109 protein-coding genes and 1 pseudogene (1 of these 110 running past the window's edge) are annotated in these 111,117 nt (G+C 72.6%); 61 read left to right on the plus strand and 49 right to left on the minus strand.

Annotated elements, in window-relative coordinates; genetic code table 11:
- Positions 1 to 2,985 (minus strand): annotated as a pseudogene (locus tag BLT76_RS25690) (hypothetical protein); the annotation flags it as partial.
- A 390-nt stretch (positions 2,986 to 3,375) separates the two neighbouring features.
- On the opposite strand from BLT76_RS25690, the gene rpsA reads away from it, so the two are divergent.
- Entirely contained in the window at positions 3,376 to 4,860 is a 1,485-nt protein-coding gene (gene rpsA, locus BLT76_RS10275) for a 30S ribosomal protein S1 (RefSeq protein WP_090854810.1), read from the plus strand.
- A 93-nt stretch (positions 4,861 to 4,953) separates the two neighbouring features.
- Here the strand turns inward: rpsA and BLT76_RS25695 are convergent, their stop codons facing one another.
- Positions 4,954 to 5,103: a hypothetical protein gene (locus tag BLT76_RS25695; protein WP_170867015.1), complete on the minus strand. Its 150-nt coding sequence runs from the start codon at positions 5,101 to 5,103 to the stop codon at positions 4,954 to 4,956.
- 93 nt (positions 5,104 to 5,196) lie between these two features.
- Between BLT76_RS25695 and BLT76_RS10280 the strand changes: the two genes are divergently transcribed.
- The gene (locus BLT76_RS10280; RefSeq protein WP_244509353.1) at positions 5,197 to 6,150 is read left to right on the plus strand and encodes a GlxA family transcriptional regulator; all 954 of its coding nucleotides are present in this window, start codon (positions 5,197 to 5,199) and stop codon (positions 6,148 to 6,150) included.
- 3 nt (positions 6,151 to 6,153) lie between these two features.
- Here the strand turns inward: BLT76_RS10280 and BLT76_RS10285 are convergent, their stop codons facing one another.
- On the minus strand, positions 6,154 to 7,887 hold the full coding sequence (locus tag BLT76_RS10285) for an ABC transporter ATP-binding protein (protein ID WP_280139636.1): 1,734 nt from the start codon (positions 7,885 to 7,887) through the stop codon (positions 6,154 to 6,156).
- A gap of 140 nt (positions 7,888 to 8,027) precedes the next feature.
- Here BLT76_RS10285 and BLT76_RS10290 point away from each other — a divergent pair, with 140 nt between their 5' ends.
- Together BLT76_RS10290 and coaE are read left to right on the plus strand one after the other, a co-directional pair.
- A complete protein-coding gene (locus BLT76_RS10290; RefSeq protein ID WP_244509354.1) occupies positions 8,028 to 8,444 on the plus strand; it encodes a MarR family winged helix-turn-helix transcriptional regulator in 417 nt (138 codons plus the stop codon).
- A gap of 9 nt (positions 8,445 to 8,453) precedes the next feature.
- Positions 8,454 to 9,047, plus strand: a complete 594-nt coding sequence (coaE, locus tag BLT76_RS10295) for a dephospho-CoA kinase (protein WP_090854819.1) — start codon at positions 8,454 to 8,456, stop codon at positions 9,045 to 9,047.
- On the opposite strand, the gene BLT76_RS10300 is transcribed toward coaE, so the two are convergent.
- Complete coding sequence (locus BLT76_RS10300; RefSeq protein ID WP_244509355.1) at positions 9,028 to 9,483, minus strand: GNAT family N-acetyltransferase; 456 nt, start codon at positions 9,481 to 9,483, stop codon at positions 9,028 to 9,030. The two genes, coaE and BLT76_RS10300, sit on opposite strands and share 20 nt — an antisense overlap.
- A gap of 51 nt (positions 9,484 to 9,534) precedes the next feature.
- Here BLT76_RS10300 and BLT76_RS10305 point away from each other — a divergent pair, with 51 nt between their 5' ends.
- Both BLT76_RS10305 and BLT76_RS10310 read left to right on the plus strand, forming a co-directional pair.
- Positions 9,535 to 9,840: a hypothetical protein gene (locus BLT76_RS10305; protein WP_090854821.1), complete on the plus strand. Its 306-nt coding sequence runs from the start codon at positions 9,535 to 9,537 to the stop codon at positions 9,838 to 9,840.
- Entirely contained in the window at positions 9,833 to 10,336 is a 504-nt protein-coding gene (locus BLT76_RS10310) for a hypothetical protein (protein ID WP_139175478.1), read from the plus strand. Before BLT76_RS10305 ends, BLT76_RS10310 begins: the two co-directional genes overlap by 8 nt.
- A gap of 63 nt (positions 10,337 to 10,399) precedes the next feature.
- On the opposite strand, the gene BLT76_RS10315 is transcribed toward BLT76_RS10310, so the two are convergent.
- The 10 genes from BLT76_RS10315 to BLT76_RS10360 all read right to left on the minus strand — a co-directional run bounded on the left by BLT76_RS10315 (position 10,400) and on the right by BLT76_RS10360 (position 23,040).
- Positions 10,400 to 11,356, minus strand: coding sequence for a sigma-70 family RNA polymerase sigma factor (locus BLT76_RS10315; protein ID WP_090854828.1), 957 nt, complete (start codon positions 11,354 to 11,356; stop codon positions 10,400 to 10,402).
- A gap of 192 nt (positions 11,357 to 11,548) precedes the next feature.
- The gene (locus BLT76_RS10320) at positions 11,549 to 13,684 is read right to left on the minus strand and encodes a S9 family peptidase (protein ID WP_090854832.1); all 2,136 of its coding nucleotides are present in this window, start codon (positions 13,682 to 13,684) and stop codon (positions 11,549 to 11,551) included.
- A gap of 178 nt (positions 13,685 to 13,862) precedes the next feature.
- Positions 13,863 to 14,510: a helix-turn-helix domain-containing protein gene (locus tag BLT76_RS10325; protein ID WP_090854834.1), complete on the minus strand. Its 648-nt coding sequence runs from the start codon at positions 14,508 to 14,510 to the stop codon at positions 13,863 to 13,865.
- A complete protein-coding gene (locus BLT76_RS10330) occupies positions 14,507 to 15,661 on the minus strand; it encodes an FAD-dependent oxidoreductase (RefSeq protein ID WP_090854837.1) in 1,155 nt (384 codons plus the stop codon). The genes BLT76_RS10325 and BLT76_RS10330 overlap by 4 nt, the downstream gene beginning before the upstream one ends.
- Positions 15,651 to 16,985: an FMN-binding glutamate synthase family protein gene (locus BLT76_RS10335; RefSeq protein ID WP_090854840.1), complete on the minus strand. Its 1,335-nt coding sequence runs from the start codon at positions 16,983 to 16,985 to the stop codon at positions 15,651 to 15,653. The genes BLT76_RS10330 and BLT76_RS10335 overlap by 11 nt, the downstream gene beginning before the upstream one ends.
- A gap of 11 nt (positions 16,986 to 16,996) precedes the next feature.
- On the minus strand, positions 16,997 to 17,677 hold the full coding sequence (locus tag BLT76_RS10340) for a GltB/FmdC/FwdC-like GXGXG domain-containing protein (protein ID WP_170867016.1): 681 nt from the start codon (positions 17,675 to 17,677) through the stop codon (positions 16,997 to 16,999).
- The gene (locus BLT76_RS10345; protein ID WP_090854843.1) at positions 17,665 to 18,561 is read right to left on the minus strand and encodes a class II glutamine amidotransferase domain-containing protein; all 897 of its coding nucleotides are present in this window, start codon (positions 18,559 to 18,561) and stop codon (positions 17,665 to 17,667) included. Before BLT76_RS10345 ends, BLT76_RS10340 begins: the two co-directional genes overlap by 13 nt.
- Entirely contained in the window at positions 18,561 to 19,862 is a 1,302-nt protein-coding gene (glnT, locus tag BLT76_RS10350; protein WP_090854845.1) for a type III glutamate--ammonia ligase, read from the minus strand. The genes BLT76_RS10345 and glnT overlap by 1 nt, the downstream gene beginning before the upstream one ends.
- A 97-nt stretch (positions 19,863 to 19,959) precedes the next feature.
- Positions 19,960 to 21,204 carry an ammonium transporter gene (locus tag BLT76_RS10355; protein ID WP_090854848.1) on the minus strand — a complete coding sequence of 415 codons (1,245 nt, stop codon included), beginning with the start codon at positions 21,202 to 21,204 and terminating at the stop codon, positions 19,960 to 19,962.
- Between the two features lie 519 nt (positions 21,205 to 21,723).
- A complete protein-coding gene (locus tag BLT76_RS10360; RefSeq protein ID WP_090854851.1) occupies positions 21,724 to 23,040 on the minus strand; it encodes a DNA polymerase IV in 1,317 nt (438 codons plus the stop codon).
- 115 nt (positions 23,041 to 23,155) lie between these two features.
- Between BLT76_RS10360 and BLT76_RS10365 the strand changes: the two genes are divergently transcribed.
- The 3 genes from BLT76_RS10365 to BLT76_RS10375 are packed head-to-tail and all read left to right on the plus strand — an operon-like array spanning position 23,156 to position 26,750.
- Positions 23,156 to 24,112: a DUF4192 domain-containing protein gene (locus BLT76_RS10365; RefSeq protein WP_090854854.1), complete on the plus strand. Its 957-nt coding sequence runs from the start codon at positions 23,156 to 23,158 to the stop codon at positions 24,110 to 24,112.
- A 28-nt stretch (positions 24,113 to 24,140) separates the two neighbouring features.
- The gene (locus tag BLT76_RS10370) at positions 24,141 to 25,274 is read left to right on the plus strand and encodes a carboxylate-amine ligase (RefSeq protein ID WP_090854857.1); all 1,134 of its coding nucleotides are present in this window, start codon (positions 24,141 to 24,143) and stop codon (positions 25,272 to 25,274) included.
- 9 nt (positions 25,275 to 25,283) lie between these two features.
- The gene (locus BLT76_RS10375; protein ID WP_090854861.1) at positions 25,284 to 26,750 is read left to right on the plus strand and encodes a glutamate-cysteine ligase family protein; all 1,467 of its coding nucleotides are present in this window, start codon (positions 25,284 to 25,286) and stop codon (positions 26,748 to 26,750) included.
- A gap of 19 nt (positions 26,751 to 26,769) precedes the next feature.
- Here BLT76_RS10375 and BLT76_RS10380 read toward each other — a convergent pair whose 3' ends face one another.
- Positions 26,770 to 27,195 carry a hypothetical protein gene (locus tag BLT76_RS10380; RefSeq protein ID WP_090854864.1) on the minus strand — a complete coding sequence of 142 codons (426 nt, stop codon included), beginning with the start codon at positions 27,193 to 27,195 and terminating at the stop codon, positions 26,770 to 26,772.
- A gap of 123 nt (positions 27,196 to 27,318) precedes the next feature.
- Between BLT76_RS10380 and BLT76_RS10385 the strand changes: the two genes are divergently transcribed.
- The 3 genes from BLT76_RS10385 (at position 27,319) to BLT76_RS10390 (ending at position 28,825) form a co-directional block, all read left to right on the plus strand.
- Positions 27,319 to 27,720 carry a universal stress protein gene (locus BLT76_RS10385; RefSeq protein WP_090854867.1) on the plus strand — a complete coding sequence of 134 codons (402 nt, stop codon included), beginning with the start codon at positions 27,319 to 27,321 and terminating at the stop codon, positions 27,718 to 27,720.
- Between the two features lie 146 nt (positions 27,721 to 27,866).
- Positions 27,867 to 28,064: a hypothetical protein gene (locus BLT76_RS25375; RefSeq protein ID WP_139175480.1), complete on the plus strand. Its 198-nt coding sequence runs from the start codon at positions 27,867 to 27,869 to the stop codon at positions 28,062 to 28,064.
- Positions 28,065 to 28,252: 188 nt separating this feature from the next.
- Positions 28,253 to 28,825 (plus strand): HhH-GPD-type base excision DNA repair protein, encoded by a 573-nt coding sequence (locus tag BLT76_RS10390; RefSeq protein ID WP_090854870.1) that lies wholly within the window; start codon positions 28,253 to 28,255, stop codon positions 28,823 to 28,825.
- 5 nt (positions 28,826 to 28,830) lie between these two features.
- Here BLT76_RS10390 and BLT76_RS10395 read toward each other — a convergent pair whose 3' ends face one another.
- The gene (locus BLT76_RS10395) at positions 28,831 to 29,013 is read right to left on the minus strand and encodes a hypothetical protein (protein WP_090854873.1); all 183 of its coding nucleotides are present in this window, start codon (positions 29,011 to 29,013) and stop codon (positions 28,831 to 28,833) included.
- Positions 29,014 to 29,283: 270 nt separating this feature from the next.
- Between BLT76_RS10395 and BLT76_RS10400 the strand changes: the two genes are divergently transcribed.
- The 4 genes from BLT76_RS10400 to BLT76_RS10415 are packed head-to-tail and all read left to right on the plus strand — an operon-like array spanning position 29,284 to position 32,815.
- Complete coding sequence (locus BLT76_RS10400; RefSeq protein WP_090854876.1) at positions 29,284 to 30,702, plus strand: RNA polymerase sigma factor; 1,419 nt, start codon at positions 29,284 to 29,286, stop codon at positions 30,700 to 30,702.
- Positions 30,703 to 30,721: 19 nt separating this feature from the next.
- Positions 30,722 to 30,910 (plus strand): hypothetical protein, encoded by a 189-nt coding sequence (locus BLT76_RS10405; RefSeq protein ID WP_090854880.1) that lies wholly within the window; start codon positions 30,722 to 30,724, stop codon positions 30,908 to 30,910.
- Positions 30,911 to 30,957: 47 nt separating this feature from the next.
- On the plus strand, positions 30,958 to 32,226 hold the full coding sequence (locus tag BLT76_RS10410) for an SGNH/GDSL hydrolase family protein (protein WP_090854883.1): 1,269 nt from the start codon (positions 30,958 to 30,960) through the stop codon (positions 32,224 to 32,226).
- Positions 32,227 to 32,260: 34 nt separating this feature from the next.
- Positions 32,261 to 32,815, plus strand: coding sequence for a hypothetical protein (locus BLT76_RS10415; protein WP_090854887.1), 555 nt, complete (start codon positions 32,261 to 32,263; stop codon positions 32,813 to 32,815).
- A gap of 18 nt (positions 32,816 to 32,833) precedes the next feature.
- Here BLT76_RS10415 and BLT76_RS10420 read toward each other — a convergent pair whose 3' ends face one another.
- Both BLT76_RS10420 and BLT76_RS10425 read right to left on the minus strand, forming a co-directional pair.
- Positions 32,834 to 33,673, minus strand: a complete 840-nt coding sequence (locus BLT76_RS10420; RefSeq protein ID WP_090854890.1) for a DMT family transporter — start codon at positions 33,671 to 33,673, stop codon at positions 32,834 to 32,836.
- An 89-nt stretch (positions 33,674 to 33,762) separates the two neighbouring features.
- A complete protein-coding gene (locus BLT76_RS10425; RefSeq protein ID WP_211752860.1) occupies positions 33,763 to 34,008 on the minus strand; it encodes a DUF7455 domain-containing protein in 246 nt (81 codons plus the stop codon).
- Positions 34,009 to 34,474: 466 nt separating this feature from the next.
- Between BLT76_RS10425 and BLT76_RS10430 the strand changes: the two genes are divergently transcribed.
- Entirely contained in the window at positions 34,475 to 36,538 is a 2,064-nt protein-coding gene (locus BLT76_RS10430; protein ID WP_090854896.1) for a DNA gyrase/topoisomerase IV subunit B, read from the plus strand.
- Between the two features lie 106 nt (positions 36,539 to 36,644).
- On the opposite strand, the gene BLT76_RS10435 is transcribed toward BLT76_RS10430, so the two are convergent.
- The 4 genes from BLT76_RS10435 to BLT76_RS10450 form a co-directional block, all read right to left on the minus strand.
- Positions 36,645 to 37,136, minus strand: coding sequence for a beta-class carbonic anhydrase (locus BLT76_RS10435; RefSeq protein ID WP_211752862.1), 492 nt, complete (start codon positions 37,134 to 37,136; stop codon positions 36,645 to 36,647).
- 196 nt (positions 37,137 to 37,332) lie between these two features.
- On the minus strand, positions 37,333 to 39,099 hold the full coding sequence (locus BLT76_RS10440) for an MFS transporter (RefSeq protein WP_090854899.1): 1,767 nt from the start codon (positions 39,097 to 39,099) through the stop codon (positions 37,333 to 37,335).
- The gene (locus BLT76_RS10445; RefSeq protein ID WP_170867017.1) at positions 39,096 to 39,800 is read right to left on the minus strand and encodes an LppX_LprAFG lipoprotein; all 705 of its coding nucleotides are present in this window, start codon (positions 39,798 to 39,800) and stop codon (positions 39,096 to 39,098) included. The genes BLT76_RS10440 and BLT76_RS10445 overlap by 4 nt, the downstream gene beginning before the upstream one ends.
- A 5-nt stretch (positions 39,801 to 39,805) precedes the next feature.
- Positions 39,806 to 42,277, minus strand: coding sequence for a DNA gyrase/topoisomerase IV subunit A (locus BLT76_RS10450; RefSeq protein WP_090854905.1), 2,472 nt, complete (start codon positions 42,275 to 42,277; stop codon positions 39,806 to 39,808).
- Between the two features lie 223 nt (positions 42,278 to 42,500).
- On the opposite strand from BLT76_RS10450, the gene BLT76_RS10455 reads away from it, so the two are divergent.
- Genes BLT76_RS10455 through BLT76_RS10465 form a run of 3 tightly spaced genes read left to right on the plus strand, consistent with a single transcriptional unit; the run spans position 42,501 to position 46,930 of the window.
- Positions 42,501 to 45,197, plus strand: coding sequence for a bifunctional acetate--CoA ligase family protein/GNAT family N-acetyltransferase (locus BLT76_RS10455; protein WP_090854908.1), 2,697 nt, complete (start codon positions 42,501 to 42,503; stop codon positions 45,195 to 45,197).
- Between the two features lie 25 nt (positions 45,198 to 45,222).
- Entirely contained in the window at positions 45,223 to 45,807 is a 585-nt protein-coding gene (locus tag BLT76_RS10460) for a DUF5998 family protein (RefSeq protein ID WP_090854911.1), read from the plus strand.
- 4 nt (positions 45,808 to 45,811) lie between these two features.
- On the plus strand, positions 45,812 to 46,930 hold the full coding sequence (locus BLT76_RS10465) for an alkaline phosphatase family protein (protein ID WP_090854914.1): 1,119 nt from the start codon (positions 45,812 to 45,814) through the stop codon (positions 46,928 to 46,930).
- Positions 46,931 to 47,066: 136 nt separating this feature from the next.
- Here the strand turns inward: BLT76_RS10465 and BLT76_RS10470 are convergent, their stop codons facing one another.
- Positions 47,067 to 47,720 (minus strand): thymidine kinase, encoded by a 654-nt coding sequence (locus tag BLT76_RS10470; protein WP_090854917.1) that lies wholly within the window; start codon positions 47,718 to 47,720, stop codon positions 47,067 to 47,069.
- Between the two features lie 107 nt (positions 47,721 to 47,827).
- On the opposite strand from BLT76_RS10470, the gene BLT76_RS10475 reads away from it, so the two are divergent.
- Positions 47,828 to 48,652, plus strand: a complete 825-nt coding sequence (locus BLT76_RS10475; RefSeq protein ID WP_090854920.1) for a sulfurtransferase — start codon at positions 47,828 to 47,830, stop codon at positions 48,650 to 48,652.
- Here BLT76_RS10475 and BLT76_RS10480 read toward each other — a convergent pair.
- Complete coding sequence (locus BLT76_RS10480; RefSeq protein ID WP_090854923.1) at positions 48,633 to 50,621, minus strand: SDR family oxidoreductase; 1,989 nt, start codon at positions 50,619 to 50,621, stop codon at positions 48,633 to 48,635. The two genes, BLT76_RS10475 and BLT76_RS10480, sit on opposite strands and share 20 nt — an antisense overlap.
- 28 nt (positions 50,622 to 50,649) lie before the next feature.
- A complete protein-coding gene (sepH, locus tag BLT76_RS10485) occupies positions 50,650 to 51,630 on the minus strand; it encodes a septation protein SepH (protein ID WP_170867019.1) in 981 nt (326 codons plus the stop codon).
- An 88-nt stretch (positions 51,631 to 51,718) separates the two neighbouring features.
- Here sepH and BLT76_RS10490 point away from each other — a divergent pair, with 88 nt between their 5' ends.
- Entirely contained in the window at positions 51,719 to 52,336 is a 618-nt protein-coding gene (locus BLT76_RS10490) for a trimeric intracellular cation channel family protein (protein WP_090854929.1), read from the plus strand.
- 1 nt (position 52,337) lies between these two features.
- Here the strand turns inward: BLT76_RS10490 and BLT76_RS10495 are convergent, their stop codons facing one another.
- Positions 52,338 to 53,438 (minus strand): hypothetical protein, encoded by a 1,101-nt coding sequence (locus BLT76_RS10495; protein WP_090854933.1) that lies wholly within the window; start codon positions 53,436 to 53,438, stop codon positions 52,338 to 52,340.
- A 2-nt stretch (positions 53,439 to 53,440) separates the two neighbouring features.
- Positions 53,441 to 53,962, minus strand: a complete 522-nt coding sequence (locus BLT76_RS10500) for a SigE family RNA polymerase sigma factor (protein WP_090854936.1) — start codon at positions 53,960 to 53,962, stop codon at positions 53,441 to 53,443.
- Between the two features lie 116 nt (positions 53,963 to 54,078).
- Between BLT76_RS10500 and BLT76_RS10505 the strand changes: the two genes are divergently transcribed.
- On the plus strand, positions 54,079 to 55,056 hold the full coding sequence (locus tag BLT76_RS10505; protein ID WP_090854941.1) for an ATP-binding cassette domain-containing protein: 978 nt from the start codon (positions 54,079 to 54,081) through the stop codon (positions 55,054 to 55,056).
- Positions 55,053 to 55,889: an ABC transporter permease gene (locus BLT76_RS10510; protein ID WP_090854945.1), complete on the plus strand. Its 837-nt coding sequence runs from the start codon at positions 55,053 to 55,055 to the stop codon at positions 55,887 to 55,889. The genes BLT76_RS10505 and BLT76_RS10510 overlap by 4 nt, the downstream gene beginning before the upstream one ends.
- 219 nt (positions 55,890 to 56,108) lie before the next feature.
- Here BLT76_RS10510 and BLT76_RS10515 read toward each other — a convergent pair whose 3' ends face one another.
- Genes BLT76_RS10515 through BLT76_RS10525 form a run of 3 tightly spaced genes read right to left on the minus strand, consistent with a single transcriptional unit; the run spans position 56,109 to position 60,306 of the window.
- Positions 56,109 to 57,410, minus strand: coding sequence for a D-arabinono-1,4-lactone oxidase (locus tag BLT76_RS10515; RefSeq protein ID WP_211752864.1), 1,302 nt, complete (start codon positions 57,408 to 57,410; stop codon positions 56,109 to 56,111).
- Positions 57,411 to 57,428: 18 nt separating this feature from the next.
- Entirely contained in the window at positions 57,429 to 59,105 is a 1,677-nt protein-coding gene (locus BLT76_RS10520) for an AMP-binding protein (protein ID WP_211752866.1), read from the minus strand.
- A 10-nt stretch (positions 59,106 to 59,115) separates the two neighbouring features.
- On the minus strand, positions 59,116 to 60,306 hold the full coding sequence (locus tag BLT76_RS10525) for an MFS transporter (protein WP_090854952.1): 1,191 nt from the start codon (positions 60,304 to 60,306) through the stop codon (positions 59,116 to 59,118).
- Between the two features lie 66 nt (positions 60,307 to 60,372).
- Between BLT76_RS10525 and BLT76_RS10530 the strand changes: the two genes are divergently transcribed.
- The 3 genes from BLT76_RS10530 (at position 60,373) to BLT76_RS10540 (ending at position 62,733) form a co-directional block, all read left to right on the plus strand.
- Positions 60,373 to 61,473: a ferrochelatase gene (locus tag BLT76_RS10530; protein WP_090854955.1), complete on the plus strand. Its 1,101-nt coding sequence runs from the start codon at positions 60,373 to 60,375 to the stop codon at positions 61,471 to 61,473.
- Positions 61,470 to 62,288 (plus strand): inositol monophosphatase family protein, encoded by an 819-nt coding sequence (locus tag BLT76_RS10535; RefSeq protein ID WP_090854958.1) that lies wholly within the window; start codon positions 61,470 to 61,472, stop codon positions 62,286 to 62,288. The genes BLT76_RS10530 and BLT76_RS10535 overlap by 4 nt, the downstream gene beginning before the upstream one ends.
- Positions 62,289 to 62,442: 154 nt before the next feature.
- Entirely contained in the window at positions 62,443 to 62,733 is a 291-nt protein-coding gene (locus tag BLT76_RS10540) for a DUF4193 domain-containing protein (protein WP_090854961.1), read from the plus strand.
- A 78-nt stretch (positions 62,734 to 62,811) separates the two neighbouring features.
- Here BLT76_RS10540 and BLT76_RS10545 read toward each other — a convergent pair whose 3' ends face one another.
- Positions 62,812 to 63,102: a DUF4235 domain-containing protein gene (locus BLT76_RS10545; protein ID WP_090854964.1), complete on the minus strand. Its 291-nt coding sequence runs from the start codon at positions 63,100 to 63,102 to the stop codon at positions 62,812 to 62,814.
- Positions 63,103 to 63,111: 9 nt separating this feature from the next.
- On the minus strand, positions 63,112 to 63,588 hold the full coding sequence (locus BLT76_RS10550) for a DUF3093 domain-containing protein (RefSeq protein WP_090854967.1): 477 nt from the start codon (positions 63,586 to 63,588) through the stop codon (positions 63,112 to 63,114).
- 37 nt (positions 63,589 to 63,625) lie between these two features.
- On the opposite strand from BLT76_RS10550, the gene dut reads away from it, so the two are divergent.
- The 4 genes from dut to BLT76_RS10570 are packed head-to-tail and all read left to right on the plus strand — an operon-like array spanning position 63,626 to position 65,888.
- Positions 63,626 to 64,084, plus strand: coding sequence for a dUTP diphosphatase (gene dut, locus BLT76_RS10555; protein ID WP_090854970.1), 459 nt, complete (start codon positions 63,626 to 63,628; stop codon positions 64,082 to 64,084).
- 49 nt (positions 64,085 to 64,133) lie between these two features.
- Positions 64,134 to 64,775: a DUF3710 domain-containing protein gene (locus BLT76_RS10560; protein ID WP_090854973.1), complete on the plus strand. Its 642-nt coding sequence runs from the start codon at positions 64,134 to 64,136 to the stop codon at positions 64,773 to 64,775.
- Positions 64,776 to 64,782: 7 nt separating this feature from the next.
- Positions 64,783 to 65,145, plus strand: coding sequence for an OB-fold nucleic acid binding domain-containing protein (locus BLT76_RS10565; protein ID WP_090854976.1), 363 nt, complete (start codon positions 64,783 to 64,785; stop codon positions 65,143 to 65,145).
- A complete protein-coding gene (locus BLT76_RS10570; RefSeq protein ID WP_244509357.1) occupies positions 65,142 to 65,888 on the plus strand; it encodes a DUF3159 domain-containing protein in 747 nt (248 codons plus the stop codon). The genes BLT76_RS10565 and BLT76_RS10570 overlap by 4 nt, the downstream gene beginning before the upstream one ends.
- A gap of 62 nt (positions 65,889 to 65,950) precedes the next feature.
- Here BLT76_RS10570 and BLT76_RS10575 read toward each other — a convergent pair whose 3' ends face one another.
- Entirely contained in the window at positions 65,951 to 66,622 is a 672-nt protein-coding gene (locus BLT76_RS10575; RefSeq protein WP_090854979.1) for a potassium channel family protein, read from the minus strand.
- A gap of 9 nt (positions 66,623 to 66,631) precedes the next feature.
- The gene (locus tag BLT76_RS10580) at positions 66,632 to 67,279 is read right to left on the minus strand and encodes a potassium channel family protein (RefSeq protein ID WP_218856499.1); all 648 of its coding nucleotides are present in this window, start codon (positions 67,277 to 67,279) and stop codon (positions 66,632 to 66,634) included.
- A gap of 73 nt (positions 67,280 to 67,352) precedes the next feature.
- Between BLT76_RS10580 and BLT76_RS10585 the strand changes: the two genes are divergently transcribed.
- The 10 genes from BLT76_RS10585 to BLT76_RS10630 all read left to right on the plus strand — a co-directional run bounded on the left by BLT76_RS10585 (position 67,353) and on the right by BLT76_RS10630 (position 78,584).
- Positions 67,353 to 69,398 (plus strand): APC family permease, encoded by a 2,046-nt coding sequence (locus BLT76_RS10585; RefSeq protein WP_090854987.1) that lies wholly within the window; start codon positions 67,353 to 67,355, stop codon positions 69,396 to 69,398.
- Complete coding sequence (locus BLT76_RS10590; RefSeq protein ID WP_090854990.1) at positions 69,395 to 70,498, plus strand: class I SAM-dependent RNA methyltransferase; 1,104 nt, start codon at positions 69,395 to 69,397, stop codon at positions 70,496 to 70,498. The genes BLT76_RS10585 and BLT76_RS10590 overlap by 4 nt, the downstream gene beginning before the upstream one ends.
- Before the next feature lie 34 nt (positions 70,499 to 70,532).
- Positions 70,533 to 71,375: an SDR family oxidoreductase gene (locus tag BLT76_RS10595; protein ID WP_090854994.1), complete on the plus strand. Its 843-nt coding sequence runs from the start codon at positions 70,533 to 70,535 to the stop codon at positions 71,373 to 71,375.
- Between the two features lie 84 nt (positions 71,376 to 71,459).
- A complete protein-coding gene (locus BLT76_RS10600) occupies positions 71,460 to 72,035 on the plus strand; it encodes a hypothetical protein (RefSeq protein WP_090854997.1) in 576 nt (191 codons plus the stop codon).
- 206 nt (positions 72,036 to 72,241) lie between these two features.
- On the plus strand, positions 72,242 to 75,055 hold the full coding sequence (locus BLT76_RS10605) for an aconitate hydratase (protein ID WP_090855000.1): 2,814 nt from the start codon (positions 72,242 to 72,244) through the stop codon (positions 75,053 to 75,055).
- A 60-nt stretch (positions 75,056 to 75,115) separates the two neighbouring features.
- Positions 75,116 to 75,730 (plus strand): hypothetical protein, encoded by a 615-nt coding sequence (locus BLT76_RS10610; protein ID WP_139175482.1) that lies wholly within the window; start codon positions 75,116 to 75,118, stop codon positions 75,728 to 75,730.
- A 59-nt stretch (positions 75,731 to 75,789) separates the two neighbouring features.
- Positions 75,790 to 77,118 (plus strand): hypothetical protein, encoded by a 1,329-nt coding sequence (locus BLT76_RS26345; protein WP_090855007.1) that lies wholly within the window; start codon positions 75,790 to 75,792, stop codon positions 77,116 to 77,118.
- Positions 77,105 to 77,608: a SigE family RNA polymerase sigma factor gene (locus tag BLT76_RS26350; protein ID WP_090855010.1), complete on the plus strand. Its 504-nt coding sequence runs from the start codon at positions 77,105 to 77,107 to the stop codon at positions 77,606 to 77,608. The genes BLT76_RS26345 and BLT76_RS26350 overlap by 14 nt, the downstream gene beginning before the upstream one ends.
- Positions 77,605 to 77,904 (plus strand): thiamine-binding protein, encoded by a 300-nt coding sequence (locus tag BLT76_RS10625; RefSeq protein WP_090855013.1) that lies wholly within the window; start codon positions 77,605 to 77,607, stop codon positions 77,902 to 77,904. The genes BLT76_RS26350 and BLT76_RS10625 overlap by 4 nt, the downstream gene beginning before the upstream one ends.
- Entirely contained in the window at positions 77,904 to 78,584 is a 681-nt protein-coding gene (locus BLT76_RS10630) for a thioredoxin-like domain-containing protein (protein WP_090855016.1), read from the plus strand. Before BLT76_RS10625 ends, BLT76_RS10630 begins: the two co-directional genes overlap by 1 nt.
- Here BLT76_RS10630 and BLT76_RS10635 read toward each other — a convergent pair.
- The gene (locus BLT76_RS10635; RefSeq protein WP_090855019.1) at positions 78,581 to 78,958 is read right to left on the minus strand and encodes a hypothetical protein; all 378 of its coding nucleotides are present in this window, start codon (positions 78,956 to 78,958) and stop codon (positions 78,581 to 78,583) included. The two genes, BLT76_RS10630 and BLT76_RS10635, sit on opposite strands and share 4 nt — an antisense overlap.
- 75 nt (positions 78,959 to 79,033) lie before the next feature.
- Positions 79,034 to 79,825 carry a GNAT family N-acetyltransferase gene (locus BLT76_RS10640; RefSeq protein WP_090855022.1) on the minus strand — a complete coding sequence of 264 codons (792 nt, stop codon included), beginning with the start codon at positions 79,823 to 79,825 and terminating at the stop codon, positions 79,034 to 79,036.
- A gap of 26 nt (positions 79,826 to 79,851) precedes the next feature.
- Here BLT76_RS10640 and BLT76_RS10645 point away from each other — a divergent pair, with 26 nt between their 5' ends.
- Genes BLT76_RS10645 through BLT76_RS10660 form a run of 4 tightly spaced genes read left to right on the plus strand, consistent with a single transcriptional unit; the run spans position 79,852 to position 81,789 of the window.
- On the plus strand, positions 79,852 to 80,259 hold the full coding sequence (locus BLT76_RS10645) for a secondary thiamine-phosphate synthase enzyme YjbQ (protein WP_090855024.1): 408 nt from the start codon (positions 79,852 to 79,854) through the stop codon (positions 80,257 to 80,259).
- Between the two features lie 17 nt (positions 80,260 to 80,276).
- Entirely contained in the window at positions 80,277 to 80,846 is a 570-nt protein-coding gene (locus BLT76_RS10650; protein ID WP_090855631.1) for a GNAT family N-acetyltransferase, read from the plus strand.
- 14 nt (positions 80,847 to 80,860) lie between these two features.
- The gene (locus BLT76_RS10655) at positions 80,861 to 81,226 is read left to right on the plus strand and encodes a hypothetical protein (RefSeq protein WP_090855027.1); all 366 of its coding nucleotides are present in this window, start codon (positions 80,861 to 80,863) and stop codon (positions 81,224 to 81,226) included.
- 20 nt (positions 81,227 to 81,246) lie between these two features.
- Positions 81,247 to 81,789: a P-loop NTPase family protein gene (locus BLT76_RS10660; protein ID WP_090855030.1), complete on the plus strand. Its 543-nt coding sequence runs from the start codon at positions 81,247 to 81,249 to the stop codon at positions 81,787 to 81,789.
- Here the strand turns inward: BLT76_RS10660 and BLT76_RS10665 are convergent.
- Together BLT76_RS10665 and BLT76_RS10670 are read right to left on the minus strand one after the other, a co-directional pair.
- Entirely contained in the window at positions 81,786 to 82,304 is a 519-nt protein-coding gene (locus BLT76_RS10665; protein WP_211752870.1) for a GNAT family N-acetyltransferase, read from the minus strand. The genes BLT76_RS10660 and BLT76_RS10665 overlap by 4 nt on opposite strands.
- The gene (locus tag BLT76_RS10670) at positions 82,301 to 83,293 is read right to left on the minus strand and encodes a glycosyl hydrolase family 18 protein (RefSeq protein ID WP_090855033.1); all 993 of its coding nucleotides are present in this window, start codon (positions 83,291 to 83,293) and stop codon (positions 82,301 to 82,303) included. The genes BLT76_RS10665 and BLT76_RS10670 overlap by 4 nt, the downstream gene beginning before the upstream one ends.
- 49 nt (positions 83,294 to 83,342) lie before the next feature.
- Between BLT76_RS10670 and BLT76_RS10675 the strand changes: the two genes are divergently transcribed.
- From BLT76_RS10675 to BLT76_RS10705, 7 genes are all read left to right on the plus strand, one after another.
- Positions 83,343 to 84,278, plus strand: a complete 936-nt coding sequence (locus BLT76_RS10675; protein ID WP_090855036.1) for an SMP-30/gluconolactonase/LRE family protein — start codon at positions 83,343 to 83,345, stop codon at positions 84,276 to 84,278.
- Entirely contained in the window at positions 84,278 to 84,550 is a 273-nt protein-coding gene (locus BLT76_RS10680) for a hypothetical protein (protein ID WP_090855039.1), read from the plus strand. The genes BLT76_RS10675 and BLT76_RS10680 overlap by 1 nt, the downstream gene beginning before the upstream one ends.
- Positions 84,547 to 85,050 carry an NUDIX hydrolase gene (locus tag BLT76_RS10685; protein ID WP_090855042.1) on the plus strand — a complete coding sequence of 168 codons (504 nt, stop codon included), beginning with the start codon at positions 84,547 to 84,549 and terminating at the stop codon, positions 85,048 to 85,050. Before BLT76_RS10680 ends, BLT76_RS10685 begins: the two co-directional genes overlap by 4 nt.
- Before the next feature lie 149 nt (positions 85,051 to 85,199).
- Entirely contained in the window at positions 85,200 to 87,104 is a 1,905-nt protein-coding gene (dxs, locus tag BLT76_RS10690; protein ID WP_090855045.1) for a 1-deoxy-D-xylulose-5-phosphate synthase, read from the plus strand.
- Positions 87,085 to 88,428, plus strand: coding sequence for a hypothetical protein (locus BLT76_RS10695; protein ID WP_090855048.1), 1,344 nt, complete (start codon positions 87,085 to 87,087; stop codon positions 88,426 to 88,428). Before dxs ends, BLT76_RS10695 begins: the two co-directional genes overlap by 20 nt.
- Before the next feature lie 36 nt (positions 88,429 to 88,464).
- Positions 88,465 to 89,883, plus strand: coding sequence for a mycothione reductase (locus tag BLT76_RS10700; protein WP_090855052.1), 1,419 nt, complete (start codon positions 88,465 to 88,467; stop codon positions 89,881 to 89,883).
- A gap of 36 nt (positions 89,884 to 89,919) precedes the next feature.
- The gene (locus tag BLT76_RS10705) at positions 89,920 to 91,458 is read left to right on the plus strand and encodes an amino acid permease (RefSeq protein ID WP_090855055.1); all 1,539 of its coding nucleotides are present in this window, start codon (positions 89,920 to 89,922) and stop codon (positions 91,456 to 91,458) included.
- On the opposite strand, the gene BLT76_RS10710 is transcribed toward BLT76_RS10705, so the two are convergent.
- Together BLT76_RS10710 and BLT76_RS10715 are read right to left on the minus strand one after the other, a co-directional pair.
- Positions 91,441 to 92,400 (minus strand): hypothetical protein, encoded by a 960-nt coding sequence (locus BLT76_RS10710; protein ID WP_090855059.1) that lies wholly within the window; start codon positions 92,398 to 92,400, stop codon positions 91,441 to 91,443. The genes BLT76_RS10705 and BLT76_RS10710 overlap by 18 nt on opposite strands.
- A gap of 21 nt (positions 92,401 to 92,421) precedes the next feature.
- Positions 92,422 to 92,979, minus strand: a complete 558-nt coding sequence (locus BLT76_RS10715) for a hypothetical protein (RefSeq protein ID WP_090855062.1) — start codon at positions 92,977 to 92,979, stop codon at positions 92,422 to 92,424.
- 120 nt (positions 92,980 to 93,099) lie between these two features.
- Between BLT76_RS10715 and BLT76_RS10720 the strand changes: the two genes are divergently transcribed.
- Positions 93,100 to 93,351, plus strand: coding sequence for a hypothetical protein (locus tag BLT76_RS10720; RefSeq protein WP_090855066.1), 252 nt, complete (start codon positions 93,100 to 93,102; stop codon positions 93,349 to 93,351).
- Positions 93,352 to 93,372: 21 nt separating this feature from the next.
- Here the strand turns inward: BLT76_RS10720 and BLT76_RS10725 are convergent, their stop codons facing one another.
- Both BLT76_RS10725 and BLT76_RS10730 read right to left on the minus strand, forming a co-directional pair.
- The gene (locus tag BLT76_RS10725) at positions 93,373 to 94,107 is read right to left on the minus strand and encodes an SDR family oxidoreductase (protein ID WP_090855069.1); all 735 of its coding nucleotides are present in this window, start codon (positions 94,105 to 94,107) and stop codon (positions 93,373 to 93,375) included.
- A 45-nt stretch (positions 94,108 to 94,152) separates the two neighbouring features.
- Positions 94,153 to 94,923, minus strand: coding sequence for an inositol monophosphatase family protein (locus BLT76_RS10730; protein ID WP_090855072.1), 771 nt, complete (start codon positions 94,921 to 94,923; stop codon positions 94,153 to 94,155).
- A gap of 50 nt (positions 94,924 to 94,973) precedes the next feature.
- Between BLT76_RS10730 and BLT76_RS10735 the strand changes: the two genes are divergently transcribed.
- The gene (locus BLT76_RS10735) at positions 94,974 to 95,951 is read left to right on the plus strand and encodes a hypothetical protein (RefSeq protein WP_090855075.1); all 978 of its coding nucleotides are present in this window, start codon (positions 94,974 to 94,976) and stop codon (positions 95,949 to 95,951) included.
- Here BLT76_RS10735 and BLT76_RS10740 read toward each other — a convergent pair.
- Genes BLT76_RS10740 through BLT76_RS10750 form a run of 3 tightly spaced genes read right to left on the minus strand, consistent with a single transcriptional unit; the run spans position 95,915 to position 99,760 of the window.
- Positions 95,915 to 96,466 (minus strand): GNAT family N-acetyltransferase, encoded by a 552-nt coding sequence (locus BLT76_RS10740; protein ID WP_090855637.1) that lies wholly within the window; start codon positions 96,464 to 96,466, stop codon positions 95,915 to 95,917. The genes BLT76_RS10735 and BLT76_RS10740 overlap by 37 nt on opposite strands.
- Before the next feature lie 34 nt (positions 96,467 to 96,500).
- Positions 96,501 to 98,561: a 3-hydroxyacyl-CoA dehydrogenase NAD-binding domain-containing protein gene (locus tag BLT76_RS10745; protein ID WP_090855078.1), complete on the minus strand. Its 2,061-nt coding sequence runs from the start codon at positions 98,559 to 98,561 to the stop codon at positions 96,501 to 96,503.
- Positions 98,561 to 99,760 carry a thiolase family protein gene (locus BLT76_RS10750; RefSeq protein ID WP_090855081.1) on the minus strand — a complete coding sequence of 400 codons (1,200 nt, stop codon included), beginning with the start codon at positions 99,758 to 99,760 and terminating at the stop codon, positions 98,561 to 98,563. The genes BLT76_RS10745 and BLT76_RS10750 overlap by 1 nt, the downstream gene beginning before the upstream one ends.
- 167 nt (positions 99,761 to 99,927) lie before the next feature.
- Here BLT76_RS10750 and BLT76_RS10755 point away from each other — a divergent pair, with 167 nt between their 5' ends.
- The 4 genes from BLT76_RS10755 to BLT76_RS10770 all read left to right on the plus strand — a co-directional run bounded on the left by BLT76_RS10755 (position 99,928) and on the right by BLT76_RS10770 (position 103,255).
- Positions 99,928 to 100,857, plus strand: coding sequence for a PAC2 family protein (locus BLT76_RS10755; RefSeq protein WP_090855084.1), 930 nt, complete (start codon positions 99,928 to 99,930; stop codon positions 100,855 to 100,857).
- A 1-nt stretch (position 100,858) separates the two neighbouring features.
- Entirely contained in the window at positions 100,859 to 101,737 is an 879-nt protein-coding gene (locus tag BLT76_RS10760) for an acyl-CoA thioesterase (protein WP_090855087.1), read from the plus strand.
- Positions 101,734 to 102,606 carry an acyl-CoA thioesterase gene (locus BLT76_RS10765; RefSeq protein ID WP_090855093.1) on the plus strand — a complete coding sequence of 291 codons (873 nt, stop codon included), beginning with the start codon at positions 101,734 to 101,736 and terminating at the stop codon, positions 102,604 to 102,606. The genes BLT76_RS10760 and BLT76_RS10765 overlap by 4 nt, the downstream gene beginning before the upstream one ends.
- Before the next feature lie 244 nt (positions 102,607 to 102,850).
- Positions 102,851 to 103,255 (plus strand): nitroreductase family deazaflavin-dependent oxidoreductase, encoded by a 405-nt coding sequence (locus BLT76_RS10770; protein WP_090855097.1) that lies wholly within the window; start codon positions 102,851 to 102,853, stop codon positions 103,253 to 103,255.
- Here the strand turns inward: BLT76_RS10770 and BLT76_RS10775 are convergent.
- From BLT76_RS10775 to BLT76_RS10785, 3 genes are all read right to left on the minus strand, one after another.
- Positions 103,242 to 104,765, minus strand: a complete 1,524-nt coding sequence (locus BLT76_RS10775) for a malate:quinone oxidoreductase (RefSeq protein ID WP_244509358.1) — start codon at positions 104,763 to 104,765, stop codon at positions 103,242 to 103,244. The two genes, BLT76_RS10770 and BLT76_RS10775, sit on opposite strands and share 14 nt — an antisense overlap.
- Before the next feature lie 85 nt (positions 104,766 to 104,850).
- Complete coding sequence (locus BLT76_RS10780) at positions 104,851 to 105,690, minus strand: MaoC/PaaZ C-terminal domain-containing protein (protein ID WP_090855100.1); 840 nt, start codon at positions 105,688 to 105,690, stop codon at positions 104,851 to 104,853.
- Entirely contained in the window at positions 105,687 to 107,033 is a 1,347-nt protein-coding gene (locus BLT76_RS10785) for a 3-oxoacyl-ACP reductase (protein WP_090855103.1), read from the minus strand. The genes BLT76_RS10780 and BLT76_RS10785 overlap by 4 nt, the downstream gene beginning before the upstream one ends.
- A 98-nt stretch (positions 107,034 to 107,131) precedes the next feature.
- On the opposite strand from BLT76_RS10785, the gene BLT76_RS10790 reads away from it, so the two are divergent.
- A complete protein-coding gene (locus BLT76_RS10790; protein WP_090855106.1) occupies positions 107,132 to 108,412 on the plus strand; it encodes an acetyl-CoA C-acetyltransferase in 1,281 nt (426 codons plus the stop codon).
- Positions 108,413 to 108,466: 54 nt separating this feature from the next.
- On the opposite strand, the gene BLT76_RS10795 is transcribed toward BLT76_RS10790, so the two are convergent.
- On the minus strand, positions 108,467 to 109,132 hold the full coding sequence (locus BLT76_RS10795; RefSeq protein ID WP_090855109.1) for a TetR/AcrR family transcriptional regulator: 666 nt from the start codon (positions 109,130 to 109,132) through the stop codon (positions 108,467 to 108,469).
- Between the two features lie 56 nt (positions 109,133 to 109,188).
- On the opposite strand from BLT76_RS10795, the gene BLT76_RS10800 reads away from it, so the two are divergent.
- Positions 109,189 to 109,659, plus strand: coding sequence for a hypothetical protein (locus tag BLT76_RS10800; RefSeq protein WP_211752874.1), 471 nt, complete (start codon positions 109,189 to 109,191; stop codon positions 109,657 to 109,659).
- Between the two features lie 9 nt (positions 109,660 to 109,668).
- Positions 109,669 to 111,117, plus strand: the 5' portion of a protein-coding gene (locus tag BLT76_RS10805) for an ABC-F family ATP-binding cassette domain-containing protein (protein WP_090855115.1). It continues 189 nt past the right edge of the window; only the first 1,449 of its 1,638 coding nucleotides appear in the window; the start codon lies at positions 109,669 to 109,671; its stop codon lies off the right edge, out of view.

Consider the following 111,117-nt stretch of genomic DNA (forward strand, 5'->3'; position numbering starts at 1 on the left):
GTTGGGGTCGGTGCCGGCGTCGGTCTCGGCGCCGTCCTCGATCCCGTCGTCGTCGCTGTCGGCGTCGTCGGGATCGGTCGGCTCGTTGTCGTACGCGCCGTTCTGCGAGCCCGAGATCTCCTCGGCGTCGGTGAGCCCGTCACCGTCGGAGTCCGTGCCCGGGTCCTCGGGGTCGCCTGCGTCGTTGGGGTCGGTGCCGGCGTCGGTCTCGGCGCCGTCCTCGATCCCGTCGTCGTCGCTGTCGGCGTCGTCGGGATCGGTCGGCTCGTTGTCGTACGCGCCGTTCTGCGAGCCCGAGATCTCCTCGGCGTCGGTGAGCCCGTCACCGTCGGAGTCCGTGCCCGGGTCCTCGGGGTCGCCTGCGTCGTTGGGGTCGGTGCCGGCGTCGGTCTCGGCGCCGTCCTCGATCCCGTCGTCGTCGCTGTCGGCGTCGTCGGGATCGGTCGGCTCGTTGTCGTACGCGCCGTTCTGCGAGCCCGAGATCTCCTCGGCGTCGGTGAGCCCGTCACCGTCGGAGTCCGTGCCCGGGTCCTCGGGGTCGCCTGCGTCGTTGGGGTCGGTGCCGGCGTCGGTCTCGGCGCCGTCCTCGATCCCGTCGTCGTCGCTGTCGGCGTCGTTCGGGTCGGTGGGCTGGTCGCCGTGGGCGTCGTTCTCGGAGCCCGTGGTCTCCTCGGTGTCGGTGAGTCCGTCGTCGTCGGTGTCGGCGCTGTTGGGGTCGGTGCCGGCGTCGGTCTCGGCGCCGTCCTCCGTCCCGTCGTCGTCGCTGTCCGCGTCCTCCGGGTCGGTGGGCTCGTTGCCGTGGGCGTCGTTCTCGGAGCCCGAGGTCTCCTCGACGTCGCTGAGCCCGTCCCCGTCGGTGTCCGTGCCCGGGTCCGTGCCTCTCGGGTCGGCCGGGTCGTTCGGGTCGGTCCCGGCCAGGACCTCGGTGGCGTCGGTGGAGTCGTCACCGTCGGTGTCCGTGGAGTTCGGGTCGGTGGGCTGGTTGTCATGGGCGTCGTTCGCGGAGCCGGAGGTCTCCTCGGTGTCGGTGAGCCCGTCCCCGTCGGTGTCGGCTGCGCGGGGGTTCGTCGGCTCGCCGTCGAACGCGGTGTTGGCCGAGCCGTCGGTCTCGGCCCCGTCCACCGTGCCGTCGTCGTCGGAGTCCGCGTCGAGCGGGTCGGTCGCGGCACCACCGAAGGCGTCGTTCGCCGCGCCGCTCAGCTCCTGAGCGTCGTTGAGGCCGTCGTTGTCGGTGTCCGGGTCGTTCGGGTCGGTGCCCGCCTCGACCTCGTCACCGTCGTCGAGCCCGTCGTTGTCGGTGTCGACGTCGGTCGGGACGGTCGGCTCCTCGTCGTAGGCGTCGTTCTCGGATCCGGTGGTCTCCTCGGTGTCGGTGAGGCCGTCGTTGTCGGTGTCGACGTCGTTGGGGTCGGTGCCGGCCTGGACCTCGGCGCCGTCGTCGGTGCCGTCGCCGTCGGAGTCCGCCTCGTTCGGGTCGGTCGGGGCGTTGCCGTAGGCGTCGTTCTCGGATCCGGTGGTCTCCTCGACGTCGGTGAGACCGTCACCATCGGTGTCCGTGCCCGGGTCGGTGCTGCCAGGATCGGCCGGGTCGTTGGGGTCGGTGCCCGCGTCGATCTCGTCGCCGTCGTCGATCCCGTCGTCGTCGCTGTCGGCGTCGTCGGGGTCGGTGGGCTCGTTGTCGTGGGCGTCGTTCTCGGAGCCCGTGCTCTCCTCGACGTCGGTGAGGCCGTCACCGTCGGTGTCGGTGTCAGGTCCGGGCGGCGTGACCGGGTCGTCGGGGTCGTTCGGGTCGGTGCCGTCCGCGACCTCGTCGCCGTCGTCGATCCCGTCGCCGTCGCTGTCGGCGTCGTTCGGGTCGGTGGGCTCGTTGTCGTGGGCGTCGTTCTCGGAGCCCGAGGTCTCCTGCTCGTCGCTGAGGCCGTCACCGTCCGTGTCGGTCGCCGGCGGTGCGGCCGCGCACTCGACCCCGCCCGCGGGAGCCGTCGCGTCGACGGCCATGGGGGAGACGTCCAGGTTCACGTCGGCGAGGTCGACCGCGCCGAGCAGCAGGTCCAGGTCGACGCTGATGGAGAGGACGGCATCGAGGCGCCCGGACCCGGTCGCCCCCGCGGACGTGTCCTCGGCGGTGACCAGCCCGATCGAGACATCGGCGCTGGCCAGTCCGGCCACGGTCAGGTTGGTGGTGTACGTCTGGTTCGGCTGGTCGGCGAGGTCGATGACCTCGCCGCCCGCCAGCTCGACCGTCGCGGTCGGGGTGCTGCTGGTCGCGGTGCCGGTGCTGCCGTCCGAGGTCGCGGTGAGGGTCACCGGATCGGCGACGTTCACCGTCAGGAGCCCGCCGAGCAGCGCGATGTCGCCGATCTCGCTGGTGGCCTGGGACCGGACCACCTGCCCACCGCCGTCGCGGTCGACCAGTCGCGTCGTCGAGGTCGTGGTGGAGGCGCCGATCTCGGCGACGGTCGTCCCGACACCGGGGGCCAGTTGGAGGTTGCCGACCGTGGCGCCGGCGAGCCGGGTCCGCGCGTGGGAGAGCAGCCGCCCGTCACCCGAGTCGGTGGGGCACGCCTGGTCGGAGTCGTAGCGCGCCGTGGTCTCGCCCTCCACCACGCCGAGGCGCAGCAGCGGGGGGAGGTTCGCCGTCGGGATCTCGTCGGCACTGCTGCCGGTCGGCGGGGCGATCGAGGTCACCTCGTCGAGGGGGAGCGGGAGCCCGGCCACCGCGGCGGCCAGGTTGCTGCTGCGGGCCGTGGTGTCGCCGCCGTCGCGCTCGCTGTCGGCATCGGCGTCGGCGTGGCCGATTCCGATGTCGGCCAGGTCGAAGGTCGCGAGGTCCGCGTCGAGGCGGACGATCTCGCCCGAGGCGGAGGCGTCGTACGGCGCGGGCAGCGGCGCGGCGGACGCGCTCGGCGCCGGCACCGCGACGACGGTGATGAAGCCGGCGGTCGCGAGGGCGACGGCAGCGGCGAGGGGTCGACGAAATGGCATTGGAGGGAGCTCCAGACAGAGGTCGGGATGGGCCGGCCCCGGCCGACACCCTCACCCCCGACATTCGGCGCTGAGGTCCCATGCGTCGTCCGGTGCCGCGGGGGCGGTACCCCTCGTCCCGGAGCCCATGCGGAGGAAATCCTCACCACGCCGCCACCGGTCGCGACTCCGGCGTCCCGAAGGGGTCACGCTGGTTGGACGCAGGTGATCGCAGCGGCGTACGCTGGCTCCTGCGCCAGAGGTCTGCCTGCGTCCCGGACGGAGCGGACTCTCGCTCGCTATCAGCGCATCGCTCCCGGCATCCGGGGCCGCGCACGACTTCATCGGTAGTGAAACAGGACTTCTCGGCGTGCCCGCACGACTTCTGCCCACCAAGGAATCACTTCCCTTATGACGAGCACCATCTCGATTCTTCCCGATTACGACGCGCCCCAGGTCGCGATCAACGACATCGGTTCTGAAGAAGACTTCCTCGCCGCCATCGACGAGACGATCAAGTACTTCAACGACGGCGACATCGTCGCCGGCACCATCGTCAAGGTCGACCGCGACGAGGTCCTCCTCGACATCGGCTACAAGACCGAGGGCGTCATCCCCTCGCGCGAGCTGTCGATCAAGCACGACGTCGACCCGTCCGAGGTCGTCTCGGTCGGTGACGAGGTCGAGGCCCTGGTCCTCCAGAAGGAGGACAAGGAAGGCCGCCTGATCCTGTCCAAGAAGCGCGCCCAGTACGAGCGCGCCTGGGGCACCATCGAGCAGGTCAAGGAGGAGGACGGCGTCGTCGAGGGCACCGTCATCGAGGTCGTCAAGGGCGGCCTCATCCTCGACATCGGCCTCCGCGGCTTCCTCCCCGCCTCGCTGGTGGAGATGCGTCGCGTCCGCGACCTGCAGCCGTACGTCGGCCAGACGCTCGAGGCCAAGATCATCGAGCTCGACAAGAACCGCAACAACGTGGTCCTGTCGCGCCGTGCCTGGCTCGAGCAGACCCAGTCCGAGGTTCGCCACGGCTTCCTGACCCAGCTCCAGAAGGGTCAGATCCGCAAGGGTGTCGTCTCCTCGATCGTCAACTTCGGTGCGTTCGTGGACCTCGGCGGCGTCGACGGCCTCGTGCACGTCTCCGAGCTGTCGTGGAAGCACATCGACCACCCGTCCGAGGTCGTCGCCGTGGGCGACGAGGTCACCGTCGAGGTCCTCGACGTCGACATGGACCGCGAGCGTGTCTCCCTGTCGCTGAAGGCGACGCAGGAGGACCCGTGGCAGCACTTCGCCCGGACCCACCAGATCGGCCAGATCGTGCCGGGCAAGGTCACCAAGCTGGTGCCCTTCGGCTCGTTCGTCCGCGTCGAGGAGGGCATCGAGGGCCTGGTGCACATCTCCGAGCTCGCCGAGCGTCACGTCGAGATCCCGGAGCAGGTCGTCCAGGTCAACGACGACGTCATGGTCAAGATCATCGACATCGACCTCGAGCGTCGCCGGATCTCGCTGTCGCTGAAGCAGGCCAACGAGACCGCGGCCGCGACCGACGTGGAGGAGTTCGACCCGACCCTCTACGGCATGGCGGCCACGTACGACGAGCAGGGCAACTACGTCTACCCCGACGGCTTCGACCCCGAGACGGGCGAGTGGCTCGAGGGCTTCGACGAGCAGCGCGCGACCTGGGAGGACCAGTACGCCAAGGCGCACGCCCGCTGGGAGGCCCACGTCAAGCAGCAGGCCGAGGCCAAGCAGGCCGAGGTCGAGGCCGGCGAGGCCACGTCGTACTCCAGCGGTGGCGACGTGGACGTCGAGACCGGTGGCGCGGCCGAGGGCGGCTCGCTCGCCTCGGACGAGGCGCTGCAGGCGCTTCGCGAGAAGCTGACCGGCGGCGCGAGCTGATCGCCAGCTCCACCTAGCACCACACGCACGAAGGCCCGGCCACCTCACGGTGGCCGGGCCTTCGGCATCTCGGGGCTCGGTGGTGGCGGCACCTCAGACGAGGTAGCCGGGGCCGTGGAACGCGGGGTCGTCGTAGTGGGAGCGCGGGGGACGCCGGGTGCCCCGGCTGTCGTGGATCATCGTCCGGATGGTCAGGAACGCGAGCGTGGCGGCGAGGGCCAGCAGCAGGTAGAAGAAGGTCATGGCAGTATCTTGCGCCTGCTGGACTTACTGCCACAGTGGCAGAAAAGTCACTCTCCGTCGTTTTTCTGCCAGACCTGTGCGAGGATCGGTGCCGTGCAACAGGTGCAGACGGTCGCGGTCGTGGTCCAGGACGGTGTCGAGGCCTTCGGGCTCGGGTCCCTCGTCGAGGTGTGGGGCGAGCCCTACCACGCGGACGACGACAACCCGGTCTTCGACTTCCAGGTCTGCACGCCGCGCCCCGGGCGCGTGCGCGGGCGCTCCGACTTCGACCTGTACGTCGAGCGCGGCCTCGACGCGGTCGCGAGTGCGGACCTGGTCTGCCTGAGCCCCAAGTACGACTTCCTCGAGCACGATCCGGCGGTCCTGGAGGCGATCCGGGCCGCCTACGAGCGCGGCGCGATCCTCTACGCGCACTGCTCGGGCGTCTTCGAGCTCGGTGCCGCGGGCCTGCTCGACGGACGCGAGTGCACCACGCACTGGCGCTACACGAACCGGCTGGCGTCGATGTACCCCGAGGCCCTGGTCTGCCCGGACGTCCTCTACTGCCACGATGGACCGATCCTCACCGGGGCGGGCTCGGCCGCCGGCATCGACGCGTCGCTGCACCTCATGCGCGACCTGTACGGCGCCCGCGTCGCGGCCACGACCGCGCGGCGGATCGTCGTACCCCCGCATCGGGACGGGGGGCAGGCCCAGTTCATCGCGCGGCCGGTGCCCGACTGCACGGGGGAGACCTTCGGGGCGCTGCAGCAGTGGGTCGTGGAGAACCTCGACCACGAGCTCGACGTCGACTCGCTCGCCCGGCGGGCACTGATGTCGCCTCGGACCTTCGCGCGGCGCTTCCGTGACGAGGTGGGCGCGACCCCGCACGCCTGGGTGACCCGGCAGCGGGTGCTGCGGGCCGAGCAGCTGCTCGAGCAGACCGAGCGCTCGATCGAGCGGATCGCCGACGACGTCGGCTTCGGCAACGCCGCCACCCTGCGGCATCACTTCTCACGCGTGCGCGGGGTCAGTCCGCAGCAGTACCGGCGCGCGTTCTCGGCCTAGGGCTCAGGCGGCGACGGGCTGCTCGAGGCCGCCGCGCACGAGCTCGGCGTACCGGCCGCCGCGCAGGAGCAGCTCCTCGTGGGTGCCGAGCTCGACGACCGCGCCGTGGTCGAGGACCGCGATCTGGTCGGCGTCGCGGACCGTCGAGAGCCGGTGGGCGATGGTGATCGTGGTCCGCCCGTGGGCGAGCTCGTCGAGCGCTGCCTGCACGGCGCGCTCGGTGGTGTTGTCGAGCGCGCTGGTGGCCTCGTCGAGGACCAGGACCCGCGGGTCGCGGAGCAGGGTGCGGGCGATGGCCAGCCGCTGCTGCTCGCCGCCGGAGAACCGGTGCCCGCGGGAGCCGACCAGGGTGTCGTAGCCCTCGGGCAGCGAGACGACGAGGTCGTGGATGCGGGCGGCCCGAGCCGCCGCCTCGATCTCGGCGTCGGTGGCGTCCGGCTTCGCGTGCCGCAGGTTGTCGCGGACCGAGGCGTGCAGCAGGTAGCTCTCCTGGGTGACGACGCCGACCGCGGACGCGACGTCGGCGAGGGCCAGGTCGCGCAGGTCGACCCCGTCGAGACGTACGGCGCCGGACGTCGGGTCGTGCAGTCGCGCGACCAGACCGGCCAGGGTGCTCTTGCCGCTTCCCGTCGCACCCACCAGGGCGAGCGAGGTGCCGGCGGGCACCACCAGGTCGACGTCGTGGAGCACGTCGGCGCCGCCGTACGAGAAGGTGACGTGGTCGAGGCGGACCTCGCCGCGGACGTCGCCGAGACGGGTCGGGTCGGCCGGGTCGGCGATCTCGACCGGGAGGTCCTGGTACTCGAAGATCCGGCTGAACAGGGCCAGCGACGCCGTCAGGTCGACGCCGACGTTGAGCAGCCCCATGAGCGGGCGGAACAGCGCGCTCTGCAGCGCCACGAAGGCCACCAGGGTGCCGATGGTCATCCCGCCGGAGGTGGCCGGCAGACCGGCGGCGAGGTAGAGCGCGGCCGGGACGGCGGCGAAGACGATGCTCATGGTGGCCATCCGCCAGCGGCCCGCGAGCTGGGAGCGCACCTCCAGCCCGACCAGGTCGGCGGAGGTGTCGTCGAAGCGGCGAGACAGTGCCGGGCCGGCGCCGAGGGTCTTGGTGAGCAGCACGCCGCTGACCGAGAGGCCCTCCTCGACCTGGACGTGCAGGTCGGCGAGCCGGGCCTGGCGGGCGGCGGTGACGGCGTGCCGCATCCGGGCCACCTGGCGGGTCAGGACGACGGCGGGCGGCAGCACCACCAGGGAGATCAGCGCGAGGCGCCAGCTGAGCGCGACCATCGCGACCGCGGTGCCGAGGACCACGGTGACGTTGGCGGCGACCGAGGTGGCCGTGCTCGTCACCACCGACTGCATGGAGCCGATGTCGTTGACGATGCGCGACTGCACCTCGCCGCCGCGGGTCCGGGTGAAGAACCCGACCGACTGGCGCTGCAGATGGCCGAACAGGTCGGAGCGCAGCCGGTGCATGACCTGCTGGCCGACGGTCGTCGAGAGCCAGGTCTGCGCGACGCCGAGGGCGGCCGTCGCCACGGCGACGCCGACCATCCCAGTGACGAGCAGGAGCAGCAGTCGGACGTCCTGGCGGGGGAGCGCCTCGTCGATGACGTGCCGCACCAGGAAGGGTTGGGCCAGGCCGACGAGCGAGCTGACCACGATCAGCGCGACGACCACGGCGAGCCGGCGGCGGTACGGCGCGAACAGCCGCGCGATGCGGCGCAGGGACACGGGAGACTCGGCCAGCTGGCGCCGGTCGGCGCGGCGTGAGTCGGGGGTGTGCGTGGAGGGGCGTGGCACTCGACCACCTCGATTCTTTACTGAGGCTTGCTCAACATGAGGGTAACTGTCGCATTGCTAGGATCATTCCCGTGCCCGCAACCGACTCGACCGGTGACCTGCTGATGGTGCTCGCCCGCACCCTGCGTCAGCGGTACGGCGCCGCCCTGGCCGAGTGGGACGTGACCCCCGGCCAGTCCCGGGCCCTGCGCACGGTCGTCGAGCTGGACGGGGCCCGGCTCTCCGCGCTCGCCGAGCAGCTGCACATCGCGGCCCGCTCGGCGACCGAGGTGGTGGACGCGCTGGAGACGCGCGGGCTGGTGGAGCGGCGCCCCGACCCCGCCGACCGGCGGGCGACGACCGTCGTACCCACGCCCGAGGGCCTGCGGCTGCGCGGGCTGCTCGACGACGCCCGGCACGCGGCGGCCGGCGAGCTGCTCGCGCCGCTGGCCGCCGAGGACCGGGCCGAGCTGGACCGGATCCTCCGGTTGCTGGTGGACGCCTCCTAGGATCGCGCCATGCGGGTGGGACTCACGGGCGGCATCGCCTCGGGCAAGAGCACGGTCTCGGCGATGCTCGAGGAGCACGGCGCCGTGATCATCGACGGCGACAAGCTCGCCCGCGAGGTCGTCGAGCGGGGCACCCCCGGCCTGGCCGCCGTCGTCGAGGCGTTCGGCGCGGAGCTGCTCACGCCCGAGGGCGACCTGGACCGGCCGGCGCTCGGCAAGGTGGTCTTCGGCGACGAGGCGAGGCGGAAGGTGCTCGAGGGGATCGTGCACCCGCTGGTCTTCGAGCGGTACGCCGCGCTCGAGGCCTCGGCGCCCGCGGGGGCGCTGGTCGTCCACGACATCCCGCTGCTGGCCGAGTCCGGTCGGGCCGACACCTTCGACGCGGTGCTCGTGGTCGACGTGCCGGTGGAGACGCAGGTCCAGCGACTGGTCGACGACCGCGGCATGGAGCGGGCCGACGCGGAGGCCCGGATCGCCGCCCAGGCGACCCGGGAGCAGCGGCTGGCGATCGCCACCCACGTCCTGGACAACACCGGCACCCTCGCGGACCTGCGGTCCCGGGTGGACGCGATCTACGCGGAGCTCACAGCAGTCGGGTCATGAACGTGCTGTTCGGATCCGGCCGGTAGTCCCCGAACGGCTCGCAGACCGTGAACCCGTGCCGTGCGTAGAGCGCCCGTGCCGGGGCGAAGAAGTCCTGCGAGCCGGTCTCGAGACTGATCCTGGCGAACTCCGCCGCCCGGGCCTGGTCCAGCACGAAGGCCAGCACGGCGGCCGCGATGCCCTGGCGGGTGCGGTGCGGCGCGGTGCGCATGGACTTCAGCTCGGCGTGGTCGTCGGTCAACCGCTTCAGCGCCGCGCAGCCGACCAGCTCGCCCTCGTCGTACGCCGACCAGAACCGCATGCCGGGCGCCTGCAGTCCCGCGAGGTCGAGCGCGTGCACGCTGCACGCGGGGGAGGTGGCCCGCATCTGGTCGAGGTGGGCCTGGAGGAAGGCGACGATCTCCGGGGAGGTCAGCGGGTCGGGCGTGATCTGCACGCGGCCATTCTCCCGACTAGGGTGGCTGCTCCGACGACGAGGGGTACGACGATGGTGGCGAGCCGATCCGCTCGGGAGCGGAAGGCGGCGGTCGAGGCCGGGCCGCTGGCGAAGGTCAAGATCGACCTCGGTGGGGAGCAGCAGTTCCTCTACAAGATCAGCTGCACCACCTGCACCACGAAGGGCGACAAGCCCTGGTCGACGCACCGGCAGGGCGACGACGGGTTCATGGCGGCCATGGACCGCTGGACCTTCCACCTGGTCGAGAAGCACCCCGGCGCCGAGGCGCCCTGCCTGACCTACCTGGAGGCCGCGCAGCAGCGGCTGCACGAGCGTCGCGAGGGCGCCGGTGACTGACCTCCGCGGCCTGGCTGTCGGAAGCGTGGTCGCGCAGCGAGGCGTCCTGCCGGAGGCGGTCGAGGTCGTCCGCGAGCGTCAGCACGGAGACATGGCGGCCGTCGCCTACCTCGCGCGTCGCCGTAGCGACGGTTCGTCGTTCCGCGGCTTCGCGGGACTGCGGCGCCGGGAGGACGGGATCTGGCGTTCGTCCGGCGGGTGGTCGTCCGGAGCACCCGACGGCGTCGGACCGGAGGCGCTCTGGGCGGCCTGGGGCGGGTGGGGGTCGGGTCAGCGCGGCACCCCCGACGTCGGGGTGCGTGGCGGCTGGGTCGCCGATCCGACGGCGGCCCTGGTGCGCCTCACCGATCCTTCCGGTCGGGTCGTGGAGGACCGGGTCGAGGCGGGGGTCGCCATCCTCATCTGGGATCAGGGTCTGGCCACGCGTGAGGCGGTCGTCGAGCTCGTCGACGCCGATGGCGCGGTGTTGCGCCGGGCGCTGCTCGAGCGGTCCTGAGACGCACGGACACCCCCGCCGGTGGGCGGGGGCGTCCGTCAGGTGCCGAGGATCTGGGACCGGTCAGGCCGCGAGGTCCGGGTCGGCGATGCGGCGCAGCTTCTGCAGCGCCTCCCGCTCGAGCTGGCGCACCCGCTCGGCGGAGATGCCGTGCTTGGCGCCGATGTCGGCGAGCTTGTGCTGACGACCGTCGACCAGGCCGTAGCGCGACCGGATGATGTCGGCCGCGCGGTCGTCGAGGTGGCCGACCAGGCTGTTCAGACGGTCGCGGGCCTCCACGTCGAGGAACGACAGGTCGGGACCCGGCGAGGTCTCCTGGGCCATCAGGTCACCGAGGCTGGTGTCGCCGTCCTCGTCGACGGGGGAGTCGAGGCTGACGTGCTCACGGCCCCAGGCCATCAGGTCGAGGACCCGGTCGACGTCCATGCCGAGCTCGGTGGCGATCTCGTGCGGCTCCGGGTCGCGGCCCAACTGGCGCTCGAGGGTACGACGGGCGCCGCCGACCTGATTGAGCTCCTCGACGACGTGCACGGGCAGCCGGACCACGCGGGCCTGCTGCGCGATGCCGCGGGTGATCGCCTGGCGGACCCACCAGGTGGCGTAGGTCGAGAACTTGTAGCCCTTGGTGTAGTCGAACTTCTCGACCGCCCGGATCAGGCCGGTGTTGCCCTCCTGGATCAGGTCGAGCATCGGCATCTGCGCGCGGCCGTACTTGCGAGCGATGGAGACGACGAGGCGGAGGTTGGCGGTGATGAAGGTGTCGATCGCCTTCTGGCCCTCCTCGGCGAGCCACTCGAGCTCCTCCTGGGTGGCCGTCATCGGGGCGCCGCCCTTGCGGCGACCGACCCGACCCTCGGCGAGGAGGTGCTCGGCCATCAGGCCGGCCTCGATCGTCTTGGAGAGCTCGACCTCGGAGGCCGCGTCGAGAAGCGCGTTGCGGGCGATCTCGTCGAGGTACAGGCCGACGCTGTCGCGACCCTCGATCTCGCGTCCCCCCGCAGGTGCGGTTCGTGTTGCCATGGGGCCCTCCTAGCTTCTGTGACCCCGGCTGTTTGCCGGCCCACATCGTCGTCAACGCCCCAGGTGACCAGAGGATTCCCTGGCCAAACCCGACGGGGCCTACACCTGAGACGACGTGCGGGAAGGCCTACGAGTTGCCGGGATTCCCAACTCTCAGGGACTTCTCAGGGCCCCACCCCGAGGAGGCGGCGCTCAGCGGTCGACCAGGCCCATCCGGTCCAGGATCCAGGCGAGCGTGAAGGAGCGGTCGTGCCAGGACTTGTAGCGACCCGAGACGCCGCCGTGGCCGGCCGACATCTCGGTGCGCAGCAGCACGTCGGGGTTGCCGGTCACCGCCCGCAGGCGGGCCACCCACTTGGCCGGCTCGACGTACAGGACCCGGGTGTCGTTGAGGGAGGTCTCGGCCAGGATCGGCGGGTAGGCGCGCTCCGCGACGTTGTCGTACGGCGCGTAGCCGGCCATGTAGTCGTAGACCTCGGGATCGGCCTCCGGGTTGCCCCACTCGTCGTACTCGGTGACGGTGAGCGGCAGCGTCGCGTCGAGCATCGTGGTGAGGGCGTCGACGAACGGCACCTCGGCGACGAAGCCACCGAACAGCTCGGGCGCCTGGTTGGCCACCGCGCCGATCAGCAGCCCGCCGGCACTGCCTCCCTCGGCGACGAGGGTCTCGGGCGTCGACCAGCCGGTGTCGACCAGGTGCTGCGCGCAGGCGATGAAGTCGCCGAACGTGTGCTGCTTCGAGAACAGCTTGCCGTCGTCGTACCAGCGGCGGCCCAGCTCGCCGCCGCCGCGGACGTGGGCGATCGCGAAGGCCGCGCCGCGGTCGAGCAGGGAGAGGCGGGCCACGGAGAAGTAGGGGTCGGTGGAGATCTCGTAGGCGCCGTACGCGTAGAGCATGGTGGGGACGGGCTGGGTGCCGCCTCCGACCCCTTCGCGAGCCCCGCGGCGCACGACGACGGAGATCGGGACCTGCTCGCCGTCCTCGGCGGTGGCCCAGAGTCGGTGCTCCTCGTAGTCGGCGGGGTCGTAGCCGCCCAGCACGGGCGCGCGGCGAAGCAGGGTGAGCTCGCGGGTGCGGACGTCGTAGTCGTAGACCGACGAGGGCACCGCCATCGTCGTGTAGCCCAGCCGCACGGTCGGCTGGTCGAAGACCGGGTTGCCGCCGGCGCCGACGGTGTAGACCTCGTGGTCGAACTCGACGAGGTAGTCATCGCCCGCGCCGTCGGGACCCAGCTCGACGATGCGCAGCTGGGTGAGGCCGTCGCTGCGCTGGTGGATCACCAGGTGGCCGGCGTAGGCGTCCACGCCCTCGAGGCGTACGGCGGGGTCGTGGGCGACCAGCGCCCGCCAGTTCTCCGGCGCGGTCGGGGCGACCGGCGCGACCCCGATCTCGAAGTCGGGCCCGGTGGCGTTGTGGTGGACCAGGAAGACGTCCTCGCCGCCGAGGACGGCGTGCTCGAGGCTGTACTCGAGGTCCTCGCGCCGCTCGCTGAACAGCACCCACTGCGCGTCCGGGTCGGCGGTGTCGAGGTAGCGGTACTCGGAGGTCGTCTTCGAGCCGGTGGCGGTGATCAGGAACCGGTTGCTGCGGCTGCGGCCGATGCCGGTCCAGAACCGGCCGTCGGGCTCGTGCAGGACCAGCTCGTCGTCGGCCTGCGGTGTGCCGAGGCGGTGCCGCCACACCTTGTCGGGCCGCCAGGAGTCGTCGATCGTGGAGTAGTAGCAGTCGAGCCCGTTCGGGTGCCACACGACGCCGCCCATCACCCCGGTCAGCTCGTCGTCGCGCAGGGCGCCGGTGGCGACCTCCTGGAAGCGCACCGTGTAGCGCTCGTCGCCGACCGTGTCGACGGCGTAGGCGAGCAGGGTGTCGTCGAGGGTCATGGCCGAGCCGCCGAGCGAGAAGAACTCGTGACCCTCGGCCAGCTCGTTCAGGTCGAGCAGGACCTGCTCGCCGGGGAGGGCGGGCTCGTCGGGCTTCGCCTCGGCGGCGGGCTGCGGGGGCGTCCAGTCGTCGGGGCCGCTGATCGGCACGCGGCAGCTGGCGCCGTACTCCTTGCCCTCGAAGGAGCGCGAGTAGTACCAGTGGCCCCGGTTGCGGGTCGGCACCGACAGGTCGGTCTCGCGGGTGCGGGCCTTGATCTCGTCGAAGATCGACTGCCGCAGGTCGGCCAGGTGGGCCGTCCGGTGCTCGGTGTAGGCGTTCTCGGCCTCGAGGTGCGCCGTGACCTCCGGCGCGTCCTTGTCGCGCAGCCACTCGTAGTCGTCGACGCGGGTGTGGCCGTGGATCTCGCGGGTGGTGGGGCGCTTCTCGGCGACGGGCGGTTGCATGCCCCGAACCTATCCGGGCGCCGTTGGCCCCTCCACGCTGGTTGAGGTGCGAGCGGAGCGAGCCTCGAAACCCGGTGGGTCGGGAGTCGGCCGTGATCGAGACTGTCGGTCGGCACGACGGGTTTCGAGGCTCAGGACTTCGTCCCTCGCACCTCGACCAGCCTCGAGTCCGGTGGCCCTACCTCGTGGTGCTGTCCGGGAAGGCGATGACGGACAGGAACCGGATGGGGAGCTCGATCAGGGCGGTCGGACCGTGGGCGCCCTCGCCGTCGAACTGGAGGGAGTCGCCGGGCTCGAGGCGATAGACGGTGCGGCTGTGGCCGTAGTCCATGACGCCCTCGAGGAGATGGATGAACTCGGTGCCGGGGTGCTGGAAGAGGGGATAGGTGTCACTCGTCGCGGTCAGCGTGACCATCAGCGACTCCAGCCGCTTGTGCTGGCCGCGCAGCGCGCCGAGCAGCTCGTAGTCGTGGCCGGCCTGGGTGCCCTCGCGGGCGATCCGCGGCCCCTGGCCGGCCGGGGTGTGCACGGCCTCGCGCTCGCCGTCGGCGTCGCGGAAGAGCGAGGTGACGGGCACGTCGAGACCGAGGCCGAGCCGGGTCAGGGTGGCCAGGCTGCAGGAGGTCTGCGAGTTCTCGATCTTGGACAGCATCGCCTTCGAGATGCCGATCCGGTCCGCGGCGTCGGCCACCGACAGGCCGGCCTGGAGGCGCAGGGCCCGCACGTTGCGCGCGATCGTGTCCTCCAGGCTGCTCTCCGGGGGTGGCTGCGAGGGATCGCGACGGCGGGCGGTGCCGGTGGTGTTGCGGATCAGGCGGCGGCTCACTGGCCCGCCCCGACGCCGGTCGTCCGGCCGGCGCCCCGGAAGGCGAACCGGGGCTCGGGCGCGGCGCCGTCGACCAGGTCGGCCAGCAGCACGCCGAGCAGCGGCGCGAACTTCGCCCCGTGTCCCGAGCAGGGCGAGGCGATCACGACCGGTCCGACCCGGTCGAGCACGAAGTCGCCGTCGCCGGTCATGGTGAACAGGCAGCTCGCCTCCTCGGTGGGGTCCGGGTCGAGGCCGGGCAGGTGCTGCTCGACGTACGTCCGGACGACGCGGCGCGCCCGGTCGTCGATCACCCCGTCGCGGGTGGAGGCGGTGGTGGCGGACTCGCTGTCGAACTGCCCGATCTTGTACGACGGCGCGGGCCCGCCGTCCCGCGGGCCGGAACCGAGCATGTAGAGCTCGACCCGCCCCTTGTCGACCAGCGTCGGCCAGGCCGCGGACGGGTCCCGGTGCGCGAAGTGGAAGAGCTCCTGCTGCTTGACCCACAGCGGCGGCAGCGTCGGGGCGACCGCGAGCCCCCCGAGCAGCTCCGGCAGCCAGGCGCCCGCCGCGACCACGACGGCGTCGGCGTGGGCCGACCAGCCCTCGGTGTGCACGACCACCCCGCCGGCCGCCGGCTCCAGCCGGGTCAGCGCGGTCAGCGCGGTCCGCTCGTGCAGGTCGGCCCCGGCGGCCACGGCCAGGTCGACGCAGGCGCGGACGGTCGCGTCGGCGTCGAGATGGCCGGCGTCGGGGTGGAACGCGGACTCGCCGGCCAGCTCGATGCCGGGCCAGCGCTCGGTGACCTCGGCCGCGCTCAGCAGCTCGACCGGCAGGCCGGTGGCGGTGAGCAGCTCGAGCACGCCACGGGCCCGCTCGGTGCCGGTGTCGAGGCCGCCGGTGACGGTGCGCAGCGGGACGCCGGCGTCCGCCTCCAGGCGGTCCCACTCGTCGGCGGCCTGGCCGGTGAGTCCGACGTAGAAGGGGTCGAGGTAGGCCCGGCGGTAGATCCGCGACGACCCGTGCGAGCTCCCGTGGACGTGGCCGACCGCGTGCTGCTCCAGCAGCAGCACCGACCGACCGCGCGCGGTCAGCTCGCGCGCGGCCGCTGCGCCGGCGAGGCCGGCCCCGACCACGCAGACGTCGTACCGACGGGAGGGCTCAGAACCCACTCGTCGTCCCCGGGATCCAGGAGGTGCCGGCGAGCGGCACCCGGGCCATCGCGGCGGCCTCGAGGGTGATCGCCACCAGATCCTCCGGCTCGAGGTGGGTGACGTGCGCCTTGCCGCACGCCCGGGCGATGGTCTGGGCCTCCATGGTGAGCACCCTGAGGTAGTTGGCCAGCCGGCGTCCAGCCAGCACCGGGTCGAGGCGGGCCGCGAGCTCCGGGTCCTGGGTGGTGATGCCGGCCGGGTCGCGGCCGTCCTGGTAGTCGTCGTAGAAGCCGGCGGCCGAGCCCAGGGCCTCGTACTCCGCGGCGTACCTGGGGTCGTTGTCGCCGATCGCGACCAAGGCCGCCGTGCCGATCGCGACCGCGTCCGCGCCGAGGGCCAGCGCCTTGGCGACGTCGGCGCCGGTGCGGATGCCGCCGGAGACGACCAACTGCACGCCGTCCGGCCTGCGGTGCACGCCGAGCTCCTGCAGGGCCTGCACGGCCTGGGGGAGGGCGGCCAGGGTGGGGATGCCGACGTGCTCGATGAACACGTCCTGGGTGGCGGCGGTGCCGCCCTGCATCCCGTCCACCACCACCACGTCGGCGCCGGCGTGCACGGCCAGCTTCACGTCGTAGTAGGTGCGGGTGGCGCCGACCTTGACGTAGACCGGCTTCTGCCAGTCGGTGATCTCGCGCAGCTCGGCGATCTTGATGGTCAGGTCGTCCGGCCCCGTCCAGTCGGGGTGCCGGCAGGCGCTGCGCTGGTCGATGCCCTCGGGCAGGGTGCGCATCGCCGCCACCCGCGGGCTGATCTTCTGGCCGAGCAGCATCCCGCCGCCGCCGGGCTTGGCCCCCTGGCCGAGGACCACCTCGATCGCGTCGGCCTTGCGCAGGTCGTCGGGGTTCATGCCGTACCGCGACGGCAGGTACTGGTAGACGAGGTGCCTGCTCTGGCCGCGCTCCTCCGGGGTCATGCCGCCGTCGCCGGTGGTGGTCGACGTGCCGACCTCGGAGGCGCCGCGGCCGAGCGCCTCCTTGGCCTGGGCGGACAGCGCGCCGAAGCTCATCCCGGCGATGGTGACCGGGATGTCGAGGTGCAGCGGCTGCTCGGCGTACCGGCTGCCGAGGACGACGTCGGTCCCGCACGACTCGCGGTAGCCCTCCAGCGGGTAGCGGCTCATCGACGCCCCCAGGAAGAGCAGGTCGTCGAAGTGCGGGAGGGCGCGCTTGGCGCCCCAGCCGCGGATGTCGTAGACGCCGGTCGACGCCGCGCGCTGGATGGCGTGGATGGTGGCCCGGTCGAAAGTGGCGGACTCACGGAGGCCGTGGCTGGCGTGGTTCATCGGTGGTCCTGTCAGTACGCGTTGTCGCTGTGGAAGTGGTAGAGCCCGCGGGCCGAGCCGTAGCGGGTGTACGACGCGGGGTCGTCGTCGTACCCGGCGCGGGCGAGGAGGTCGCCGAGCTCGGCGAGGTGCTCTGGACGCATCTCCTTCTCGACGCAGTCGGCGCCGAGGGAGGCGACGCGACCGCGGACGTAGAGCCGGGCCTCGTAGATCGAGTCGCCGAGCGCCTCCCCGGCGTCCCCTCGTACGACGAGCCGCCCGGCCTGGGCCATGAACGCGCTCATGTGGCCGACGCTGCCGCCCACCACGATGTCCACGCCCTTCATCGAGATGCCGCACCGCGCGGCCGCGTCGCCCTCGACGACCAGCAGCCCGCCGTGCGCCGTGGCGCCCGCGGACTGCGAAGCGTTGCCGCGGACCCGGACCGAGCCGCTCATCATGTTCTCCCCGACGCCCACGCCGGCGGTGCCGTCGACGACCACGTCGGCGAGCTGGTTCATCCCGGCGGCGTAGTAGCCGCAGTGACCCGCGATCGTCACCTGCAGGGGAGTGGTCAGCCCGGCCGCGACGCTGTGCGCGCCACGGGGGTTGGTCACCGCGACCTCGCCGGCCGTCATCTCGTGCAGGGCGCGGTTGACCTCGCGCAGCGACAGGGTGCCGAGGTCGAGCTGGGTGCTGCTCATCGTGTCCATGCGTAGATCCGTTCCGGCTCGGGCTCGAACAGGTGGGCGCCCTCGACGCCCGGGAGGTGGGCGAGGGCGCGGTACTCCGACGCCATCGCCACCCACGCGCCGGTCTCGGCGACCACGGCGGGCTTGCAGGCGATCGCGTCGCGGACGACCGCGAACGAGTCGCGGTTCGAGACGAGCAGCGTGTAGAAGCCGTCGAACTCGGCGCACAGACCCTTCAGCGCCGTCTCGACGTCGAGGCCGTCGGCCAGCGCTTGCGCGACGTAGCGGGCGCCCACCTCGGTGTCGTTCTCGCTGTCGAAGACGACGCCGCGGGCACGCAGCTCGCGCCGGATCGTGGCGTGGTTGGCGAACGAGCCGTTGTGCACGAGGCACTGGTCGGGGCCGACGGCGTACGGGTGCGCGCCGGACGGCGTCACGGCCGACTCGGTGGCCATCCGGGTATGCCCGACGCCCTGCCAGCCCTGCGCCTCGGCGAGGCCCCACTGCGCGGCGAGCGCCCGCGGGTGGCCGACGTCCTTGAGCACGGTCAGGTCCTCCCCGAAGCCCGCGACCAGGGCCTCCGGCGCGGCCGCGCGGACGGCGGCGAGCAGCGGCTCGACGTCCCCCGGCGCGTGCACGACGTACGTCGACCCCAGCGGCAGCACGCTCACCTCGGCACCGGTCGCCGCGGTGAGCGCGGTCGCCAGCTCGTCGGCCGGCGCGGACGCGTCCAGCACCGACACGGTCGCGTGCCCGGGTGGGGACCAGCGCGGGTCGCCGTACACGGCGACGCCGGCGGAGTCGGCGCCCCGCTCCTCCATCTCGCCGAGCATCCCGGTCAGCAGCTCGCCGAGCCGGGGGAACAGGTCGGGGTCACGCAGGTGCAGTCCCACGATGCCGCACATCAGAACGCCTCCAGGTAGTGGTCGATCTCCCAGGGGGAGATCTGGCTGTGCCAGGTGAAGAACTCGGTCCGCTTCAGCTGCGCGAAGTACGACGCCACGCCGTCGCCGGCCGCGTCGAGGACGCCGGTCAGCACCGGGTCGGCCTCCAGCGCCTCGACCGCGTGCAGCAGGGTCAGCGGCAGCGGCTCGCTGCTGGTCGCGCCCGGGTCGCCCGGGTCGAGCGCCCGCGCGACGCCGTCCAGGCCCGCGCCGACCGCGCCGGCGATGGCCAGGTAGGGATTGGCCGACCCGTCGCCGCCGCGCAGCTCCACCCGCTGGTCGTCGGGCACCCGGACGTAGTGCGTGCGGTCGTTCCCGCCGTACGTCGCCCGCCGCGGTGCCCAGGACGCGCCCGAGGCGGTCGTGAGGGCGCCGGTGCGCTTGTAGGAGTTCACCGTCGGCGCCAGCACCGACTGCAGCGCGCAGGCGTGCTCGAGGACGCCGGCGACGAAGGAGTACGCCGTCGGCGACAGGCCCAGTCCGCGAGCGTCGTCCGCGCCCGGGAAGACGTTGGACCCGTCGCGCTGCAGCGAGACGTGCAGGTGCAGGCCGGTCCCGGTCCGGTCGCCGAACGGCTTGGGCATGAACGTGGCGGTCATGCCCTGCTCGGCGGCGAGGACGCTGAGCAGGTAGCGCAGCGTGATCACCCGGTCGGCGGTGGTGAGCGCGTCGGCGTAGGCGAAGTTCTGCTCGAACTGGCCGTTGCCGTCCTCGTGGTCGTTGGCGTAGTTGCCCCAGCCGAGATCGTTCATGGCCCGCGAGATCGTCGTCAGGTGGTCGTACATCCGGGTCACGCCACGGGCGTCGTAGCAGGGTTGGGCGGCGGTGTCGGCCGGGTCGGCGGTGCGCAGCCGACCCTGCTCGTCGCGGTCGACCAGGAAGTACTCGACCTCGGCGCCGACGTACGGCGCCAGCCCCTCCTGAGCGGCCCGCGCGAGCACCGCCTTCAGGATGTTGCGCGGGGCGAACGGCCACGGCCTCCCCTCGACGTGCGGGTCGCAGTGCACGATCGCCAGGCCCGGCTTCACGAAGGGGACCGGCGTGAACGACGCCGGGTCGGGGATGGCCATCAGGTCGGGGTCCTTCGGCTCCTGGCCGATCGCGCCGACGGCGTACCCGGCGAAGCCGACGCCCTCGGTGGCCAGCGCGTCGACCGCCTCGACCGGCACGAGCTTGGCGCAGGGCTTGCCACGCAGGTCGACGAAGAGCGCGAGGAGGAACGTCGTCCCGCTCTCGCGGGCGAGGGTCTGGAGGTCGGTCATGCTGTTCCTTGTCTACTACGAAGAATCAACAACCACGGAGAGTGGACCTGCGGGGCCGAGAAAAGCGGCCGCCCGGAGGCGGCCGCTTCTCGGAGCGTCAGACCAGGTCGTACGCCGGGTCGCGGTGCGACTTGGCGTCGATGCCGGCCTCCTCGTCCTCCGGGGAGATCCGGATGCCGATGGTGGCCTTGAGGGCCAGGGCGATGGCCGAGGTCACGATCAGCGTGTAGGCCAGGACCGCGACGACCGCCGCGGCCTGCCGGCCGAGCTGCTCGAGGCCGCCGCCGTAGAAGAGGCCGTCGACACCGCTCGGCATGTCGGCGTTGCCGACGAGGCCGATCATCAGGGTGCCGATGATGCCGCCCACCAGGTGCACGCCGACCACGTCGAGCGTGTCGTCGTAGCCCAGCTTGTCCTTCAGGCCGATCGCGAGCTGGCACAGGCCGCCGGCGACCAGGCCGACCACGATCGAGCCCATCGGCGAGACCGCGGCGCAGGACGGGGTGATCGCGACCAGTCCGGCGATGGCGCCGGAGGCGGCGCCGATGCCGGTGGTGTGGCCGGTGCGCAGCTGCTCGACACCCAGCCAGGCCAGGACCGCGGCGCAGGTGGCGAGGAAGGTCGTCAGCATGACCACCGAGGACGCGTTGTTGGCGGCCAGGGCCGAGCCGCCGTTGAAGGCGTACCAGCCGGCCCACAGCAGACCCGCGCCGAGCAGGGTCAGCGGGACGTTGTGGGGGCGGGGGGCCTGGCCCCAGGTGGCGCGCTTGCCGAGGATGACCGCGAGGGCCAGGGCCGCCGCGCCGGCGTTGATGTGCACGGCCGTGCCGCCGGCGAAGTCGATGGCCTTCAGGTCGTTGGCGATCCAGCCGCCGATGACGCTGCCGTCGGCGGAGTCGAACGCGAAGACCCAGTGCGCGACCGGGAAGTAGACGAGCACGGCCCAGATCGCCGCGAAGGCCATCCAGGCGCCGAACTTCATCCGGTCCGCGACCGCGCCCGAGATCAGGGCGACGGTGATGCCGGCGAAGAGGGCCTGGAAGACCGCGAAGAGCGCCAGGGGTACGGCGACCTCCCCGTCGGCGATCGCTTCCCCGAGGCCGGCGTACTCGGTGATGCTGCCGAGGAGCCCCGCGTCGCCGTAGGAGTTGCCGAAGACCATCGAGTAGCCGAAGAAGACCCAGAGGACGCCGACGACGGCGACGGCTCCGAAGGTCATCATCATCATGTTGATGCTGCTCTTGACGCTGACCATGCCGCCGTAGAAGAGCGCGAGGCCGGGGATCATCATCGTCAGGCCGATGATGCAGGCCAGCATGAAGGCAGTAGTGCCTGTGTCCATCGAGGAGTCCTTCGTGGTCGGGGCCTCCCGAGCGGCCCGGCAGATGTCTCCCCGTAGTTGACCGGGTCCACTTTGCGTCGACTTCGCAGTCGTGTAACAGCTGGATGAACCCGTACGACGACCGCCGCGACATCTGAGTGACGGGCGTCACGGTTCTCCACAGAGGCGTGCACAGGTCTGGACCGGATCCTGTGGAACGGGAACGGTTCCTGTGGAGGGGGGACCCGGTTCGGTGGAGGGGCCTGTGGAACCGCCGGAACGTCTTGTCGGGCCCGCTCGGGACCGCGTAGAACTCTCCTCACCAGCTCGGAACCGGCCGCAAGGCAGGGGAGGGGCCGGTGACCAGGCAGGAACGAGGATCCGCACCACGAGGCAACTCGCGGCGTCGGCCCGGTGACGGGGACGGCGGGGTCGGAGGTCCGGTCGGGTCGGGGTGGGCGTCACCGTCTCCGCCCCACAGCGAGGGCCCCGTGACGCTCATACCGTCGCGGGGCCCTCCTTCATTTCACGCCTGGGCTCTCACTCGTCCTCGGGCGCCGGCTCGGGCGTCCAGGGCCGCAGCGCCGGGTCGTCCTCGGCGTACGAGCGCACCGGTCCGGCGGGTGAGGTCGCGGTCTCGAAGCGCACGGTCACCACGCCGCGGCCCGACCCCCAGACCCAGCCCCGGCCGAGCTCGTCGTGCTCGACGTCCATCCCGGGCGCCCAGGTGCGCCGCGAGTGGTGGGGGATCTCGATCTCGGGCAGCTCCGGCTCCTCCTCGGCGGTGTCGCCGAACAGGTCCTCCTGGACCCAGTCGGCCAGTCCGGAGACCCCGACCCCGAGCAGGCGCACGCCCCCGGAGGTGTCGAGGTCGGTGAGCAGCGAGCGGGCCAGCCGGGCGATGGTGCCGGCCGCGTCGGTCGGCGAGCCCAGGGTGCTCGACCGGCTCAGGGTCGTGAAGTCGTGCAGGCGCACCTTGATCGACACGGTGCGGCCCGACAGCCCGCTCTTGCGCAGCCGGGCCGCGACCTCGCCGGCCTGGCGGGTCAGCAGGCCCTCCATCAGCTTCCGGTCGGTCAGGTCGGTGTCGTAGGTGCCCTCCACGCTGACCGACTTGGCCTCGCGCTCCGGCACCACCGGCCGGTCGTCGAGCGCGCGGGCGAGCTGGAAGAGCCCGCCGCCGTGGGCCTTGCCGACCAGCCGGACCAGCTCGTCGAGGTCGACCTGCTCCAGCTCGGCGACCGTGTGGATGCCGGCCCGGCGCAACCGCTCGGCGGTCGCCGGTCCGACGCCCGGGAGGACGGTGACGTGCATCGGGCGCAGCAGGTCCTGCTCGGTGCCCGGCGGCACCACCACCAGGCCGTCGGGCTTGTCGAGGTCGCTGGCCACCTTGGCGATGAACTTGGAGGTGCCGACGCCCACGGAGGCGGTCAGGCCACGGGTGGCCTCGGTGACGCGGCCGCGCAGCTCCTCGGCGAAGGCGGTGACCGTGGCCACCTCGAGGTCGGGCAGGTCGGCCTGCTGCAGGTCGACGAAGGCCTCGTCGAGCGAGAGCGGCTCGACCAGCGGGCTGACCGAGCGCAGCAGCCCCATCACCGCCCGGCTCGCCTCGCGGTAGGCGTGGAACCGGCCGCTGAGGAAGGCGGCGTGCGGGCAGCGGGACCGGGCCTCGCGGGTGGACATGGCGGAGCGGACGCCGTACCGCCGGGCCTCGTAGGAGGCGGTCGAGACCACGCCCCGTCCGCCGACCCCGCCGACGACCACCGGCTTGCCGCGCAGCGAGGGCTTGTCGCGCTGCTCGACCGCCGCGAAGAACGCGTCGAGGTCGAGGTGGAGCACGGAGGCCTGGACACGCACGCACGGACCGTACTCCGGGCCACCGACCGTCCACAGGCGCGCCTCCGGACGGCCTTCTCCACAGGCCTGTGCGGCCCCGGCCTGGCTGTCCGTGCGCCCGGGGAGCGTCCCCGGCATGACGACACCGACCCCGACCCGCCTGACCGCCCGCACCTCCGAGGACCTGCTCGCCATGGTCCCGGTCGTCCTCGGCTTCCAGCCGGCCGACTCCGTGGCGCTGCTGACCTTCGGCGCCGCGCGGCCGTTCCACCCCCGCATCGACCTGCCGGCCTCGCCCACCGAGGACGCCGACATCGTGCAGGCCCTGCTCGAGCCGGCGCGCCACCACGAGGTCGCCCGCGTCGCCGTGGTCGTCTACGCCGCGCCGTCCCGAGCGACGACGGTCCACCGGCTCGGCGGGCCGCTGGTGCGGGCCTTCCAGCGCGCCGGCATCGACGTGGTCGACGCGCTCTGGGCCGACGGCGAGCGTTGGCACCCGCTGCTCGGACGACGTGAGGGGGTCCCCGAGGAGGGCGTCCCGTACGACGTCTCGAGCCACCGGTTCACGGCGCAGGCCGTGCTCGACGGTCGGGCCCTGCTCGCCTCGCGCGGCGAGCTGGAGCGGGTCCTCGACCCCGATCCGGACGGCACGGCCCTCATCGCCTCGCGGTTGGCCCGCCCGGTGCGGGCCACCGGCTCGGCCGTGGCGGCGGCCGTCGCTCGCCACCTCGACGCCGGTCGCCTGCCCGACGGTGTGCTGGCGGCGGTGCTCCTCGGCATCCGGAACCCCGCCGTGCGCGATGCCGCGTGGGTGCCGGTGCGGCGCGCCGTCGCGCGCGACCACGTCCGACTCTGGACCGACGCGGTCCGCCGCGCGCCCGCGGAGGTGCGCGGGGGAGCGGCGGCCGTGCTCGCGATGGTCGCGTGGATCTCGGGCGACGGCGCCCTGGCGTGGTGCGCGATCGACCGGTGCCAGCAGGTCGACCCCGACAACTCGCTGGCCCGGCTGGTGGCCGAGGCGCTGCAGCGGGCCGTGCCGCCCGACACGCTGGACGAGCTGCAGGAGGCCGGTGCCGTCGATCCGTGGTGGTGACCGGCGGCCCGCAGGGGTACTCCCGGGCATGAGCGGCTCGGGAACACCCCGCACGATCGGCCTCGAGGAGGAGCTGCTGCTCGTCGACCCGGCCACCCGGCGGGTCACCTCCCGCGCGACCCAGGTGCTGAAGGACTTCCACGATCGCGGTCCCGAGCGCACCCGTGCCACGGACGACCTCGACCCCGAGCTGTTCCGCCACCAGCTGGAGACCCGCACGGACCCGTCCGCCTCGACCGTGGACCAGCTCGACCAGGTGCGCGCGGCCCGCCGTACGGCGGGGGAGGCGGCTGCGGCCGGCGGGTTGGCGGTCGCCGCCTGCGGGATCGTGCCGAGCGCGCTCGAGGAGGCGGTGGTCTCGCCGGGGGACCGCTACCGCGCGATCGTCGACACCTTCGGCGCGGTCGCTCTCACCGGCGGCACCTGCGGCATGCACGTCCACGTCGACATCGCGAGCGATGCCGAGGGGGTCGGGGTCCTCGACCGGATCGGCCCGTGGCTGCCGGTCCTGCTCGCGGTCAGCGCCAACTCGCCCATCCACGACGGCCGCGACACGTCGTACGCATCCTGGCGCTCGCAGGTATGGGGCCGCTGGCCCAGCGCAGGTCCGACCGAGCAGTTCGGGTCGGTCGAGGGCTACCGGGCGGCGTGCGCCGCGCTGATCGCGACCGGGGCGGCGCTCGACGAGGGGATGCTCTACCTCGACGCCCGGCTCGCCGCCCACCAGCCCACGCTCGAGGTCCGGGTCGCCGACGTGTGCACCGACCCGCTCGACACCGTCCTGGTGGCCGCCCTGACGCGTGCGCTGGTCGAGACCCTCGCTCGGGACCACGCCGCCGGCACCCCGGTTCCGCCGTGGCGGGCCGAGGCGCTCAGGGCCGCTCAGTGGCGGGCCGCGCGGTACGGCGTCTCCGGCCGGCTGGTGCACCCGGAGCAGCGTGGGCTCGCGCCGGTGGCCGAGGTGCTGGCCGCCCTGGTCGAGCGGGTCCGCCCGGCGCTGGAGGAGGCCGGCGACGCCGACCTGGTGCGCGACGGCGTACGCCGGGTCCTGGCCGCGGGCGGGTCGTCGCGCCAGCGGGCCGCCCACGAGCGCACCGGCAGCGTCGACGGCGTCGTCGACGACCTCCTCGCGCGGACGCGCGCCTCATGGGAAGGGGCCTAGGGTTCCGGCATGGGTGAAGAGGTCGAGGCACAGGAGTTCACGCGCGCTGATCGCACCCGTCACCGCGAGAAGGTGCGGCGGTGCCTGGACGTGTTCGCGCGGATGCTGCGCGACGCGCGGTTCGACACCGACGACCCGATGACGGGTCTCGAGGTCGAGCTCAACCTGATCGACGAGGTCGGCGACCCCGCGCTGAAGAACGCGCAGGCCCTCGACGCCATCGCCGACCCCGACTTCCAGACCGAGCTGGGCCAGTTCAACATCGAGATCAACGTGCCGCCGGCCCGGCTGCGCGAGGGCGGGCTGGCCACGTTCGAGGCCAACCTGCGGCGCAGCCTCAACGACGCCGAGCACAAGTCCGCCGACGTCGGCGCCCACCTGGTGATGATCGGCATCCTGCCGACACTCGCTGACGGCCACATGGGCGTCCACAGCATCAGCGGCAATCCCCGCTACCGGCTGCTCAGCGAGCAGATCCTCGACGCGCGCGGGGAGGACATCTCGATCGAGATCGAGGGTGGCGCCGAGCGGCTGCGGACCACCGCCGACTCGATCCTGCCCGAGGCGGCGTGCACGAGCACCCAGCTCCACGTGCAGACCTCGCCCGACCAGTTCGCCGCCTACTGGAACGCCGCCCAGGCGATCTCCGCGGTCCAGCTGGCGATCGGCGCGAACTCGCCGTACCTCCTCGGCAAGGAGCTGTGGCGCGAGACCCGGATCCCGCTGTTCGAGCAGGCCACCGACACCCGCAGCGAGGAGCTCAAGGCCCAGGGGGTGCGGCCCCGGGTGTGGTTCGGCGAGCGCTGGATCACCTCGGTCTTCGACCTGTTCGAGGAGAACGTCCGCTACTTCCCGGCGCTGCTCCCGATCACCGACGACGAGGACCCGCTGGCGGTGCTGGAGGGTGGCGGCACCCCCAACCTCTCGGAGCTGCGCCTCCACAACGGGACGATCTACCGCTGGAACCGCCCGGTCTACGACATCGCCGGCGGCGTTCCCCACCTGCGGGTCGAGAACCGGGTGCTGGCCGCCGGTCCGACGGTCGCCGACACGATGGCCAACGCCGCGTTCTACTTCGGTCTGGTGCGGGCCCTGGCCGAGAGCCAGCGGCCGCTGTGGTCGCAGATGTCCTTCTCGGCCGCCGAGGAGAACTTCCACGTCGCCGCCCAGCAGGGCATCGAGGCTCAGCTCTACTGGCCAGGCGTCGGCCAGGTCCGGGCCACCGAGCTGGTGCTGCGCCGGCTGCTGCCGCTGGCCCGGCACGGGCTGGCCGACTGGGGCGTCCCGACGGCCGAGGCCGACCGGCTGATGGACATCGTCGAGCAGCGCTGCCTGACCGGGGTCAACGGCGCCGAGTGGTTCGTGCGCCGGATGGGGAAGCGCGCCGGCCAGGACCGGTACGACGCGCTGCGCGCCACCCTGCTCGACTACCGCGAGCGGATGCACACCAACGAGCCGGTGCACACCTGGGACTGAGCCCGGTTCCACCCCCGGGTCAGCGGCGTCGCAGCCGCTTCCAGTGCCGCGCCGTGCCGCTGCGCGGGTCGCGCCAGCCGTGCCGGTTGACGATCACCAGCGTCAGCGGCCGTCCGGCCTCCCGGCAGGCCGCGAGGGCCGCGGCCAGCCACTGGGCGTCGACGTCCTGAAGGTCGAGCTCGCCCGGGCGGGTCAGCCACACCACCGGCTCACCGGCGCCGCCGACCGACGCCCCGGCCAGCATCGCGGCGACCACGTCGGTCCGTAGCGCGTGGTCGGTCTCGTCGGCGTCGAGCGCCAGGACCCGCTGCCGCCCGCCCGGCGTCCCGACGTGCAGCCGGGCCGGGAAGGACCGCCGCGGCTCGGAGGTGGCGTGGTCGAGGACCGCGCGCCGCAGCAGCGCGGCCAGCCGCGGCGCGAGCGGTTCGACGAGGCCCGGGTCCATGCCCCCACCCTGCCCGCGCGGCGCGGCCGGCGCCGCGCGCGTCCACAGGCCCCCATCGGGTACGGGAGTTCGATAGGTTGCGGAGACCGGCAGCGCTGCCGGCTGACGAAGGGATGTAAGCCGATGGGGACCGTGGTGGTCGGGTACGTGCCGAAGCCGGAGGGCGAGGCCGCCCTCACGAAGGCGATCGAGGAGGCGAGGCTCCGCGGCACCAAGCTGGTCGTCGTCAACTCCCACCGGGGCGGTCAGGACTTCGACGCCGACGCCGCCCGCCGGGCCGAGTCCGAGATGGACGCCGTCAAGGCCAAGCTGGACGCGGCCGGGGTGGAGCACGACCTGCGACAGCTGGTGCGCGGCTTCGAGCCGGCCGAGGACCTCATCTCGATCGCCGAGGCCAACGACGCCGAGCTGATCGTCATCGGCCTCCGTCGCCGCTCGCCGGTCGGCAAGCTGATCCTCGGGAGCAACGCCCAGCGGATCCTGCTCGACGCGCACTGCCCGGTGCTGGCCGTCAAGGCCGACTGACTCCTCACCCCGACTGGTTCAGTCCACCACCCCAGGTTCGGCCGAAGCAAAGCCCTTGACCTCCGGCGTTCGCCAGGATGACGGTCCCGGGCCGGGTCCGCACGTGACCGTACGGCGCCGGACGTCGACGGCTGGGGGGCCTGGGGTTGAGTCGTGCGCGCACGGACGCGACGGTGCTGGGCCTGCTGGCGACCGTCCTCTCGGTCGGGGCCCACGCCTACTTCCGTGACCTCGGGACGGTCCTCGGCTACAAGGACGCCGTCTCGCACCTGATCATCGGCCGCCGGGTCGTCGTCGGCCAGACCACCGGCTTCGGCCAGCTGGGCGGCACCTGCTCCCGCTGACCTGGTCACCGCCCAGGAGCGGGCCGCCATCGCCGTACGCCGCGACGCCGCCCGCGAGGCCGCCGCCTGCCGGGGCCTCCCGTCCCGCGCCGTTCCCCGGCCCGCCCCGACCGGCACGACCCCGGCGCCTTCGGGTCCGGCCTCGCCGGCTGAGCGCCGACCGGTCGCCCTGCGGCAGGATGGCGGCCATGGCGATCCACATCACCGGCGACGACGCCGCCGACCAGGTGCTGACCGACGACCCCTTCGCGCTGCTCGTCGGGATGATGCTCGACCAGCAGTACCCCATGGAGCACGCCTTCCGGGGTCCGGCGAAGGTGCTGGACCGCTTCGGCACGCTGGAGCCGGCGCGGATCGCGGCGGCCGACCCGGAGGAGTTCGCGGCGCTGTGCTCGACCCCGCCGGCGATCCACCGGTTTCCGGGCTCGATGGCCGCGCGGCTGCAGGAGCTCGCCCGCCTCGTCGAGGAGGAGTACGACGGCCGCACCGAGCGCCTGTGGACCGAGGCGACCAGCGGCAAGGACCTGCTGAGGCGGGTCATGGCCCTGCCGGGCTTCGGCAAGCAGAAGGCCCAGATCTTCGTGGCGCTGCTGGCCAAGCAGCTCGACGTACGCCCGGAGGGGTGGGACGCGGTCGTGGGGGACTACTCGCTGGAGGGTCACCGGTCGGTCGCGGACGTGGTCGACCCGGCGAGTCTGCAGAAGGTGCGGGACTTCAAGAAGCAGAAGAAGGCGGCGGCCAAGGCGCAGGCCGCCGGCTGAGCGGGTCAGGCGACCGACTCGAAGCCCCGCGGGTCGTCCGGCACGACGCGCTGGGCGTAGTGGACGACGTGTTCCACCTCGCGGGCCCGGGCCAGCTGCCAGCCGGCCTCGACGGCCGTGGACCGGCACGGGTACTCACCGACGACGGCACGCCCGGCGAGCACGACCCACCGTCCGTCGACCTGCATCGTCTCGATCCTCTGGCTCAACGGGTCCCCCCCAGGACTCAGCTGTGACTTCCGAACCCCGAGATGGGCGGCGAGTACCCACCCTGCCCATGCGTCACACGTGTGACGTCATCGGACGCCCGCGGAACGACGCGGCGACGACGCGCAGACGGCCGACCGGGTGGCGATACGCGTACCTCAGGGGGCCCGTGGCAGAATGTGACTGCGGCTCTTGACGTGACCGGGCCTGGCCGCGCCCATGAGTCAATTCTGACGCTCTGCTGACGAGAGGTGTACGTGTCCTCGACCGCGCGCAAGATCCCTGCCGAGGTGCTGTCGCACCCGGCCGTCGTGGCCCTCATCGACCGCGGGACGCCGTCCGGCAGTCTCTCGCCGGATGAGGTCCGCCGGGCCAGTGAGGACGCGGCCGTCGAGCCGCGGCACCTCAAGGCCCTGCTCGGGCACCTGAGCGACCTCGGCATCTCCGTCAACATCGGCGCCGCGAGCACCACGCGTGCCGTGGCGGCGACCACCGCGCGCAAGACCACGACCGCGAGCACCGCCAAGAAGGCCGCCCCGGCCAAGAAGGCGGCCGCGGCGAAGACGGCGGCGGCCCCGGCCGTCGCCGAGCCGGTGGTCGGCCCCGACGGCAAGAAGGTCCTGCCCGACGTGCCCGACGAGCAGTTCGAGAAGGACGTCGCGACCGACCCGACGATCGTCGAGGACGAGAAGTCCGCGACCTTCGTGGTCTCCGCGGCCGACGACACCGACGAGCCCGAGCAGCAGGTCATGGTCGCCGGCGCGACCGCCGACCCGGTCAAGGACTACCTCAAGCAGATCGGCAAGGTCCCGCTGCTCAACGCCGAGATGGAGGTCGAGCTCGCCAAGCGGATCGAGGCCGGCCTGTTCTCGGAGGAGAAGCTCGGCAAGGGCGGCAAGGTCAAGCCCAGCCTCCACGAGGAGCTCGAGTGGATCGCCGAGGACGGTCGTCGCGCGAAGAACCACCTCCTCGAGGCCAACCTGCGTCTCGTCGTCTCGCTGGCCAAGCGCTACACCGGCCGCGGCATGCTCTTCCTCGACCTGATCCAGGAGGGCAACCTCGGCCTGATCCGTGCGGTCGAGAAGTTCGACTACACCAAGGGCTACAAGTTCTCGACCTACGCCACCTGGTGGATCCGGCAGGCCATCACCCGCGCCATGGCCGACCAGGCCCGCACCATCCGCATCCCGGTGCACATGGTCGAGGTCATCAACAAGCTGGCCCGCGTGCAGCGCCAGATGCTCCAGGACCTGGGTCGCGAGCCCACCCCGGAGGAGCTCGCCAAGGAGCTCGACATGACCCCCGAGAAGGTCATCGAGGTCCAGAAGTACGGCCGCGAGCCGATCTCGCTGCACACGCCCCTGGGCGAGGACGGCGACTCCGAGTTCGGCGACCTGATCGAGGACTCCGAGGCGATCGTCCCGGCCGACGCGGTCTCGTTCACGCTGCTCCAGGAGCAGCTGCACGCCGTGCTCGACACGCTCTCCGAGCGTGAGGCGGGCGTCGTCAGCATGCGCTTCGGCCTCACCGACGGCCAGCCCAAGACGCTCGACGAGATCGGCAAGGTCTACGGCGTGACCCGCGAGCGGATCCGCCAGATCGAGTCGAAGACCATGTCGAAGCTGCGGCACCCGTCGCGCTCGCAGGTCCTGCGCGACTACCTCGACTGATCGGTCGGGTCGCTCGCCGGTGGGGTTCCGTGACCGCTGGCGAGCGATCCCGCTCGGCGAGCGCGTCGAGATCGCGTCGACGGTCCTGTGCGTGGCCGTCGCCTACGTCACCCTCGTCCGGTACGACGACGGCTGGCGGGTCTGGCTGCCGCAGGCCGCGGCGCTGCTGCTCTGCCTGCGCCTGGCCTGGCGCCGGCTGCGGCACTGAGGAACCTTCCGGTCGCCGCGGGGCGGGGGAGCGAGCAGCATCGGGGGATGACTCCTCGACTCGCGCTCGCCATCGCCGCCGGGCTGGTCGTCTCCCTGCTGGGTACGACGCCGCCGGCCACCGCCGATCCCGCACCCGCCGCGCTGCCATCCACCGCGGTGGCGATGGGTGACAGCTTCATCAGCGGCGAGGGGGCGGGCGACTACGACGCGGTCGTCGACCAGTCGGGCGTGACCCAGGCCTTCCCGGGCTGGGACAGCCCGAACAGCAACCCGTACTTCTGCCACCGCTCGCCGCACGCCTCCATCGCCGTGGCCGACCTGCCCGGCATCGACCAGCGGGTCAACCTGGCCTGCTCGGGCGCCCAGCCGGGCGACATCGCGAATCCGTCGTCGGCTCGCGAGTCCGGCCGCACGGTCGCCGCGCAGCTCGACCAGCTGCGCCAGGTCGCCCAGACCGGCGACGTCGACCTGGTCCTGGTCGGGCTGGGCTCCAACAACTCCCACTTCACCTTCGGGACCGTGGCCGCCGAGTGTGCGGGCCGCTTCGTCGGTGACGGCTACACGGGCTGGTGGGAGGTCTGGATCGACGTCATCAACTGGGTGACCGGTGCCGAGCTCAACGAGGACCCGTGCACCGACGCCGACCTGGCCAGCCCCGAGCAGCTCACCGCGGCCCAGGCCGACACCACGGCCGCCGTCCGGCAGATCCTCGACGTGCTCGACGAGGTCGACGCCGACGGCCAGCACCGTGTCGTGCTCCAGGACTACATCAACCCGCTGGCGCCGTCGTACGCCGCCGACTACCTCGAGGAGGACGGCCGCGACGACGAGCGCGACAAGTACCGGGCCCTGGTCGACGAGCGGTACGCCGCCGGCTGCCCGGCCGACGTCGCCTCGCTCGCGCCCGCCCACCGCTTCTCGCAGGGCCTCGGCCACCTGGTCGGCGGCGTGGCGAGCACACTGCAGGCGGAGCGTCCCGGCGTCGACGTGACCTACCTGAACGTGCAGGCCGCCTTCGACGGTGCCCGCCTCTGCGAGCAGCCGGGGAGCCCGGGCAACGCCCTGGCGACGCCGCTGCGGGTCATGGACGGGCCGACCGGCGTCAAGGTCGAGAGCTTCGGTCCGTTCGACAAGCTGGACATCAAGCGGGTCACCGACACCTGCTCGGACTACTACCAGACCTGCCAGGAGTCGTGGCACCCGAACGCGAGCGGTCACCAGGTCCTCGGCCAGTGCCTGTCGGCGGCCTGGACCCGCGGCGGTACGGCACTGACCTGCAGCCGTCAGCCGGACGGCTCGGTCCTGGTGCCCTGATTGCCAGGGCCGCGGCGAGGGCGCACCCTGAGGGATGACCACCTTCAGCGCCCTCCGCCACGCGACCGTCGTGGCGACCGCACTGCTGTCCGGCCTGGCCGTGGCCGCACCGGCGGTCGCCGAGCGAGGCGCCTATCCGGACCCGGCCGACACCCAGGCGTCCCTCACCGACATCCGGGAGGTCCGCGTCGCACACGGGGCCGAACGGGTGACAGTCGCGGTCGGGTTCACCGACCTCCGGGCCACCTCGGACGGTGGGCCGTCCGGTCTGACGGTCTTCCTCGACGCGAACCCCGACCGCCGGGGTCCCGAGCTCGCGCTGGTCACGGGGCTGCAGGAGGGCACCGACTACCAGCTGCTCCGGGTGCGCCGGTGGAAGCTGGTGGGGGAGCCGCTCACCTGCGACCACTCGGTGCGGCTCCGTCCGGCCCGGGACCTCGCCCGGGTCCGGGTGGCCCGGTCGTGCCTGCGCGACCCGGAGCGGATCCGGGTCGCCGTACGGATGGTCGACCAGTACGACGGGTCGCACCCGGTGACCGACTGGTTCCGGGGCCCGCGGCGCTACACGCCCTGGTTGTCGGGCGCCTGAGCCCGGGCGGACGGTCCGTCAGCCGGTCGCGACCAGCACGACCGCGGTCGCGCAGAGGGCCAGCCCGGCCGCCTGCAGCGGGTGCACGCGCTCGCGCAGCAGCGTGGCCGCGAGGAGCACGGTGACGGCGGGGTAGAGCGAGGTGATGACGGCAGCCACCGTCAGGTGGCCGCCGCGGGTCGCGACCTGGAACAGCCCGGTGGCGATCGCGCCGAGCACCCCGCTCACGACGCCGGCCCAGGCCCAGCGGGTGCTCGGCACCCACGGGGCGCGCAGCAGCAGGGCGACCCCGACGATGACGACCCCGGCGAGCAGCTGGTTGAGCGCCAGGGGCAGCAGCCCGGCCCCCTCGGAGACCTGGGCCAGCGCCGCGAACAGGGTCCCGAAGCCGAGGCCGGCCAACAGGCCGTCGACGGCGCCCGAGGAGCGCGGCGAGCTCGGTCCGGTCGGCTCCCCGGAATCTCGCGCGACCAGCCAGATCGCCGGGAGGGCAAGCACGATGCCGAGCCCGGTGACCGGGCCGGGTCGCTCTCCGCTCACGAGGCCGACCACCACCGGCACCAGTACGGCGCCGACGCCGGAGACCGGGGCCACGACGCCCATCCGGCCGGAGGAGAGCCCGCGGTAGAGGAACGCCGTACCGAGGCCGTTGCCGACCCCCGCGGCGACCGCCCAGACCAGGTCGTCGTGGGTAGGGGAGCCGCCGACGAAGGGGACCGCCAGCAGCACCAGGGCGCCGCCGCCGAGTTGGGCGGTGAGGGCGACGGACCAGGCGCTGGCGCGCTGGGAGACGAGTCCGCCGTTGAAGTCCGCCAGGCCGTACGCCGCCGCGGCGACGAGCGAGAGGAGCACGCTCACGCGCTCACCCTGGCACAGCGCTCACCCGGAGACGCCGAAGGCCCCGGACACGGGGTCCGGGGCCTTCGGTGAAGTTCGTCGCGGTGCGGTCAGTCGGCGGCAGGGGAGGGCGTGGACCCACCCAGCTTGTGGGTCTCGTCGACCACGTTGGCCGCGATCTCCTTCAGCTTGTCACCGTGCTCACGGGCGTGGTGCGCGCAGAACAGGAGCTCGCCGCCGGACTGGAGCTCCACGCGGAGGTAGGCCTGCGCGCCACACCGGTCGCAGCGGTCGACTGCGGTGAGCGGCGTGCTCGGGGCAACTGCAGTGTTCACTTCGGCCTCATCTCTGATCATCGGTGTCTTGCACAACGTAGCGGTGGGCTTCAAGATTCCCGCCGGATCGTGGTGCCCGACACGTCATCCCATCACGGACAGTCGTTCCCCGCTGGCGGGTTTCCCATGCCCTGGACAACGATGTCCGGGACCGAAGGTCACTCTCCGCGGTTGAGACCTGGTGCCTCATCCAGTCTGACGTGGAACAGGCGTCGCCGAGATGCGTTTTCCCGAACCCGAGTCCGATCGTGTCCACATCGTGACGTCACCCACGCCGGTGGTGCTGCTGTGCGTGTTGCTGCCGGTGGAGCGGTGCTGCTGGGTTGAGCCTCTGGGGAAGTGGTGCCCACCGTAGACCCGTCGTACTCCTCGGAGGAGCAGGCGTGCCTGCACCGTCCATCGGCGTGTCGCAGGTAGATTCGGAGCAGTTCCACCACTCGGATTTCCTCCGTGTTTCACGTCCGTTGTTCCGACCAGGAGTCCCGTCATCGCCGACAACACCTACAACGCCGCGCACCTCCTCGTCCTGGAGGGGCTGGAGGCCGTGCGCAAGCGGCCCGGCATGTACATCGGCTCGACCGACACCCGGGGCCTGATGCACTGCCTGTGGGAGATCATCGACAACGGCGTGGACGAGGCGCTCGCCGGTGCCGCCCACAGGGTCGAGGTCACGCTCCACCCGGACGGCTCGGCCGAGGTCCACGACGACGGTCGCGGCATCCCCACCGACGAGGAGCCCAAGACCGGGCTCCCGGGCGTCGAGGTGGTGGCCACCAAGCTGCACGCGGGCGGCAAGTTCGGCGGCGGCTCGTACGTCGCCACCGGCGGCCTGCACGGCGTCGGGCTGTCCGTCGTCAACGCGCTCTCGAGCCGGATGGACATCGACGTCGAGCGGTCGCCGTCGAGCCAGGGCCTGTCGTTCCGCCGCGGCACCCCCGGCGTGTTCGACGGCGAGGCGCCGACGGCCGGGTTCGAGGCCCGCTCCGGACTGACCCGCAAGGGCGGCCGGGTCGCCAAGGGGCGCAGCGGCACCCGGATCCGGTTCTGGCCGGACCGCCAGATCTTCACCCGGGACGCGACCTTCGAGTTCGAGGGCCTGCTCGGCCGTGCCCGGCACACGTCGTTCATCGTCCCGGGCCTGGAGCTGGTGATCCGCGACCTGCGCGGTGACACCCCCGTGGAGGAGAAGTTCCGCCACGACGGCGGCATCGCCGAGTACGTCGACTTCCTCGCCCACGACGAGCCGGTCACCGACGTACTCCGGCTCGAGGGCATGGACACCTTCAAGGAGACCGTCCCGCTGCTCGACGACGACGGCCAGATGACGCCGCAGGAGATCGAGCGCGAGCTGGTCGTCGACATCGCGGCGCGCTGGGGGACCGGCTACGACACCGAGCTGCGCTCGTACGTCAACGTGATCGCCACCCCCAAGGGCGGCACCCACCTCAGCGGCTTCGAGCAGGCGCTGACCAAGACGTTCAACGACGTGATGCGCAGCGCCAAGGTGCTGAAGGTCAACGACGCCGACGTGGTCAAGGACGACGTCCTCGAGGGCCTGACCGCGGTGGTCACGGTGCGCCTCGCGGAGCCGCAGTTCGAGGGCCAGACCAAGGAGATCCTCGGGACGCCGGCGGCGCGGAGCGTCGTACGCAAGGTGGTGTCGGCGGAGCTGAAGAAGTTCCTCACCTCGACCAAGCGGGGCGAGAAGGCCCAGGCCAAGCTCGTCATGGAGAAGGTCGCCGGCGCGGCCAGGACCCGGATCGCCGCCCGCCAGCACAAGGAGACCCAGCGGCGGAAGAACGCCCTGGAGTCCTCCGCGCTGCCGTCGAAGCTCGCCGACTGCCGCAACAACGACAACGACCGTACTGAGCTCTTCATCGTCGAGGGCGACTCGGCGCTCGGCACGGCCAAGCTGGCCCGCAACTCGGAGTTCCAGGCGCTGCTGCCGATCCGCGGCAAGATCCTGAACGTCCAGAAGGCCTCGGTCGGCGACATGCTGAAGAACACCGAGTGCGCCTCGATCATCCAGGTCGTCGGCGCCGGCTCCGGGCGCACCTTCGACCTCGACGCCCGCCGCTACGGCCGGATCATCTTCATGGCCGACGCCGACTCCGACGGCGCCCACATCCGGTGCCTGCTGGCGACCCTGTTCTTCAAGTACATGCCCGAGCTCGTCGCCGAGGGGCGGGTCTACTCCGCCGTACCCCCGCTGCACCGCATCGAGCTGTCCAACCCGAAGAAGGGCATGGACAAGTACGTCTACACCTACTCCGACGACGAGCTGCAGCGGAAGCTCGCGGAGCTGAAGAAGAAGAACGTGCGCTGGAAGGACCCGGTGCAGCGCTACAAGGGCCTCGGTGAGATGGACGCCGACCAGCTGGCCGAGACCACGATGGACCCGCGGCAGCGCACGCTGCGCCGGATCACCGTCGACGACGCCGAGGACGCCTCGCGCGTGTTCGAGCTGCTGATGGGCTCCGACGTCGCTCCGCGCAAGGAGTTCATCGTGCAGGGTGCCTACGAGGTGGACGTCGACGCCCTGGACGCCTGAGCTCGGCGTCCGGACGATTCACCGGCAGGCCGGCGGAGCGTGGGCAACCGACGGTGCAGGACGACGGGTGCCAGCTCACCGTCGCCCGGGGCAGGTGACCCGGCCCTCAGACCAGGCGATCGAGCAGGCCGGTGTCGACGTCGTACAGGAAGCCGCCGACCTCGACGGAGTCGGGGACGAGGGGGTGGCTGAGCACCTTGCGGACGTCCATCTCCAGGGCGCGGCGCTGGTCGTCGACGACGTGGAAGCGGTGCCAGGAGGCGTCGACGCCGGCGGACTCGGAGATCCGGTCGCGGATGACCTCCTCGGAGTTGCTCGCCACGGCGCAGCGGGTGTGAGGGACCACCAGGACGCGCTGGACGTTGAGCAGGTGGACGCCGAGGACGAGCGCCTCGAGGGCGGCCTCGGTGACCCGGCCGCCCGGGTTGCGGAAGATCTTGGCATCGCCGGGCTTCAGCCCGATCATGCCGAGCGGGTCGATCCGCGAGTCCATGCAGGTCACGATGGCGACGCCGGCGCGGGCGACGCCGTCGAACCCGCCGTAGGCGAAGTCGGAGGCGAAGTCACGGTTGGCAGCGAGAAGGTCGTCGAAGGCCACGCACCGCAGCGTAGCGAGATGCCTCCGGGCGGCGGTGAGCAGTCCACCGATCCGGCCGGTGAACCCGTGGCTCACCCACCGCCGGTACGGCGGGTCGCCACGAATCGCCGTACCGACGGTGCAGGATCCACCGGTCGGGCCCGTCGGACGGTGGACTACTCACCGCCGGACCGGGGTCGGCGGGGAGCGGGTGCGATCAGCCGGCCGAGCGCAGCAGGTCGCCGGCGGAGACGGCCCGGGTGGCGGCGCCGCGGAAGAGCAGGAGCGCCAGGGCGGCGGCGATGACGGCGGAGACGGCGGCACCGAGGAAGACGGTCTGCTCCTGGGTGATGGCGGCGTCGAGCTGCTGGGTGCGGTAGGCCTGGCAGACCTTGGTGGCGTCGGCGCCGCAGATCTCGGCGACGGTGCGCAGCTTCTCCTGGGCGTCGTAGTAGCGGCTCAGGCCGATGGCGGTGAGGGCGGAGATCCCGACGAGCATGCCGACCATCCGAGCGACCACGACGAGAGCGCTGGCCAGGCCGTGCACGTCGTCGTCGGTGCTGGCGAGGACCGCCGCGTTGACGGGGGCGAGGGCCAGGCCGAAGCCCAGACCGCCGACCACCAGCGCGATGTTGCAGGTCCAGCCCTCGAGGGCGTCGGAGCTCCACTGCGACATCAGCGCGAAGCCGACCGCGGCCAGCACCATGCCGACCGCCGTGATGGCGCCGGCGGAGTGGCGGCGGGTGAGGTAGCCGCCGAGGACGGCGCCGACCGGGAGCGCGACCAGGAACCGGACCAGGACCAGCGCGGCCATCAGCTGGCTGTCGCGGTACGACGTGGACCGCGCGAAGAGGGGGACGGCGACCAGCGCTGCGATCAGCGCGGCGCCGACGAAGAAGCTGACCAGGACCGCGCCCCAGGCCGGCCGGGCCCGGAGCGCTCCGTGGGGCACCAGGGGCGACGAGGCCCGTCGGAGGTGGAGCACGAGCGCGACGGTGGCGACCGCGGCGCCGAGGAGGTACCAGAGGCCCTGGTCGGAGAAGACCTGTACCTCGGGGTCGGCGGTCGCGAAGGCCAGGATCACACCGCCCAGCGCCGCAGCCAGGAAGAGGGCCCCGACCAGGTCGGCCTCGCGGGCGCTGCGGGCCCAGGAGCGCAGGTCGACCAGCGGGTGCCTCGCGGTCGCGCAGCGCAACACCAGCAGCACCGTCGCGACGATCGTGGTCAGGCCGAGGGGGGTCAGCCAGCGGCCCTCACCGGCGACCGGGACGAAGAGCTCGCCCCAGGTCAGGTCGGCCATCAGCTGTGACGGCTCGAGGAACACCAGCGCACCGGCGGCCAGGACCACCAGCGTCAGCAGCACCCCGACGGGATCGGGCAGGTGGATCCTGGCACGCTCGTGCCCGGGTGCGGCGCTCGACGTGGCCTGGATGGCGACCGCGAGCAGCAGGCCGACGGCCAGGTTGATCGCGAAGATCGCGCGCCAGTCGGCCACCGCGAGGACCACGGCGCCGAAGAGCGGGCCGAGGACGCTGCCGATCTCCTGCACGGCCGAGACCAGGCCCAGCGGGACGCCGCGGCGCTCGCGCGGGTAGAGGTCGGCGACCAGGGCGAGCGTCGCCGGAACCAGCCCGCCGCCGCCGAGCCCCTGCAGGAACCGGCCGGTGACCATGCTCGGCAGGTCGTAGGCCAGGGCGGTCACCAGCGAGCCGAACGCGAAGACGACCAGGGCCGCGGTGAGCACGGGGACCCGGCCGCGCAGGTCGGCGATCCGGCCGATGAGCGGCAGCATCGCGACGTACCCGAGCAGGAAGCCGGAGATGATCGGCGCCGCGCGCTGCAGCTCGTCGATCGGGATCGCGGCGCTCGCCATCAGCTCCGGCAGGGCCAGGACGACGACGTAGGTGTCGGCCGCGGCGAACGCCACGGCGACGGCCGCGAGGCCGAGCAGCGCCCGCGGCGAGCGCCCCGACGAGGCGGTCACGGCGCGACGATGTCCTTCTCGGTGCCGTAGTCGTCGAACGTCATCGTGTAGGTCATGTCGTCGTCGCCCTCGTAGAAGACGCCGGTCAGCCGGGCCTCGCGCAGCTCACCGTCCTCGCTGATGGTGTACGACGCGTCGAAGTCGCCCGCCGCGCTCGGCACGATGTTGGCGACCACGTCGCCGGGCACCGTGCCGGTGTAGGAGGTGAAGATCTCGTCGTTGCCCTCGCCGCCGCGGACCCGCTCGCCCTGCTCGACGTCGGTGGTCGCGGTGAGCAGGCTCGAGAAGCCGGCGTCCTCGCCCATCAGCTGGTTGGGGTCGGGCGCGCCGTACTGGGCCGGGTCGATCGCCGTCCACTGGGGGAGCAGCAGCGAGTTCTTGGCGTAGACCTTGCCGTCGACCGCGATCACCTCGGCGGTCGCGGGGATGCCGTTGACGCTCAGGTCGAAGCTGCCCTCGAAGGCCGGGGGGTGCACGCCCACCCCGGTGGCCTTGCGGATGCCGGTGACGCTCGACGAGAGGTTGTCGGCCTCGAGGGTGATCTGGACCCCGCTCGTCTCGTCGAGGGTCGTCTTGGCCAGCTCGAGGACCTCGGTCGGCGTGCTGTCGTCGCCGCCGGGGGAGCCCTCGTCGTCACCGCTGCAGGCGGCGAGCGTGAGGGCGAGCAGGGCGGCCGTGGTCGCGGCGAGGGTCCGGGTCACGGCGGTCAGCCTTCCACGACCGGGAGCCGGACCGCGACCGGACCCGCGCACGCGGCGATCGGCTGGCTGCCGGGCACCCCGGAGCCGTCCCGGCGACCGGTGGCGTCGGGCAGGTCGACCGGAGCCCCGCTGGACGCGGCGGCCCGGGCCGGCGCCGGGCCGGCCCAGGCGAAGACCAGCACGTCCTCGCCCTTGAGGAACCGGTGGCAGCGGACGCCGCCCGTGGCGCGGCCCTTGCCGGGGTACTCGCTGAACGGCGCGACCTTGACCAGCCCGGGCTCGGTGCCGGGCAGCGCGGTGGAGGACCCGGACGCGGTCACCACGACCGCCCCCTCGCCCGCCTCGGAGTCGAACGCGCCGAAGGAGACGACGTACTGGGCGACGGCCAGGCGTACGCCGGCGATGCCGCCACCGGAGCGTCCCTGCGGGCGGACGCCGTCGGCGCCGAAGTGGAGGAGCTGGGCGTCGGAGGTGATGAAGCAGAGGGTCTCGGTGCCGGTGGTGAGCTCGACCGCCCCGACCACCTCGTCGCCGTCCTCGAGTCGGATCACGTCCCACTCGTCGCGGCCGAGGACCTCGGGGTTGACCCGCTTGACGACGCCCTGGCGGGTGCCGAGCGCGAGACCCGGGCCCTCGGTGGCGAGGGTGCACAGCGCGAGCGCCCGCTCCCCGGACTCCAGCTGCAGCATCTCGCTCAGCGGGAGGCCGCCCTGGAGGTTGGGGTCGTTGGCCGAGCCCGGCAGGGCCGGCAGGTCCAGAACCCCGAGCTTCAGCAGCCGGCCGCGCGAGGTCAGCACGCCGATCTCGCCGCGGACCGTCGTCCGGACGACGGAGGCGACCACGTCGTGGTTGGTGCGGCTCTCGCCGGAGCCGACCGGCTCGGCGTTGGAGGTGCGGGCCAGCAGGCCGGTGGACGACAGGAACGCGTAGCAGGGGTCGTCGGCGACCTCGAGCTGGACGGCGGAGGCGGTCACGGCGACGCCGGCCGACTCCAGCAGGACGGTCCGGCGGGGCGTGCCGTACGTCTTGGCGACCTCGGCGAGCTCGTCGGAGACGACCTTCCAGCGCAGCTTGTCGTCGTGGAGGATCGCGTCGAGCTCCTCGATCTGACGACGCAGCTCCTCCTGCTCCTTCTCCAGCTCGATCCGGCTGAACTTCGTCAGCCGGCGCAGCGCCAGGTCCAGGATGTACTCGGCCTGCAGCTGGGAGAGGTCGAAGACCGACATCAACCGCTCCCGGGCGGCGGCCGCGTCGTCGCTGGTGCGGATCACCTGGATGACCTCGTCGATGTCGAGCAGCGCGATCAGCAGTCCGTCGACGAGGTGCAGGCGGTCGGCCAGCTTGTTGCGGCGGAACTGCGAGCGCCGGCGGATGACCTCGAAGCGGTGGTCGAGGAAGACCCGCAGCAGCTCCTTCAGCCCGAGCGTGCGGGGCTGGCCGTCGACCAGGGCGACGTTGTTGATGCCGAAGGAGTCCTCCAGCGGCGTCTGGCGGTAGAGCTGCTCCAGCAGCGCCTCGGGGACGAAGCCGTTCTTGACCTCGATCACCAGGCGCAGGCCGTTCTCGCGGTCGGTGAGGTCCTTGATGTCGGAGATGCCCTGGAGCTTCTTGCCCTGGACCAGCACCTTGATCCGCTCGACGACCTTCTCGGTCCCGACGCCGTAGGGCAGCTCGGTGACGACGATGCCCTTCTTGCGTCCGATCGCCTCGACCCGGGCCGTGGCCCGCATCTTGAAGCTGCCCCGGCCGGACTCGTAGGCGTCGCGGATGCCGTCGAGGCCGACGATCTTGCCGCCGGTGGGGAGGTCGGGCCCGGGGATGAACCGCATCAGGTCATCGAGGGTGGCCTTCGGGTGGGTGATCAGGTGGCGCAGGGCCTGGACCACCTCGACCAGGTTGTGCGGGGCCATGTTGGTGGCCATGCCGACCGCGATGCCGGTCGTCCCGTTGACGACCAGGTTGGGGATCGCCGCGGGGAGGACCGTGGGCTCGAGCTCGCGGCTGTCGTAGTTGGGCTTGAAGTCGACGGTGTCCTCGTCGATCGAGGCCGTCATCGCCACCGCCGCAGGCGCCATCCGGGCCTCGGTGTACCGCATCGCGGCGGGGGAGTCGTCCGGAGAGCCGAAGTTGCCGTGGCCGTCGATGAACGGGACCCGCATGGACCAGGGCTGGGCCATCCGGACCATGGCGTCGTAGATCGCGCCGTCGCCGTGGGGGTGCAGGCGACCCATGACCTCGCCGACGACGCGGGCGCTCTTGACGTGGCCGCGGTCGGGCCGCAGGCCCATGTCGTTCATCGTGTAGAGGATCCGCCGCTGGACCGGCTTCAGGCCGTCGCGCGCGTCCGGGAGCGCGCGGGAGTAGATGACGGAGTAGGCGTACTCGAGGAACGAGGACTCCATCTCCTGCTTGATGTCGGTGTCGAGGATGTGCTCCTCGAAGTCATCGGGAAGATCGGGAGTGGTGCGGCGGGCCATGGCCGTCATTCTCCCTGGAGGCACCGACGGACCGGCGCGGACTCGCCGTCCCGGTCGGTGGTTGAGGTGCCAAGGACGGAGTCCTGAGCCTCGAAACCCGGCGAGCAGCATGACGAGGGTGGTCACCGTCGACTCCTGGCAAGACGGGTTTCGAGGCCCCTCCGCTCCTCCGTCGCTCCGGAGCACGTCAACCGGCGTTCGCCGTCCGGGTAGATTGCGCCCCGTGACGCAGCAGGAGATCCCCGCCGCCCCCGAGCACTGGGAGGCCGACGTCCTGCTCCGGGACGGACGGACGGCGCACATCCGCCCGATCGGCCCCGAGGACGCGGAGCTGCTGGTCGAGTTCTACGCCCGGGTCTCCGACGAGTCGAAGTACTACCGGTTCTTCTCGCCCATGCCGCGGCTCTCCGACCGCGACGTCGCCCGGTTCACCCAGGTCGACCACGTCGACCGGGTCGCGTTCGTGCTGACGCTGCAGGGCCGGATGATCGCGGTGGGCCGGTACGACGTGGTGCGGCCCGGCGAGGCCGAGGTCGCGTTCCTGGTCGAGGACCAGCACCAGGGCCGGGGAATCGCCCAGCTCCTGCTCGAGCATCTCGCCCAGGCCGCCCGCGAGCGCGGCGTCGAGCGGTTCGTCGCCGAGGTGCTGCCCGACAACACCCGGATGATCCAGACCTTCCGCGACGCCGGCTACCGGGTGGCGAGCGAGTACGAGGACGGGGTCCTCATGCTCGAGTTCCCCATCGACCCGACCGACACGGCCATCGGGGTGATGCTCAACCGCGAGCACCAGGCCGAGGCCGCCTCGATCCACAAGTTCTTCAACCCGCGCTCGGTCGCGGTCATCGGCGCCAGCCGCCGTCAGGACACCATCGGCCAGGCCCTGGTCCGCAATCTGGTCACCGGCGACTTCACCGGCCGCGTGTACGCCGTCAACCCGTCCTCGGCGGCCGTGTCGGGACTGCCGGCGTACAAGTCGGTCAACGAGATCCCCGACGAGGTCGACGTCGCGATCGTGGCCGTGCCCGCCGACTCCGTGCAGGACGTCGTCCTCGACTGTGCCGCCAAGGGCGTGCACGGGCTGGTCGTCATCTCGTCGGGCTTCGCCGAGACCGGCGAGGAGGGCCGCCAGCGCCAGCGGCGGCTGGTGGGGCTGTCGCGCTCGTACGGCCTGCGCCTGATCGGCCCCAACGCGCTCGGCGTCATCAACACCGACCCGACGGTCAAGATCAACGCCTCGCTGGCGCCGCTGATGCCGCCCCGCGGCCGCGCCGGGTTCTTCTGCCAGTCCGGCGCACTCGGCTCGGCGATCCTGGAGAAGGTCAACAACCGGGGCCTCGGCCTGTCGACGTTCGTCAGCGCCGGCAACCGCGCCGACGTCTCCGGCAACGACCTCCTGCAGTACTGGGAGGAGGACGACTCCACCGAGGTCGTGCTGCTCTACCTGGAGTCCATCGGAAACCCGCGCAAGTTCTCGCGGATCGCCCGTCGGGTCTCGCAGCGCAAGCCGATCATCGCGGTGCGGTCGGGTCGCACCACGCAGGGCGTCCCCATGGGTCACGCCGTACGACGGATCGCGGCGCCGCCGCAGGCCGTGGACGCGATGTTCCGGCAGGCCGGGGTGATCCAGGTCGAGTCGCTGGAGGAGATGTTCGACGTCGCCCAGCTGCTCGCCCACCAGCCGCTGCCCCGTGGGCGCCGGGTCGCCATCGTCGGCAACTCCGACGCCCTCGGCCTGCTCGCCGCCGACGCGGCCGCCGCCGTCGGCCTGGTGGTCAACAAGTCGGTCGCGCTGAACGCCGAACCGAGCGCCGAGGACTTCGAGGACGCGCTCGACGCGGCCATCGACGACCCCGAGGTCGACGCCGTGGTCGCGGTCTACATCCCGCCGCTGAACGTCTCCGGCGAGGACGTCGCCAACGTGCTGGCCGCGGTCGGCGAGCAGTCCGACAAGCCGCTCGTGTCGTCGTTCCTCGGGGCCGAGGGCGTGCCCGAGCTGCTCCGGGTGCCCGATGTCGCCGGTTCCACGGCCGGTCGCGGCTCGGTGCCGTCGTACCCCGCGGTCGAGGCGGCGGTGCGGGCGCTGGCCCACGTCGTCGACTACGCCGTGTGGCTGCGGACGCCCGACGGCGAGACCAACGAGCCGGACACGGTCGACCACCGCACGGCCAAGCGGCTGGTCAACGAGACCCTCGGCGCCCACCCCGAGGGCACCGACCTCGACCAGGACACGCTGGCGAAGCTGCTCGGGGCCTACGACATCGCGCTGTGGCCCGCCCGACCCGTCGCGTCGTACGACGAGGCTGTAGCCGCGGGCGAGGCCGACGGCTGGGACGTCGTCCTGAAGGCGACCGCCGACCACGTGCGCGAGCGCCCCGACCTGGCCCACGTGTGGCGCAACATCGAGGGACCGGGCGAGATGCGCAGCGCCTGGACCTCCCTGACCGAGATCGTCGGCGACCCCGAGCGGGCCGGGTTCATCGTGCAGAAGAACGCGCGCCCCGGCGTACCGATCTCGATCCGCAGCATCGAGGACCCGCTCTTCGGGCCGGTCGTCTCGTTCGGCATCTCCGGGCCGCTCACCGAGCTGCTCAGCGACCGGGCGTTCCGGATCCCGCCGCTCACCCGGCGCGACGCGGCGTCGATGGTGCGGGAGATCAAGTCCTCGCCGATGCTCTTCGGCTACCGCGGCAGCGAGGTCGTGGACGTCGCCGAGGTGGAGCGGCTGATCCGGCGGGTGGCCCAGCTCCAGAACGACCTCCCGCAGGTCCGCTCGCTCGAGCTGTCGCTGGTCCTGGCCGGCGCGACCGGGGCCACGGTGCTCACCGCGGCGGCCCGGATCGAGCCCGTCGCCGACCCCCGCTCGGACTGGTTCGTGCGCCGGATGCCGTCGCTGGCGGGGGACACGCTCCCCGGCTAGACGGCCGTGGTGACACACTGCAGCCATGCGCAGCAGGACCGACGATCGCGACCACGCCCTCGAGCTCCGCGAGGCCATCCACCGCACGGGCTACTACCCCGAGGTGGTGGCCGACGGCGTCAGCTCGGCGGTCGCGGGGGAGCAGGTGGTCTCGTTCTACGTCCACCACGAGCCGACGTTCGAGCGGGACGAGGTCCGGCGCCACCTCAGCGTGGTGGTGCTGACCCCCACCCGCCTGGTCCTCGCCCACACCGACGAGCACGCCGGCGACGACCTGCTGCCCGAGCCCTACACCTCCACCTCCACGGAGGCGATCCGCCTCGACGCCGTGAAGTCGGTCGTGGTCACCCGGATGATCGCCAACCCCGCGTCCGGGCCGTCCTTCCCCGCCGAGGCCGTGATGACCATCGGCTGGGGCGGCGTGAGCCGGGTCGACCTGGAGCCCGCGGGCTGCAGCGACCCCGACTGCGACGCCGACCACGGCTACACCGGCGTGCTCGCCTCCGACGACTTCTCGCTGCGGGTCAGCTCTGCCGCCGACGGTCCCGACGCGGTCGCCGGCCTGCTGGCCTTCGCCGAGTCGCTCTCCGCGCGCACGCACACCGGCTGAGGCGATGACCGGCTTCCTGGAGCCCGCGTACGGCGCGCGGTCGCTGGGTGACGTCGTGCCGGCGGTCGGAGCGGCGCTCGGCGTCCCGGTGCTCGACGCCCCGACCGGGCTGGTCCTGCCGGACGCGCCGTCGTACGTCGTCTTCCTCGTGGACGGGCTCGGCTCGCAGCTGCTGCAGCGCTACGCGCACGCGGCGCCGTACCTCTCCGCACTCGCGGAGGGCGCCGAGGCCGGCACAGCGGGGGTGCCGTCGACCACCGCCACCTCGCTCACCTCCCTCGGCACCGGCCTGGTGCCCGGGGCGCACGGGCTGGTCGGATTCACCTCGCGGGTCCCGGGCACGGACAAGCTGCTCAACGCGCTCTTCTGGAGCAGGGACGTCGACCCGGTCGAGTGGCAGCCGCACCCCACCGCGTTCGAGACGCTGCGCCGGGCCGGGGTGTCGGTGACGGTGGTGAACAAGCGCGAGTTCGAGGGCAGCGGGCTGACCGTCGCCGCGCACCGTGGGGTCGACTACGTCGGTGCCGACAAGGTCGGGGAGCGGATCGCCGCCGCGGTGACGGCCTCGGCCGAGCGTCCGTCGCTGACCTACCTGTACGACGGTGACCTCGACTGGACCGGTCACCGCCACGGCGTCGCCTCCAGCCAGTGGCTGCAGCAGCTGTCGATCATCGACGCGGAGGCCGAGCAGCTGCGCGAGTCGCTGCCGCCGTCGACCCGGCTGGTGGTCGTCGCCGACCACGGCATGGTCGACGCCCCGCCCGAGCACCGCATCGACGTCGACGAACGGCTGGAGCTGCGCGACGGGCTGCTGCTCCTCGGCGGCGAGGCCCGGTTCCGCCACCTCTACTGCCACCGCGGCGCCGTCGCCGACGTCGTCGCGACCTGGCGCTCGGTCCTCGGCGACGCGGCCCTGGTGCTGACCCGCGACGACGCGGTCGATCGAGGCTGGTTCGGCACGGTCCAGCCGTCCGTCCGTCCGCGGCTCGGCGACGTCCTGGTCGCCTCCCGCGGCGACCATGCCGTCTTCTCCTCCACCGACTTCGCCTACGAGACGACCCTCGTCGGGCTGCACGGCTCGCTCACCCGCGACGAGATGCTCATCCCGATCCTGGTGGGCTGAGCGCGTCGGTCGGATGGGCCGCGCGACGTCGTACGACGTGGCGGCGACCTGATCGCTTGGCGTCGGTGGTGCCGGGGGCCGGGATGAGAGTTTCATCGGCCAGCCGATGAAACTCTCATCGGCCCCGCGGGCGCCCTCAGCCGAACGGCAGCGGCTCGGGCGCGAGCGAGACGGCCTTGGCGCGGGCGGCGGTGAGCCGGCGGCGGTGGTGCTGGCGGCAGAGGACCTCGTAGGCGACCTCGGCGGGGGGACCGCCTCGGTCGTCGACGTCGCCGACGACGATCACCTCGCCCTCGACGACCATGATGCCGTCCTCGGTGCGGGCGTTGTGGGTGGCGCGCTTGCCGCACCAGCACAGCGCCTCGACCTGGAGGACGTTCATCCGGTCGGCGATCTCGACCAGCCGCTGGCTGCCCTCGAAGAGGGCGGTGCGGAAGTCGGTGAGGATGCCGAAGGCGAAGACGTCGATCTGCAGCTCGTCGACGATCTTGGCGAGCTGGTCGACCTGGTCGCGCGTGTAGAACTGGGCCTCGTCGCAGATCAGGTAGTCGATCCGGCCACCCTGGGTGAGGGTGGAGACGACGTACTGCCAGAAGTCGAACTCGGGGGCGACCTCGATCGCCTCGTGGGTCAGCCCGAGGCGGCTGGAGAGGGTGGCGGTCCCGGCGCGGTCGTGGGTCACGAAGATCCGACCGGCGCGGCCGCGGGCCGCGTGGTTGTGGTTGGTCTGGAGCGCCAGGGTGCTCTTGCCGGAGTCCATGGTGCCCGTGAAGAAGTGCAGTTCCGCCACGGGCGGGATCCTTTCACGGACCGCACGGGACCGACCGGCAGGATGGGTCTCATGAGCTATCCCCACGAAGCCACTCGCGGCGCTCGCGCCTCCGCGGGGGCCCCAGCATGAGCCAACCGCTGATCTCCGGCATCGAGCTGCGTCTGCTCCTCGGCGGCGTCGCCGTCCTCGACGTGCGCTACCGCCTGGGCGGGCCTCCCGGCCGCGAGGAGTACGACGCCGGCCACGTCCCCGGCGCCGTGTACGTCGACCTGGACACCGACCTGGCCGCGCCCGTGGGCGACGGCAGCCGCGGCCGGCACCCGCTGCCGGACCCCGAGGCGTTCCAGGCCGCGATGCGCCGGGCCGGGGTCCGCGAGGACGCTCCGGTCGTGGTCTACGACGACTGGCAGGGACGGGCGGCGGCGCGGGCCTGGTGGCTGCTGCGCCACCACGGGCACCCCGATGTGCAGGTGCTCGACGGCGGCTGGCGGGCCTGGCTGGCCGCGGGCGGCGAGACCAGTCGGGTGGAGCCCGAGATCCTCCCCGGCGACTTCACCGCCCGGCCGGGAGCGATGCCGGTGGTCGACGCCGACGGGCTGCTCGACGTACCGGTGGTGGTGGACGCGCGGGCGCCGGAGCGCTACCGCGGCGAGGTCGAGCCGGTCGACCCGGTGGCGGGCCACGTGCCCGGTGCCGTGAACGTGCCGACGACGGTCAACATCGCCGCCGACGGGACCTTCCGCAGCCCCGAGGAGCTCCGGGCGCTCTACGCCGTGGAGGGCGTGACGGGGGAGCAGGAGACGGCGGTCTACTGCGGCTCCGGGGTCACCGCGGCCCACGACGTCCTCGCGCTCGAGGCCGCCGGCATCACGGCGGCGCTCTACCCGGGCAGCTGGAGCGAGTGGGTGAGCGACCCGGCCCGCCCGGTGGCTACCAGTGCACGCCCTTGAGGACGCGGGCCAGCATGATCTGCTCCGACTCGCGGCCGCCCGACGACTCGCCCTTGGCCGCCGCCGAGTCGGGGAACACGTGGTAGGCCAGGTTCAACACACGGAAGGCCAGCTTGGGCGCGACGGTGTGGACGACGGCGCCGGCGTTGCCGAGCAGCGTGTTGATCTCGTGGGGGCGCTCGACCATCGCCCGGACCACCAGGTCGGCCGCCTGCGCGGGTGAGATGGTGGGGAACTTGTCGTAGAGCTTGGTCGGCGCGATCATCGGCGTCCGCACCAGCGGCATGTGGATGCCGGTGAAGGTCACACCGTCGCCGACCAGCTCGGACGCGACCACGTTGCTCCACGAGTCCAGCGCGGCCTTGGAGGCGACGTACGCCGAGAACCGCGGCGGGTTGGTCTGCACGCCGATCGAGCTGACGTTGACCACGTGCCCCCGGCCCTGCTCCCGCATCAGCGGCAGCAGTCCCATCACGAGCCGGATCGCGCCGAAGTAGTTCAGCTGCATGGTCCGTTCGAAATCATGGAAGCGGTCGTGCGAGAGCCGCAGCGAGCGCCGGATCGACCGGCCCGCGTTGTTGACCACGACGTCGACCGACGGGAGCTCAGCGGCCAGCTGCTCGCAGAGCGCGTCGATGGCCTCCAGGTCGGAGAGGTCGCACGGGAAGACGTACGCCGTACCGCCGGCGCGCTCGATGAGCGCCCGGGTGTCCTCCAGCTTGTCCTTGCCGCGGGCCACCAGCACCGGGATCCCGCCGGCCTGGGCGACCTTCAGGGCCGTCACCTGTCCGATGCCGGAGGACGCCCCGGTGATGACGACGTGCTTGCCCGCGAGGGCCGCGCAGGTCGCCGGGTCGTCGGCGGTCGAGGTGTCGAGGTGCTCCTCCCACCACGTCCACAGCGTGCGCGCGTAGGAGTCGAGGACCGGCAGGGCGATCCCGGAGCCGGACAGCGCCCTCAGGGTGCGGGTCGCGTCGAAGACCGGCACGAAGGCGGTGTGGGCGAGCACCTCTGCGGGGATGCCGACCTGTCGGGTGAGCAGGTCCAGCGCGCCCTGCACCGGGCCGACCTTCGCGATCGCGTTCAGCAGCCCGGCCGGCTGCAGCACGCGGGGCAGGAACCGGGTCACCGAGCGGTCCACCGGCGTCGCGAACCGGGGCGCGCCGGCAGCGGCGCAGAACGCGTTGACCAGGTCGACGACCGGCTGCGGGTCGGGATCGACGAGGTGGAAGGTCTCGCCGTCCCGGTCGGGCAGGTGCGCGAGGTGGTCCATCGCCTGCACGACGTAGTCGACGGGGACCACGTTGGTGTCGCCCAGATCGACGCCGATCAGCGGCAGCCAGGCGGGCAGCCGGTCGCGCATCAGCTTCATCAGCGGGAAGAAGTAGTAGGGCCCGTCGACCTTGTCCATCGCGCCGGTGCGCGAGTCGCCGACGACGATCGCCGGGCGGTACACCCGCCACGGCACCGCCGAGGAGTAGCGCACCAGCTTCTCGGACTCGTGCTTGGTCCGGTGGTACGGCGAGGGCAGGGTCTGGCCCTCGTCGAACATGGTCTCGTCGAAGCGGCCGGCGTACTCGCCCGCCGCGGCGACCGAGGAGACGTGGTGGAAACAGCCCACTCGGAGGGCCTCGGCGAGGTCGAGGGCGTGCCGGGTGCCGTCGACGTTCATCGTCTGGTTGGTCGCGTCGTCGGCGGTCATGTCGTAGACGGCGGCGACGTGGAAGAAGTGCTCGATCCCGCCCGCGTGCGCGGTCACCCAGGCGTCGTCGACCCCGAGCCCCGGCTCGGTGAGGTCGCCGACGACGGGCACCACCCGGTCGCTGCCCCAGCCGAGCACCAGCGCGTCGAGCCGGTCGCGGGAGCCCGCACGGACCAGGACGAAGACCTCGCCGGTCCGCTCGTCGAGCAGCCGCTGGACGAGATGCCTCCCGATGAACCCTGTGGCGCCGGTCACGAGGTACGACATGACCGGAGCGTAGGCCCCCGGGCCGGGTTCAGTCCTGCTTGCCGCCGCCGAACATGATCTCGTCCCAGCTCGGCACGGACGCCCGGCCACCCTTCTTGCGCACCGGGCGGCGCGCGGGCGGCTCGTCGTCGGCGGGCGTCGGCTCGGCCGGCGCCTGGTCGGTGGGCTCCGGGTCGGGGTCCTGGGCCGCGGCGTCGGCCGCCTCGTCGGCGATCTCCGACTCGTCGACCCCGGGCCTCTCGTCGAGGAACGCCTCGAGCGGCTGCTCCAGCAGGGGCTCGTCACGGGACTCGTCACGGCGCTCGTCGCGCACAAGCCCGATGACGTCGTCACCCAGCGGCAGCTCGTCGGCGGCGGGGGTGGCCTGCCGGCGCTGGCGCGCCCGCTCCAGGTCGTCGCGGGGGGTGGGGACGTCGGCCGGCACCGTCGCGATCAGGTCGCCGACCAGCCAGCGGGCGTCCTCGTCGTCGAGGACGACGTAGTTGCCGGGGGCGTCGAAGGTGAAGTGGGCGGTGCCGGACCGGGCGCTCGAGGCGTACTCGGCGGCCAGCGTCCAGCGGCCGTCCTCGCGGCGCCAGGCGTCCCACTCGACGGTTTCGGCGCGCACGTTGAGGGGGCGCAGCTGGGCGGCCACGGCGTCGCCGAGGGTGCGCGCGGACCCCGAGGACTCGCCGGAGCGTCGTACGGACGAGCGCTGGGCGCGCTCGGCGACGTGCTGCCGCTCCGCCAGGACGGGCCCGGCGAACGGCATGATCTTCTCGACCGTGCTGCCCGCCGCCTGCGCGACGGACTCTGCGGACTCACCGGCCCGGATCCGGGCCTGGATGTCCCGGGGGCGCAGCGTGCTGTCCATGCGTACCTCTCCCTGTGCGGGTCGTGCTGGGGGACCGCCCGGGAGGGCGGCCCGAAGGCGGGCGTCGGCGTCGAGGGTGAACTCCTCCCCGGTGTCGTCGACCATCAGCAGGAGCTTCCCGTCCTCGCTGACGCCCACGAAGGTGAGGTGCGCCATGAGGTCGTCGGCTCCGTCCCGGTCGATGCTCGTCTTCGGTTCGCCGAGCCTACGCCAGCGGGGGTCCCGGGCTCGGTAGCCTCGCCCTGTGCCGACCCTCGTCGTGCTCGACCTCGTCGGCATCTTCGTCTTCGCCATCTCCGGCGCGCTGGTCGCGGTGCGCAAGGACCTCGACGTCTTCGGCGTCCTGGTCCTGGCCGGTACGACGGGCCTCGGCGGCGGCTTCCTGCGCGACGTGCTCATCGACGCGACCCCGCCGGCGGCGCTGGCCGACTGGCGCTACCTGCTCGTCCCGCTCGGCGCGGGCCTGCTGGTCTTCCGTTTCCACCCGACGCTCGGCCGCCTCGAGCGGACGGTGAACGTCTTCGACGCCTTCGGCTTGGCCCTGTTCTGCGTGGCCGGCGCGCTCAAGGCGCTCGACTACGGCCTCAGCCCGCTCCCGGCGGCCCTGATGGGCATGGTCACCGGCATCGGCGGCGGGATGCTCCGCGACCTCCTGGCCGGCCGCGTGCCCGTGGTCTTCCGGGGCGAGCTCTACGCGATCCCGGCCCTCGCCGGGGCGATGGTCGCCGTCCTCGGCACCCGCGCGGAGCTGCCCGAGGTGCTCGTCACGATCGCCGGAGCGTCGGTCTGCCTGGTCTGGCGGTTGCTCGCCATCTGGCGGAACTGGCAGGCCCCGATGCCCACGGGGCCCGCCAGCGTGTGAGTCAGTCGCCGGTGCCGGCGTCCACGGTCTCGTAGGCCGGCATGCCCCACGGCAGCAGGCGGTCCGAGTTCAGGTCGGCCACCGTGCCGATCTGGGTCACCGGCTCGCACGTCCCGGATGGGACAGCGCAGGCCAGGACCTCCAGGGTGTCGCTCGGCTGCTCGCCGCCCGCCACCACCAGCACCGTGTCGGCGTCGAGCCAGCCGTACGCCGAGCCGAGCTCGGCGTCGACGTCGATCGGGACCCGGTCGCCGGTGCGGGTGTCGAAGACCTCGGGCCGGCGGTTCTCGCCGATGATCGCCACCCAGTCCGCGTCCGGCGCGAGAGCGGCGACGCCTGCGCCCGCGTCAGGGACGAGGGGTACGTCGTCCTGCCCGGGGCGGGACACGAATGGGCCGGTGGGGTCGCCGGGGTTCGACACGAGGACCCCGTCCTCCGCCGCCAGCACCGTGCCCCGGTCCGCCGCAGGGACGACGCGGGTCTCGCCGGTCGCCAGGTCGCCCGCCATCGCCCCGCTCTCGGTGATCCAGTAGGCGGTGCCGCCGTCGACGGCGGCCGGCTGGAGTACTCCCGCGCCGATCCGCGTGGTCTCGCCGGTGTGCTGGTCGAGGACGGCCAGCGTGGTGCCGCCGTCTCGTTCCTCGACCCACGCGGCGAGCCCGTCGTCGTGATCGGCGACCAAACGCACCCCGCCTGGCTTTCGCACTGTCGTGCCGACCCGGGTCACCCTGTCGCCGTCGACCGACCAGACCCCGAGCCCGGACACCACCACGAATCCGGCGTCGGTATGGACGAACGCCTCGACCGGGCGCCCGACGTCCACCACGGTGTCGCCGTAGTGGATCACCGAGCCCTCGGACCAGGAGACCCTGGCCTCGGCGTACGGGCCTGCGGGGTCGATGGTGCCGACGTCGCCGGGCCTCGCGACCCAGAGCGCGACGACAGCGACCACGGCCAGGGCGACCAGTCCTCCCAGCACCGTGACGCCACGGCGGCGCCGCACCCGGCGATCTCCGGTGCGGGTGATCGCGTCGAGGTCCACCGGCGCGAAGTCCGGGTTGGTCGCCTGCTCGTGCAGCAGGGTCCTCAGGTTCTGGTCCATCGTCAGCGTCCCGTCGTCAGCAGGTCGAGGGGGAGACCGTCGTCGCCGAGCCGCTCGCGCAGCTTGGCCAGGCCGGCGGCGACCTGACTCTTCACGGTCCCGACCGCGCAGCCCATGGCCGCGGCGGTCTGGGCCTCCGTGAGGTCCTCGTAGTAGCGCAGCACCACGGCGGCACGTTGACGCACGGGCAGCTCCAGCAGTGCCTGCCACACCCACGCGCGTTCGCTCACCGCGTCCTCAGACCCCGCGGTCGCCTGCTCCGGGAGGTGATCCGCCGGGAGCTCCGACCAGCTCCTACGCCGGAACCAGCTGATCGCGGTCGTGGTGATCGCCTTGCGGGTGTAGGCCTCGGCGTTGGCGGGGTCGCGCAGCCGCGGCCAGGCGATGTACGTCTTGGTCAAGGCCTCCTGGACCAGGTCCTGGGCCAGGCCCGCGTCGCCGACCATGAGGTACGCCGCCCGCTGCAGCGCGGGGCCGCGTGCGGTGACGAACTCGGTGAAGGCGTCGCGATCACGGGCCGCCATCGGCTCTCCCCTCGTCCCGGAGCAGGATGCCCCGTCGCCACCCAGACGCGCCGGGATCCCCGAAAGGTTCGACCAAAATCCGATGATTCTGTCGGTGCCGTGCGGTCGAATGAGGCATGGACCTCGCGATCGAGACCCACGGGCTCGTCAAGACCTTCGGAGACAACCGCGCCGTCGACGGCGTCGACCTCGCCATCCGGGCGGGCGGCGTCTACGGCGTCCTCGGCCCCAACGGCGCCGGGAAGACCACCACCATCAAGATGCTGGCGACGTTGCTGGTGCCCGACGGGGGCACGGCGACGGTGCTGGGTCACGACGTGGTCCGGGAGGCGCCCGACGTGCGCGCCCGGGTCGCGATGACCGGGCAGTTCGCGTCCCTCGACGAGGACCTCACCGGCCTGGAGAACCTCGTCCTGCTGGCCCGCCTCTACGGCTACGGCAAGGCCGCGGCCAAAGAGCGGGGGATGCAGCTGCTGGAGGCCTTCGACCTCGCCGAGTCGGCGAAGAAGCAGGTGAAGGCCTACTCCGGCGGCATGCGGCGACGCATCGACATCGCCGGGTCGATCGTGGTCCGGCCCGACCTGATGTTCCTCGACGAGCCGACGACCGGGCTCGACCCCCGCAGCCGCAACCAGGTCTGGGAGATCGTGCGCGGGCTGGTCGGGGCAGGGACGACGATCCTGCTGACCACTCAGTACCTCGAGGAGGCCGACCAGCTGGCCGACCGGATCGCGGTGATCGACCACGGGCGGGTGATCGCCGAGGGCACCAGCGGCGAGCTGAAGGCCTCGGTCGGCTCCGGCGCGGTCCGGGTCCGGGTCGCCGACCCCGGCGACCGGGAGGAGGTGGCCCGACTGCTGGCCGAGACGCTCGCGGCCGAGCCGGTCCTCGAGCCCGACGGGACCACGGTGACGCTGCGGGTCGACGACCCGACCGCCGTCGCCGGCGCGCTGCAGCGGGTGGGCGACCGCGGCCTGCGGGTCAACGAGTACAGCCTCGGCCAGCCCAGCCTCGACGAGGTGTTCCTGGCCCTCACCGGACGTCCGGCCGAGGAGAGCGCGACCGAGACCCAGGACCAGGAGGTCCCCGCATGACCACCGAGACCCGCGAGCCGACCCGCTCGCTCGACGCCAGCGTCATCGCCGCGCTCGGGGCCGCCGAGCGCCCGCCGCGGGCCAACGCGGTCAGCTCCTCGCTCACCTTCGGGTGGCGGGCGCTGCTGAAGATCAAGCACGTCCCCGAGCAGCTCTTCGACGTGACGATGTTCCCGATCCTCTTCACGCTGATGTTCACCTACGTCTTCGGCGGAGCCATCTCGGGCTCGACGGGGGACTACCTCCAGTACGCGCTGCCCGGCATCCTCACCCAGACCGTCGTCTTCATCACGATGTACACCGGCCTGACCATCAACACCGACATCGACAAGGGCGTCTTCGACCGGTTCCGGTCGCTGCCCGTCTGGCGGGCCTCGCTGCTGGTCGGGGCGCTGCTCGGCGACACGCTGCGCTACGGGCTGGCGTCGTTCATGGTCCTGGTCGTGGGGGTGCTGATCGGCTACCGCGCGCCCGGTGGCTTCCTCGGTGTCATCCTGGCCGTGCTCCTGCTGCTGGTCTTCTGCTTCTCGCTCAGCTGGCTGTGGCTGATCGTCGGACTGAAGGTCCGCAGCCCCAATGCCGTGATGGGCACGTCGATGATGGTGCTCTTCCCGCTCACCTTCATCAGCTCGGTCTTCGCCCCGCCGGAGACCATGCCGGGCTGGCTGCAGGCCTTCGTCGACGTGAACCCGGTGACCCTGCTCTGCGAGGCGGCCCGTGGCCTGATGGACGACGCCCCCGACAGCGGCGACATCCTGATCGTGCTGGTGCTCTCGGCGGTCATCACGGCCGTCTTCGCGCCGATCGCGCTCCGGCTCTACAACACGAAGTGAGCGCCCTCGTCGGGAGCGACGAAGGAGCTCCCGACGAGAGCAGGCGCCAGGTCGAGTAGCCCCGCGACCGACGAAGGAGGTCGCGACGGGACGTATCGAGACCCTGACCGAGGGGTCTCGATACGCTCGCTGGCGCTCGCTACTCGACCAGCGAACTGCTACTCGCTCGCTACTCGACCAGCGAGGCCACTACTCGACCAGCGAGGCCGGGGTGCGGCGTCAGTCGCCGAGCACGCGCCTCAGGTAGTCGTTGGCGAACACCCGGTCCGGGTCGAGTCGGTCGCGCACCGCCAGGAACTCCTCGAAGCGCGGGTACGCCGGCGCGAGGTCGGCCGCGGTGCGGGTGTGCACCTTGCCCCAGTGCGGTCGGCCGTCGTGGGCGCGCAGGATCGGCTCGAGGAGGTCGAAGTAGGCGCGGTGGTCGGCGTCGCGGTGGGTGTGGAAGGCCAGGTAGAACGAGTCCCGGCCGGACGCGGTCGACAGCGCGACGTCGTCGGCGGGGGCGGTGCGGATCTCCACGGGGAAGCTGATCCGCAGCCCGCTGGACTCGAGGGCGGCCCGCGCCTCGCGGAGCACCGACAGCCCGGCCTCGCGCGGGACGGCGTACTCCATCTCGCGGAAGACGACGTCGCGCCGGGCCGTGAAGACCCGGTGGGCGGCGTCGCTGTAGGTGCGGGCGCCCATCAACCGCGCGTTGACCCGGTTGACCCGCGGGATCGCGGCGGGGACCTTGTTGAGCACCCGGCAGAGCGCGCCGAAGGCGTGGTTCTGCAGGAAGTCGTCGTCGAACCAGGCACGGGCGGCCGAGAGCGGCTCCGCCTCGGCCACCGGTACGTCGAGCCGCTCGTTGCGCTTGACCGACATCCGGTCGGTGTGGGGGAACCAGTACATGTCGACGTGGTGGCTCTCGGCCGTCATCTGGTCGAAGGAGCCGAGCGCCTCGTCCCACGACATCGGCTGCTCGCTGGCCTCCAGCACGAAGAGCGGCTCCACCTTGAAGGTGACCTGGGTGAGCACGCCGAGCGCGCCCAGGCCGACCCGGGCGACAGCGAAGACGTCGGGGTTCTCGCTCTCGCTGGCCCGCAGCACCTCGCCGGTGCCGGTCACCAGCTCCAGCCCGGCCAGCTGTGCGGCCAGACCCGCCGCGATCCCGCCGGTGCCGTGGGTGCCGGTCGAGGTCGCGCCGGCCAGGGTCTGCTCGGCGATGTCGCCCATGTTGTGCAGGCTCAGCCCGAGCTGCTCGAGGCCGGCGTTGAGAACCTTCAGCTGGGTGCCGGCGAGCGCGGTGACGGTCATCGCCTCGCGGTCGACGCCGACGATGCCGGTCATCGCGCCGGGCCGCAGCATGGTGTGCTCGGGCGCGGAGATCGCGGTGAAGCTGTGGCCGGTGCCGACCATCTTGACCGTCGACCGGTCCTCGCGGGCCCGCTCGACCTCGGCGACGACCTCGGCGACGGACCCCGGCGTGACCGTCCGGGCGGGACGTGCGGACTCCAGGCCCGACCAGTTGCTCCACTCCACGACGCGCAGCGTAGTCAGTCAGCTCCCGTGGAGCAGGTGCGCCCGGCCGTGCCGCTCGAACTCGGTGGCCAGCGCGGCCGTCCGGTCGGCGGTGAGCGGGCGGTAGGCGCCGTCGACCCGCTCGAAGACCGGGTCGTCGCCGGACCAGAGCCGCCGGCGCAGCGCGGGCTTGTCGACCTTGCGGGTCGCGGTCGTGGGGAGGTCTTGGGTGATGCGCAGGAACCGGGGTGCCCACTTCGTGCCGAGGTCGCGCTGGGCGTCGAGGAAGGTCGCGAAGCCGGCGACGTCGAATCCGGCCGGGTCGTCCGCGACCTGGAGGGTGGCCATCACCTGGTCTCCGGTGCGCGGGTCGGGTACGGCGTAGACCGCGGCCACCGCGACGTCCGGCCGGCGGGCCAGGATCCGCTCGACCGGGGCGGCGGCGAAGTTCTCCGAGTCGACCCGCAGCCAGTCCGCCGTACGGCCGGCGAACCAGAACCAGCCGTCCTGGTCGCGGTAGGCGAGGTCGCCGGTCCAGTAGTCGCCACCGCGCACCCGCTCCGCGGCCGCCTCCGGGTTGCGGTAGTAGCCCTCGAACCGGGCGGCGGCGTCGATCCCCACGATCTCGCCGATCGCCTCGTCGGCGTTGAGCAGCCGGCCGTCGGGGGAGAACCGGGCCGGCGGGCAGACCGAGCCGTCGGGGGCCAGCACCTCCGCGGCGTACCCGGTCTGGGGGAGTCCGAGCGCACCCGGGGGAGTCCCGTCGACCGGGCGGATGGCGACGGCGCCCTCCGAGGAGCCGTAGGACTCGACGACCGGGCAGCCGAAGCGGCGCTCGAACTCCGCGCGGTCGCGGGCCGAGGCCTCGGTGCCGAAGGCGACCCGCAGCCGGTTGTCCCGCTCGCCGGGGTGCTCAGGCCGGCTCAGGACGTAGGCGAGGGAGCGACCGACGTAGTTGACGTAGGTGGCACCGAAGCGCTGCAGGTCCGGGAGGAAGCCCGAGGCCGAGAACCGGCGGCGGGTGGCGAAGGCCGCGCCGCGGCGCAGGCACGGCCCCCACGAGGCCATCAGGGCGTTGCCGTGGAACATCGGCATCGCGTTGTAGGCGACGTCGTCGCGCTCGAGGACGAGCGGGTTGAGCTGGACGATCATCGCCATCCGGCCGGTCGAGCAGACCACCGCCTTCGGCGCGCCCGTCGAGCCGGACGTGAAGAGCAACAGCAGTCGGGTGGTCGGGTCCAGGGCCTCCGGCGTCGCCGTCACCTCGGCGCCGGCGTGGCCGGCCAGCAGGGCGTCGTACTCCTCGGAGCCGGCGACCAGCACCCGAGCGGCCCCGTGATCGAGGCCGGCGAGCAGGGAGAGGTGCTCGGGTGCGGACACGATCGTGTCGACGTCGGTGGAGCGGATGTCGGTCGCCAGCTCGGCGCCGCGGCGCGTGGGGTTGATGCCGACGACACTCGCCCCGCAGAGCGCGGCGCCCGCGACGAGGAAGAGGTACTCGGGCGAGTTGTCGAGCAGGACGCCGACGTGCCAGGGCCGGCCCTCGGGCCGCAGGTGCCGCAGGACCGCGGCCCGGACCGCCGCTTCGGCGAGCAGCTCGCGGTAGCTCCAGCGCCGGTCCTCGAAGAGCAGCGCGGTCGCGTCGTCGGCCGCGCGGGCGAGGAGGATCCCGGCCAGGGTGGGGTGCTCGATCGGTGGCAGTGTGGTCTGCGTCACGCCGCCGAACCTACGTCGTGCGCCCCTGCCGCGGGAGGGCCAGCGCGGCCAGGGCGGCGAGCACGCCCGCGCCGGCGCTGACGAGGTACGCCGCCGACGCCCCGTGGTGGTCCACCACGAAGCCGCTGAGCGCCGCACCCGGGGCCACCCCGGCGACCAGGCCGGTGTGCAGGACGGCCAGGCCCTCGGTCATCCGGGGCCGCGGCAGGACCTGCTCGGCCATCGAGAGCGTGGCGACCAGGGTCGGGGCGGTGGCCGAGCCCCCGACCAGCAGCAGCACGGCCATCGTCCACATCGAGTCGACCAGGAACAGCGGGAGCATCGACACCGCCATGGCGAGCGCCCCGACCCGGACCCGGTACGACGGGCCGCGACGCCAGCTGACCGCGCCGGTGACGACGCCCGACAGCAGGCTGCCGAGCGCCCAGACAGCCAGCAGCGCGCCGGCGTACGCCTCGGCGCCCCGCTCCTCCGAGAACGCCACGGTCGTGACCTCGGCCGCGCCGAACAGCACCCCGAGCCCGACGCTGACCACGGTCAGCGGCGCCACGGTGCGCCAGGGCATCGCCGGGCGCGGCCCGGTGGCGTGGTCGTGCACGTGGGTCGGCGGCTCGGTGGCGTGCTGCCGGGCCAGCCCGAGGCAGCCGACCAGCCCGCTCACCACGGCGACCGCGAGGCCGACCACGGGGTCGACGGTGGTCGCCAGGACGGTCGCGAGGATCGGGCCGACGACGAAGACGACCTCGTCGAGGACCGCCTCGAGCGCGAAGGCGGTCTGCACGTCGGTGGACCGGTCGAGGACGTGCGACCAGCGGGCGCGCACGCACGAGCCGACCTGGGGGAGCGTCGCGCCCGCCACGGCGGCCAGGACGTACGTCGCCGCCCGCGGCCAGTCCTCCTGCACCGACCAGACGAGCAGCGCCATGGCGACGCTGAACAGCGTGGCGGCCACGGTGAGCACCAGGCGCTGGCCGAGGCGGTCGAGCAGCCGGCCCTGGGCGATGGCCAGGCCGGCGCCGGCCACGGTGTAGGTGGCGGTCACGGTGCCGGCGACGCCGTACGAGCCGGACTGGTCCTCGACGAGCAGCACGATGCCGAGGCCGACCATCGAGATGGGAAGGCGGGCGACCAGCCCGGCGAGGCTGAACCGGGCGGTGCCGGGCTGCGCGAGCACCCGGCGGTACGACGTGAGAGCGGCCATGGCAGTCGCAAGGTAGAGCGCGGGAGCGCCGCCCAGCCAATTCGCACGCCTCCCTACGATGGCGACATGCCAACCGATGCCCCCGACGTCTCGCCGTACGACGCCCTGCTCCTGGTCTCCTTCGGCGGACCCGAGGCGCCCGAGGACGTCGTCCCCTTCCTCGAGAACGTGACCCGCGGCCGGGGCATCCCGCGCGAGCGGCTCGAGGAGGTCGGCGAGCACTACTTCCTCTTCGGCGGGAAGTCGCCGATCAACGACCAGAACCGCGAGTTCCTGGCCGGGCTGCGCACGGACCTCGCCGCGGCCGGGATCGACCTGCCGGTCTACTGGGGCAACCGCAACTGGGACCCCTACCTCACCGACACGCTCGCGCAGATGGCCGCCGACGGGGTGACCCGGGCCGCCTGCTTCGTCACCAGCGCCTACTCGTCGTACTCCTCGTGCCGGCAGTACCGCGAGAACCTCTTCGACGCCGTCGACGGGCTGGACGGCGCGCCGCGGCTGGACAAGCTGCGCCACTACTTCAACCACCCGGGCTTCGTGGAGCCGGTCGTCGACGGCGTGCTGGCGGCGCTCGCCGACCTGCCCGAGGAGGCCCGCGCCGGCGCCCACCTCGCCTTCGTCACCCACTCGATCCCGCTGTCGATGAACGACGCCTCCGGCCCGCCGGAGCAGGGCGGCGGGGCCTACGTCACGCAGCACCTCGACGTGGCCGCGACCGTCGTGGCCCGGGTCGCCGAGGAGACGGGGGTCGAGCACCCGCACGAGCTGGTCTACTGCTCGCGCTCGGGTGCCCCGCACATCCCGTGGCTGGAGCCCGATGTCAACGACCACCTCACGTCGCTGCACGAGGCCGGTGCGCCGGCCGTGGTGATGGTGCCGGTGGGCTTCGTCTCCGACCACATGGAGGTCATCTACGACCTCGACACCGAGGCGCTGGCCACGGCCGAGGAGCTGGGGCTGCCCGCCCGCCGCTCGGCGACCGCCGGCACCGACCCGCGCTTCGTCGCGGCCGTGCGCGACCTGCTCCTGGAGCGGGCCGCGGTCGAGCGGGGCCAGGAGGTCGCCCGCGCGTCGACCGGGGCGATCGGGCCGATGTGGGACGCCTGCCCCGTGGGCTGCTGCGCCAACGCCCGCGCCGACAAGCCGACGCTGTGCGGAGCATGAGCTCTCCGACAGGTCAGGAGCTCGCGGCCCTGGCGCTCGACGTGGCCCGGCAGGCCGCCGAGCTGGTCCGCGCCCGGCGCGCCGCCGGGGTCTCGGTCGCCGCGACCAAGTCCAGCGACGTGGACGTCGTGACCGAGGCCGACCGGGCCAGCGAGGAGCTGATCCGCGCGCTGCTGCGGGCGCAGCGCCCCGACGACGCGTTCCTGGGCGAGGAGGGCGACGACGTCGCCGGCACCTCGGGGGTGCGCTGGATCGTCGACCCGATCGACGGCACCGTGAACTTCCTCTACGGCATCCCGCAGTACGCCGTCTCGATCGCCGTCGAGGTCGACGGAGCGGTCGTCGCGGGGGTGGTCCTCAACGTCGCCACCGGCACCGAGCACGTCGCCCACCGCGAACTGGACGGCCGGCCGCTGGCGACCCGTGACGGCGAGCCGGTGCGGCCGCGCGTCGCCGTACCCCTGGACAAGACGCTGATCGCGACCGGGTTCTCCTACGACCGCGAGGTACGACGAGCGCAGGTCACCGCCTGGCTCGACCTGCTGCCGCGGATCCGCGACATCCGGCGGCTCGGCTCCTGCGCCCTCGACCTCTGCGGGGTGGCCGACGGCACCGTCGACGCCTACGTCGAGGAGGGCGTCAACCTGTGGGACCACGCGGCCGGCGCCCTGGTGGCCGAGGCCGCCGGGGCGCGCTGGGAGCTCCTGGTCGGCGCCGGGGGACTGAGCCTCATCGTGTGTGCTCCGGCACCTTCGTACGACGAGCTCCACGCGGCCGTGGTGTCCGCAGGGTTCGCCGCCGAGGAGGGGGAATAGCCGCTCAGCGGACGGCGTTGTGGGGGCGCATCACCCGACCGGTGTGCGCTCGAGGGGGCGCATGGTGCACAATCTGGCGCCGACGACGTGAGCCGACGCGGCTCGCGGGTGACCGGTACACGGGGCAGCACAGACGAGGGGAGTGAGTGACGCTATGGCGACCGACTACGACGCACCGCGCAAGAACGAGGAAGACCAGTCCGAGGAGAGCATCGAAGAGCTCAAGGCGCGACGTCACGACAAGAACTCCGGCAAGGTCGACGAGGACGAGACCGAGGCGGCCGAGTCCTTCGAGCTCCCCGGTGCTGACCTGTCCCACGAGGAGCTCGCGGTCGAGGTGAAGCCGAAGCAGGACGACGAGTTCACCTGCATGAGCTGCTTCCTGGTCCACCACCGGTCGCAGCTGGCCGACGAGAAGAAGATGATCTGCCGCGACTGCGCCTGATCCAGGACGCGACGCGCGAAGGCCGCGACCCCCTCGGGGGTCGCGGCCTTCTGTCGTGTCGGGGCCTGTCGCCGGGTTCTACTCGCCGTCGCGGCGCAGCTCGGGCGGCAGATGACCCGTGGAGCGTGCGTAGTACGACGCCGCCCGCCGCTGGGCGAGCATCCGGGCGAGGCCGACCAGCACGCCGCTGGTGACCGCCCAGGCGACCGCCTCCCAGATCTCGACGTCGGGGTCGGCGGGGTTCTCCGGGGGCTTCCTCCCGGTCGTCACCTTCCAGGTGGCGTCAGCGGCCTTCTTCGCCAGTGCCGCGGCCCCGAGGGCCGAGACGAGGGAGAAGGCCGACCAGATCTTGGAGCTGTCCTTGGCCATGGCAGGACATTACCCAGCGGTCGGAGCGTCAGACAGCGAGGCCAGGGCCTTGGCCAGCTCGTCGGGACGACGGGTGCTCAGCAGCCAGTACGGCGCCGGGTCGGCCGGGTCGGTGATGGCGACCCGGACCGCGCGCTTCAGGTAGGGCCGCAGGAGCAAGTAGGCGCGGGCGTCGGCGTCGCGACCGGCCGCCCGGTGGGCCTCCTCGGGGTCCAGGGCCTCGACCGCCCCGAGGTGCCGGGCCTCGATCCGCGCCCGCCCGGCCCGCAGCACACCGTCGTGGACGCTGATCCGGGCCGACCCGTAGGCCAGGAACAGGGACGACACGAGCACGGCCACGACACCGGTGGCCGCCCAGGCGGCGGCCTCGGGGAGGGCCGCCAGGACGGCGAGCCAGAGGCTCGCGGTGAACATGAACCCCTGCACCCACCAGCGCAGCGGGACGCCGAGGCGCTCGTCGTAGCCGGGGGCAGGGGAGTCGGGCACGAGGAGAGTTTCCCATCCCGGTCGGTACGCTCCGCGAGTGCCCCACCCCGACCTCGACGTGCAGGTGCTGCGTCTCGACCCCGACCTCCCGCTGCCGTCGTACGCCCACCCCGGCGACGCCGGCGCCGACCTCCTCACGACCGTCGACGTGACGCTGGCGCCGGGGGAGCGGGCGCTGGTTCCGACCGGCGTGGCCCTCGCCCTCCCGGACGGGTACGTCGCCCTCGTGCACCCGCGGTCCGGCCTCGCGGCCCGGCACGGGCTGTCGATCGTGAACACCCCGGGCACCGTCGACGCCGGCTACCGGGGCGAGATCAAGGTGCTCCTGGTCAACCACGACCCGGCCGAGCCGATCGAGCTGCGGCGGGGCGACCGGATCGCCCAGCTCGTCGTCCAGCGGTTCGAACGGGCCCGGTTCGTCGAGGTCTCCGAACTCCCCGCGTCGGTCCGTGGCGACGGGGGCTACGGTTCTACCGGCGGGTTCGGCAGATCCTGAGCCGCCCGACCCACCCGTCGCAGGGCCCCGCACCGAGGAGCAGCTCGAAGTGAAGTTCCGTCGCAAGTCCGACACCACCCCGGCCGAGGCGTCGACCGACGCCGCCGACGTCCCGGCCCCGGTCGGGCCGTTCGACGCCGCCGACCTCCCCGAGGACGGGGTGGAGCGGGTCGACCTCGGGTCGCTGCTGGTCGCGCCCCAGGAGGGCCGCGAGCTGCGCCTGCAGGTCGACGAGGCCTCGGGCACGGTCCAGTCGGTGCTGCTCGCCGCCCCCGAGGGCGCCGTGGAGCTCCGGGCCTTCGCCGCGCCCCGCAACGGCGACCTGTGGTCCGAGGTGCGCCCCCAGCTGGCGGCCGACATGGCCCGCCGCGGCGGCACCGCCTCCGAGCGCGAGGGCGAGTTCGGCACCGAGCTGGTCTGCCAGCTGCAGGTACGCCGTCCCGACGGCAGCACCGCCACCCAGCCGTCCGTGATCGTCGGGGTGAACGGCGATCGGTGGCTGCTGCGCGCCACCGTGATGGGCCGCCCGGCCCTGGAGGAGTCGCTGCCGGAGGAGTGGATCGAGACCGTCCGCAGCGTCGCCGTGCAGCGCGGTGTCGGTGCGATGCCGGTCGGCGAGCCGCTGCCGGTCGTCCTGCCCGCCAACGCGCGCAAGGTCGACCAGCCCGCGGCCCAGCCGCCCACCCCGTGAGCCGGTGATGGCGGAGAAGAGCCGGCTGCGCCGCAGCATCAGCCGCTGGGCCAACAGCAGCGACCAGCACGCCCGCGACATGCGCGAGACCTACGCCGATGCCGGCCACGACACGATCGCGACCGCACCGGACCGCGAGCGGGTGCAGCTGCGCGGCACCCTGCGGACGGTCACCCTGCGCCCGCGCGGCGGCGTCCCCGCCCTCGAGGCGGAGCTGTTCGACGGCTCGGGCGTGATCACCCTGGTCTGGCTCGGCCGGCGGCGGATCGCCGGCATCGCGCCGGGCCGCTCGATCCAGGTGCAGGGCCGGATCGGCCAGCACGACGGGGTCCGGGTGCTCTACAACCCGCGCTACGAGCTGATGCCGTGACCGCCGAGCAGCAGCCGTCCTCGGCGGCGGCCAAGCCGACGGTCTCGGTCGACACCGTCGAGGCCCTGGTCCGGGCCCAGATGGCCAGCGCCCTCGGCGGCCGGCGCGGGATGCTCGAGGCCGGCGTCCCCGGCATCCTGTTCACGCTGCTCTGGCTCACCACGAAGGAGCTCCAGCTGGCGCTGGTGGTCAGCGTCGCGGCGGCTGCGGTCTGCCTCGTCCTACGGCTGGTGCAGCGGAGCACGGTCCAATACGTCCTGAACGCCTTCTTCGCGATCGCCATCGGCTGGGTCTTCGTCCGGATCGCCGCCAGCTCCGGCGGCTCGGCGTCCGACCAGGCGCTGGCCTTCTTCCTGCCCGGCATCCTGATCAGCCTCGGCTACACCGTCGTGATGACCGCGTCCTGCCTGGTCGGCTGGCCGTTCGTCGGGTTCATGCTCGGCAGCGTCACCGGCGACCCGACCGCCTGGCACGCCGACAAGCAGGTCGTCCGGCTGTGCACCCGGCTGACCTGGCTGTTCCTGCTGCCCGGCGCCGTCGGCGTCGCGATCCAGGGCCCGATCTGGCTGCTCGGCTGGAGCGACACCATCGACGTCGACCTGGCCGTGGCCCTGTTGGGCATCCTCCGGCTCGGCCTGGGCTGGGCGCTGCGGATCGGCTCCTGGGGCGCGATGATCTGGCTGCTCGCCCGCGACGCGACGCCGATCGAGGACCAGCCGCACCACGGGCTCACCGCGGACTAGGAAGGGCCGCGCCAGCGGCCCTCCTGACGGTGGTCGAGCCGGCGGCGCGCTCTCCCGAGGCGCTAGCCGGGGTGGCTCTCCGGAGCCAGCAGCCGCTCCAGCGCGTCCTCACCCTCGGCCGGTACGACGAACAGCAGCTCGTCCCCGGACTCGACCGGCTGCTCCGGGTCGGGCACGTAGACCTGGCCGTCGCGCAGGATGGTGACCAGGGCGCAGTTCTCCGGGAGCGGGATCAGCCCGGTCGGCTTCCCGACGTACGGCGAGTCCGCGGGGAGGGTCATCTCGACCAGGTTGGCCTTGCCCTGGCGGAACGTGAACAGCCGGACCAGGTCGCCGACCGTGACGGCCTCCTCGACCAGGGCCGACATGATCCGCGGGGTCGAGACGTTGACGTCGACGCCCCAGGCCTCGCTGAACAGCCACTCGTTGTTGGGGTGGTTGACCCGGCCGACCGTGCGGGGGACCCCGAACTCCGTCTTGGCCAGCAGGGAGGTCACCAGGTTGACCTTGTCGTCGCCGGTGGCGGCGATGACGACGTCGCACTTGTCGAGCCTGGCCTCCTCCAGCGAGGACAGCTCGCAGGAGTCGGCCAGCAGCCACTCGGCGTCGGGGACCCGCTCGGGCTTGATCGAGTCCGGGTTCTTGTCGACCAGCAGCACCTGGTGGCCGTTCTGGATCAGCTCACGGGCGATCGAGCGCCCGACGGCGCCGGCTCCGGCGATGGCTACGCGCATGTCAGGGCCTCAGCTTTCCTCGGGTCCGCGCTCGACGACGCGGTAGGCGTGGGCCGCGTTCTCCTCGCGCATCACCAGGTGGAGCAGGTCGCCCTCCTGGATCACGCTCTCGCGGGTCGGGAGCATGCCCTCGCCGAGCCGGTCGATCCACGCGATCCGGCTCCGGGTCTGCTCCTGGAACGCGACGGTGCGCTCGCCGACCCACGGCTCGGGGGCCGGGACCTGGTCGAGGCGGATGGTGCCGGACGGGTCGCGGAAGTCCGGCTCGGCACCGGCCGGCAGCAGCCGGCGCAGCACCTGGTCGGCGGTCCACTTCACGGTGGCGACCGTCGTGATGCCGAGGCGCTGGTAGACCTCGGCGCGGCCCGGGTCGTAGATCCGGGCCACGACCTGCTGGATGCCGAACGTCTCGCGGGCCACGCGGGCCGCGATGATGTTGGAGTTGTCGCCCGAGGAGACGGCCGCGAACGCGTCGGCGCGGCGGATGCCGGCCTTCTCGAGGACCTCCTGGTCGAATCCGATGCCGGTGACCTTGTCGCCGTTGAAGCCGGGTCCGAGGCGCCGGAAGGCGTCGGGCTCGCTGTCGATGATCGACACCGTGTGGTTGCGGTCCTCGAGGCTGCGGGCGAGCGTCGAACCGACGCGGCCACAGCCCATGATCACGACATGCACGCATGAACCGTATCCCTAAGGCGCCGCAATCACGCCGAGTCCCGTAGCGTTCCGCCTCGTGGGTGCTGGCGACGTCTCCAAGCGGATCCTGCTGGGGCGCAAGCTGCGCAGCTCCCAGCTGGGCGAGACGCTGCTCCCCAAGCGCATCGCGCTGCCGGTCTTCGCCAGCGACGCGCTCTCCTCGGTGGCCTACGCCCCCGACGAGGTCTTCATCATGCTCTCGCTCGCGGGCGTGTCGGCGTACTCCTTCTCCTGGAAGATCGGGCTCGCCGTCGCGCTGGTGATGGCGGTCGTGATCGCCTCCTACCGCCAGACCGTGCACGCCTACCCGAGCGGGGGCGGCGACTACGAGGTCGCGACGGTCAACCTCGGCAAGACGGCCGGCACCACGGTGGCCAGCGCGCTGCTGGTCGACTACGTGCTGACCGTCGCGGTGTCGATCTCCTCCGGCGCCCAGTACGCCGCCTCCGCGATCCCCGCGCTGCAGGGCCACGAGGCGACCGCCGCGTCGGTGGCGGTGGTGCTGCTGATGGCGATCAACCTGCGCGGCATCCGCGAGTCGGGCGGCTTCTTCGCCGTCCCGACGTACGCGTTCATGGTGGCGATCCTCGGCATGTGTGCCTACGGCTTCCTGCGGATGATGCTCGGCGACCTGCCCGAGGTGGAGAGCGCCGAGCTGCTCATCAAGCCGGAGCCGGGCCTCGAGGAGCCGCTCACGACGCTGGGCCTGCTGCTGCTGCTGGCCCGGGCGTTCTCGTCGGGGTGCGCGGCGCTGACCGGGGTCGAGGCGATCTCCAACGGCGTCCCCGCCTTCAAGCGACCGAAGAGCAAGAACGCCGCGACGACGCTGCTGCTGCTCGGGATGATCGCGATCACCATGATGGTCAGCGTCATCGTGCTGGCCCGCCAGATGGGGATCCGGTACGTCGACCCGCACGACCTCGACCGGCTGACGTACGGCGACGGCACGCCGGTCGGCGGCGACTACGAGCAGCACGCCGTGATCGCCCAGATCGCCCGAGCCGTCTTCAGCGACTTCTCGCCCGGCTTCTACCTCGTCGTCACGGTCACCGGCGTGATCCTGGTGCTGGCCGCCAACACGGCGTTCAACGGCTTCCCGGTGCTCGGGTCGATCCTCGCCCAGGACGGCTTCGCGCCGCGGGCGCTCGGGTCTCGGGGCGACCGGCTGGCCTACAGCAACGGCATCGTCTTCCTGGCCGCGATGGCCATCGCGCTGATCCTGGCCTTCGACGCCGAGACCACCAAGCTGATCCAGCTCTACATCGTCGGCGTCTTCGTGTCGTTCAACCTCAGCCAGCTCGGCATGATCCGGCACTGGACGAGGCACCTCGCGACTGAGAAGGACCCCGCCGTACGGCGCAAGATGGCCCGCTCGCGGGTGATCAACACGATCGGCCTGGCCATGACCGCGGTCGTGCTGGTCATCATCCTGATCACCAAGTTCCTCGCCGGGGCCTGGATCACCATCCTGGCGATGATCGGCTTCTTCCTGCTGATGCGGGGCATCCGCACCCACTACGACCAGGTCGCCGAGGAGCTCGCCGCCGACGAGGACGACAAGCTGATGCCCACCCGGGTGCACGCCATCGTCCTGGTCTCCAAGCTGCACAAGCCGACGCTGCGGGCCCTGGCCTTCGCCAAGGCCACCCGGCCCAACATCCTCGAGGGCATCTACGTCGCCGCCGACCCGGCAGCGACGAACCGGCTGCTGGACGAGTGGGACGAGCGGCGCATGGACGTGCCGCTGAAGGTGCTGCACTCGCCGTACCGGGAGCTGATCCGGCCGGTGGTCGAGTACGCCACCGAGATCCGCCGCGCCAACCCGCGCGGCGTGGTCGCGGTCTACATTCCCGAGTACGTCGTCGGCCGCTGGTGGGAGCAACTGCTCCACAACCAGACCGCCCTGCGGCTCAAGGGCCGCCTGCTGTTCACCCCCGGCGTCATGGTCATCTCGGTGCCCTACCAGCTGCGCTCGTCCCGGATCGCCCAGGAGCGGGAGCTGCGCGACGACTTCCGGGTCCGCCCCGGTGACCTGCGCCGCGGCCAGGTCGACAAGCGCGACGACGGCCAGGTCCCGCGGTGAGCCCGCGTCACCCCCGAGCCCGCCAGGCCCGCGGGCGCTCCCGCGTCGGCGAGCGCTTCGAGGCCGAGGTCGGCCCGGTCGCCCATGGCGGCCACTGCATCGTCCGCCTCCCCGAGCCCGAGAGCCGCGTGGTCTTCCTCCGGCACGCCGTCCCGGGCGAGCGGGTGGTCCTGGAGATCACCGAGGGCACCGACGGCGACCGCTTCTGGCGCGGCGACGCGGTCGAGGTCCTCGACGCGTCCGCCGACCGCGTCGAGGCCCCGTGCCCGTACGCCGGCCCCGGCCGTTGCGGGGGCTGCGACTTCCAGCACGTCGCGCTCGACCGGCAGCGCGCCCTGAAGGCCGACGTCGTCCGCGAGCAGCTCTCGCGGCTGGCGCGCCTGGAGCTCGACGTCGTGGTGGAGGCGGTCCCCGGCGACGACGCAGGCCTGCACTGGCGCACCCGCCAGCGCTACGCGACCCTCCCGGACGGTCGCCGGGCCATGCGCCAGCACCGCTCGCACCGGCTGGTGCCCGTCGACGAGTGCCTCCTCGAAGCGCCCGCGCCGTCCGACCACACCGCCCTCGGGCACGCCTTCGAGGTGGCCGAGGACGGCTTCTGGCAGGTCCACCCCGGAGCGCCGGACACCCTGGTCACCGCCGTCCTGGAGGCGCTCGAGCCGCGGCCGGGGGAGCGCTGCCTCGACCTGTACGCCGGGGTCGGGCTCTTCGCCCGCTTCCTCGCCGAGGCCGTCGGCCCTGAGGGACGGGTGGTGGCCGTCGAGGGCGACCCGCGGGCCTCGGCCCTCTCCACCCGCAACGTCCCGACCGCCGAGGTGCGGGCCGGCGACGTCGGCGAGGTGCTCGCCACGTCGTACGACGACCCCTTCGACCTGGTCGTCCTCGACCCGCCCCGCGAGGGAGCGAAGCGCGCCGTCGTGGAGCAGATCGTCGCGCGGTCCCCGAGGGCCGTCGCCTACGTCGCCTGCGACCCCGCCGCCCTGGCCCGCGACGTGGCCATCTTCGCCGAGCACGGCTACGTGGTGGCCGGGCTGCGCGCCTTCGACCTGTTCCCGATGACCCATCACGTGGAGTGCGTCGCCCGGCTCGTGCCGGCTTGAGTGTGAGTGCGCTCCAGGTCGTACGTTCGAGGGCATGACCGACTCATCCGGCAAGACCTGGTTCATCACCGGCGCGTCCCGCGGCTTCGGTCGCGAGTGGACCGTGGCCGCCCTCGACCGCGGTGACCGCGTCGCCGCCACCGCCCGCGACACCAGCACCCTCGACGACCTCGTGCAGCAGTACGGCGACGCGCTGCTCGTCCTCGAGCTCGACGTCACCGACCGGGCGGCCGACTTCGCCGCCGTCCAGCGGGCCCACGACCACTTCGGTCGCCTCGACGTGGTCGTCAACAACGCCGGCTACGGCCAGTTCGGCATGGTCGAGGAGCTCAGCGAGGAGGAGCTGCGCGCCCAGATCGAGACCAACGTCTTCGGCGCCATCTGGGTCACCCAGGCCGCGCTGCCGCTGCTGCGCGAGCAGGGCTCGGGCCACGTCCTGCAGGTGTCGTCGATCGGCGGCATCTCGGCGTTCCCCAACCTGTCCGCCTACCACGCGTCCAAGTGGGCCCTAGAGGGCTTCAGCCAGGCGCTGGCCGCCGAGGTGGGGGAGTTCGGCATCCACGTCACCCTCATCGAGCCGGGCGGCTTCTCGACCGACTGGAGCGGCCCCTCGGCGAAGCACGCCACCCCGCTGCCGGCGTACGACGCCGCGCGCGAGCGCCGGGCCGAGCAGCGACGTCAGCAATCGTCGGCCGGCGCCGGGCCGGGCGACCCCACCGCCTCCGCGAAGGCCGTGCTGGCCGTCGTCGACGCGGACGACCCGCCGCTGCGGGTGTTCTTCGGGGCCGCGCCGCTCGGGATCGCCAAGGCCGACTACGAGGGCCGGCTGGCCGGCTGGGAGCAGTGGCAGCACGTCGCGGAGCTCGCCCAGGGCTGAGCCCCGAGTACGACGCCCGGCACTCGCGCCATGACCCGTTCGGGCCATGCCGGGGGCCGGGGCCGCCTTCCTAGGTTGACGGCCATGACCTCCTCCCGGTTCACCTACGCCAACGTCGCCTCCACCCTCGCTCTGGTCCTGGTGCTCGGCGGTGGGGGCACCGCCGTCGCGGCCGGCGCCCTCGCCAAGAACTCCGTCGGCTCCAAGCAGATCCGGGCGGGTGCGGTGAAGAACCCCGACCTGGCCCGCAACGCCGTCACGGCCACCAAGGTCAAGAACGACTCCCTCACCGGCGCGGACGTGCAGGAGTCCACCCTCGCCGAGGTGCCGTCGGCCGCGTTCGCCACCACCGCGGGACGAGCCGGCAACGTGCACGGAGCCGTCGTGCGGTCCAACGGGGTGCTGGTCACGGGCCAGTCGCTGAACGCGGTCTCGTCGGCCAGGACCGGGACCGGTCTCTACCAGGTCGTCTTCGCCACCGACATCACCGACTGCGCGGCCGTCGCCTCGATGACCACGCCGGGAGTGGGGATCTTCAACTTCCCGGGCGAGGTCCTCACGACCGGGTTGGAGGCCAACGGCTCGGGTCTCTACGTGAAGACCTTCGACTCCGCCGGTGCCGCCGCGGACCGCAGCTTCGCGGTGGCCGTCGTCTGCTGAACCCTTTCGCTCCCTCCCGAGCAGGACAACCCCGGACCGACCGCCGGGGTTGTCCGCATTTCTGCTCGACGTCGTGTATCTTGACGTCAAGAGATATGCCCGTCGCTCGGGCCGGACCAAGTTAGGTCAGCCTTCCTTTTTCCGTGACGACCGGCGACGGCAAGATGGCGGGAGAGACCCGCAGACGTGCAGATCCGAATGAGGAGATGAAGGCCTTGGCCAGCAAGGACAGCTTCGGTGCGAAGAGCACCCTGGACGTCGACGGGACGTCCTACGAGATCTTCCGCCTCGACGCGGTCACGGGGGAGGGCCTGGACGTCGCGGGCCTCCCGTTCAGCCTGAAGGTGCTGCTGGAGAACCTCCTGCGCACCGAGGACGGCGCCGACATCACCGCCGACGACATCAAGGCGCTGGCCGGCTGGGACGAGACGGCCGAGCCCGACAAGGAGATCCAGTTCACGCCGGCGCGTGTGATCATGCAGGACTTCACCGGCGTCCCCTGCGTCGTCGACCTCGCCACCATGCGCGAGGCGATGGCCGACCTCGGCGGCGACCCGTCCAAGATCAACCCGCTCGCGCCGGCCGAGATGGTCATCGACCACTCCGTCATCGCCGACGTGTTCGGCTCGCCCGAGGCCTTCGGCCGCAACGTCGAGATCGAGTACGAGCGCAACCGCGAGCGCTACCAGTTCCTGCGGTGGGGCCAGGGCGCCTTCGACGACTTCAAGGTGGTCCCGCCGGGCACCGGCATCGTCCACCAGGTCAACATCGAGCACCTGGCCCGCACGGTCTTCACCCGCGAGGTCGAGGGCACGCTGCAGGCCTACCCCGACACCTGCGTCGGCACCGACTCCCACACCACGATGGTCAACGGCATCGGCGTGGTCGGCTGGGGCGTCGGCGGCATCGAGGCCGAGGCCGCGATGCTCGGCCAGCCCGTCTCCATGCTGATCCCGCGCGTGGTCGGCTTCAAGCTGTCGGGCGACCTGCCCGAGGGCTCGACCGCCACCGACCTGGTGCTCACGATCACCGAGATGCTGCGCAAGCACGGCGTCGTCGGCAAGTTCGTCGAGTTCTACGGCCCGGGCGTCTCCGCGCTGCCGCTGGCCAACCGCGCCACGATCGGCAACATGAGCCCCGAGTTCGGCTCGACCATCGCGGTCTTCCCGATCGACGAGGAGACCACCAAGTACCTCGAGCTCACCGGCCGCTCGCCCGAGCAGCTCGCGCTCGTCGAGGCCTACGCCAAGGCCCAGGGCCTGTGGCACGACCCCCAGGCCGAGCCGCGCTTCAGCGAGAAGCTCGAGCTCGACCTCGCGACCGTCGTCCCGTCCATCGCCGGCCCCAAGCGCCCGCAGGACCGGATCCAGGTCACCGACGCGAAGCAGTCCTTCCGCGCCTCGCTGAAGGACTACGTCGCCGGCGAGGAGGAGGACGGGTACGACGAGTCCGTCGCCGAGACCTTCCCCGCGTCCGACCCGGCCACCAGCAACGGCCACGGCACCTCCGCGCCGCCGAGCAACCACCTCTCCGCGGCGGCGAAGGACGGCGGCCGGCCGAGCAGCCCCGTCGACGTCACCCTGGAGGACGGCACGAAGTTCACCCTCGACCACGGGGCGGTGACGATCGCGGCGATCACGTCGTGCACCAACACCTCCAACCCGTCGGTGATGATCGGCGCGGGCCTGCTGGCCAAGAAGGCGGTCGAGAAGGGCCTGCAGCGCAAGCCGTGGGTCAAGACGACGCTGGCCCCCGGCTCCAAGGTCGTGTCCGACTACTACGAGAAGTCCGGCCTCACGCCGTACCTCGACAAGCTCGGCTTCAACCTGGTCGGCTACGGCTGCACCACCTGCATCGGCAACTCCGGCCCGCTCATCCCCGAGGTCTCCGCCGCGGTCAACGAGAAGGACCTGTCGGTCGTCTCGGTGCTCTCCGGCAACCGCAACTTCGAGGGCCGGATCAACCCCGACATCAAGATGAACTACCTGGCGTCGCCGCCGCTGGTCGTCGCCTACGCGCTGGCCGGCTCGATGGACGTCGACCTGTTCACCGACCCGCTGGGCCAGGACCAGGACGGCAACGACGTCTTCCTGAAGGACGTGTGGCCGTCGCCGTCCGAGGTCGAGGAGACGATCGCGCAGGCGATCAACTCGGAGATGTTCGGCGACAGCTACCAGGACGTCTTCGCCGGCGACGAGCAGTGGCAGTCGCTGCCGACCCCCGAGGGCAAGACCTTCGCCTGGGACCCGGAGTCGACGTACGTCCGGAAGCCTCCCTACTTCGACGGGATGCCCGACACCCCCGAGCCGGTCTCCGACATCGCGGGGGCGCGGGTGCTGCTGAAGCTGGGCGACTCGGTCACCACCGACCACATCAGCCCGGCCGGCGCGATCAAGAAGGACTCCCCGGCGGGCCGCTACCTGGCCGAGCACGGTGTCGAGAACCGCGACTTCAACTCCTACGGCTCGCGCCGCGGCAACCACGAGGTCATGATCCGCGGCACCTTCGCCAACATCCGGCTGCGCAACCAGCTGGCGGCGGGCACCGAGGGCGGCGTCACGCGTGACTTCACCAACGGCGGCGAGGTCACCTCGGTCTTCGAGGCCTCGGAGAACTACATCGCCGCGGGCATCCCGCTGGTCGTGCTGTCCGGCAAGGAGTACGGCTCCGGCTCGTCGCGCGACTGGGCGGCCAAGGGCACCTCGCTGCTGGGCGTCAAGGCGGTCATCGCCGAGTCGTACGAGCGGATCCACCGCTCCAACCTCATCGGCATGGGCGTGATCCCGCTGCAGTACCCCGCGGGCGAGAGCGCCGAGTCGCTGGGTCTGACCGGCGAGGAGGAGTTCTCCATCACCGGCATCACCGAGCTCAACGAGGGCCGCACGCCGAAGACCGTCAAGGTCAAGGCCGGCGACGTCGAGTTCGACGCCGTGGTCCGGATCGACACCCCCGGCGAGGCGAACTACTACCGCAACGGCGGCATCATGCAGTACGTCCTGCGGAACCTGCGGAAGGCCTGAGCGCCTCCGCTGATCCACCTCTGACCTGTGCCACCCTTGCTCCCTGTGAAGCGGAGCAGGGTGGCACAGGTCATTTGCGGGGTCGTTCTCCTGGGCGGCGCGCTCGCCGGGTGTGGGGACGACGCGTCGTCGACGGCCGAGGAGCCCTCGGCCACGGTGACGGTCACGGAGACGCCGAGCCCGTCACCCACCCCGGAGCCCACGCCGTCCGAGGAGCCGAGCGAGACGCCGTCGGAGGAGCCCTCGGAGGAGCCGCCGGCGCCCACCGAGGTGCCGCAGTCGTACGACGACGCGGTGGAGCGCTTCGACGCGCTCGGCCAGGAGCCCGCGTCGTACCGCCGGTTCCAGACCGACACCGACATCTACTGCGTGCTCGACGACAAGGAGCTGTTCCCCGGCTGCGAGCTCGGCGAGCGCGACGGCGCCGAGGACCCGGAGGTCTGCGGCGAGGCGCTGACCACCAAGGTGGGCCGCCTGGAGTTCCAGGACGGCCGGGTGCAGCCGGTGTGCAACACCGACACCATCCGCGGCGACATGCCCGACGTGCTCAACCCGGGCGAGGCTGCCCGCGCCGGCGACGTCCAGTGCCTCAACGACCTCGGCGGCATCCTCTGCATCAGCCTCTCCTCGGAGGCGGGCTTCTTCGCCCGCCCGAAGGAGTACGTCGTCTTCTGACCCCTCCGTCCGGGGCCCTCGTCGCGTGTGAGGGGTGAACCCACTCCTGGAGGACGACGATGAGCACCCTGCACGACCGGTTGGCCGACCTGGCCGACACCGCGCCTGAGGGCGGCCCCGAGCCCGAGCTGTGGGATCGGGGACGGCGCTACGGGCGCCGGCGGCGGGTGGAGGCGGCCGCGGCCTGGTGCCTCGTCGTCGTGGCTGTGGCGGCAGGTGCGTTGATGCTAGGTCCGCGCCACCCCGCGGGGCCGGATCCGGTGGACCTGGGCCGCACCGAGCGCAATCTGCCGCGGACGGTGCACGCCCCGAGCGGATGGGCGCCAGGCTCGGACGAGGTAGGACCTCCCGGTCCGCTGGCGGCGATCGCCGTCGGGATGCGCAAGTGGCGGGACGGACTGACGGGGATGCGAACGGCCCCGTCGGTGTTCGGGGTGTCCGCGGTGGACGGGAGTGCGCGCTGGATCGACCTGCCCTTCCTGACCACACCGGAGGCCCGCCTGGGCTTGGGGCCGGGAAGTCTCACCCTGTCCCCGGACGGCACGAGGATCGGCTACACCCGCTTCGTGGCCGGGTCCGACGGCGAAGTCGCGGTGGCGGGGTGGGCGGTCTACGACAACACCACGGGCCGGGCGAGGAAGCTTGAGGATCCGGAGATGCCGGCTCCTCAGCAGCCGGAAGGTCTCGACCTCGGTTTCACCGGGGACTCACGCTTCCTGGTGACGAGCTACTCGAAGGAGCTCCCGGTCACGAACCGCACGGACGCACTGGTCGTCTGGGACATCGAGACGGGAGAGCCCCTGGAGGCGGAGGCACCCGGCAAGTACTGGCTGCCGAACATGGGCGCCGGACCGCACGGCGTGGTGTGGTCCCGCAGCACGACGACCTTCACGCTCGATCCCGTCTCGCGCACGACGTCGCGGGTCGTGGTGCCCCAGGAGGTGGTTCAGGCGTCGTTCGCCCCGCATGGTCGCGGGTTCGCCTACATCGGCCATCGCAAGGTGGCCGCGGATGTGGCGACCGACTGGTTCCTCTACGCGGGGCACACCCCGGCAGCGGCATCGGGACGGCAGATCGAGATCGACATCGAGCCCGGTCGGATCCTCGGATGGCGGGACTCGCGGCGCGTCGTGGTCGACGACTTCCAAGGAGCGGTCAGGATCGTGGACGTCGTCACGGGTGAGTCCGTCGAGGAGCGACTGTCGACCGGTCCCGACCAGGGGATGGCCCCGGTCTACGCTGCGGACCTCTGGTCCGCGCCGCTCGTGGACGGGGTCGAGCCTCCGGTGGTCCCCGGCCCGCGCCACGACCTGCTGGTGTGGCTGGTCGTGGTACTGGGCGTCGGATCCGGCGCCCTCCTCCTGTGGAGGCGTCGTGTTCGCCCCTGACCGCAGCGGGTTCGAGGAGTACGTCGCTGCCCGCCGCGGGGCGCTGCTGCGGACGGCGTACCTCCTGACGGGCCAGCACGCCGACGCCGAGGACCTGGTCCAGGTGGCGCTGGTCAAGGCGGTGCCGAAGTGGCGGCGGATCGCCGACGACCCGGAGCCCTACGTGCGCCGGATCCTGGTCCACGAGAACGTCAGCCGATGGCGGGGACGGCGGTGGCGCGAGCACTCCGCCGACGTGCTGCCCGACCGGCCGGTCGCCGGACCCGACCTCGACGACCGCGAGGTGCTCCGGGCCGCGCTGCTGCGGCTGGCCCCGCGGCAGCGAGCGGTGCTCGTGCTGCGCTACTACGAGGACCTCACCGAGCGGCAGACGGCCGAGGTGCTCGGCATCGGGGTGGGCACGGTCAAGTCGCAGGCCCGCGACGCCCTGGCCCGGTTGCGGACGCTGGTGCCGGACGCCGCCGACGCGCTGGCTACCGTGGAGCCATGATCGTGGCCTTCAGCATCAGCCCCACCACCGCCGACGAGACCGGCGGCGTCACCGAGGCCGTCGCTGCGGCCGTGCGCGTCGTCCGCGAGTCCGGGCTGCCCCACGAGACCAACGCGATGTTCACCAACATCGAGGGGGAGTGGGACGAGGTGATGGCGGTGGTGAAGCGCGCCGTCGACGTGGTCGCGGCCGTCTCCCCGCGGGTCGGCCTGGTGCTCAAGGCCGACATCCGGCCCGGCTGGGACGGCCAGCTGACGGCCAAGGTCGAGCGCATCGAGCGGGCGCTCGAGGCCTGATGTCGCACGACGGGCCCCCGCCGCCCCCGCCGTACCAGCCGTTCCCGACCGCGCCGCCGCCGCCGGCGCCGCCGGGGGAGGTGTTCCTCCAGTCGCTGGGCGAGACGCCGCCGCCCCGGCGTACCGGCCGGCTGATCGTGGCGCTGGTCGCCGCCGTCGCGCTGGTCGTCGGCGCGGTCGCACTGCCGGTGGCGCTGCTCGCCGACGACCCGGAGCGTGGGCCGGTCAACCTGGACGAGGTCGTGGTGGCCGAGGACCTGCGGACCGATCACGTCACGGGCGACCAGTCGTATCCGACGACGCCGCCGATGGGCGGACCGCACGACGAGGTCTGGCTCGACTGCGGGGTGTACGACGTCCCGGTCCGCGACGAGAACGTCGTCCACGACCTCGAGCACGGCACGGTGTGGATCACCTACCGACCGGGGCTGTCCGACGACGACGTGGCGGCCCTGACCGAGGTGCTGCCACAGAACGGCATCCTGTCGCCGTACGACGACCTGCCCGCGCCCGTGGTCGTCACGGTGTGGGGCCGCCAGCTGCACCTCGACGGCGCCGACGACGACCGGCTCGCGCTCTTCCTGGAGGAGTACGGCGGCGGTGTCACCGCACCGGAGCAGGGCGTGACCTGCGCCGGCGGCACGCCGAACCCGACCGGCGGGACGGGCTCCTCGGTCTAGCGGCTCGCCGGGACCGGCACCACGCGGGGACGGCGCCGACTGCTCAGGCGGGAGACGGCCTCCAGAGCGAGCACCAGCACGACGAGCGTCGACACCCCGACGCCGACCACCGCCGGCGAGGGCAGCTGGTGGGCCGCCAGCGCGCAGATGGCGCTGATCCCGACGGCGTGGGCCGAGACGGACTCCAGGTCGAAGCCGGGGCGCGCTGCCCGCATGAGGGCATCGGACGCGAGGTGGAGCAGGGCGCTGTAGGCGACGGCGCTCAGGGTGGTCGACCATCCTCCGAGTGGCAACGCCCAGCCCAACAGGGCGGAGGACGCGATGAGGATCCAGGTCCGGAGCTCGCCGTCCTTGATCACGACGTCCTTGATCACGGAGGTGCTCCTCGCAGGCGGTGCCGGGTGTTCGCGGACGACGATAGACGCCCGGGGCCGGGGATGTCCGCGGTTTCACACCGCGTCGAGCTCGGCCTGCAGCTGCGTCTCGGAGCCGCCGAAGCCGACGCCCTGGTAGATCCGCAGGGCGTGGTAGTCGGGGTCGGCGACGATCACCAGCGTCGAGACCCCGAGGGTGTCGAGCGCGTGCCGGCCGGCGTGGTGGACCAGGGTGCCGGCCAGGCCGCGACCGCGGTTCTCGGGATGGGTCTCGACGTTCTGGAAGCGGGCCAGGTCGGGGCCGGCGCGGAAGATGCCGAGGCCGGACAGCATCCGGCCCCGGTCGAAGGCCCCGAACCACGCGCCGCTGCCGGTCGTCGCGAGCCGGCGCTCGGCCTCGGCCTGCCGGGTCGCGAACGTCTCGAACGCCGGCCCGGCGCTGTCGGTGTTGCAGGCGATGGCCAGGTCGACGCGCTGCGCCCAGTCGTCGTCGGTCGTCAACGGGCGCAGCTCGACGGCGTGGTTGGGGTGGCGCGGCGGGTGCACGTCGTCGGCGGTGAGCACCGTCGACTCGCTGGTCCGGTAGCCCCGGTCGGCGAAGACCTTCAGGGCCGCCCGGCCGCCTGCGGGGTCGTCGACGCCGAAGGTGCGGTGCCGGACGTCGGGGAGCGCCTCGGCGAAGACCTCCAGCCAGCGGTCGAGCTGGCGCGGCTTCGGCGAGGTCCGCAGCAGCAGGAAGTTGCCCCACCGGAAGCCCGGGTTGTCCGGGGTGCGGACGACGACGTACGTGCCGTGGTGCTCGACGACGCTGCCCGAGCCCTCGAGCAGCGCCAGGTCGGTGCGCCACGCGCGGGACAGGACCTCCATGGGACCGCACTATCTAGCATCGCGGTATGCACACGGAGACGAAGCGATTTCGCACCGGTAACCGGGACGCCGTCCTCGACATCACGCGCGACTGCGCGTCGTGGGTGGCGGGGCGGGGGGACGGGCTCCTGCACGTCTTCGTCCCGCACGCCACGGCCGGGATCGCCGTCCTGGAGACCGGGGCGGGGAGCGACGACGACCTGCTCGCGGCGCTCGCCGACCTGCTGCCGGCCGACGACCGGTGGCGGCACCGGCACGGCACGCCCGGCCACGGCCGGTCGCACGTGATGCCGGCGCTGATCCCGCCGTACGCGACTGTTCCGGTGATCGAGGGCGAGCTGGCCCTCGGCACCTGGCAGAGCATCTGCCTGGTCGACCTCAACGTCGACAACCACGACCGCGACGTGCGGCTGAGCTTCCTGGTGTCGGCGTGAACGGCGAGCGGAGCGGCATGGAGATCCGGCCCGAAGCGGCCGACGACCGGGCCGAGGTGGAACGGATCGTCGCCGAGGCGTTCGGTGACGACGGTGCGCACGTCGCGGAGCTGGTGCGGGCGCTCGACGCGGCGGGTCGGACCCGGGCCAGCCTGGTCGCCGAGGCCGACGGGGTCGTGGTCGGGCACGTGCAGCTGAGCCAGTCGTGGGTCGACGCCCGGGAGGCACTGGTCGAGGTGCTGGTGCTCAGCCCGCTGGCCGTGGAGCCGCCGTACCAGGGGCGGGGGATCGGGGCCGACCTGCTGGAGGCCGCCGTGTCGGCCGCGCGCGGGACCGGCGTACCGGCCGTGTTCCTGGAGGGCTCGCCCGACTACTACGGCCCCCGGGGTTGGGTCCGGGCCAGCGGCCTCGGCTTCGTGCGGCCCTCGACCCGGATCCCCGACCCGGCGTTCCAGGTGATCACGTTCGAGGCCTGGGAGCCGTGGATGGTCGGGCAGCTCGTCCCCTGCGACCCGTTCTGGGCGCTCGACGCGGTCGGCCTCCGCGATCCGCTCCTCGCCGATCTCGAACAGACGTTCGACTCGTGAGCTAGGGTGGGGGCATGTCCGTCGCTCCTCCCGGCTGGCCCGCCGGGGTCCGCCCTCCCGATGCTCCCGACTGGGAGCGGACGGCCGTCGACTGGCTGCTCGACCAGTGCCCGCCGGAGTACCGCTCGTACGCCGTGCTGCGCCGCCATGCCCTCGTGCTCGCCCGGTTCGGCGTGCTCCACGTCGAGGCCTGCCAGGCCACCACGCGGCGGGCGCTGAGCGAGGCCCGGGCCGAGCTCCGCGACGTCGTCCCGCCGGACGTGGTGGACGCGGCGATCCAGGCCTGGCTCACCGAGGAGGCGCGGCTCGCCGGCGTACGACGGGCCGTCGGTCTGGTCGAGCAGGCGCTGCGCGGGCGGCGGTTCGCGGCCCGGATGTGACGACGTCCTAGGGTCGGGCCATGACCTGCCGCCTCCACCTGACGGGCGCGAGCGGTGCCGGCACGACGACCCTGGGCCGGGCCGTGGCCGGTGCGCTGTCCGTCCCGCACGCCGACGCCGACGACTACTTCTGGGTCCCGACCAGCCCGGCGTACGTCGAGCAGCGCGAACCGGCGCATCGGCTCCGGCTGATGAACGAGATCTTCGTGCCGCGCCCCGCATGGGTGCTGTCCGGCTCCATGCTCGGGTGGGGCGACGAGATCGTCGAGCGGTGCGACGGCGTGGTGTTCCTGACCCTCGACCCCGAGGTCCGGCTGGCCCGGCTCGAGGCCCGACAGTTGCTCCGTCGGGGCGGTGCGCCGATCGACGACGCCACCTCCGTGTTCCTCGCCTGGGCCCGCGGGTACGACGACCCCGGCTTCGACGGCCGGTCCCGCGTCCGGCACGAGGAGTGGCTGGACGACCTGGACCGCCCGGTGCTGCGCCTGGACAGCGCCCTCCCGGTTGACGTGCTCTGCGCGGCGGTCGTCGACTGGGCGGCCGGCCTCCAGGGGCGGGCCTAGCGGACCGCGATCCAGTAGCGCCGCTTGCCCTGCCGGACGTCCTCCAGCACCCCACCCTGGCTCTCGATCGTGCGCGCCGAGCCGACGTTGTCGACGTCGCAGGTGAGGAGCACCCGCTCCAGCCCGAGCTCGCGGGCCCGGCCGAGGGCCAGGCCGAGGGCAGCGGTCGCGTGGCCCCGTCGGCGGTACGACGGCCGCACGCTGTAGCCGACGTGCCCGCCGAGCGTGCGCAGGAACTCGTTGTCGAGCGCGTGCCGGACGGCCACGAAGCCGATCATCTCGCTGTCCGCGAAGACCCAGAAGTAGTCGCAGTGGACGTGCCCCTCCGGCAGCTCGCGCGACGTGTCGGCCTCGGCCGTGGTGATCTCCAGGAGCGCGGCGAAGGTCGTCGGGTCGGGGCCGAAGTCGGGGACCTGCCAGTCGCCGGAGCCGTCGCGCGGACCGTCGCCGAAGTCGCGGACGCAGTCCAGCCACGCGTCGTACAGGGCGGCCGAGGGACGGCGCAGGGCGGTCACGGGCGGCCCGCCGGCACGGTGTCGGCCGAGCCGATCCGCCAGATCGCCAGGCCGTGCAGGCCCTGGCCGCGCGCCAGCGCGCGTCGCAGCCGCAGCGAGCGGCGGTCGGACCAGCGCAGCGCGGTCCCGTCGTCGAGCCGCGCGCGCCACTCGCCGGCCCGGGCGTCCCAGGTCGCGCGGGCCCCGTCGCGCCGGACCAGCTCGCGGGCCCGCGCGACGGTGACCGGCCCGCCGGTGCCGCGGCGCGGCCAGGTGTAGCCGTAGCCGGCCACCCCGAGGTCCACCTTCGCGGCCGGGACCTGCGTCAGCAGGGCGCCCAGGGTGCGGCGCTGCCAGGTCAGCGCGCCGATCGGCCCCGGACCGCTCCACGTGGGGCCGTGCTGGTCGTAGGCCATCAGCTGCACCAGGTCGACGGCCCGGCCGAGCGCACCGAGCCGGTAGCCGGACCGCCGGTACTCCCGCACCGAGCCCTTCGCCGACACGTCGACCGACACGGTCCGCGCCGCCGGCATCCGCCGCTGCAGGGCCGCGGCCAGTCGGACCAGCCCCGGCCCGTCCTGAGGTCGCAGCGCCTCCAGATCGAGGTTCACGCCGTCCCACCCACCGGCCTCGACGTACGACGCCAGCTGGCGCGCGACCCGTCGTACGTTCGCGGGGCTGCGCAGCAGTCGACCGGCCGCCCGGGTGTCGAAGTCGCCGATCCGGTCGCTGTAGTTGCTCACCAGCAGCTCGGTGCGCAGCCCCTCGCGGCGTGCCTTCCGCCCCAGCCGCACCGAGTCCGCCGGCGGCCGGACGGCCCGCCGCCCGTCGGCGGTGATCGACGCGCCCACCACGGTGAGCGTGGTCAGCCCGGGGGCGTTGCGCTCCAGGACCCGGTGCGGGAGGTCGGGGAGGGCGTAGCCGGTCACCTCCGGCTCGGACGCGCGGACGGCGGTGGCGGGGGCCGCCAGGGCGGTGGCGGTCACGAGGACGACGAGGGCTCGGCGCATGCGTTCCACCCTGCCACGCACAGGTCGGGCCGACCGCTACGGTGGCGCGATGACCTTCACCGTGATCCCCGTCCCCGCCGACGGCGCCGAGGACGTCGTGGTCGGCACCAGCGGCCGCGACGAGGGCGCCGTGTTCACCGGTACGGCGGACGGCGGGATCTTCCGGGTCAGTCACGACGGGTCGCACGTCGACCGGGTCGCCCACACCGGCGGGCGCCCCCTCGGCCTCGAGCTCGACCTCGACGGCCGGCTCGTGGTCTGCGACGCGCACCGCGGGCTGCTGCGGGTCGACACCGCCAGCGGCGCGGTCGAGCAGGTCGCGGACTCGGTGCGCGGGACGAGGATGGTCTTCTGCAACAACGCCGCGGTGGCCTCCGACGGCACCGTCTGGTTCAGCGACTCCTCGACGAAGTACGGCATCGAGCGCTGGAAGGACGACTTCGTCCAGAACACCCGCACCGGCCGGCTGCTCCGCCTCGACACCGACGGCAGCGTGCACGTCGTGATCGACGAGCTGGCCTTCGCCAACGGGGTCGCGCTGAGCCAGGACGAGGACTTCGTCTGCGTCGCGGAGAGCGGGGCGCGCACCGTCGTACGACGCTGGCTGACGGGGGACCGCGCCGGGATGCGCGACCTGCTCTGCCAGGACCTCCCGGGCTACCCCGACAACATCTCGCGCGGGAGCGACGGCCTGATCTGGGTCACCATCGCCAGCCCGAAGGATCCGCTCGTCGAGCGGCTCCAGCAGGGCCCGCTGACCCTCCGCCGCGCCGTCACCAAGATCCCGGCCCGCCTCCAGCCGAAGCCGCAGGCCACCGTCCGCGTCCAGGCGTACGACGACCGCGGCACCCTCGTCCACGACCTCGACGTGCCGGCCTCGGACAACCCCGACGGCTACCACATGGTCACCGGCGTGCGCGAGCACGACGGCCGGGTCTGGATGGGGTCGCTGGAGGAGCCGGCGATCGCGGTGCTGGACGTGTGATGGCCGGCGTCCGACCGCGCTCCCGCCTACGCCGGGTCGTGCTGCTCACGGGGATCGGCGGGGCGCTCGTCGTACTCGTGGTGGCCTACTGGGGCTTCCTCCAGCTCGCCCTGGAGAGCGACCGCTGCGATCCCACGCCCCCGGGCTACGAGAACCAGCGCGCGGTCTCGAAGGAGCTCAAGCCGCTCTGGTACGAGTGCGTGATGGATCCCGGCAACGGCGAGGAGCGCTACGTCGTCCACGGCCCGTTCCAGGGCGTGCGTGGCGGATGACGGCGACCTGGCGGACGGCGGTCACCGCGTTCACCGTGACGCAGGACGGGCCCCGCTGGCTGCTGGTCCGGCAGGAGCGGCTCGGCGTCACCCGGTGGGAGCTCCCCGGCGGGCACGTCGAGCCGGGGGAGACGCTGGAGGAGGCTGCGATCCGCGAGACCGAGGGGGAGACCGGCGTCGTCGTCGAGGTCGGCCGGCTGCTGGCGACGTGCGTGCACGAGTGGGCCGAGCAGCATGAGCGGAGGCTCATCTGCTTCTTCGAGGCGACCGCCACCTGTGGTCTCGAGGTCCGGGTGCCGAGCGACGAACCCGCACTGGTCGAGGTCGGGTGGAGGGATCCCGTCGGGCTGGACGATCTGAGCCTCTTCCCGGCGCCGCTCGTCGAACAGCACCGCCGGGGCTGGTCGGACGCGCCGCTGCACTTCCGGATGACGCATCGGCGCAACGCGAGCGGGCAGTGGGAGCCCGCGCCGGTCCCGCTCCGTCCCCAGGAGAACTGACGCCCCAGCACCGGCCGGAGCCGCGGGTGACCGGCCTGACCCGTCAGTTCTTCCAACGCCCGCCCGCCGGCGCGTCAGTTTTTCCGACCCTGATCCGCCACCCTCGACCGGAAGCAGGCGGTCGACCCAGGACGTCCTACTATCGATCCATGGGTCTTCTCGAGTCGATCACGAGCCCCCGCGACCTGCGCGGGCTCTCGGACGACCAGCTGGTGACGCTGGCGGCGGAGATCCGGGACCTGCTGATCCGCACGGTGGCGACCAACACCGGCCACCTCGGCCCGAACCTGGGCGTGGTCGAGCTGAGCCTGGCGATCCACCGGGTCTTCGACTCGCCGCGCGACCGGGTCGTCTTCGACACCGGTCACCAGTCCTACGTGCACAAGCTGGTCACCGGCCGGGTCGGCGACTTCGGGACGCTGCGCCGCGAGGGCGGGCTGAGCGGCTACCCGAGCCAGGAGGAGTCCGACCACGACATCGTGGAGAACTCCCACGCGTCCACCGCGCTGAGCTACGCCGACGGCCTGGCCAAGGCCTACACGATCCGCGGCGAGGACCGGCACGTCGTGGCGGTCATCGGTGACGGGGCGCTGACAGGAGGCATGGCCTGGGAGGCGCTCAACAACATCGCGATCGCCAAGGACAGCAAGCTGGTCATCGTCGTCAACGACAACGGCCGCTCCTACACGCCGACCATCGGCGGTCTCGCGAACGCGCTCACGACGCTTCGCACCAACCCGCGCTACGAGCAGGTCCTCGACCTGGTCAAGAAGCGGCTCAACGCGGTCCCCGGCGTCGGCCCCGCGGCGTACGACGCGCTGCACGCCATGAAGCGCGGCCTGAAGGACGCGCTGGCGCCGCAGGGCCTCTTCGAGGACCTGGGCCTGAAGTACGTCGGTCCGGTCGACGGACACGACCGCGGGGCGATGGAGCAGGTGCTCGCGCAGGCCAAGAAGTTCAACGGGCCGGTCATCGTGCACGCGATCACCCGCAAGGGCTACGGCTACGACCCGGCGGAGCGGCACGAGGCCGACCAGTTCCACGCGCCGGGGCCGTTCGACGTGCAGACCGGCGCGGAGAAGCCCAAGGGCCGGATCTGGACCGACCACTTCTCCGACGCGATCGTCGAGATCGGCGAGCGGCGTCCCGACGTCGTCGCCATCACCGCGGCGATGATGCACCCGGTCGGCCTCGACACCTTCCAGGCCCGGTTCCCCGAGCGCACCTTCGACGTCGGCATCGCCGAGCAGCACGCGGCCACCTCCGCCGCCGGCCTCGCGCTCGGCGGGCTCCACCCGGTGGTCGCGGTCTACGCGACCTTCCTCAACCGGGCCTTCGACCAGGTCCTGATGGACGTCGCGCTGCACAAGTGCGGCGTCACCTTCGTCCTGGACCGCTCCGGCGTCACCGGCGACGACGGGGCCAGCCACAACGGCATGTGGGACATGTCCTTCCTCCAGCTGGTGCCCGGCCTGCGCCTGGCCGCCCCGCGCGACGCCGCCCGGCTGCGCGAGCTGCTCGACGAGGCGGTCGAGGTCGACGACGCGCCGACCGTCGTCCGGTTCCCGAAGGGCCCGCCCCCCGCCGACATCCCGGCGATCGGCCGGGCCGGCGGCGCCGACGTGCTGGTGCGCAACGGCCCGCGCGACGTCCTGGTGGTGGCCGTCGGCGCCATGGCCGAGACCGCCGTCGACGTCGCCGACCGGCTGGTCGCCCAGGGCATCGGCGTGACCGTCGTCGACCCGCGCTGGGTCAAGCCCGTCGACCCCGCGATCGTCGAGCTGGCCCGCGAGCACCGCCTGGTGGTCAGCCTGGAGGACAACGGCCGGGTCGGCGGAGTCGGCGCCGTACTCCTGCAGACGCTCAACGACGCCGGCGTGACCACGCCGTTCCGGCTGCACGGCATCCCGCAGGAGTTCCTGGGCCACGCCAAGCGGGCCGTGATCCTCGAGCGGATCGGGCTGACGCCGCAGGCCCTGGCCCTCGGCATCGTCGAGGACATGACCTCGATGGCCGAGGATCGTTCTCCGGTCGATGCCGATCGTCCGATCTAGCCTGCTCCCGGGAGTCCTGGCCGCGCTGCTGGCGCTCCCGGGCTGCTCGCTGGCGGGCGGCGACGACCCGGTCCCACCCGAACCCAGCACGTCGTCGTACGCCGCCCCGCCCGACGTCGTCGCCGGCGTCGAGCAGGCGCTGCGGCGTCGGGCCCGCGCCGTGGTCGACGCGAACCCGGAGGCCTTCGACCGCGGGGTCCGCGGCGAGGCGGGGTTCCGTGAGCAGCAGCGCACCTGGTTCGCCAACCTGCGCCAGCTGCCGGTCGGCGAGCTGAGGTACACCGTCGACCCGGGCGCGCTGCTGCGCGACGGGGACGACTACTGGGTCGTGGTCGAGGAGCACCTGCGCCTGGCCGGGTACGACGCCGTCCCGGTGGTCTCCCGCGACCGCTACCGGTTCCGCCCGAGCCGCCGCAACCCCGACCGGATGGTGCTCACCTCGGTCACCGACGAGGCCTGGGAGCGCGACAACGGCGTGCGCCCGCAGCCCTGGGACCTGGGGCCGGTCGAGGTCCGCAGCGGCGCCGGCGTGCTCGGGATCTTCGACGCCGGGAGCCTGCCGGACGCCGGGCCGCTGGTCCGCTCCGTCGAGCGCGGCATCGACGACGTCGCCGCGGTGGTGCCTTACGAGTGGTCGCGCTCCGTGGTGGTCTACGCGCTCTCGGACCCGACCTTCCTGGCCAGCATCCCGGACGTGCCCGGGGGCGACCCCGACGACCTCGACGGAGTCGCGTTCCCGGTCACGGCGGCGCCGGGAGAGGAGGCGTCGGCGGCGTACCGGTTCGCCCTGCACCCGCGGATGCTCGACCGCCGCGGGGCGGCCCGCGACCGGCTGGTCCGTCACGAGCTCACCCACGTCGCGCTGGGGGCGCACGACGACCGGGCCCCGGTCTGGCTGAGCGAGGGCCTGGCCGAGTACGTCTCCGCGCAGCCGATGGCTCCCCAGGACCGCCGGGTGCCCGCGCGGGCGGTCCGGGCCGCCGAGGCCGGCTTCGACGCCCTCCCCGCCGACGACTCGTTCAACGGCGGCGAGGAGTCCGAGACCAACTACGCCCTGGCCTGGTTCGCCTGCGAGTACCTCGCCCGCAGCTTCGACGAGGCGACGCTGTGGACCCTGCTCGACCAGCTCGGCGCCGGCGGCGTCGACGTGGACCAGCTGCTGCGCGACCAGCTCCGCGTGGGACCGAAGCGGCTGGCCCAACGCGCCGGCGAGCTCATCGTCGCCGAGTACGGCGATCCGCCGCCCGTCGTACCTCCGACGCCGACGGCGCCCGCCGAGACCGCGCCGGCGACTCCGTCGTCCGTGGTCCCTCCGGCCGGCTGAGCGAGCCCGACGTTTGTCGCCGGATACCGGGAGCCGGTGAGTGAGCACTTCGACCTGGTCGTGATCGGCGCCGGCTCCGGCGAGGCGGTGGTCGACGACGCGCTGTCGCACTGGCGGGTGGCCGTCGTGGAGCGCGCCGACTTCGGCGGCACCTGTCTCAACCGCGGCTGCATCCCGTCCAAGATGTTCGTCCACCCCGCCGACGTCGCCGTCCTCGCGGACGACGGCCCGCGGCTGGGCGTGCGCTCGACGGCGGAGGGCGTCGACTGGACGGCGGTGCGCGACCGCGTGATCGGCCGCGTCGACGCTGCGTCCCGCGACGGCGAGGAGACCTACGCCGAGAAGCCGCACGTCACCGTCCTGAAGGGCACCGCCCGGTTCACCGGCGAGCGCCGTCTGGTCGTCACGCTGGCCGACGGCGACGTCGAGGTGACCGCCGACCGGGTCGTGCTCGCCACCGGCAGCCACCCGGTCGTGCCCGACATCCCGGGACTGGCCGACGCGGGCTACCTGACCAGCGACGACGTGATGCGGACCGAGCGGCTCCCGGCCCGCGTCGGGGTCCTCGGCGGTGGCTACGTCGGGTCCGAGTTCGCCCACGTGCTGGCGTCGTACGGCGCCCGGGTGACGCAGGTCGACTCCGCGCCGATGCTGCTGACCAACCAGGACGCCGAGATCTCCGAGCGCTTCACCGCGGCGGTCCGCGAGCGCTGGGACGTCCGTCTGGAGACGTCGCTGGAGCGGGTCAGCGGCACAGCACCGCACACGATGCACCTCTCCGACGGCAGCAGCGTCGAGGTCGACGCGATCCTGGTCGCGGTCGGTCGGAAGCCGTCCTCGGACGGGCTCGACCTGGAGCACGCGGGGGTCGAGGTCTCCGAGGACGGGCGGGTGGTGGTCGACGAGCACCTGCGCACCACCGCCGAGGGCGTCTGGGCGCTGGGCGACCTCTCCAGCGACGTTCCGCTCAAGCACGTCGCCAACGCCGACGCACGAGTCGTGCACCACAACCTGCTGCACCCCGACGACCTCCGGAGCGCCGACCACGACCACGTCCCGAACGCCGTCTTCGCCCACCCGCAGGTCGCCTCCGTCGGGCTGACGGAGGAACAGGCCCGTGAGCAGGGTCTCGACCTCGCCGTCGGCCGCCGCGAGTACGCCGAGGTCGCGTTCGGTTGGGCCCTCCAGCACGACCCCGACGACGACGCGGCCGAGGCGGCCGGGTTGGTCAAGCTGCTGGCGGACCGTCGTACCGGCCTGCTCGTCGGCGCCCACCTGATCGGCGAGCAGGCGGCGATCCTGGTTCAGCCGCTCGTCCAGGCGATGGCGCTCGGTACGCCGGTCCGCGGCCTGGCCCGCGCCCAGTACTGGATCCACCCCGCCCTCACCGAGGTCGTCGAGAACGCGCTGATCGACCTGGAGCAGGACCTGGAGGCCGGCCCCGACAACGCCTGAGGCGTGGGAACGGCGTTCTCGGGGTAGCGGCGCCGTATGAGTGTGATGCGCACCAAGTCGGTCGAGCAGGCGATCAAGGACACCGACGAGCCGGAGACCCGGCTCCGCAAGGACCTCGGCGCCGCGGACCTGGTGGTCTTCGGCATCGGCGTGCTGATCGGCGCGGGCATCTTCGTGCTGACCGGCACGGTGGCGGCGTCCAACTCCGGGCCGGCGCTGGCGCTGTCCTTCCTGATCGCCGCCGTGGCGTGCGCCCTGGCCGGGCTCTGCTACGCCGAGTTCGCCTCGACCGTACCGGTGGCCGGCAGCGCCTACACCTTCAGCTACGCCAGCTTCGGCGAGCTGGTGGCCTGGATCATCGGCTGGGACCTGGCCCTCGAGTTCACCATCGGCGCGTCCGCGCTGTCGGTCAGCTTCTCGGGCTACCTGCAGGAGCTCCTGGCCGGGACGCCCGTCGAGGTGCCCGCCCAGATCGGGTCGGCGTCCGGCGGCTTCATCGACCTGCCGGCGGTCGTGATCGCCCTGGTCGTGATGGTGCTGCTGATCCGCGGCACCAAGCTGTCGAGTCGCTTCAACCAGGTGATCGTGGCCATCAAGCTGGCCGTGGTCGCGACCGTCATCGTCGTCGGGATCACCCTGGTCGACCCGGGCAACTGGGTCCCGTTCATCCCCGAGTCGCAGCCCACCCCGGACACCGAGGGTGGGTTCCTCCAGCTCCCGCTCATCACCAGCCTGCTCGGGATCGAGCCGGCCGTCTTCGGCGTCGCCGGGATGGTCGCCGGCGCGGCCGTGGTGTTCTTCGCGTTCATCGGCTTCGACGTGGTCGCGACCACCGCCGAGGAGGCCAAGAACCCGCAGCGCGACGTCCCGATCGGCATCCTCGGCTCGCTCGCCGTCGTCACGGTCCTGTACGCCGCGGTCAGCCTGATAGTCACCGGGGTGCAGGACTACCGCGACATCGACCCGTCCGACGCCGCCCCGCTCGCGACCGCCTTCAACGCGGCGGGGGTCAGCTGGATGGGCGACCTGATCTCCGTCGGCGCCTGCGTCGGCCTGGTGGCCGTCGCGATGATCCTGATGATGGGCCAGAGCCGGGTCGCCTTCGCGATGGCCCGCGACGGCCTGCTGCCCCGGGGTCTGGCGAAGGTGCACCCGACCTACGGCACGCCGTACCGGATCACGCTGATCACGGGCGTCGTGGTCGCTGCGATCGCCGGCTTCGTCGACCTGCAGACGCTGGCCAGCCTGGTCAACATCGGCACGCTGTTCGCCTTCATCCTGGTCAGCATCGGGGTGGCCATCCTCCGTCGTACCCGCCCCGACCTGCCGCGTTCCTTCCGTACGCCGGCGGTCTGGGTGGTGGCGGTGCTGGCGACGCTGATGTGCCTCTACCTGATGCTCAACCTGTCCGGCGAGACCTGGCTCCGCTTCGGCATCTGGATGGCGATCGGCTTCGTCGTGTACGCGCTCTACGGCCGCAAGCACAGCCGGCTGGCCGAGCGCGAGCGCGAGGAGGCCGCAGCCGGGCGGTCGGCGGGCTCGGCGGGCTCAGCTGGCTCAGCGGGGGAGCAGTAGCTCCTCGCGGCGGGCCGTGGCGGCGTCCTCACGGTCGACGAGCTCCTCGTAGCGGGCCCGGAGGCCGAGCCGGATCCGCACCACGAGGCGCATGACGTCGAGGGTGTCGTCGTGCATCCGGTTGATCCGGTCACGGATCGACCAGTCGGTGAAGATGTTGTCGAACCACACGTCGAAGGTGCGCGTCATTCCCTCGACCGCGAGCCGCGGCGTGTCGGCGAGCCCGACGTCGGCGAGCTCCACCGAGAGCCGCTTCAGCGCACGGTCGGCGGCCCGGAGCAGCTCTTCGGCGTCCTCGACCCGCTCGTACTTCATCGCGCTGGACAGCATCCCGCCGCCGAAGAAGGTGTCGTACGTCGACCAGTCCTTGGCCCGGCGCAGCATCTGGGAGGCCTGCTCCAGCTGCTCGAGCGCTGCGGTCGCCGCGTCGTCGGCCTCACCGACCTCGGTCCGCTCGCTGCGGACCGTGCCGAGCTCGGCGCCGTTCGCGGTCAGCTCCTCGGCCAGCGGTCCGCCGGCGTCCCGCAGCCGCTGCTCCGTCGCGTCGAGCGCGGCCGCGAGCCGAGCCTCGACGTCACCCAGCGCGCCCAGCGCCGCGCGGGCGGCGTCCAGCTCCTCGCGGGCGAAGGAGACCGCTGCCTCGGCCCGCGCCGCGGCGTACTCGGCGGCCTGATGCTCCGCCTGCTCGGTGCTCAGCCGGGTCGCCCGCTCACCGCGCAGGGTGGCCCAGATCCGGGCCGGGCTGAAGGACTCCAGGGCTCGGACGTCGTCCGTCTCGCGGCTCAGGTCGGTCCGTGCCTGACGGGCAGCGGCGGAGGCCTCCGCGAGCGCCTTCTCGGCCCGCGTGATCCGGGCGTTGAGGCGGCGGTCCTCGGCGACGGCCTCGAGGGCGTCCGTCAGGTCGCGGTGCACGTCGGCTCCGGGCGTCGAGTGGTCGCTCACGTCGGCAGGGTACGACGCGGTTCAGCGGCGTACGGCGGCGACGTACCTCGGACGATCGCCCGTCGGGTCGGACGGCCACGCGGGCAGGTCCGGGTGGCGCTGGCGAACCGTCGCGACGAGGGCCTCGACCGCATGGTCCGCGAGGCGCTCCTCGTCCGACGCCAGGGTCGTCGCCTGCCACCACGCAGGACCGACGAGCACCACGAGGGCGGCGATCGGCAGGAGCCACCACCACCAGGCGGCCTCGGCGCTGGTGGCGAGCAGCACGCTGAGCGAGGCCAGGGCCAGCCCGAGGACGGCCGGCATGACGACGTGACCGGAGACGGTGATGCTGCTGGTGCCGACCAGGCGCCGACCCGACCCGTCCAGCTCCACGCTGATGCGGCAGGTCGTCGGCAGATCCGTGCTCGGAGCCTCGACGATGACGAGCCGCCAGGCCTGTCCCGGCCGCGACCGCCTGATCCGGATCTGGGGGCTGAACCTGAGCCAGCGGCGCCAGAGACGCGCGCCCGCGACGGCGTCCACCATCTCGGCGGTCAGGCCGTGCGGAAGCTCGATCGAGCAGAAGCGGGTGGTCACGGTGTCAGATCCTCCCCGTGCGTCCCCCCGGGTACTGCAGGATGGGCGACCATCCGTCCAGGCCTGACCACCGACCGACGACCGGCTGACAGCGCCGGCCGAGGCACCAGGAGGAGATCCATGCAGCAGCGTCCCCAGGACCGGCCGTCGCCGTTCCCCCTTATCGTCTCGATCGTGCTGACCGCGTACCTCGCGGTGGTCACGTTCTTCCTCGGACGAGACGCCACCACCGAGGCCGACGCTGCCGTCCAGCACCTGCTCTGGGTGCTGTGCGGGGGAGCGGCCCTCGTGGTGTTCTGCCTGTTCGTGCAGGTGCTCGACGGGCGTGCTCCCTCCTCGGCCGACCCGCGTCGCGAGGCGGAGGACGCCTGACCGCCAGCGTCGACGTCTCGCTCAGATGACGTGCCCGCCGTTGACCGTGATCCGTTGCCCGGTGACGAACCCACCGGCGTCGGAGACCAGGTGACCCACCATGGCGGCGACGTCCTCGGGCGTGCCCATCCGCCGCAGGGGGACCTCGGCCTCGTAGGCGGCGGAGTCGATGCCGGCGTGCCGCTCGACGGGGATCCAGCCCGGCTGGACAAGGTTGACCGTGATGCCGTCGGGGCCGAGCTCCTTGGCCCAGACCTTGGTCAGGCCGACCTGGGCGCTCTTGGCGGCGACGTACGCCGACATCAGCGGCGCGGCCCGGTCCGCGAGGTCGGAGCCGATGAGGACGACCCGCCCACCGCCGGCCGCGCGCATGCTCGGGAGGGCGGCCCGGACGAGCAGGGTGGGGCTCTTGACGAAGAACTCCAGCTGGTCGAGGTGGGTCTGCCAGGTCAGGTCGTCGATACCGACCTCCGGCTGCGGGCCGGTGGCGTTCGCGACGACCGCGGTGACCGGGCCGAGGGTCCGGGTGACCTCGTCGACCAGGGCGGTGACCCCGTCCTCGGCGACGACGTCGGCGCCGTACGCCTCGGCGACCCCACCGCGCTCCCGGATCCGGGCGACCACGGCCTCCGCGCCCTCCCGGCCGCGGAGGTAGTTGACGGCGACCGGCCGTCCGTCGGCCGCGAGGCGCAGCGCGATCGCCGCCCCGAGCCCGCGTGAGGCACCGGTGATGATCGCGACTCCGGGAGTGGTCATGCGGTCACCCTAGGGGCAGGCCCCGGCCCCGTGACGGGGGCCCGTTCAGCGCACGGGTGAGGTCGGGTACCCGAGGGCAGCCAGCAGCTGCGGGTGCAGCGCCGCGTTCGAGTAGAGCCCACCGCCGCGGTCTCCGTCGGCGCCGCCGGTCCGGTCGGTGAACCGGCCGCCGGCCTCCTCGACCAGGAGGATCCAGGGCGCGTGGTCCCACAGGTGGAAGCCCTCGACCAGGAAGGCGTCGATCTCGCCGCGCACGAGCTCCACGAGCGGCAGCGGACTGCCGGGCGCGGGCCCGAGGCCGGGCCGGAGGCGGTCCCGCGAGGCGACGTCCAGGGCGTCGACGCGCGCCGTGGACACCGTGGCGGTCGTGCTGACCGAGAGCCGGTCCGGCGCGACCGCGGCGGGTGGCCAGGCGGACTCGAAGGCGCCGCCGCCGCGGGTCGCCCACCAGCGGCGACCGAGCGCCGGGGCCGTGACCACGGCGACCTCGAGGCGTCCGGCGACCTGCAGGGCGAGGTGCACGCGCCAGTGCGGGTCGTGGCGGGAGAAGAACGACGTACCGTCGATCGGGTCGATGATCCAGACCCGCGCGGAGTCCCCGTGCACGCCGAGCTCCTCACCGAACAGTGCGTCGCCGGCCCGGGCGGACTCGAGCTCCTGCCGGATCAGCCGCTCGACGGCCCGGTCGGCCTCCGTGACCGGAGTGCCGTCGTCCTTCGTCGTGGTGGTGACCCCGGCCTCGAAGTGGCGAAGCGCGAGCCCGGCGGCCCGGTCGGAGACGTCGAGGGCGAGCCGGAGGTCGTCGGCGCTGTCCATGACCCGGGAACGCTAGCAGCGCAGGCGGGCGACGGCCCTAGGGTCGGCGCATGAGCGAGGTTCCGGCGTGGTCCGAGCTGGTGTTCGTGATGGTGCACGGCCCCGACCGGCCGATGCGCGGCCGGATCCGTCACGACGACGGGGACCGGGAGCCGACGTACACGGTCTCGCACGTCGAGGGCGAGCCGATGCCGACCTTCGCCCGGGGTTCCGGCGAGGTCATCGACGTCTGGTGCTGGGGTGAGCGGCTGCGCATCGAGGACCCCGACGGGCAGGTGCGCCTGATCAGCGACGGTACGACGGTCTGGACCTTCCTCGACCCCGGCGAGCCCCCGAGGGAGTCGCCGCGCCGCAACGTCGAGTTCGTCGTCGGCGGGACCGAGCTGCTGGTGCGCACGGATGCGGAGCGGTGGCTCGGGGACGACTTCACCCGCCCGACCGGCCCGGCCGCACGGACGACGTACCTGGGCCGGGCCGCGTGGGCGGTGGAGCTGGCCCCTCCTCGCCACAAGCCGGCCCCGATGCAGGTCGTGGTCGACGCGGAGACCGGGATGCACCTCCAGCGGCGCAACGACGCGTTCGGCCTGGTCCACGAGTGGACCGAGCTCGTCGTGGGCGAGGACCTCGACCCGGCGCTGTTCACCTGGACCGGTCCCGTCGTCACCTGGGAACAGCAGCGCGAGGAGGCCCGGCGCGAGCGGGAGAGCGAGCAGGCGGACCTCGTGCGCTGGCTGGACCAGAACCTGGGCACGCGGACGCTCCGGGTCACCGTCGACGCCCCGATCACCGTCCACCACCTGGAGGAGGACGGGTCTCTGCACGCGAGCATCGAGGGGGTCGGCTCGCTGGTACGCCGGCCGCACAGCGACCTTCCCTGGGACGACGCCGACGACGGAGGAACCGCGCACCGCTGGAGCGACGGCGGGTGGGACTGGGCGGTCAACGCGTGGGACACCGCCCTCGCCCCCGGCGCCCTGGCCGAGCTGCGGTCTCAGCTGGGCGCCCACTCCCGCCGGAGCAGCCCGTAGACCCACGAGTCCGACACGACGCCGTCGACCACGCAGTCCTCGCGCAGGGTCCCCTCGAGCCGGAAGCCCAGCTTCTCCAGGACCCGGGCGGACGCGGCGTTGCGGGTGTCGGCCTCGGCCTGCACCCGGTTGAGGTCGAGGGCCTCGAAGGCCCACCGCAGCAGGGCGCCGGCGGCCTCGGTGGCGAAGCCCTGACCCCACGCCGTCCTCGCGAAGCAGTAGCCCACGGACGCGCTGCGGTGCTCGGGGTCCCACCGGGTCACCCCGCACCAGCCGAGGAAGGCGCCGTCGGAGCGCCGCTCCACGACCGGGCGCGCGCCCGTGCCCTCGTCCGCCATCCGCACGCAGGTCGCGACGAACCGATCGGCCCGCTCCCGCTCCGTCCAGGGTGGGGAGTCCCAGTAGCGCAGCACGAAGGCGTCGCTGTGCAGGGCGAACAGCTCGTCGGTGTCCGCGTCGGTGGCGGGCCGCAGGCGGAGCCGGTCGGTCTCGAGAACGGGGGTGGGCAGGCCCATGGAGGCCATGGTGCCCTGCCCACCCCCGCGTGACTCAGTGGAACGAGCCGAGCCCCTCGCGCTCGAGCAGCATGGTCAGGCCGCCGTTCCAGAACGAGAACCCGGCGCCGGTGATCATGGCCAGGTCGAGATCCTCGGCGGCGGCGACCACCCCCTCGTCCAGCATGATCCGCACCTCCTCGGCGAGGCCGGTGAGCACCTGGGTGCGCACCTCGTCCGGCGAGAGCACCACCGGCGAGGCGGGCTTCTCGAGCAGCTCCGCCACCTCGGGGTCGAGGGACCCGTCGGGACCGAAGTACGCCGACTTCCGGGCCTCCACGACCCGCTGCAGCGCGGGCGAGACGTAGAACCGGTCGGGGAACGCCCCGGCCAGGGTCTCGGTGTTGTGCAGCGCGATGGCCGGGCCCACGAGGGCGATCAGCGTGAACGGCGGCATCGGGGCGACGCCGCCGAACGAGCCGTCCACGACGTCGATCGGGGTGCCGGCGTCGACGATCCTCGAGACCTCGCTCATGAACCGGCCGAGGAGCCGGTTGACGATGAACGACGGGCTGTCGTTGACCAGGATCGTGGTCTTCTTCAGCGCCTTGCCGGTCGCGAACGCGGTGGCGAGGGTCTCGTCGGACGTCGCGGAGCCGCGGACGATCTCCAGCAGCGGCATCACCGCGACCGGGTTGAAGAAGTGGAAGCCGACGACCCGCTCGGGGTGCTCGAGGTCGGCGGCCATCTCGGTGATCGACAGCGACGAGGTGTTGGTGGCCAGGACGCACTCGGGGGAGACGACCTTCTCGACGTCGGCGAAGACCGACTTCTTGACCGACATCTCCTCGAAGACGGCCTCGATGACGAAGTCCGCGTCGCCGAACGACGAGGACTTGTCGACCGAGCCGCTGACGAGCGCCTTGTGGCGGTTGGCCTTGTCCTGGTTGATCCGCCCCTTGGCGAGCAGCTTGTCGATCTCGGCGTGGACGTAGTCGACGCCCTTGTCGACCCGCTCCTGGTCGAGGTCGGTCAGCACGACCGGGACCTCGAGGCGGCGTACGAAGAGCAGCGCCAGCTGCGAGGCCATCAGGCCGGCGCCGACGATGCCGACCTTGGTGACCGGCCGCGCGAGCGAGCGGTCGGGCGCGCCGGCGGGCCGCTTGGCCCGCTTCTGCACCAGGTCGAACGCGTAGAGCGAGGCGATCAGCTCGGGGGTGCGCGACATCGCCTCGAGGGCGTCGTCCTCGCGGGCGAAGCCGGCGTCGCGGTCACCGTCGCGGGCGGCCTCGATCAGGTCGACGGCCAGCGCGGCGGCCGGGCTGGCGCCGCCGGTGCGTCCCGCCACGATCTGCCGGCCGCGCGCGACGGCGGTGTCCCACCCGTCGCCGCGGTCGACCTCGGGCCGCTCGACGCTGACCGCGCCGGTCAGCACCTGCGCGGCCCAGAGCAGCGACTGCTCCAGGTAGTCGGCGCCGGAGAAGGCGGCGTCGGCCAGGCCGAGCTCGAAGGCCGCCTGCCCGCCGAGGGTCTTCCCGTTGTTGAGCGGGTTCTCGAGGATGACCGTGACGGCCTTCTCGGCGCCGACCAGGTTGGGCACCAGGAAGGCACCGCCCCAGCCGGGGACCAGGCCGAGCATGACCTCGGGCAGGCCGAGCGCGGGCGCGCTGTCGATCACGGTCCGGTAGTCGCAGTGCAGGGCGACCTCGAGGCCGCCGCCGAGGGCGAGCCCGTTGACGAACCCGAACGACGTCTTGCCGCCGTCCTGCAGCTTGCGGAAGACCGCGTGCCCGAGCTCCGCCACGACGCGTACGGCGTCCGGGCCACCGCCCGCGATCGACGTCAGGTCGGCACCCGCGGCCAGGATGAAGGGCTTGCCGGTGACGCCGATCGCCGAGATCGACTCGTCGGCCAGCGCCGCGTCGATCGCCGTGTTGAGCGCGAGCAGCGAGCGCGGGCCGAAGGTGTTGGGCTTGGTGTGGTCCTCGCCGTTGTCGAGGGTGATCAGGCCCAGCACGCCCGCCCCGAGGGGCAGCGTCACCTTGCGCAGGTGGGCCTGGGTCACGCGCTCGGCGTCGGAGGAGATCTCCTGGGCCTTCGTCAGCAGGTCGTCCATCAGGCGGCCTCTCCGTTCCAGTGCGGGTTCTCCCAGATGACCGTGCCGCCCATGCCGATGCCGATGCACATGGTGGTCAGGCCGTAGCGGACCTCGGGCCGCTCCTCGAACGAGCGCGCCAGCTGGGTCATCAGCCGGACGCCGGAGGAGGCGAGCGGGTGACCCATCGCGATGGCGCCGCCGTACGGGTTCACCCGGGCGTCGTCGTCGGCGATGCCGAAGTGCTCCAGGAAGGCGAGCACCTGGACGGCGAACGCCTCGTTGACCTCGAAGGCCCCGATGTCGTCGATGGTCAGCCCGGCCTGCCGGAGGGCCTTCTCGGTCGCCGGGATCGGGCCGGCGCCCATCACCTCGGGCTCGACGCCGACGTAGGAGTACGACACCAGCCGCATCCGGATCGGGAGCCCGAGCTCGCGCGCGGTCTCCTCGTCGGCGAGGAGCGACGCGGTCGCGCCGTCGTTGATGCCCGCCGCGTTGCCGGCGGTCACGTTGCCGTGCGAGCGGAACGGCGTCTTCAGCGCGGCCAGGGTCTCCATCGTGGTGCCCGGGCGCATCGGCTCGTCCGTGGAGGCCAGGCCCCAGCCGAGCTCGGCCGACTTCGTCGCCACCGGCACCAGGTCGGGCTGGATCTTGCCGGCGTCGTACGCCGCGGCGGTCTTGTCCTGGGAGCGGACGGCGTAGGCGTCGACGCGCTCCTTGGTGATCGTGGGGTAGCGGTCGTGCAGGTTCTCGGCGGTCTTGCCCATCACCAGCGCGTCGGGGTTCACGATGCGCTCGGAGAGGATCCGCGGGTTGGGGTCGACGCCCTCGCCCATCGGGTGCCGGCCCATGTGCTCGACGCCGCCGGCGATGGCCACGTCGTAGGCGCCGAAGGCGATGCCGGAGGCGGTGGTGGTCACGGCGGTCATGGCGCCGGCGCACATCCGGTCGATGGCGAAGCCGGGGACGCTCTGGGGGAGCCCGGCCAGCAGGGAGGCGGTGCGGCCGATGGTCAGGCCCTGGTCGCCGATCTGCGTGGTGGCGGCCACGGCCACCTCGTCGACGCGCTCGGGCGGGAGCGACGGGTTGCGCCGCATGAGCTCGCGGATGCACTTGATGACGAGGTCGTCGGCGCGGGTCTCGGCGTACTGGCCCTTGGCCTTGCCGAAGGGGGTGCGCACGCCGTCGACGAAGACGACCTCTCGCAGCTGTCGGGACACAGGTCTCCTCGGTGGTGGATCAGGATCGGTGCCGTCAGGTTACCCCACGGTAACAACGGCTCGGCACGCCGTGCTCGGAAACCCGCCGTGCGCGGAACAAGCGCAGGCCCCACTACGGTTGACCCTCGGGCCGACCACGCCGGACGGCCCCTGACCGAGGAGGGTTCGTGGCCGATCGCCTGGTGCACATCGTCGACGACGTGGCGGAGCTGGACGGCGTCGACGAGCTCACGCTGGTGCTGGTGCTCGACGGCTTCCTGGACGCCGGCAACGCCGCCGCCCGGGCCGCGCAGCACCTGAGCGACCTCGACGACGGGGGCTCGGTGGTGGCGACGTTCGACGTCGACCAGTTCCACGACTACCGCGCCCGCCGGCCCGCGATGTCCTTCGTCCAGGACCACTACGAGGCGTACGACGCGCCGCGGCTGGCCGTCCGCCTGCTCCACGACACGGGCGGTACGCCGTACCTGCTGCTGAACGGGCCGGAGCCCGACAACCGCTGGGAGGCGTTCTGCCGGGCGGTGCGCGAGGTCGTCGAGCGCTTCGGCGTGACCCGCACCGTGGCGATGGGCTCGGTGCCGATGGCCGTCCCGCACACCCGCCCGATCGCGCTGACCTCGCACGCCAACGACCCGTCGCTGATCACCGGGGAGAGCCCGTGGCGCGGGGAGCTGCGGATCCCGAGCAGCGCCCAGTCCCTGCTCGAGATCCGGCTGGGGGAGTGGGGCCACGCCGCGCTCGGCTTCGTCGCCCACATCCCTCACTACCTCGCCCAGCTGGACTTCCCCCAGGCGTCGGCGTCGCTGCTGGAGCAGGTCGAGATCGGGGGCCGGCTCACGATCGACCTGTCCGGACTGCTGGCCGAGGCCGAGGACCGGGCGGTCGAGATCGCCCGCTACCTGGAGGCCAACGCGGAGCTCGGCGAGGTGGTCGCCGCCCTCGAGCGGCAGTACGACGCCTTCGAGCGCGCCGAGGAGTCGGGCAGCAACCTGCTGGCCCCCGACCAGCCGCTGCCGAGCGGCGAGGAGCTGGGCCAGCAGTTCGAGCAGTTCCTGGCCGGACTCGAGGGCCCCGACGACGACAAGTCGGGGAGCTGACGTGCCGAAGGACGCCGCCGCCCTGCTGGCGCTGCTCGACCTCGAGCGCATCGACGACAACCTGTTCCGGGGCGCCCAGGAGCCCTCGGCGCTGCCCCGGGTCTTCGGCGGCCAGGTCGCCGCGCAGGCCCTGGTCGCGGGCACCCGCACCGTCGACCCGTCGTACGCCGTGCACTCGCTGCATTCCTACTTCCTGCAGCCCGGCGACACCCGCGCCCCGATCGTCTACGACGTCGAGACGCTGCGCGACGGCCGGTCCTTCGGGACCCGCCGGGTGCTGGCCCGCCAGCACGGCCGGCCGATCTTCGCGCTGACGGCGAACTTCCAGGTCGCGGAGGAGGGCTGGGACCACCACGACGTGATGCCGGACGTGACCGCGCCCGCCGACTCGCTCGACCCGCGGCAGGTGCTGGCCGAGCTCTACCCCGACCGCGACACCAGCGCCGACAGCGAGTGGGACGTCGCCGACCTGCGCTACGTCGGCAGCTCCGGCGACGGCCTGCTGGCCCCCGATGCCGAGCACCCCGCGCTGCAGCGGGTCTGGTTGCGAGTCTCCTCGGCCCTGCCCGACGACCCGTTCCTGCACGTCGCGGCGTTCACCTACCTCTCCGACATGACGCTGATGGGCGCGGCGCTCGCCCCGCACGGCGCGCGGCCGGAGGACGGCACCCACATGATCGCCTCGCTCGACCACGCGATCTGGTTCCACCGGCCCTTCCGCGCCGACGAGTGGTGGCTCTACGACCAGACCTCGCCGTTCGCCGGTGGCGGGCGCGGGCTGGTCACCGCCGGGGTGTTCACCGAGGCGGGCACCCTCGTCGCGACCGTCGCCCAGGAGGCGCTGATGCGGAAGTTCGACCCGACCCGGAGCCAGGCATGAGTGAGTCCGGCGTGAGCGACGTGTCCGAGCTCGTGCGGCTCCTCGACCTCGAGCAGATCGAGCCCGACCTGTTCCGTGGCGCCCAGCCGGAGTCGGCGCGGGCCCGGGTCTACGGTGGCCAGGTGGCCGCGCAGGCCCTGGTCGCGGGCATCCGGACCGTCGACCCGTCGTACGCCGTGCACTCGCTGCACTCCTACTTCCTGCGCGGCGGCGACTACGCCGTCCCGATCGTGTACGACGTCGAGCGGATCCGCGACGGCCGCTCCTTCCAGACCCGACGCGTGGTCGCCCGCCAGCACGGCCGGCCGATCTACTACCAGACGCTGGACTTCCAGCGGCCCGAGGACGGCTACGAGCACCAGGACGCCATGCCGCAGGTCGGCGCGCCCGACCAGGGTCTCGACCTGGTCGACCTGATGCGCGCCCGCGGCAACTCCGACGCCGACGCGCTCGGCAAGGAGTGGTCGGCGCTCGACGTCCGCTACCTCGGCAACTCCCGCACCGGCCTGCCCGAGCACCCCAAGCACCGCGCGCAGGCTCAGATGTGGATCCGGATCCGCGAGGAGCTGCCCGCCGACCCGGTGGTCCACCTGGCCGCGTTCACCTACGCCAGCGACGTCAGCCTGCTGGGCGCCTCGCTCACGGCCCACGACGCCAACCCGGTGAAGACCCAGATGGCCTCCCTCGACCACACCATCTGGTTCCACCGGCCGTTCCGCGTCGACGAGTGGTGGCTCTACGACCAGTGGTCGCCGTCGGCCTCGGGAGCCCGCGGGCTCTCGCTCGGCCGGGTGTTCCTCGAGGACGGCACGCTCGTCGCCACGCTCGCCCAGGAGGGGCTGATCCGGCCGCGGGTCGACGCCGGCTGAGGAGGTTGCGCGGCACCGGTCGTCACGGTGGTTGAGGAGGTTGCGCAGCAACCGTCTCGAAACCCGGTGACCCGACCGAGGTGCAGGAATCGAGACCGACGGTCGGCGCACGGGGTTTCGAGACGGGACTTCGTCCCTCCTCAACCACCGGGGTGCCGGGGTGGAGACCGGCGGTCGGCGCACGGGGTTTCGAGACGGGACTTCGCCCCTCCTCAACCACCGGCGGGTGCGGCACGATGGGCGCATGAGCGACTTCAACGACCAGGTCATCGCCGAGTTCCGGGCCAACCACGGCAAGGTCGGCGGCAACTTCGAGGGAGCGCCGCTGCTGCTCCTGCACTCCACCGGCGCCAAGAGCGGCGAGGAGCGGGTCAGCCCGATGATGTACCTGCCCGACGGCGAGCGCTACCTGGTCTTCGCGTCCAAGGCGGGCGCGCCGACCAACCCGGCCTGGTACCACAACCTGATCGCCCACCCCGACGCCACGATCGAGGTCGGCGACGACACGATCGCCGTCCGGGCGGAGGAGCTGCCACGCGCCGAGCGCGACGCGAAGTACGCCGAGCAGGCCGCGCTCTATCCCGGCTTCGCCGACTACGAGGCCAAGGCGGACCGGGTCATCCCGGTCCTCGCGCTCACGCCGCGCTGAGACCCAGCGTCTGGGCGGTGTCGCGCAGCACGTCGGCGGCCAGCTCCGGGTCGTCCGAGAGCCGTACGCCGTAGCTGGGGATCATCTTCTCCAGCGCCGGTCGCCAGTCCTCGACCTTGTCGGGGAAGCACTCGGCGAGCACGTCGAGCATGATCGGGACGGCGGTGGACGCGCCCGGGGAGGCGCCCAGCAGGCCGGCGATCGAGCCGTCGGAGGCGGCGATCAGCTCGGTGCCGAACTGCAGCACCCCGCCCTGGCCGGGGACCCGCTTGATGACCTGGACCCGCTGCCCGGCGACGATCTTCTCCCAGTCGTCGGCCTCCGCGTCGGGGAAGAACTGGCGCAGCTCGTTCAGCTGGGCCTGCTTGCCGGCGAGCAGCTGGCCGACGAGGTAGACGACCAGGCTGAGGTTGCGGAAGCCGACCTGGAGCATCGGCCACAGGTTGTGCAGGCGGATCGAGCGGAACAGGTCGAGCAGCGAGCCGTTCTTCAGGAACCGCGGGCTGAAGCCGGCGTACGGGCCGAACATCAGGCTGGGCGTGCCGTCGACCATCCGGGTGTCGAGGTGCGGCACCGACATCGGCGGGGCGCCGACGGCCGCGCGGCCGTAGACCTTGGCCTGGTGGCGGGCGACGATCGCCGGGTCGGTGGTGCGCCAGAACTCGCCGCTCACCGGGAACCCGGCGAAGCCGCGGATCTCCGGGATGCCCGAGCGCTGCAGGAGGGTGAGGGCCTGACCGCCGGCGCCGACGAACACGAACCGGGCGGTGCTCTCGTAGCGCTCGGCCCCGTCGAGGCGCTTGCCGCGCACCCGCCAACCGCCCTCGATCCGGTCGAGCCTCTTGACCTCGATGCCGGTGACGACCTCGGTGGTCAGCCGGTCGGCGAGGCCGGCGACGAGCTGACGGGTCAGCGAGCCGAAGTCGACGTCGGTGCCGGACAGGGACCGGGTCGCGGCCACGGGCTGGTCGCGGTCGCGGCCCGCCATCAGCAGCGGGGCCCACTCCTCGACGACGGCGGGGTCCTCGGTGTACTCCATCCCGGCGAAGAGCGGGTGGGCGGCGAGGGCGTCGTACCGCTTGCGGAGGTAGGCGACGTTCTCGTCGCCCCAGACGAAGCTGAGGTGCGGGCTGGGGTGGATGAACGAGGTCGGGTCCGGGATCCGGCCGCTCTCGACCAGGAACGCCCACAGCTGCCGCGAGAGCTGGAACTGCTCGTTGACGCCGATCGCCTTGCTGACGTCGACGGTGCCGTCGGGCAGCTCGGGGGAGTAGTTGAGCTCGCAGAGCGCCGCGTGGCCGGTGCCGGCGTTGTTCCACGGGCCGGAGGACTCCAGGGCCAGCTCGTCGAGCCGCTCCACGATGGCGATCGACCAGCTCGGCTCCACCTGGTGCAGCAGGGTGGCGAGGGTGGCCGACATGATGCCGCCGCCGACCAGCAGGGCGTCGTACTGGAAGGTGGTCTCGCTGTCCGGGCGGCTCACGCTGGTCTCCTGATCGGTGTCGCGCACGCGCACGAAGTTAGGCGCTGCTCTCACGACACCGATCGGCAGGTCTTCCCCGGCCTGAGCAGGAGAGACGTGGTTCACACGCGTCTCAGAGTGCGGTCGTGCGCCCCACCAGGTGCGGGGCCCCGTCGCGCGGCCGCGAGAGCGAGAAGGCGTACCCGTCCTCGAGCCGTGCGGACCCGAACGCGACCGTCCCCGGGAGCAGGACCGGCTTCTTGAACGCGGCGTCGACGCGGACGGCGTCGGGGAGCCGGTTCTCCAGCGCGGCGACGCTGCGCGCGAGGGTCCACATCCCGTGGGCGATCTGGCGCGGGAAGCCCAGGGCCTTCGCGGTGAGCGGGTAGAGGTGGATCGGGTTGTGGTCGCCGGAGACCGCGGCGTAGCGCCGGCCGAGGTCGTCGGGGAGTCGCCAGGTGATGCCGTGCGGTGGCGCGTCGGGGTACGACGTTCCGCCGGCCGCGGAGTCGTCGCCCTTCCCCCGGCGGAGGTACGTCGAGGTGCTCTCCCAGGCCGTCTCGCCCCCGGCCGAGATCGTGGTCGCGAAGACGTAGGCCGTGCCCTTCGCGTGCGGCTGCGCTGCCCCGACCGCCACCTCGACCTCGAGGGTCTCGCCGACGGCTACCGGCCGGTGGGTGGTGATCGAGTTCTCGACGTGGACGCTCCCGATCGCGGGCGCGGGGAACGCCTGGTCGCCCATGATCGCGAGGTGCAGGGGGAACGCCAGCAGGTGCGGGTAGGTCACCGGCACGGTGTCCTTAACAGGGAAGCCGCAGACCGCGGCGTACCGCTCGACGTGGGCGCGCTCGGCGGTGACCGGAGGGCGGGTCAGGCGCAGGCCGCTGAAGTCCTCGGCCGGCGCCTTGCGGATCCCGGGCAGCTGGTTGACGAGCGGGATGCTCGGGAGCGCCGCCCTGAGCAGGGCGTTCATGCGCCCAGCATCATCTGGCCGCAGACCCGGACCACGTTGCCGTTGACGGCGGTCGAGCCGGGGGAGGCGTACCAGGCGATGGTCTCGGCGACGTCGACCGGCAGGCCGCCCTGCGACATCGCGTTGAGCCGCTGGCCGACCTCGCGGGTCGCGAACGGCACGGCCGCGGTCATCTGGGTGATGATGAAGCCCGGGGCGACCGCGTTGATCGTGATCCCGCGGTCCAGCTCGTCGGCGAGCGAGTCGACGAGGCCGATGACGCCGGCCTTGGAGGCCGCGTAGTTGGTCTGGCCGACGTTGCCCGCGATGCCGGCGATGCTCGCGACGCCGACGATCGAGCCGTTGTCGTTGATCGTGCCCTGGGCCAGCAGCTCGCGGGTGATCCGCTCGGGGGCGGTGAGGTTGACCTCGATGACCTTGGCGAACCGATCGCCCTTGTCGTTCGCCGCCATGTTGGCGAGCTTGCGGTCGAGGGTGATGCCGGCGTTGTGGACGACGACGTCGACCCCGCCGTGCTTCTCGGTCAGGTGGTGGGCGATCCGCTGGGGCGCGTCGTGGCCGGTGATGTCGAGGGTCAGCCAGTCGCCGTCGAGCTCCTTCATCAGCACCTGGAGGTCGCTCGCGGCCTGCGGCACGTCGAGGCCGACGACGGTGGCGCCGTCGCGGTGCAGCACGCGGGCGATCTGCTCGCCGATGCCCCGGCTGGCGCCGGTGACCAGCGCGACCTTGCCCTCGAGCGGGCGGGTCCAGTCGACGACCTCGCCGGCGGTCGTGACCCCGTGGGCGCCGATCCGCACCACCTGGCCCGAGACGTACGCCGACTTCGGCGAGAGCAGGAAGCCGAGCGTGGAGAGGACCGCTCCCTCGGCGCCGTCGGCGACGTAGACCAGCTGGACGGTGCCGCCGCGGCCGACCTCCTTGCCGAGGCTGCGGGTGAAGCCCTCGAGGGCCCGCTGGGCGACCCGCTCGCCGCCCGCGACCGACTCCGGCGGGGTGCCGAGCACGACGATCCGCGGGCAGGTGTCGAGGCTGCGCAGCAGCGGGGTGAAGAAGTCGCGCAGGGCGACCAGGTCGGCCGAGGAGCTCAGGCCGGTGGCGTCGAAGACCAGGCCCTTGAACCGCTGCTGCGGGTCGGCGTCCTGGGTGCTGGCGATCCCGAGCTCGTCGAGCAGGCCGGGCAGCGACTCGGCGAGCCGGCCGCGGCCGCCGACGGCGACCGTGCCGTCGACCAGGGGCGCGCCCTCGTCGTACCGCTCCAGCTTGGTGGGGGCGGGGAGGCCGAGGTTCTTGGCGAGGAAGCTGCCGATCGGCGAGGAGACGAAGTCCTGATAGCGGTCGCTCATGACACTCCATGTAACTAGTGGTGTAACTCGGTGTCCACATTTCGTGACGTGGCCCTCATGCTGTTGGTAAGTGGTACCCCGCGGGGAACACTGGCCGCATGGTCACCAGCATCCGTCGCGTCGCCGTCCTCGGCGGCAACCGCATCCCCTTCGCCCGGTCCAATACCGTCTACGCCGACGTGTCGAACCAGGACATGCTGACCGCCGCCATCGACGGCCTGGTCACCCGCTTCCACCTGGACGGCGAGCGGCTCGGCGAGGTCGTCGCCGGCGCCGTGCTGAAGCACTCGCGCGACTTCAACCTGACCCGCGAGGCGGTGCTCGGCTCGAAGCTCGCACCCGAGACGCCCGCGACCGACATCCAGGAGGCGTGCGGCACCGGGCTGCAGGCGGCGATCCAGGTCGCCAACAAGATCGCCCTCGGCCAGATCGAGGTCGGGGTGGCCGGCGGTACCGACACCACCTCGGACGCGCCGGTCGCGATCAGCGACAGGCTGCGCAAGAAGCTGATGAAGGTCAACGCATCGCGCGACACGGCCGGCAAGCTGAAGGCGCTCGGGGCGATCCGCCCCGGTGACATCGGTCTGGAGATCCCCCAGAACGGCGAGCCGCGCACCAAGCTGTCGATGGGCGAGCACGCCGCGCTGACCGCGCTGGAGTGGCAGATCACCCGCGAGGACCAGGACGAGCTGGCCGCCCTCTCCCACCAGCACCTCGCCGCGGCGTACGACGCCGGCTGGCTCGACGACCTGGTCACGCCGTTCCGTGGCGTCGAGCGCGACAACAACCTGCGGGCGGACTCGACGGCCGAGAAGCTGGCGAAGCTGAAGCCGGTCTTCGGCCGTGGCGAGGCCGCCACGATGACCGCGGGCAACTCGACGCCGCTGACCGACGGTGCATCCGTCGTACTCCTGTCCTCGGAGGAGTGGGCGGCCGCGCACGACCTCGAGCCGCAGGCGTTCCTGGTCGACTCCGAGACCGCGGCCGTCGACTACGTGCACGGCAACGAGGGGCTGCTGATGGCCCCGGCGTACGCCGTGCCGCGGATGCTGGCCCGCCACGGCCTGACCCTGCAGGACTTCGACTACTACGAGATCCACGAGGCGTTCGCCTCGCAGGTGCTCTCGACCCTGAAGGCCTGGGAGGACCCGGTCTTCTGTCGCGAGCGCCTCGGCCTCGACGCGCCGCTGGGCTCGATCGACCGCTCGAAGCTGAACGTCAACGGCTCGTCGCTGGCCGCCGGCCACCCGTTCGCCGCCACGGGCGGGCGGATCATCGCCACGCTGGCCAAGCTGCTCGCCGAGAAGGGCTCGGGCCGCGGCCTGATCAGCATCTGCGCCGCCGGTGGCCAGGGCGTGGTGGCGATCCTCGAGCGTTGACCGTCGAGAGCCGTCAGATGGTCGCCAAGACGTGTCTTGACGAGCCATCTGGCGTCACTCGACGGGGGTGGCGAGGGCCAGGGCCGAGGTGACCAGGTAGTCGCGGACCTGCTCGGGCGAGATCTGCCCGACGGTGGGGATGCCCGGGGAGGCCTCCTTGACCAGGATGCCGACCCGGGCGAGCTGGAGCGCGCCGAGCCCGCTCGCGTAGAGGGTGTTCGCCAGCAGGGTCGGGTCGTCGACGCCGAGTTCTTCGAGGGCCGCGCCGAGCACGGCCAGGCAGGCGGAGATGCTCCGGCCGAGCCGGAAGAGCGCGCCCTCGGAGATCTCGTCGAGCAGTTCCGGCCCCGAGCGACGCATCAGCGCCTGGGCGCAGTCCACGAACGCCGGGTGCGCCAGGCCGTAGTCGACGAACGCGCCGACGATCGCGGCCAGCCGCTCGCGGGCGTCGTGGCCGGTGGCGGCGTCGAGGTCGTCGCGCAGCTCGTCGAGGTAGCCCACCAGCACCAGCGCGAACAGCTCCTCCTTGCCGGAGAAGTGCCGGTAGACGATGGCCCGGTTGATGCCGACCGCGCGGGCGACGTCCTCGATCTGGGCGTCGCGGACGCCGCGCTCGTCGAAGAGCGCCCGCGTGGCCGCGATGATCTCGGCCTCGCGCTTGCGGCGCCGGGCGGCGGCAGCGGAACGACGGCCGTCGGTCTCGGGTGCGCGCGTGGGCATGGCTCGATGCTAGCCCTGGCGTAACTCCGAGTTGCACGACTGTGACGGGATCGGCGGTGTCACAGACCGCGGCCCGGTCCCGTCCCTGGGGTGTGCACCGTCGCCGCTACCTCCTCGCCACCGCGACGCTCACCGCGTCCGCCCTGTACGTCGGACCGTGGGCCGCCTTCGCGCCGCGCTCGTTCTACGACGCCTTCCCCGGCCTGCACCGGGTGTGGGTCGGGGTCGACGGCCCGTTCAACGAGCACCTGGTCCGCGACGTGGGCGGTCTCTACCTCGCCCTGGCGGTGGCGGGACTGGTCGCGCTGGTCCGGCAGGAGCCGGCCGCGACCGTGATGCTGGGTGGCGCCTGGACCGCCTTCGCCACGGTGCACCTGACCTATCACCTGCACCACCTCGGCGGCTTCGACGCGATCGACGTCGTCGGCAACGTGGTGGCGCTCGGCGGGACGCTGATGCTCGCCCTCCTCCTGCTGGTCCTCGGGCTGCAAGCACTGGTGGACGGGGAGGGCCCGCCGACCACCTAGGATCCTCCGGTGACCGCGACCCTCGTGGCGAAGGACCTGGCCGGCGGCCACGGGCATCGCATCCTCTTCGAGAACCTCGACCTCACGGTCGCCCCCGGCGACGTGGTCGGCGTGGTCGGCGCCAACGGCGCGGGCAAGTCCACGCTGCTGCGGCTGCTCGCCGGCGAGGCCGAGCCGATGGGCGGGACCGTGTCACGAGCGCCGTCGGACGCGTTCGTGGGCTGGCTGCCGCAGGAGCACGACCGGGTCCCGGGCGAGACGGTGGCGGCGTACGTCGCCCGTCGTACCGGCGCGACCGCGGCCACCGAGGCCATGGAGTCCACCGCCGCCGCCCTGGGCTCGGACGTCCCGGGAGCCGACGACGCGTACGCCGCCGCCTTCGACCGTTGGATGGCCAGCGGCGCCGCCGACCTCGACGACCGGCTGCCGTCGGTGCTGGCCGAGCTCGGCCTCGACGTCGGTCCGGACGCGCTGATGACCGGCCTCTCCGGCGGCCAGGCCGCCCGCGCCGCGCTGGCCGCGCTGCTGCTCAGCCGCTTCGACCTGGTGCTGCTCGACGAGCCCACCAACGACCTCGACCTCGACGGGCTGGACCGGCTGGAGTCGTTCGTCCGCGGGTTGCGCAGCGGCGTCGTCCTGGTCTCGCACGACCGCGAGTTCCTGGCCCGCTGCGTGACCCGGATCGTCGAGCTCGACCTGGCCCAGCACCAGGTCGCGGTCTACGACGGCGGGTACGACGCCTTCCTCGACGCCCGGGCCGTCGCGCGCCGGCACGCGCGGGAGGCCTACGAGGAGTTCGCCTCGACCAAGGCGGACCTGGTCTCGCGGGCCCGGACCACGCGCGAGTGGAGCTCGCAGGGTGTCCGCAACGCGATGAAGAAGAGCCCCGACAACGACAAGATCCGCCGGCGTGCGCAGTCGGAGTCGTCGGAGAAGCAGGCCCAGAAGGTCCGCCAGATGGAGTCGCGGATCGCCCGGCTCGACGAGGTCGAGGAGCCGCGCAAGGAGTGGGTGCTGCAGTTCTCCATCGCGGCCGCCCCGCGCTCGTCGGCGGTGGTCGCGACCCTCAACTCCGCGGCCGTCCGCCGCGGCTCGTTCGACTTCGGGCCCACGTCGCTGCAGGTCAACGCGGGGGACCGGATCGGCATCACCGGACCCAACGGCGCCGGCAAGACCACCCTGCTCTCCCTCCTCCTCGGCCGGGTCGCGCCCGACTCCGGCTCCGCCTCCCTCGGCGTCTCCGTCGCGGTCGGCGAGATCGACCAGGCCCGCACCGGCCTCCCCGACGACCAGCCGCTCGGCACCGCCTTCGAGCTCGCCGTCCCGACCTGGACCCCCGCCGACGTCCGCACCCTGCTCGCCAAGTTCGGGCTGAAGGCCGATCAGGTCGCCTCACCGGTGGGCAAGCTGTCGCCGGGGGAGCGCACCCGCGCCGCGATGGCCCTGCTGCAGGCCCGC

The sequence above is a fragment of the Nocardioides lianchengensis genome (genome assembly GCF_900101465.1).
GTDB lineage: Bacteria > Actinomycetota > Actinomycetes > Propionibacteriales > Nocardioidaceae > Nocardioides > Nocardioides lianchengensis.

What these genes read in the sequence shown, in the direction of transcription:
- BLT76_RS10790 (WP_090855106.1), top strand. Translation starts at nt 107,132, where the DNA reads ATGGTCACCAGCATCCGTCGCGTCGCCGTCCTCGGCGGCAACCGCATC.
- BLT76_RS10380 (WP_090854864.1), bottom strand. Translation starts at nt 27,195, where the DNA reads ATGGACCCGGGCCTCGTCGAACCGCTCGCGCCGCGGCTGGCCGCGCTG.
- BLT76_RS10375 (WP_090854861.1), top strand. Translation starts at nt 25,284, where the DNA reads ATGGGTGAAGAGGTCGAGGCACAGGAGTTCACGCGCGCTGATCGCACC.
- BLT76_RS10640 (WP_090855022.1), bottom strand. Translation starts at nt 79,825, where the DNA reads ATGGAGGTCCTGTCCCGCGCGTGGCGCACCGACCTGGCGCTGCTCGAG.
- BLT76_RS10320 (WP_090854832.1), bottom strand. Translation starts at nt 13,684, where the DNA reads ATGCAACCGCCCGTCGCCGAGAAGCGCCCCACCACCCGCGAGATCCAC.
- BLT76_RS10505 (WP_090854941.1), top strand. Translation starts at nt 54,079, where the DNA reads ATGGACCTCGCGATCGAGACCCACGGGCTCGTCAAGACCTTCGGAGAC.
- BLT76_RS10630 (WP_090855016.1), top strand. Translation starts at nt 77,904, where the DNA reads ATGTCGCACGACGGGCCCCCGCCGCCCCCGCCGTACCAGCCGTTCCCG.
- BLT76_RS10305 (WP_090854821.1), top strand. Translation starts at nt 9,535, where the DNA reads ATGGTGGCGAGCCGATCCGCTCGGGAGCGGAAGGCGGCGGTCGAGGCC.
- BLT76_RS10625 (WP_090855013.1), top strand. Translation starts at nt 77,605, where the DNA reads ATGATCGTGGCCTTCAGCATCAGCCCCACCACCGCCGACGAGACCGGC.
- sepH (WP_170867019.1), bottom strand. Translation starts at nt 51,630, where the DNA reads ATGGCGCACCTCACCTTCGTGGGCGTCAGCGAGGACGGGAAGCTCCTG.
- BLT76_RS10465 (WP_090854914.1), top strand. Translation starts at nt 45,812, where the DNA reads ATGACCGGCTTCCTGGAGCCCGCGTACGGCGCGCGGTCGCTGGGTGAC.
- BLT76_RS10675 (WP_090855036.1), top strand. Translation starts at nt 83,343, where the DNA reads ATGACCTTCACCGTGATCCCCGTCCCCGCCGACGGCGCCGAGGACGTC.
- BLT76_RS10770 (WP_090855097.1), top strand. Translation starts at nt 102,851, where the DNA reads ATGAGCGACTTCAACGACCAGGTCATCGCCGAGTTCCGGGCCAACCAC.
- BLT76_RS10365 (WP_090854854.1), top strand. Translation starts at nt 23,156, where the DNA reads ATGACGACACCGACCCCGACCCGCCTGACCGCCCGCACCTCCGAGGAC.
- BLT76_RS10650 (WP_090855631.1), top strand. Translation starts at nt 80,277, where the DNA reads ATGGAGATCCGGCCCGAAGCGGCCGACGACCGGGCCGAGGTGGAACGG.
- BLT76_RS10680 (WP_090855039.1), top strand. Translation starts at nt 84,278, where the DNA reads ATGGCCGGCGTCCGACCGCGCTCCCGCCTACGCCGGGTCGTGCTGCTC.
- BLT76_RS10475 (WP_090854920.1), top strand. Translation starts at nt 47,828, where the DNA reads ATGAGCCAACCGCTGATCTCCGGCATCGAGCTGCGTCTGCTCCTCGGC.
- BLT76_RS10725 (WP_090855069.1), bottom strand. Translation starts at nt 94,107, where the DNA reads ATGACCACTCCCGGAGTCGCGATCATCACCGGTGCCTCACGCGGGCTC.
- BLT76_RS10535 (WP_090854958.1), top strand. Translation starts at nt 61,470, where the DNA reads ATGAGCTCTCCGACAGGTCAGGAGCTCGCGGCCCTGGCGCTCGACGTG.
- BLT76_RS10740 (WP_090855637.1), bottom strand. Translation starts at nt 96,466, where the DNA reads ATGGGCCTGCCCACCCCCGTTCTCGAGACCGACCGGCTCCGCCTGCGG.
- BLT76_RS10565 (WP_090854976.1), top strand. Translation starts at nt 64,783, where the DNA reads ATGGCGGAGAAGAGCCGGCTGCGCCGCAGCATCAGCCGCTGGGCCAAC.
- BLT76_RS10600 (WP_090854997.1), top strand. Translation starts at nt 71,460, where the DNA reads ATGACCTCCTCCCGGTTCACCTACGCCAACGTCGCCTCCACCCTCGCT.
- BLT76_RS10780 (WP_090855100.1), bottom strand. Translation starts at nt 105,690, where the DNA reads ATGAACGCCCTGCTCAGGGCGGCGCTCCCGAGCATCCCGCTCGTCAAC.
- BLT76_RS10670 (WP_090855033.1), bottom strand. Translation starts at nt 83,293, where the DNA reads ATGCGCCGAGCCCTCGTCGTCCTCGTGACCGCCACCGCCCTGGCGGCC.
- BLT76_RS10645 (WP_090855024.1), top strand. Translation starts at nt 79,852, where the DNA reads ATGCACACGGAGACGAAGCGATTTCGCACCGGTAACCGGGACGCCGTC.
- BLT76_RS10685 (WP_090855042.1), top strand. Translation starts at nt 84,547, where the DNA reads ATGACGGCGACCTGGCGGACGGCGGTCACCGCGTTCACCGTGACGCAG.
- BLT76_RS10450 (WP_090854905.1), bottom strand. Translation starts at nt 42,277, where the DNA reads ATGGCCCGCCGCACCACTCCCGATCTTCCCGATGACTTCGAGGAGCAC.
- glnT (WP_090854845.1), bottom strand. Translation starts at nt 19,862, where the DNA reads ATGACCGACCTCCAGACCCTCGCCCGCGAGAGCGGGACGACGTTCCTC.
- BLT76_RS10495 (WP_090854933.1), bottom strand. Translation starts at nt 53,438, where the DNA reads ATGGACCAGAACCTGAGGACCCTGCTGCACGAGCAGGCGACCAACCCG.
- BLT76_RS10655 (WP_090855027.1), top strand. Translation starts at nt 80,861, where the DNA reads ATGTCCGTCGCTCCTCCCGGCTGGCCCGCCGGGGTCCGCCCTCCCGAT.
- BLT76_RS10720 (WP_090855066.1), top strand. Translation starts at nt 93,100, where the DNA reads ATGCAGCAGCGTCCCCAGGACCGGCCGTCGCCGTTCCCCCTTATCGTC.
- BLT76_RS10525 (WP_090854952.1), bottom strand. Translation starts at nt 60,306, where the DNA reads ATGGCCGCTCTCACGTCGTACCGCCGGGTGCTCGCGCAGCCCGGCACC.
- BLT76_RS10480 (WP_090854923.1), bottom strand. Translation starts at nt 50,621, where the DNA reads ATGTCGTACCTCGTGACCGGCGCCACAGGGTTCATCGGGAGGCATCTC.
- BLT76_RS10705 (WP_090855055.1), top strand. Translation starts at nt 89,920, where the DNA reads ATGAGTGTGATGCGCACCAAGTCGGTCGAGCAGGCGATCAAGGACACC.
- BLT76_RS10370 (WP_090854857.1), top strand. Translation starts at nt 24,141, where the DNA reads ATGAGCGGCTCGGGAACACCCCGCACGATCGGCCTCGAGGAGGAGCTG.
- BLT76_RS10340 (WP_170867016.1), bottom strand. Translation starts at nt 17,677, where the DNA reads ATGGACACGATGAGCAGCACCCAGCTCGACCTCGGCACCCTGTCGCTG.
- BLT76_RS10395 (WP_090854873.1), bottom strand. Translation starts at nt 29,013, where the DNA reads ATGCAGGTCGACGGACGGTGGGTCGTGCTCGCCGGGCGTGCCGTCGTC.
- BLT76_RS10415 (WP_090854887.1), top strand. Translation starts at nt 32,261, where the DNA reads ATGACCACCTTCAGCGCCCTCCGCCACGCGACCGTCGTGGCGACCGCA.
- BLT76_RS10385 (WP_090854867.1), top strand. Translation starts at nt 27,319, where the DNA reads ATGGGGACCGTGGTGGTCGGGTACGTGCCGAAGCCGGAGGGCGAGGCC.
- BLT76_RS10410 (WP_090854883.1), top strand. Translation starts at nt 30,958, where the DNA reads ATGACTCCTCGACTCGCGCTCGCCATCGCCGCCGGGCTGGTCGTCTCC.
- coaE (WP_090854819.1), top strand. Translation starts at nt 8,454, where the DNA reads ATGCGGGTGGGACTCACGGGCGGCATCGCCTCGGGCAAGAGCACGGTC.
- BLT76_RS10315 (WP_090854828.1), bottom strand. Translation starts at nt 11,356, where the DNA reads ATGGCAACACGAACCGCACCTGCGGGGGGACGCGAGATCGAGGGTCGC.
- BLT76_RS10425 (WP_211752860.1), bottom strand. Translation starts at nt 34,008, where the DNA reads ATGATCAGAGATGAGGCCGAAGTGAACACTGCAGTTGCCCCGAGCACG.
- BLT76_RS10735 (WP_090855075.1), top strand. Translation starts at nt 94,974, where the DNA reads ATGAGCGAGGTTCCGGCGTGGTCCGAGCTGGTGTTCGTGATGGTGCAC.
- BLT76_RS10390 (WP_090854870.1), top strand. Translation starts at nt 28,253, where the DNA reads ATGGCGATCCACATCACCGGCGACGACGCCGCCGACCAGGTGCTGACC.
- BLT76_RS25695 (WP_170867015.1), bottom strand. Translation starts at nt 5,103, where the DNA reads ATGACCTTCTTCTACCTGCTGCTGGCCCTCGCCGCCACGCTCGCGTTC.
- BLT76_RS10540 (WP_090854961.1), top strand. Translation starts at nt 62,443, where the DNA reads ATGGCGACCGACTACGACGCACCGCGCAAGAACGAGGAAGACCAGTCC.
- BLT76_RS10745 (WP_090855078.1), bottom strand. Translation starts at nt 98,561, where the DNA reads ATGGACGACCTGCTGACGAAGGCCCAGGAGATCTCCTCCGACGCCGAG.
- dxs (WP_090855045.1), top strand. Translation starts at nt 85,200, where the DNA reads ATGGGTCTTCTCGAGTCGATCACGAGCCCCCGCGACCTGCGCGGGCTC.
- BLT76_RS10795 (WP_090855109.1), bottom strand. Translation starts at nt 109,132, where the DNA reads ATGCCCACGCGCGCACCCGAGACCGACGGCCGTCGTTCCGCTGCCGCC.
- BLT76_RS10695 (WP_090855048.1), top strand. Translation starts at nt 87,085, where the DNA reads ATGCCGATCGTCCGATCTAGCCTGCTCCCGGGAGTCCTGGCCGCGCTG.
- BLT76_RS10335 (WP_090854840.1), bottom strand. Translation starts at nt 16,985, where the DNA reads ATGAACCACGCCAGCCACGGCCTCCGTGAGTCCGCCACTTTCGACCGG.
- BLT76_RS10545 (WP_090854964.1), bottom strand. Translation starts at nt 63,102, where the DNA reads ATGGCCAAGGACAGCTCCAAGATCTGGTCGGCCTTCTCCCTCGTCTCG.
- BLT76_RS10595 (WP_090854994.1), top strand. Translation starts at nt 70,533, where the DNA reads ATGACCGACTCATCCGGCAAGACCTGGTTCATCACCGGCGCGTCCCGC.
- BLT76_RS10460 (WP_090854911.1), top strand. Translation starts at nt 45,223, where the DNA reads ATGCGCAGCAGGACCGACGATCGCGACCACGCCCTCGAGCTCCGCGAG.
- BLT76_RS10580 (WP_218856499.1), bottom strand. Translation starts at nt 67,279, where the DNA reads ATGGGCTGTGGCCGCGTCGGTTCGACGCTCGCCCGCAGCCTCGAGGAC.
- BLT76_RS10500 (WP_090854936.1), bottom strand. Translation starts at nt 53,962, where the DNA reads ATGGCGGCCCGTGATCGCGACGCCTTCACCGAGTTCGTCACCGCACGC.
- BLT76_RS10575 (WP_090854979.1), bottom strand. Translation starts at nt 66,622, where the DNA reads ATGCGCGTAGCCATCGCCGGAGCCGGCGCCGTCGGGCGCTCGATCGCC.
- BLT76_RS10730 (WP_090855072.1), bottom strand. Translation starts at nt 94,923, where the DNA reads ATGGACAGCGCCGACGACCTCCGGCTCGCCCTCGACGTCTCCGACCGG.
- rpsA (WP_090854810.1), top strand. Translation starts at nt 3,376, where the DNA reads ATGACGAGCACCATCTCGATTCTTCCCGATTACGACGCGCCCCAGGTC.
- BLT76_RS10785 (WP_090855103.1), bottom strand. Translation starts at nt 107,033, where the DNA reads ATGAGCGACCGCTATCAGGACTTCGTCTCCTCGCCGATCGGCAGCTTC.
- BLT76_RS10510 (WP_090854945.1), top strand. Translation starts at nt 55,053, where the DNA reads ATGACCACCGAGACCCGCGAGCCGACCCGCTCGCTCGACGCCAGCGTC.
- BLT76_RS10605 (WP_090855000.1), top strand. Translation starts at nt 72,242, where the DNA reads ATGAAGGCCTTGGCCAGCAAGGACAGCTTCGGTGCGAAGAGCACCCTG.
- BLT76_RS10765 (WP_090855093.1), top strand. Translation starts at nt 101,734, where the DNA reads ATGAGTGAGTCCGGCGTGAGCGACGTGTCCGAGCTCGTGCGGCTCCTC.
- BLT76_RS10355 (WP_090854848.1), bottom strand. Translation starts at nt 21,204, where the DNA reads ATGGACACAGGCACTACTGCCTTCATGCTGGCCTGCATCATCGGCCTG.
- BLT76_RS10660 (WP_090855030.1), top strand. Translation starts at nt 81,247, where the DNA reads ATGACCTGCCGCCTCCACCTGACGGGCGCGAGCGGTGCCGGCACGACG.
- BLT76_RS10345 (WP_090854843.1), bottom strand. Translation starts at nt 18,561, where the DNA reads ATGTGCGGCATCGTGGGACTGCACCTGCGTGACCCCGACCTGTTCCCC.
- BLT76_RS26345 (WP_090855007.1), top strand. Translation starts at nt 75,790, where the DNA reads ATGAGCACCCTGCACGACCGGTTGGCCGACCTGGCCGACACCGCGCCT.
- BLT76_RS10530 (WP_090854955.1), top strand. Translation starts at nt 60,373, where the DNA reads ATGCCAACCGATGCCCCCGACGTCTCGCCGTACGACGCCCTGCTCCTG.